Origin of the sequence: Sphingobacterium sp. 18053, from assembly GCF_902706145.1 — a bacterium.
Taxonomy (GTDB): Bacteria; Bacteroidota; Bacteroidia; order Sphingobacteriales; family Sphingobacteriaceae; genus Sphingobacterium; species Sphingobacterium paramultivorum.
On sequence record NZ_CACSJW010000009.1, the window covers coordinates 288,358 to 376,769 of the forward strand.

The 88,412-nt window shown below is 39.4% G+C and carries 74 protein-coding genes (1 of these 74 running past the window's edge); 27 read left to right on the plus strand and 47 right to left on the minus strand.

What is annotated here, in order from left to right:
* Both GVK91_RS21580 and GVK91_RS21585 read left to right on the plus strand, forming a co-directional pair.
* Positions 1-1,441: the 3' portion of a bifunctional UDP-N-acetylmuramoyl-tripeptide:D-alanyl-D-alanine ligase/alanine racemase gene (locus GVK91_RS21580; protein WP_159731287.1), read on the plus strand. 1,001 nt of this gene lie to the left of the window's left edge; only the last 1,441 of its 2,442 coding nucleotides appear in the window; the start codon falls outside the window, past its left edge; its stop codon occupies positions 1,439-1,441.
* A 44-nt stretch (positions 1,442-1,485) separates the two neighbouring features.
* Positions 1,486-2,085, plus strand: a complete 600-nt coding sequence (locus tag GVK91_RS21585; RefSeq protein ID WP_153847741.1) for a DUF502 domain-containing protein — start codon at positions 1,486-1,488, stop codon at positions 2,083-2,085.
* A gap of 140 nt (positions 2,086-2,225) precedes the next feature.
* Here GVK91_RS21585 and GVK91_RS21590 read toward each other — a convergent pair whose 3' ends face one another.
* Positions 2,226-3,128 (minus strand): pirin family protein, encoded by a 903-nt coding sequence (locus GVK91_RS21590; RefSeq protein WP_120333353.1) that lies wholly within the window; start codon positions 3,126-3,128, stop codon positions 2,226-2,228.
* 45 nt (positions 3,129-3,173) lie between these two features.
* Here GVK91_RS21590 and GVK91_RS21595 point away from each other — a divergent pair, with 45 nt between their 5' ends.
* On the plus strand, positions 3,174-3,773 hold the full coding sequence (locus GVK91_RS21595) for a hypothetical protein (protein WP_153847739.1): 600 nt from the start codon (positions 3,174-3,176) through the stop codon (positions 3,771-3,773).
* Here the strand turns inward: GVK91_RS21595 and GVK91_RS21600 are convergent.
* Entirely contained in the window at positions 3,770-4,552 is a 783-nt protein-coding gene (locus tag GVK91_RS21600; protein ID WP_159731289.1) for a Cof-type HAD-IIB family hydrolase, read from the minus strand. The two genes, GVK91_RS21595 and GVK91_RS21600, sit on opposite strands and share 4 nt — an antisense overlap.
* Positions 4,553-5,203: 651 nt before the next feature.
* Between GVK91_RS21600 and dnaE the strand changes: the two genes are divergently transcribed.
* Positions 5,204-9,622 (plus strand): DNA polymerase III subunit alpha, encoded by a 4,419-nt coding sequence (dnaE, locus tag GVK91_RS21605; RefSeq protein WP_153847737.1) that lies wholly within the window; start codon positions 5,204-5,206, stop codon positions 9,620-9,622.
* A 124-nt stretch (positions 9,623-9,746) separates the two neighbouring features.
* Complete coding sequence (gene trxA, locus GVK91_RS21610; protein ID WP_046671752.1) at positions 9,747-10,067, plus strand: thioredoxin; 321 nt, start codon at positions 9,747-9,749, stop codon at positions 10,065-10,067.
* Between the two features lie 542 nt (positions 10,068-10,609).
* Here the strand turns inward: trxA and rplI are convergent.
* The 7 genes from rplI to GVK91_RS21645 form a co-directional block, all read right to left on the minus strand.
* A complete protein-coding gene (gene rplI, locus GVK91_RS21615; protein WP_046671751.1) occupies positions 10,610-11,053 on the minus strand; it encodes a 50S ribosomal protein L9 in 444 nt (147 codons plus the stop codon).
* Between the two features lie 15 nt (positions 11,054-11,068).
* Complete coding sequence (gene rpsR, locus GVK91_RS21620) at positions 11,069-11,332, minus strand: 30S ribosomal protein S18 (RefSeq protein ID WP_028071347.1); 264 nt, start codon at positions 11,330-11,332, stop codon at positions 11,069-11,071.
* Positions 11,332-11,700 (minus strand): 30S ribosomal protein S6, encoded by a 369-nt coding sequence (gene rpsF, locus GVK91_RS21625; RefSeq protein ID WP_046671750.1) that lies wholly within the window; start codon positions 11,698-11,700, stop codon positions 11,332-11,334. The genes rpsR and rpsF overlap by 1 nt, the downstream gene beginning before the upstream one ends.
* A 147-nt stretch (positions 11,701-11,847) precedes the next feature.
* Entirely contained in the window at positions 11,848-12,726 is an 879-nt protein-coding gene (dapA, locus tag GVK91_RS21630; protein ID WP_159731291.1) for a 4-hydroxy-tetrahydrodipicolinate synthase, read from the minus strand.
* A 37-nt stretch (positions 12,727-12,763) separates the two neighbouring features.
* Positions 12,764-14,788 carry an NAD-dependent DNA ligase LigA gene (gene ligA, locus GVK91_RS21635; protein WP_159731293.1) on the minus strand — a complete coding sequence of 675 codons (2,025 nt, stop codon included), beginning with the start codon at positions 14,786-14,788 and terminating at the stop codon, positions 12,764-12,766.
* Positions 14,789-14,907: 119 nt separating this feature from the next.
* Complete coding sequence (locus GVK91_RS21640) at positions 14,908-15,939, minus strand: glycosyltransferase family 2 protein (protein WP_159731295.1); 1,032 nt, start codon at positions 15,937-15,939, stop codon at positions 14,908-14,910.
* A complete protein-coding gene (locus tag GVK91_RS21645; RefSeq protein WP_159731297.1) occupies positions 15,936-16,802 on the minus strand; it encodes a lysophospholipid acyltransferase family protein in 867 nt (288 codons plus the stop codon). Before GVK91_RS21645 ends, GVK91_RS21640 begins: the two co-directional genes overlap by 4 nt.
* Positions 16,803-16,889: 87 nt before the next feature.
* Between GVK91_RS21645 and GVK91_RS21650 the strand changes: the two genes are divergently transcribed.
* Together GVK91_RS21650 and GVK91_RS21655 are read left to right on the plus strand one after the other, a co-directional pair.
* Complete coding sequence (locus GVK91_RS21650; RefSeq protein ID WP_159731299.1) at positions 16,890-17,501, plus strand: WbqC family protein; 612 nt, start codon at positions 16,890-16,892, stop codon at positions 17,499-17,501.
* Between the two features lie 63 nt (positions 17,502-17,564).
* Positions 17,565-18,251, plus strand: coding sequence for a hypothetical protein (locus GVK91_RS21655; RefSeq protein WP_075994001.1), 687 nt, complete (start codon positions 17,565-17,567; stop codon positions 18,249-18,251).
* Between the two features lie 5 nt (positions 18,252-18,256).
* Here GVK91_RS21655 and GVK91_RS21660 read toward each other — a convergent pair whose 3' ends face one another.
* Together GVK91_RS21660 and GVK91_RS21665 are read right to left on the minus strand one after the other, a co-directional pair.
* The gene (locus tag GVK91_RS21660) at positions 18,257-19,258 is read right to left on the minus strand and encodes a YihY/virulence factor BrkB family protein (protein ID WP_153847732.1); all 1,002 of its coding nucleotides are present in this window, start codon (positions 19,256-19,258) and stop codon (positions 18,257-18,259) included.
* Between the two features lie 35 nt (positions 19,259-19,293).
* On the minus strand, positions 19,294-21,060 hold the full coding sequence (locus GVK91_RS21665) for a long-chain fatty acid--CoA ligase (protein WP_159731301.1): 1,767 nt from the start codon (positions 21,058-21,060) through the stop codon (positions 19,294-19,296).
* Positions 21,061-21,322: 262 nt separating this feature from the next.
* On the opposite strand from GVK91_RS21665, the gene GVK91_RS21670 reads away from it, so the two are divergent.
* Positions 21,323-21,823, plus strand: coding sequence for a hypothetical protein (locus tag GVK91_RS21670; protein ID WP_120333413.1), 501 nt, complete (start codon positions 21,323-21,325; stop codon positions 21,821-21,823).
* A 55-nt stretch (positions 21,824-21,878) separates the two neighbouring features.
* Here GVK91_RS21670 and GVK91_RS21675 read toward each other — a convergent pair whose 3' ends face one another.
* The gene (locus tag GVK91_RS21675; protein WP_153847730.1) at positions 21,879-23,624 is read right to left on the minus strand and encodes a M61 family metallopeptidase; all 1,746 of its coding nucleotides are present in this window, start codon (positions 23,622-23,624) and stop codon (positions 21,879-21,881) included.
* A gap of 336 nt (positions 23,625-23,960) precedes the next feature.
* Between GVK91_RS21675 and GVK91_RS21680 the strand changes: the two genes are divergently transcribed.
* On the plus strand, positions 23,961-24,827 hold the full coding sequence (locus GVK91_RS21680) for an N-acetylglucosamine kinase (RefSeq protein ID WP_153847729.1): 867 nt from the start codon (positions 23,961-23,963) through the stop codon (positions 24,825-24,827).
* Positions 24,828-24,838: 11 nt separating this feature from the next.
* On the plus strand, positions 24,839-25,363 hold the full coding sequence (locus GVK91_RS21685; protein WP_075993996.1) for a glutathione peroxidase: 525 nt from the start codon (positions 24,839-24,841) through the stop codon (positions 25,361-25,363).
* A 147-nt stretch (positions 25,364-25,510) separates the two neighbouring features.
* On the opposite strand, the gene GVK91_RS21690 is transcribed toward GVK91_RS21685, so the two are convergent.
* Positions 25,511-26,647 carry a serine hydrolase gene (locus tag GVK91_RS21690; protein WP_159731303.1) on the minus strand — a complete coding sequence of 379 codons (1,137 nt, stop codon included), beginning with the start codon at positions 26,645-26,647 and terminating at the stop codon, positions 25,511-25,513.
* Positions 26,648-26,873: 226 nt separating this feature from the next.
* Here GVK91_RS21690 and GVK91_RS21695 point away from each other — a divergent pair, with 226 nt between their 5' ends.
* Positions 26,874-29,390, plus strand: a complete 2,517-nt coding sequence (locus GVK91_RS21695) for a TonB-dependent receptor (RefSeq protein ID WP_153847727.1) — start codon at positions 26,874-26,876, stop codon at positions 29,388-29,390.
* Between the two features lie 83 nt (positions 29,391-29,473).
* Here GVK91_RS21695 and GVK91_RS21700 read toward each other — a convergent pair whose 3' ends face one another.
* Positions 29,474-30,385 carry a LysR family transcriptional regulator gene (locus GVK91_RS21700; protein ID WP_235032973.1) on the minus strand — a complete coding sequence of 304 codons (912 nt, stop codon included), beginning with the start codon at positions 30,383-30,385 and terminating at the stop codon, positions 29,474-29,476.
* A 141-nt stretch (positions 30,386-30,526) separates the two neighbouring features.
* On the opposite strand from GVK91_RS21700, the gene GVK91_RS21705 reads away from it, so the two are divergent.
* Positions 30,527-31,240, plus strand: coding sequence for a class I SAM-dependent methyltransferase (locus GVK91_RS21705; RefSeq protein WP_153847725.1), 714 nt, complete (start codon positions 30,527-30,529; stop codon positions 31,238-31,240).
* A 298-nt stretch (positions 31,241-31,538) separates the two neighbouring features.
* On the opposite strand, the gene GVK91_RS21710 is transcribed toward GVK91_RS21705, so the two are convergent.
* From GVK91_RS21710 to GVK91_RS21720, 3 genes are read right to left on the minus strand one after another with little or no spacing between them, the layout of a single operon-like run.
* Complete coding sequence (locus tag GVK91_RS21710) at positions 31,539-31,994, minus strand: NUDIX domain-containing protein (RefSeq protein WP_153847724.1); 456 nt, start codon at positions 31,992-31,994, stop codon at positions 31,539-31,541.
* A gap of 38 nt (positions 31,995-32,032) precedes the next feature.
* On the minus strand, positions 32,033-32,779 hold the full coding sequence (locus GVK91_RS21715) for a hypothetical protein (RefSeq protein WP_153847723.1): 747 nt from the start codon (positions 32,777-32,779) through the stop codon (positions 32,033-32,035).
* A 52-nt stretch (positions 32,780-32,831) separates the two neighbouring features.
* Positions 32,832-34,043 (minus strand): DEAD/DEAH box helicase, encoded by a 1,212-nt coding sequence (locus GVK91_RS21720; protein ID WP_159731305.1) that lies wholly within the window; start codon positions 34,041-34,043, stop codon positions 32,832-32,834.
* Positions 34,044-34,249: 206 nt separating this feature from the next.
* Here GVK91_RS21720 and GVK91_RS21725 point away from each other — a divergent pair, with 206 nt between their 5' ends.
* Positions 34,250-36,664 (plus strand): thiamine pyrophosphate-dependent enzyme, encoded by a 2,415-nt coding sequence (locus GVK91_RS21725; RefSeq protein ID WP_153847721.1) that lies wholly within the window; start codon positions 34,250-34,252, stop codon positions 36,662-36,664.
* 62 nt (positions 36,665-36,726) lie between these two features.
* Here GVK91_RS21725 and GVK91_RS21730 read toward each other — a convergent pair whose 3' ends face one another.
* From GVK91_RS21730 to GVK91_RS21750, 5 genes are all read right to left on the minus strand, one after another.
* The gene (locus GVK91_RS21730; protein WP_153847720.1) at positions 36,727-37,581 is read right to left on the minus strand and encodes an ROK family protein; all 855 of its coding nucleotides are present in this window, start codon (positions 37,579-37,581) and stop codon (positions 36,727-36,729) included.
* The gene (aroC, locus tag GVK91_RS21735; RefSeq protein ID WP_153847719.1) at positions 37,568-38,674 is read right to left on the minus strand and encodes a chorismate synthase; all 1,107 of its coding nucleotides are present in this window, start codon (positions 38,672-38,674) and stop codon (positions 37,568-37,570) included. Before aroC ends, GVK91_RS21730 begins: the two co-directional genes overlap by 14 nt.
* A gap of 204 nt (positions 38,675-38,878) precedes the next feature.
* Positions 38,879-40,129, minus strand: coding sequence for a 3-phosphoshikimate 1-carboxyvinyltransferase (gene aroA, locus GVK91_RS21740; protein WP_159731307.1), 1,251 nt, complete (start codon positions 40,127-40,129; stop codon positions 38,879-38,881).
* A complete protein-coding gene (locus tag GVK91_RS21745) occupies positions 40,129-41,241 on the minus strand; it encodes a chorismate mutase (RefSeq protein WP_046671824.1) in 1,113 nt (370 codons plus the stop codon). Before GVK91_RS21745 ends, aroA begins: the two co-directional genes overlap by 1 nt.
* 46 nt (positions 41,242-41,287) lie before the next feature.
* Complete coding sequence (locus GVK91_RS21750) at positions 41,288-42,112, minus strand: prephenate dehydratase (protein ID WP_046671823.1); 825 nt, start codon at positions 42,110-42,112, stop codon at positions 41,288-41,290.
* A 618-nt stretch (positions 42,113-42,730) separates the two neighbouring features.
* On the opposite strand from GVK91_RS21750, the gene GVK91_RS21755 reads away from it, so the two are divergent.
* From GVK91_RS21755 to GVK91_RS21770, 4 genes are read left to right on the plus strand one after another with little or no spacing between them, the layout of a single operon-like run.
* Positions 42,731-43,171 (plus strand): thermonuclease family protein, encoded by a 441-nt coding sequence (locus GVK91_RS21755; RefSeq protein WP_227550303.1) that lies wholly within the window; start codon positions 42,731-42,733, stop codon positions 43,169-43,171.
* A gap of 14 nt (positions 43,172-43,185) precedes the next feature.
* Positions 43,186-44,055, plus strand: a complete 870-nt coding sequence (locus GVK91_RS21760) for an EamA family transporter (RefSeq protein WP_153847716.1) — start codon at positions 43,186-43,188, stop codon at positions 44,053-44,055.
* Complete coding sequence (locus tag GVK91_RS21765; RefSeq protein ID WP_153847715.1) at positions 44,052-44,669, plus strand: YigZ family protein; 618 nt, start codon at positions 44,052-44,054, stop codon at positions 44,667-44,669. Before GVK91_RS21760 ends, GVK91_RS21765 begins: the two co-directional genes overlap by 4 nt.
* On the plus strand, positions 44,666-45,520 hold the full coding sequence (locus tag GVK91_RS21770; protein ID WP_153847714.1) for a nucleoside phosphorylase: 855 nt from the start codon (positions 44,666-44,668) through the stop codon (positions 45,518-45,520). The genes GVK91_RS21765 and GVK91_RS21770 overlap by 4 nt, the downstream gene beginning before the upstream one ends.
* Before the next feature lie 110 nt (positions 45,521-45,630).
* Here the strand turns inward: GVK91_RS21770 and rodA are convergent, their stop codons facing one another.
* From rodA to GVK91_RS21825, 11 genes are all read right to left on the minus strand, one after another.
* On the minus strand, positions 45,631-46,896 hold the full coding sequence (gene rodA, locus GVK91_RS21775) for a rod shape-determining protein RodA (RefSeq protein WP_153847713.1): 1,266 nt from the start codon (positions 46,894-46,896) through the stop codon (positions 45,631-45,633).
* On the minus strand, positions 46,889-48,871 hold the full coding sequence (gene mrdA / locus GVK91_RS21780) for a penicillin-binding protein 2 (protein ID WP_088162766.1): 1,983 nt from the start codon (positions 48,869-48,871) through the stop codon (positions 46,889-46,891). The genes rodA and mrdA overlap by 8 nt, the downstream gene beginning before the upstream one ends.
* 27 nt (positions 48,872-48,898) lie before the next feature.
* Entirely contained in the window at positions 48,899-49,417 is a 519-nt protein-coding gene (locus tag GVK91_RS21785) for a hypothetical protein (protein ID WP_046671817.1), read from the minus strand.
* Positions 49,410-50,252 (minus strand): rod shape-determining protein MreC, encoded by an 843-nt coding sequence (gene mreC / locus GVK91_RS21790; protein ID WP_070566004.1) that lies wholly within the window; start codon positions 50,250-50,252, stop codon positions 49,410-49,412. The genes GVK91_RS21785 and mreC overlap by 8 nt, the downstream gene beginning before the upstream one ends.
* A 91-nt stretch (positions 50,253-50,343) precedes the next feature.
* A complete protein-coding gene (locus GVK91_RS21795) occupies positions 50,344-51,369 on the minus strand; it encodes a rod shape-determining protein (RefSeq protein WP_046671815.1) in 1,026 nt (341 codons plus the stop codon).
* Positions 51,370-51,811: 442 nt separating this feature from the next.
* Positions 51,812-53,122, minus strand: a complete 1,311-nt coding sequence (locus GVK91_RS21800; protein WP_159731309.1) for an NAD(P)/FAD-dependent oxidoreductase — start codon at positions 53,120-53,122, stop codon at positions 51,812-51,814.
* A gap of 253 nt (positions 53,123-53,375) precedes the next feature.
* Positions 53,376-53,708, minus strand: a complete 333-nt coding sequence (locus GVK91_RS21805) for a 2Fe-2S iron-sulfur cluster-binding protein (protein WP_159731311.1) — start codon at positions 53,706-53,708, stop codon at positions 53,376-53,378.
* Between the two features lie 2 nt (positions 53,709-53,710).
* Positions 53,711-54,715, minus strand: coding sequence for an NAD(P)/FAD-dependent oxidoreductase (locus GVK91_RS21810; RefSeq protein WP_153847710.1), 1,005 nt, complete (start codon positions 54,713-54,715; stop codon positions 53,711-53,713).
* Between the two features lie 2 nt (positions 54,716-54,717).
* Entirely contained in the window at positions 54,718-55,155 is a 438-nt protein-coding gene (locus tag GVK91_RS21815) for a MarR family winged helix-turn-helix transcriptional regulator (RefSeq protein WP_159731313.1), read from the minus strand.
* A 114-nt stretch (positions 55,156-55,269) separates the two neighbouring features.
* Positions 55,270-58,251 (minus strand): protein translocase subunit SecDF, encoded by a 2,982-nt coding sequence (secDF, locus tag GVK91_RS21820; RefSeq protein ID WP_159731315.1) that lies wholly within the window; start codon positions 58,249-58,251, stop codon positions 55,270-55,272.
* 259 nt (positions 58,252-58,510) lie between these two features.
* Positions 58,511-58,987 (minus strand): hypothetical protein, encoded by a 477-nt coding sequence (locus GVK91_RS21825; protein ID WP_120333382.1) that lies wholly within the window; start codon positions 58,985-58,987, stop codon positions 58,511-58,513.
* A gap of 224 nt (positions 58,988-59,211) precedes the next feature.
* Between GVK91_RS21825 and guaB the strand changes: the two genes are divergently transcribed.
* From guaB to GVK91_RS21850, 5 genes are all read left to right on the plus strand, one after another.
* Positions 59,212-60,687, plus strand: coding sequence for an IMP dehydrogenase (gene guaB / locus GVK91_RS21830; protein ID WP_153847707.1), 1,476 nt, complete (start codon positions 59,212-59,214; stop codon positions 60,685-60,687).
* 143 nt (positions 60,688-60,830) lie between these two features.
* On the plus strand, positions 60,831-63,110 hold the full coding sequence (locus GVK91_RS21835) for an ATP-dependent helicase (protein ID WP_159731317.1): 2,280 nt from the start codon (positions 60,831-60,833) through the stop codon (positions 63,108-63,110).
* A gap of 53 nt (positions 63,111-63,163) precedes the next feature.
* Positions 63,164-64,027, plus strand: coding sequence for a DUF4290 domain-containing protein (locus GVK91_RS21840; RefSeq protein WP_159731319.1), 864 nt, complete (start codon positions 63,164-63,166; stop codon positions 64,025-64,027).
* Positions 64,028-64,236: 209 nt separating this feature from the next.
* Positions 64,237-65,562 carry a UDP-N-acetylglucosamine 1-carboxyvinyltransferase gene (gene murA / locus GVK91_RS21845; RefSeq protein ID WP_153847705.1) on the plus strand — a complete coding sequence of 442 codons (1,326 nt, stop codon included), beginning with the start codon at positions 64,237-64,239 and terminating at the stop codon, positions 65,560-65,562.
* A 128-nt stretch (positions 65,563-65,690) separates the two neighbouring features.
* On the plus strand, positions 65,691-66,623 hold the full coding sequence (locus GVK91_RS21850) for a hypothetical protein (protein ID WP_159731321.1): 933 nt from the start codon (positions 65,691-65,693) through the stop codon (positions 66,621-66,623).
* Positions 66,624-66,690: 67 nt separating this feature from the next.
* On the opposite strand, the gene GVK91_RS21855 is transcribed toward GVK91_RS21850, so the two are convergent.
* Positions 66,691-67,095: a DUF5606 domain-containing protein gene (locus tag GVK91_RS21855; RefSeq protein ID WP_075993972.1), complete on the minus strand. Its 405-nt coding sequence runs from the start codon at positions 67,093-67,095 to the stop codon at positions 66,691-66,693.
* 26 nt (positions 67,096-67,121) lie between these two features.
* Complete coding sequence (locus GVK91_RS21860; protein WP_046671802.1) at positions 67,122-67,580, minus strand: peptidylprolyl isomerase; 459 nt, start codon at positions 67,578-67,580, stop codon at positions 67,122-67,124.
* Positions 67,581-67,744: 164 nt separating this feature from the next.
* Here GVK91_RS21860 and radC point away from each other — a divergent pair, with 164 nt between their 5' ends.
* Together radC and GVK91_RS21870 are read left to right on the plus strand one after the other, a co-directional pair.
* The gene (gene radC, locus GVK91_RS21865; RefSeq protein ID WP_153847703.1) at positions 67,745-68,443 is read left to right on the plus strand and encodes a DNA repair protein RadC; all 699 of its coding nucleotides are present in this window, start codon (positions 67,745-67,747) and stop codon (positions 68,441-68,443) included.
* A 17-nt stretch (positions 68,444-68,460) separates the two neighbouring features.
* Entirely contained in the window at positions 68,461-69,210 is a 750-nt protein-coding gene (locus GVK91_RS21870; RefSeq protein WP_153847702.1) for a class I SAM-dependent methyltransferase, read from the plus strand.
* Here GVK91_RS21870 and GVK91_RS21875 read toward each other — a convergent pair whose 3' ends face one another.
* The 3 genes from GVK91_RS21875 to GVK91_RS21885 are packed head-to-tail and all read right to left on the minus strand — an operon-like array spanning position 69,211 to position 72,314.
* Positions 69,211-70,755: an MFS transporter gene (locus GVK91_RS21875; RefSeq protein ID WP_153847701.1), complete on the minus strand. Its 1,545-nt coding sequence runs from the start codon at positions 70,753-70,755 to the stop codon at positions 69,211-69,213.
* A 2-nt stretch (positions 70,756-70,757) separates the two neighbouring features.
* Entirely contained in the window at positions 70,758-71,819 is a 1,062-nt protein-coding gene (locus GVK91_RS21880; RefSeq protein ID WP_153847700.1) for an HlyD family secretion protein, read from the minus strand.
* 48 nt (positions 71,820-71,867) lie between these two features.
* Positions 71,868-72,314: a MarR family winged helix-turn-helix transcriptional regulator gene (locus tag GVK91_RS21885; RefSeq protein WP_088162755.1), complete on the minus strand. Its 447-nt coding sequence runs from the start codon at positions 72,312-72,314 to the stop codon at positions 71,868-71,870.
* A gap of 130 nt (positions 72,315-72,444) precedes the next feature.
* Here GVK91_RS21885 and GVK91_RS21890 point away from each other — a divergent pair, with 130 nt between their 5' ends.
* Complete coding sequence (locus tag GVK91_RS21890) at positions 72,445-72,930, plus strand: hypothetical protein (RefSeq protein ID WP_159731323.1); 486 nt, start codon at positions 72,445-72,447, stop codon at positions 72,928-72,930.
* 111 nt (positions 72,931-73,041) lie between these two features.
* On the plus strand, positions 73,042-73,527 hold the full coding sequence (locus tag GVK91_RS21895) for a hypothetical protein (RefSeq protein WP_153847697.1): 486 nt from the start codon (positions 73,042-73,044) through the stop codon (positions 73,525-73,527).
* A gap of 71 nt (positions 73,528-73,598) precedes the next feature.
* On the opposite strand, the gene GVK91_RS21900 is transcribed toward GVK91_RS21895, so the two are convergent.
* From GVK91_RS21900 to GVK91_RS21915, 4 genes are all read right to left on the minus strand, one after another.
* Positions 73,599-76,913: a DEAD/DEAH box helicase gene (locus tag GVK91_RS21900; protein ID WP_159731325.1), complete on the minus strand. Its 3,315-nt coding sequence runs from the start codon at positions 76,911-76,913 to the stop codon at positions 73,599-73,601.
* Positions 76,914-76,922: 9 nt separating this feature from the next.
* Positions 76,923-78,992: a TonB-dependent receptor gene (locus tag GVK91_RS21905; protein WP_153847695.1), complete on the minus strand. Its 2,070-nt coding sequence runs from the start codon at positions 78,990-78,992 to the stop codon at positions 76,923-76,925.
* Positions 78,993-79,010: 18 nt separating this feature from the next.
* Entirely contained in the window at positions 79,011-79,802 is a 792-nt protein-coding gene (locus GVK91_RS21910; protein WP_153847694.1) for a hypothetical protein, read from the minus strand.
* Between the two features lie 107 nt (positions 79,803-79,909).
* Positions 79,910-81,220: a BamA/TamA family outer membrane protein gene (locus tag GVK91_RS21915; protein WP_153847693.1), complete on the minus strand. Its 1,311-nt coding sequence runs from the start codon at positions 81,218-81,220 to the stop codon at positions 79,910-79,912.
* 198 nt (positions 81,221-81,418) lie between these two features.
* Here GVK91_RS21915 and GVK91_RS21920 point away from each other — a divergent pair, with 198 nt between their 5' ends.
* The gene (locus GVK91_RS21920) at positions 81,419-83,299 is read left to right on the plus strand and encodes a M1 family metallopeptidase (RefSeq protein ID WP_153847692.1); all 1,881 of its coding nucleotides are present in this window, start codon (positions 81,419-81,421) and stop codon (positions 83,297-83,299) included.
* Between the two features lie 121 nt (positions 83,300-83,420).
* Here GVK91_RS21920 and GVK91_RS21925 read toward each other — a convergent pair whose 3' ends face one another.
* The 5 genes from GVK91_RS21925 to GVK91_RS21945 all read right to left on the minus strand — a co-directional run bounded on the left by GVK91_RS21925 (position 83,421) and on the right by GVK91_RS21945 (position 87,290).
* A complete protein-coding gene (locus GVK91_RS21925; RefSeq protein WP_159731327.1) occupies positions 83,421-84,032 on the minus strand; it encodes an alpha-ketoglutarate-dependent dioxygenase AlkB in 612 nt (203 codons plus the stop codon).
* A 22-nt stretch (positions 84,033-84,054) separates the two neighbouring features.
* Positions 84,055-84,891, minus strand: a complete 837-nt coding sequence (locus tag GVK91_RS21930) for a methylated-DNA--[protein]-cysteine S-methyltransferase (protein ID WP_182330809.1) — start codon at positions 84,889-84,891, stop codon at positions 84,055-84,057.
* 67 nt (positions 84,892-84,958) lie between these two features.
* Entirely contained in the window at positions 84,959-85,258 is a 300-nt protein-coding gene (locus GVK91_RS21935) for a SelT/SelW/SelH family protein (RefSeq protein ID WP_153847690.1), read from the minus strand.
* 203 nt (positions 85,259-85,461) lie between these two features.
* A complete protein-coding gene (ygiD, locus tag GVK91_RS21940) occupies positions 85,462-86,319 on the minus strand; it encodes a 4,5-DOPA dioxygenase extradiol (protein ID WP_200845678.1) in 858 nt (285 codons plus the stop codon).
* Positions 86,320-86,456: 137 nt separating this feature from the next.
* Positions 86,457-87,290: a helix-turn-helix transcriptional regulator gene (locus tag GVK91_RS21945; protein ID WP_153847688.1), complete on the minus strand. Its 834-nt coding sequence runs from the start codon at positions 87,288-87,290 to the stop codon at positions 86,457-86,459.
* Positions 87,291-88,412: the final 1,122 nt, after the last annotated feature.

Here is an 88,412-nt window from a genome sequence, read left to right on the forward strand (position 1 = left end):
TAGTAATGATCTAGATGCACTGCAGATTGCCCTGGAGTTTTTAAATCAGCAGGGACAGCATCCGTTCAAGATGTTGATATTGTCGGATATCCCTGGTGTCCATATCGAAGATGAAAAAAGTTTGTCCAAGCTGAAACGTTTGCTTAGTGAGTATCGTTTGGATAAATTGATATTGATAGGTGAAGTGTTGCCTAAAGTGGCAGCACAATTTGAAGTGCCTTCTATTTCATATAGCGATACAACTGCTTTCTTGGCCGATATTAGGTCGCTTTCTTTTGAAAATGCCACGGTATTATTGAAAGGAGGACGTGAGTTTCATTTTGAACGTATCAGTCAGCTTTTAGTTGCAAAATCACATGATACAGTGCTTGAAATCAATTTGAATGCACTGGAGAATAATTTGAACGTATATCGACAGCTGCTGCCGAAACAGGTGAAGTTGATGACCATGGTCAAAGCTTTTTCTTATGGTAGTGGAAGCTTCGAGATAGCAAACCTTTTGCAATTCAATCGGGTGGATTATCTGACTGTTGCTTTTGCGGATGAGGGGGTTGATTTGCGTGGTGCGGGCATAAAATTACCTATTGTAGTGATGAGCCCTGATGAAAGTTCTTTTGAGTCCATTGTTCAGTATAACCTTGAACCGGAAATTTATAGCTTTAGAATATTGTTTTCTTTTTTGAATTTTCTGAAAACGAAACAAATAGCTTCTTTTCCGATTCATATTAAGATAGATACAGGTATGCATCGGTTGGGTTTTATGCCTGACGAGGTCGATCGTTTAATAGCTGTGTTACGTGCGGAAGCGATTTTAGAGGTTAAATCTGCATTTTCCCACTTAGCGTCTGCAGGTAATGAAAAGGATTGGGAATTTACACAAGGACAAATTGATCTGCTGGATGAATTTACAAAGCGTCTCGAAAGTGGTATAGGATATTCTTTTCTACGTCATATTGCAGCAACATCGGGTATTGAATTGTGGCCGAATGCGTATTTTGATATGGTGAGGTTGGGGATAGGTCTCTATGGTATCGATATCGAGCGTCATGATTTACCCATTAGGGAGGCGAGTACCTTGAAAACGAATGTGACGCAAATTAAATACCTCCCAGCAGGTGAAACCGTAGGTTATAATAGGCACGGCGTCCTGTATAGAGATAGTAAGATTGCGACAATTAAAATTGGTTATGCGGACGGTTACGATAGGCGTTTTGGTAACGGTGTCGGTAAAATGTTGATAAACGGTTTTTTAGTCCCTACTATAGGAGATATATGTATGGATATGTGTATGTTGGATGTAACGGATGTGGAAGTTGGAGAGGAAGATGAAGTTATCGTTTACCCTGATATAAAGTCAGCGGCGAAGGCTATAGGGACGATTCCTTATGAATTGCTGACGAGTATTTCCCAACGCGTAAAAAGAGTATATTTTTATGAATAATAAAGGATATTCTGCATTTTTGAATAATATTTTATTTTCAATTCATGTTTAGTAAATTAATCAGAGGATTTATTAATTATTTGATACGAGGTGTCCTGGTAGTGGTTCCTCTTGCTGGTGCTATTTTTTTAATAGTTTGGATTGTTGCATCAGTTGATTCGGCATTGAATCTAACTGAACATTTTTTGGAGGATGATAGGGGGCACCCCTTGTATATTCCAGGAATAGGTATTCTGACCGTTATTTTGGTATTGGTTTTGGCGGGGCTTATTTTTACAAATTTTGTTACAGACCCCATTAAAGTGTGGATTAATCATCAGATCCAGCGGATTCCACTTTTAAATACATTATATTCTTCGATTAAAGATTTTACGGAGGCCTTTGTTGGTGATGCAAAGAAATTTAATGAACCTGTCTTGGTGACGGTGAATGAGTTTGGTCTGAAGAAGATAGGTTTCTTAACGCAGCATGATTTAAAAAGCATTGGGCTTGAAGAAGATGTTATGGTGTATTTTCCATATTCCTACTCTTTTGCAGGACAGGTTGTTATTATCAGTGCAGACAAGGTCAAAAAATTAGATATGTCTCCAACAGATGCCATGAAACTCGTTGTTTCCGGTGGTGTGAGCGGGATAGCCCATTAGTCGGCTTTCATATCGGTTAAGTAAAAATGCTGGAAGTCGTTGTATGATTTCCAGCATTTTTATTTTTGCTTATTCTGTCTTTCTACTTGTGCGACTTTTTCCAATTTATACGTCCACGTTGTTATTGGTTTAGGACATTGCTATTGATTTTTTTTCTGCCCTAAAGTGGGATTTACAGGTGGGATTGGAATATAGCCGTCATCTCCAGGTACTTTTGGAAATTCATGATTTTCCCATTTTTCGCGCGCTATTTTTAATGTTTCAATGTCTGAAGCGACGAAGTTCCAGTCGATATATCGTTGTTCAGGAAAAGGTTCACCACCAAAAATGTAAACTGAAGTACCCGCCTTCATTTCGAATTCACATAGTTTCGCATCCTTGGCAACTAAAATCTGTTTTGGACCGAATTCCTGGCCTTCCGCATGAACAGTTCCATGAAGGATATATAATCCACTTTCGCCATATAGGTGATCGCCCAGTTTGATGGTCGCATCTTGTTCTGCTTTGATTTCAATAAGATATAATGGACTATATACGGGAACCTCGGAACGATGGTTTTTAATTTCACCTGCAATTAAACGATAAGATACACCGTCTTCGGTCCAATGTGGAAGCTGCGGTTCTTCTATGTGAACAAAATTAGGTTCCATTTTTTCGAGTTCTTTTGGTAGGGCCACCCAAATCTGCAGCCCATGTAGGTCGTGCGGGGTAGATCTCAGCTGTTCGGGAGTTCTTTCGGAGTGTGTGACACCCTTACCTGCCGTCATCCAATTGACTGCTCCAGGTTTGATCTCCACGGCATTTCCTAAGCTGTCACGGTGCATAATGCTACCTTCGAATAGATAAGTCAATGTGGATAACCCGATATGCGGATGTGGAGCAATATCCATAAAGTGCGGTTCGGCAATGTTATCTGGTCCCATGTGGTCGATAAAGATAAAAGGGCCGACCATACGTTTCTGCCTGAAAGGCAGAAGTCGGCCAACTAAGAAATTGCCTATGTCAGCGGCTCTTTCTTCAATAACTATTGCAATATTTGACATAATGTTTCCTTATTTTTGTGTTTCTAATCTACAGCAATTTAAGAAATGTCGAGTATAATCAATCGTTTTTTGGGTAAAAAGAGTGTAAGAAATGAAGAGCTTTTGGCACTTGCGGATAGGTTGTCTTTTAGGAACAGTCAGCTGGACAGTTTTTTGATAGGGCATTTTATACAACGTAACAAAATAGATCCAGTGGAGTATTTTGCTTTTCAAGAGCAGTTGCTTAAGCTTCATGTTGACCGATTTGAGGCTCTGCAGGTAGAGCTTAACTTGTTGAACCAATATTTGCAGTTGGCCGAACGTTTTCTTCCAGCAGGTTTTTCAGTCAAATGGGAAAATAAGCTACACTCTCAGGATGAAATTATGTTGCCGCCGCTCATTCTTTTTCCTGTGGTACAGCATGCTGTTGAAAATGGTTATAATACGATGTTTTCTCATCCAGTTCGTATACGATTATCGGGCTCATCAAAGCTGATTATGCTGGAAGTGAGTTATCGCGTGAACCATTACCTGGAAAGCCAGTTTAGCAGCACATTGATACGTGATTTTCGACAGCGATTGGACTATCTTTTTCCGGAAAAACATAATTTGCTGATGAATAGTAACAGCAATACTTCTCGAATAACCTTAACTATCCAACTTTAGATGATATTGAAGTGTTTTAATGCATTCCAGATGCCATTTTCATCAACGCTATCTGTTATATAATCTGCAATTTCCTTTACCTCGGGATTTGCATTACCCATAGCAATTCCAATATGGGTGTGCGCTAGCATTGTAATATCATTTCCGCCGTCGCCAAATGACATGGTTTCTTCCAAGGTGAAGTTGAAATGGTCTAAAAAAACATCTATTCCAATTTTTTTGCTTTGCCCCATAGGATTGACATCAGCAAAAACGGGCGTCCATCTCGAAGCAACTGAATTTGGCATCACATTTTCCATGAATTCAGCTTCTTCTTCAGGATTGATGAAAACATTGACCTGCATAACTGAGTCAAGATCAAAATTCTGTTCGTAATCCCGAACTGGTGGGGTGGGGACATTGACCTGCTGGTACATTTGGAATACCTCCGGTGTAACCTGGTTCAAGGAAATTTCTTTTTCAGACATGAATGAAAAAGTCAGGTCTTCACGCTTTTTAGCATAATTTAATAAGGAGCGAATGTCTTTTTGAGGAATGTTATTTTTATAAATGACGTCCTGTTCCTTCGTGACGCAATACCCGCCATTGAAGGTGATATATCCATCAAAATCGAGGTAACGAATATGCCCCAGCTGATTGTAGGACCTTCCTGTTGAAACAAATACCTTGATGTTTTTTTCTTTTAATAATTGAAATGCCTGTTGAGTAGATTCGGGAACTTGATGTGTTTTGAAACTTAGCAAAGTTCCATCGATGTCAAAAAAAATAGCTTTAATCATGGATTTTTGGGTCAAAATCAAATATACTAAATACTTGGGATAGTGTAACTATTACAATATTAAATTTGAGGTGTTTTATCGCCTAATAGTGCTTATCTCGTTTTTAATTGTATTGAGGATAAGTATGCCCAAATGGAAGACAGTCGGTCTGTAGATGTTAAGTTGCGGTTCTAGATGAAAATTTTTACCACACTTGGTGGAGATAAGTCAACATCAACCGCATAATTAAGAGGAAATAAAACCAGAGATAAAAGGGAATTAAAAGGAAGATTATAGGTATTCATCCGAATGAAGTCCGAATGAGGTCCCTATAAAGTCCCTATGAAGTACGTGTTAAAGGAGCTGTAAATTTGATGTTGGCATAATGTTGGATCTTTTGATATACATGATAAGAAAGAGCTCGAGGGCTTGATGATTTGGCCTGATATTGACTTTTTCGAGGCGCATAAAAAAAGGAAGATCGAGGAGTTTATGATCCTGTTTCTTATTAAAGCGTAGCTAGCGGCCGGTATCGTGTGAAGCTAGATTTTCTTTAGTGGATTTTCGCAAAAATCTGACACAATCTTCTCTAATAATTTCGTAAATTTCAAGTTCAAAAAAATGTAAATTGTCTTGCATTTAATGTATTGTATTAAAGAGGGTTAGAATTTTATGTATATTATTTTCGATACGGAAACGACGGGTTTGCCTAAGCGTTGGGACGCACCAATTACCGATACGGACAATTGGCCTCGCTGTATTCAGTTGGCTTGGCAAATTCATGATGAGATGGGAAATTTGGTCGAACATCACGATTTCTTGATTAAGCCAGATGGATTTGATATACCCTATGACTCTGAAAAAATACACGGCATATCGACGGCATTGGCAGAAGAGCAGGGGGTGCCGCTTCAGGAGGTCCTAGAGAAATTCAATGTGGCATTGAATAAAGCCAAGTTTGTTGTTGGACAAAATATTGGTTTTGATTTGAATATCATGGGCTGTGAATTTTACCGTTATAGTGTTGCGTCTAATATGGCTAATATGCCTGTATTAGATACCTGTACGGAAGTAACAGCTGAACTCCTGAAAATTCCAGGTGGTCGCGGTGGTCGCTTTAAATTACCTAATTTGACCGAGCTGCATTCCTATTTATTTGGAGTACCGTTTGCTGAGGCACATAATGCAACAGCCGACGTTGAGGCGACAACACGTTGTTTTCTGGAGCTTGTCAGAAGAGAGGTTTTCACTACTGAGGAACTTCAGGTCGATACGGGCTACTTTGTCGATTTTAAAACGAACAATCCTGGTCCTATACCCACTGTTGGACTGAAACATATCAACCTAAAAGCAGCTTCTGATGAAATTAGAAAACGGTCTCAGCCAGATGAAGTCAAGGTTGTCGTTGATGCGGACGCGTTAGCAGCTTTAAAGGATGCCAAATTTGCCCATTTGCATAATCACTCTCAGTTTTCGATTCTGCAGTCGACGATGTCGTACGATAAGTTAGTTTCGGCAGCAGTCAAGGATAATATGCCTGCTGTTGCGTTAACGGACCACGGAAATATGATGGGGGCTTTTGAGTTTGTTTCTCGTGTTATAGGCCATAATAAAGAAGTTGAAGCGCAAAATGCGGAGGCTGTTGAAAATGGACAGGAACCTACTGGTCAGCTTTTAAAGCCAATTGTTGGTTGTGAATTTTTTGTTTGTGAAAACCACAAAGATAAGTCGAGGAAGGATAATGGTTATCAGATTGTGTTATTAGCGAAAAATAAACGCGGGTACCATAATCTGGCTAAACTGGCTTCTTTTGCTTATACGTCCGGGTTCTATTATGTTCCGCGGATTGATAAGGATCTTATTCTTCAATATAAAGAAGATGTTATCGCTTTGTCAGGTAACTTACAAGGCGAGGTGCCGAATAAAATACTGAATATTGGTGAGAGCCAGGCCGAAGAAGCCTTGCTGTGGTGGAAAGAACAATTTGGGGATGATTTTTATCTTGAATTGATGCGTCATGGTCAGGAAGATGAAGATCGTGTGAACCAAACGTTGCTGAAGTTTTCCCGTAAATATGAGGTTAAAACTGTTGCGACCAATAATACGTATTACGAGAAGAAAGGCGATGCGCATGCACATGATATTTTGCTGTGTGTGAAAGATGGTGAAAAGCTCTCAACGCCAAAAGGTAGGGGACGAGGGTTCCGTTTTGGCTTACCGAATCAGGAGTATTATTTCAAGTCTTCGGATGAAATGAAGGCTCTATTTAAAGATTTGCCCGAAGCGATTTTAAATATCCAGGAGATTGTCGATAAGATAGAGATATTTAAGTTAAACCGAGATGTCCTTTTGCCTAAATTTGATATACCCGAAGAATTTCAGGTGGAAGCCGATCTTGAAGATGGGGGAAAACGTGGTGAAAATAAATACCTGGCCCATCTTTGTTATGTGGGGGCTGAGAAACGCTATGAAGAAATTACGACTGATATTCGAGATCGCCTAGACTTTGAGTTGGCTACCATTGAGAAAACAGGGTATCCAGGTTACTTTTTGATTGTTCAAGATTTTATTGCGGCAGCCCGAGATATGGGTGTCTCTGTGGGGCCAGGACGGGGATCTGCAGCTGGTTCAGCGGTGGCCTATTGTTTGGGAATTACCAATATCGATCCGATTAAATATGACTTGCTTTTCGAGCGTTTCTTAAATCCTGACCGTGTATCCATGCCCGATATTGATATCGATTTTGATGATGAGGGGCGTGGACGGGTTATGCAATATGTAATTAATAAATATGGTGCTAGTCAAGTTGCCCAGATTATTACCTACGGTACAATGGCTGCAAAGTCATCTATCAAAGATACAGCTCGTGTATTGGATTTACCTTTAGGGGATGCCAATGAAATTGCCAAGCTGATTCCGAATCTTAAATTATCCAAGATTTTTACTTTAGATGACGCCGGCTTAAAGGAAAAACTGAGGACTGAGGAAATTGAAGCTGTTAATAGATTGAAATCTATTGCTGATGGTGCTGGATTGGAAGCTGAAACGATCAGACAGGCCCGGGTTTTGGAGGGGTCTGTACGAAATACAGGTATCCATGCCTGTGGTGTTATTATTACGCCAGACGATATTACTAATTTCGTTCCTGTTTCTTTGGCAAAAGACTCGGATCTTTATGTGACGCAGTTCGATAACCACGTTGTTGAAAGTGCCGGTTTGCTGAAAATGGACTTTTTGGGTTTAAAGACACTGACACTGATAAAAGATACGGTCGAAAATGTCAAATTAAGCCATGGTATCGTGCTGGATCCGGATCAATTTCCGATCGACGATGAGCTTACCTATGAGCTCTTTCAACGTGGAGAGACCATAGGGGTGTTTCAGTATGAATCTCCTGGAATGCAGAAGTACATGCGAGACCTTAAGCCGACGGTATTTGCCGATTTGATTGCGATGAATGCACTCTATCGTCCGGGCCCAATTGAGTATATCCCAAGTTTTATTAAGCGGAAGCATGGTATAGATCCTATTGTTTACGATTTGGATGCCTGTGAGGAATATTTGAAAGAAACTTATGGAATTACGGTATACCAGGAGCAGGTAATGCTTTTGTCTCAAAAGTTAGCTGGATTTTCGAAAGGTGATGCCGACGTTTTGCGTAAGGCCATGGGTAAGAAGCAAAAAGCTGTACTGGATAAGATGAAGCCTAAGTTTGTTTCGCAGGCAGAGGAGAAAGGGCATAATGCAAAAGTTCTGGAGAAGATCTGGACCGACTGGGAAGCTTTTGCAAGTTATGCATTTAATAAATCCCATTCTACCTGTTATGCTTGGGTTGCCTATCAAACAGCCTATTTGAAAGCGCATTTTCCGGCGGAATATATGGCTGCCGTACTTTCTAATAACATGAATGACATCAAGCAGGTGACATTCTTTATGGAGGAATGTAAACGTATGGGACTAGAGGTACTTGGTCCTGATGTGAATGAATCTTATTATAAGTTTACGGTAAATGAATCTGGAGCTATTCGTTTTGGGATAGGTGCGGTTAAAGGTGTCGGGGCAGGAGCAGTAGATGCTATCGTGCAAACACGGCAATCAGGATTGTATAAATCTGTTTTCGATATGGCCAAACGGATTGATCTTCGTGCGGTCAACAAGAAAGCTTTCGAGAGCCTGGCTTATGCTGGTGGTTTTGATAGTTTTGACAATACGCATCGTGCACAGTATTTTCATTCGGATGAAAGTTCAACAGGAATGGAAAAGGCGATACGATTCGGCCAGCGTTTTAAAGAAAATGAAAGTTCGGCCCAGGCGAGCTTGTTTGGTGTAGGTGGTGCTGCAGAATTGCCGGAACCCGTTTTGGCACCATGTCCGCAATGGGGATTGATTGAAAAGCTTAAGTATGAAAAAGATGTTATCGGTATTTATTTGACCAGTCACCCCTTAGATACATACCGGTTTGAAATTGAACATTTTTGTCAGAATTCGGTTTCAGATTTGGCATTGATCAATAAGGTTAAGGCGGCAGAGGTCGATGAAGAGACTTTGCTTGAGTTTAATCGGATCAAGAATAAAGAATTGGTGATTGGTGGCATTATCGCATCGGCAAACCATCGATTGACAAAGACTGGTAAGCCTTTTGCGTCGTTTATCATAGAAGATTATAGTGATTCTTATGATATGGCAGTTTTTGGCGAAGAATACGTCAAGTTGAAGGGATATTTGCAAGAGGGCTATTTTGTGCAATTACGGGGTTTGGTACAGGAACGTTTCAGACAGGTTGGAAATTGGGGCTTTGAGCTGCGTAGTGTACAGTTACTTTCGGATCTTCGTGAGAAGATGGCGAAGAGTTTTACGATTAATATTCCTTTACCTAAGTTGAATGAAGCATTTCTTGACGGAATCAAAGATATACTGGCGCAAAATGAGATTGAGGGGGTTGTGCCAAATTGTCAATTAAAGTTTAAAATTTGGGATCCCCAAGATGAAATATCTGTCGAAATGCCAGCTAAAAGTCTGAAAATAAACCTAACAAATGAATTTTTGGACTGTATAGATAAGTTTGAAGGGATAAATTACCGATTGAATTAGTTTGGATTGGAATTTGTGTAATTAAGATTACAAATACATTGGTAGTTGTTACTATCTTTGTTTATTGATTTTAGCAATTAAATAGTATTAAAGATATAACTTCGGTTTATAAAATTAAAAGATTATGGCATTAGAAATTACAGATAGCAACTTTGAAGAAGTTGTCTTAAAAGCAGACAAACCAGTATTAATTGATTTTTGGGCAGAATGGTGTGGTCCTTGCCGTATGGTAGGTCCTGTGGTTGAAGAACTGGCTAAGGATTATGAAGGTAAAGCTGTTGTAGGAAAAGTAAATGTGGATGAAAATCCAGAGATTTCTGTTCGTTATGGCATTCGTAATATTCCAGCTTTATTGTTCTTTAAAAATGGAGAAATAGTTGATAAACAAATTGGAGCTGTTCCAAAATCAGTATTGAACGAGAAATTAGAAAAACAATTAGCATAACTTAGCTAAATAATAAAAAAAGCCTGAAATATTATATTTCAGGCTTTTTTTGTTTTTAAAATCCAATTTTTTTGATTTTATTTCGAATTTTAGTTGTTTTGTGTCTGTATTTTATTTGTTTTAGTGTGATTTTATGTATTTATATTGTTTTTTAACAGTGTAATGTTTTGTATTTTTTGTGTTTTTGTGTTTTAATATGGTTTTGTTGTTAGTTTTAATGTATTTGTGTTTAATTTCTGATAAAAAATCAATTTTATTTGCAAAAACCAATATTTTTTGCTTCTTTTGAGTATTGAAATTGGTTTTCGAAAAGAATTTGTTTCGATTTTTCGGTTTTGATATTGTTTTTTTTGACTCGATGATTTAGGAGTTGTTTTTTTGAAAAAAAATAGAAATTGACAAAGATTTTCCCTTTCAAATACCCTAGATTATGCCTCGCGTTGCTCTCCGTAACGCGAGTTTTTTTTGGGTAAAGTATGGTAAAAATAAAAGCGGCTATCCTTTCGGATAGCCGCTTTTTATTATTGACTAAATAAACTGAATTATTCAGCAATTACTTCGAAAGGAACTTGAACTTTCACTTCTTTGTGTAAGTTTAAGTTTGCGATGTATTCACCTAGTTCTTTAGGTTCTACTTCGAAAGTGATACGACGACGATCTACATCAAAACCTTTTGCTTTCAACGCATCAGCAATTTGAATGCTGTTTACTTTACCAAAGATTTTACCAGATTCACCTGCTTTAGCACCGATTGAAAGTTTGATAGCTTCCAATTTACCAGCTAATTCAGTAGCGTCTTTTTTGATTTTTTCTTGTTTGAACTGAGCTTGTTTGATGTTCTCAGCTAAAACTTTCTTTGCAGATTCAGTCGCTTGGATAGCAAATCCTTGCGGGATTAAGTAGTTACGACCGAAACCTGGCTTTACATTAACGATATCGTTTTGCTCACCTAAGCCTTTGATATCTTGTTTTAAAATTACTTCCATTTTCTATCGTCCTCCTTATTTAATTGCATCAGCTAAGTAAGGTAATAAGCCGATGTGACGAGCACGTTTAACAGCTTGAGCTACTTTACGTTGAAATTTCAAAGATGTACCAGTTAAACGACGAGGTAAGATTTTACCTTGATCATTTACAAATTTCATCAAGAAGTTAGCATCTTTATAATCGATATATTTGATACCATTCTTTTTGAAACGACAGTATTTTTTACGGTTGTCCTCTACTTTAGGAGCAGTTACGTATTGGATATTTTCGTTAGCCATTAGTTTGCACCCTCCTCAGTTTTAGTTTCAGCTTTTTTGTTGAATGCACCGCTACGTTTTTTCTCGTTGTATGCTTTAGCATGTTTGTCTAAGCTTACAGTCAAGAAACGCATAATGCGCTCATCACGTTTGTATTCAACCTCTAATTTATTGATTAATTCACCTGGAGCCTTGAATTCAGTTAAGTGATAAAATCCAGTAGTTTTTTTCTGGATTGGATACGCTAATTTTTTCAAACCCCAATTGTCTTCAGCGACAATCTCGGCTCCGCCTTCTGTTAAGATGTTTTTGAATTTTGCGATTACTTCTTTCGCAGCATCATCAGAAAGCAACGGGGTAAGAACGATTACAGATTCGTACTGTTGCATTGTGTTAATTAATTTTGTTATTTAAAATTCCACTTTTGTGGAAGTGCAAAGGTAGTTATTATATTGTTATGTTGCAAAGCTTTGAAATAAAAAAGTTTAGATCCTTTGGAGGGATCTAAACTTTTCTCAACCGAACTAGGCTATATTTTAGTTCAATTTCTTTAATTCTTCTTTGATAGCTGCCTGTATTTTCTCGCTAACAGGGACTAAAGGAAGTCGTAATTGATCTTTTCCGATCCCCAATTCCTGTAGAATATATTTTACACCAGCAGGGTTTCCTTCAATAAAACACAGGTCTGTAATGTCAAGGAGTTCATTATGGATCGATCTAGCTTCCGCATAATTGCCTTCAGCGCATAACTTAGCTAATGTGGCGACCTTTTTCGGTAACGCGTTTCCGATCACTGAGATGATACCAGCTGCTCCAAGAGACATCATCGGCAAGGTAACCGGATCATCTCCGGAGATCAAGAGAAATCCTGTGGGTTTATCCCGTAGAATTTCGCTGAATTGCGCAAAATTTCCAGAAGCCTCTTTGATGGCTACGATATTTGAAAAATCATTGGCCAGTCGTAATGTTGTCTGTGCTGTTATATTGCTGCCCGTACGCCCAGGTACATTGTATAAAATAACCGGAAGTGGAGAGGCGTTTGAAACAGCCTTGTAATGCTGGTAAATGCCTTCTTGTGTTGGTTTGTTGTAATAAGGAGATACGGATAAAATCGCGCAGAAGCCTGTTGGATCAAAGCTCTTAATTTGTTCCACAATTTCGACAGTATTATTTCCACCAATTCCAGCAACCAAAGGAAGTCTACCGTTCACGCGCTTGACAGTAAAATCCCAGATACGCTTTCGTTCATCATTGGTTAAAGTGGCAACTTCTCCAGTTGTACCTAAAGAAACCAAATAATCCATACCTTCGTTGATTTGCAAGTCAATTAGCTGACCTAATGCTTCGAAATCAACAGATTCATCTGAGTTAAAAGGAGTGACTAATGCTACCCCTGCGCCGTGAAGCTCGTTCATCTTGTTTTTGTATTTATATAAATTTAATTAAAAAAACTTACTTGGGATTAATGAGTTCAAAGAGTTCTTTATCATTAATCATCGGGATACCCAGTTTTTCTGCCTTCGCTAGTTTGGACGGTCCCATTTTATCTCCCGCTACGAGATAGCTTAATTTGGCAGAAATGGAAGATAACATCTTTCCGCCATTGCTTTCAATTACTGCTGCTAGCTCTTCACGTGAATGATCTGCAAATACACCGGAAATCAGGAAGGTTTTCCCTTCAAGTGCATTGCTAGCAAGGATGATCTCCTTTTCTTCAATTTCGAAATTTAAGCCATAATTTCTCAGTGCGACAATCTGTTGTTGATGAATTGGATTGTCTAGGTATTCTTTGACACTCTCCGCAATACGGCGTCCAATATCTTGTACTCCTTCGATTTCCTCTGTCGAGGCTTGTGCTAGTGCATCAATATTTTTGAAATGCTGAGCTAATTTTTTTGCAATCGTCTCGCCGACATGACGTATTCCAAGCGAAAATAAAACTTTTTCAAAAGGTTTTTCTTTGGATTTTTCGATGCCGTTGAGCATGTTATCGATTGATTTTTGACCGAAGCGTTCGAGTTGTTGTAGGTCATCTTGATGGTCTTTGAGTCCATAGATGTCAACGATATTGTTCAACAAACCTTTCTTGAAGAAAGTATCTACGGTCTCGTCTCCCATTCCTTCGATGTCCATCATTTTTCGTCCGATAAAATGCTGCATTTTGCCAACAATTTGTGGCGGGCATCCAGTTTCATTAGGGCAGTAGTGTACGGCTTCCCCTTCTTGTCGTATGAGTACTGTGTCGCATTCCGGACAAGATGTAGGGTAGACAAAACTTGTTGATCCTGCTAATCTTTTATCGAGGTTTACCCCAATTATTTTAGGTATAATTTCGCCCCCTTTTTCTACAAAGACAGTGTCATCTTCGTGTAGGTCGAGACGTGCGATTTCATTTGCATTGTGTAAGGAAGCGCGTTTTACCGTTGTGCCTGCCAGTTGTACAGGTTGAAGATTGGCAACAGGTGTAACAGCGCCGGTACGTCCAACTTGATAACTAATCGAGTTCAGTTTGGTTTCTACACGCTCTGCTTTGAATTTATAGGATATTGCCCAACGCGGATTTTTGGCAGTAAAGCCAAGTTCCTCCTGCTGTGCGTAATCATTTACTTTAATAACAATTCCATCAATTTCATAACCTAGGTTATGACGTTCGACATCCCAGTAGTCAATAAATGCAAAAACATCGGTTAACGTGCTGCACTTTCTGCTATGCTCGCTGACGTGAAACCCCCAGTCTTTGACATGGTTTAAGCTATTCCAATGGTCGTGAAATAGATTTGTTCTGTTGTCGCAGTACAAAAAGTAAAGGAAACAGTCCAATGGGCGTTTTGCAACTTCAGCAGAATCTTGGAGTTTGATGGTTCCAGAGGCGAAATTTCTTGGGTTGGCATAGGTTTGCTCCTCATTATCGGCTCTTTCCTTATTCAGGCGGAGAAACGCTGATTTGTGCATAAATATTTCACCTCGTATTTCGAATTGATCTGGATAATCTCCTTCTTTGAGTTTGATCGGTATAGAACGAATGGTTTTAACATTGTTTGTGACAACATCGCCTTGTGTACCATCACCGCGCGTAACGGCTTTACTTAGCAGGCCATTTTCATAAGTCAAGCTGATGGATAAACCGTCAAATTTTAATTCACAAACATATTCGAAGTGATCGCCGATAATTTTGCGGATTCGCTGGTCGAAGTCAAGTAATTCCTCCTGATTGTATGTGTTGCCCAATGAAAGCATTGGCCAGCGGTGTTTTTCCGTTTGAAATCGGGAGGTAATGTCTCCACCAACACGCTGTGTAGGGGAGTTGGGGTCGGCAAAGTTGGGATATTGAGCTTCCAGCGCTTCGAGTTCCTTTAATTTAAGGTCGAAGTCGTAGTCCGAAATAACACTGTTCGCCAATACATAGTATTGATAGTTATAATGGTTGAGCTCTGCCGTTAAGTCTTTTATCTTTTTTTCAATATCCATCACCAACATTTTGCAAAATTACAAATAAAAAGTACGTTTAAATAAAATAAATAAAGAATCTTGTCGTAATGACTGCTTTATTTTTAAAATGCGTTTTTCTGCATTTTATGTTACAGGGAAATAATACGCTATTTGAAATCCTCTGGATTTAGCTGAGAAAATTTATGTTTGTTATTTGTGTAAAAATCAATGATAATCGATTTTGTGTACTGCCCTTTTGTATTTTCTTTCACCTTGTATTTTTTTCGTTTTTTAGCATTTTTGAAAATATTCAAGAAGAAATACTGATGTGCGCGACTGATTGCCCAGGCATCCTTGGGTTTCCTGTCGATCAGAAACTTAGCAAGGGCTGCAAAGTCAAACCAAAGCCTGATGAAAATAATCCATATTGCTTTGCCCAGCGGCAGGTTTTTCTGCAGCATGACCATGTTATTCCTAAAATTGAGATAGGTCTTTTTGGGATTACTTGCATTGAGGGTGCCCCCACCAACATGATAAACAATAGATTTAGGACAATAGCCTATCCCATAGCCCATTTTCTTTAATCGCCAACACAGATCGATTTCCTCCATATGAGCAAAGAAATCTTCGTCAAGTCCATCTGCCTCTTTCCAGGCTTCTGAGCGAATAAAAAGTGCCGCTCCAGATGCCCAAAAGATTTCGGATTCATTATCGTACTGTCCAGCATCATCTTCTACTTCATGTAGGATTCTACCTTTACAGAAAGGAAAGCCAAAGTAATCCAGGTAGCCACCGGCCGCTCCGGCGTGTTCGAACTTCTGCTTGTTATGAAATGAGCGTATTTTGGGCTGTGCTGCTGCTAGGGAAGGGTTTCTTTCCAAGTACTCAATCACTGGTTCAATCCAGTTTTGGCTCACTTCGACATCCGAATTGAGGAGTACATAGTAATCAGCATTTACACGCTGCAGTATTTTGTTATAACCGCCTGCAAAGCCATAGTTTTTATCATTTTCAAGGATAGTAATCGTCGGATAGTACTGTTTCACAAATGAAATTGAATCATCATCGGAGGCATTGTCTCCAATGACAAATTCGACATTCGGATACGAACTGTTATATACGGATGGTAAAAATTTTTCCAGAAAAAATCGGCCATTCCAATTGAGGATAACGACAGCTACTTTTGGTAATTCACTCATTTTCTACGTTTTCTTTTCCAGCGATTATGTGACCATAACCAATATTCTGGGTTTTCACGAATAAGCTGTTCAGCAAATTGATTGTGTATATCGGTAATTTCATGTTCTCCAAAGCCACTTGGATCTTCGATTAAAGTAACGAATTTACAGAAATATTGCCCTCTTTTGGGCTTTCTTCCGATATAGCAATAGACCACAGGTGCTTTACTTATTCTAGAAAGTCTTTCGGCTCCTGTATAGACCAATGTTTCCTGATTTAGCCAATTAATAAAATAATCGGAATCCGAATACAGCGGTGTTTGATCGGCAACGAGTATACTGATATTGGGCTGGCCCTTCAACTTTACAATATGACGGAGTATTTGTTTCATTGGTACCATTTCGGCGCCAAACCGACCTCGCATATCATTGTATACTGTGTCAATGTCTTTGTTGTTGAGTGGTTTGTATACAATCAGCGTAGGGAAGTTTGTGATTAAGCTCAAACGGTGAATACCAAGCTCCCAATTGGCATAATGTGAGGTCACCCCAATTACGTTTTTGCCCGCTTCGAGGTGTTTCGTCAATTCTTCTACATTATCCAAAGTTATCTTTTTCTTGACTTCCTCAGCCGTAATCGTTTTCAATTTGATCGATTCGACAAGAAGATCCGGGAAAAAACGATAAAACTTTTTGGCAATCACCAGACGTTCTTTATCCGTTTTTTCTGGAAAAGCATTCTTTAAGTTCTGAAATACAATATTCTTCCTATATCCAATAATATAGTAGAGTATGTAATAAAGCCCATCGGAGATCAAATATAGAAACCAATAGGGGAGAAGAGAGATGATATAGATTAATGCGTTTAACGCTTTTTGTTTCATGCTATAGCTAAAATTCCCAGTGTTCTTTACAAATATCCTTAATTTAAGTTATTTTTGCGTCACTTATAACAAAAATCATCAGTTTTTATGGAATCGCAGTTATTACTTCCGGCATGTTATCTTCCACCAATATCCTATTTTCATACGATACAAGAGCATAATCTTCCGTTGATCATCGAGAAATATGAGCATTTTCAAAAGCAGAGTTATCGTACGCGGGCCCGCATTGCTTCAGCAAATGGTGTGCAGGATTTGATCGTACCCATTCAACATGGCAATAAAGAACGTGTTCCTATGAAAGATATTCGGATAAGCTATGAGTTTGACTGGCAGCGTTTACATTGGCTAAGTATTCAGACAGCTTACCGTAGCTCTGCATATTTTGAATATTATGAAGATGATTTTATGCAATTCTATGAGGAAAAGTTTGCGTATTTGGTAGACTTTAATGTTGCTCAATTAGAACTCATTCTAAAATCGATCAAACTTAAACGAACATTAGGGTTTACGGAAGAATATGTTGCTGCGCCTTCGGAAATGATCGATTTCCGTAACCTGATCCATCCTAAAAAAGAACGTGTATTGCGTGATCCAAAAGAATATTATCAGGTTTTTTCTGATAAAAATGGATTTTATCCCGATTTAAGCATTATCGATTTGCTATTCAATCAAGGACCACAATCAAAAAGTTACCTGTAGCCTGACGGTTTTTTGAACAAAATGCGTTTAATATTGTTGTTATTCAATATTGAACGCATTTAAATGAAACATTTCTTTTTTACTTTTCTTCTTTTTTCTTTGTGTTGGACTTTCGCGCGGGCTCAGGGCGGTGTTGATACGATACATTATCGAAAAGTTTACTATTGGGGTACAACGGGAATGGGCTTCCCGATCGGAAAAACCAAAGATATACTTTCGCCAAAGTTTTCTGGTAGCATTGGTTTGGATATCTCCCTGAAAAATCCAATGTTTTTTGTATCCCCCACACTTTATACACTTTCATTCAAGTATAAGCAGCGATTGGTCGATCCTAATTTTGAGTATCGTATCGAAGATGCAAATACCAATTTCTATACCCTTTCATTTTCGGGGGGCATTAGGAAGCAGATGCGATTATTGAATATCTATGGTTTTGTAGGCCCTGGTGTAGGATTGACGAGTGAGCCAAGGGCAAATGTGCTCGCGGACCAAAAGCTTATTAAGATGGAAAATAAAAATCACCTGAATTTCTCCAGCAAAATAGGTGCTGGAGCAGATTATAAATTTAACGGCTTCTTTTTAGGGCTTGAGCTTGGTTATCTCCATAATTTTAGGAAGATACAGGATACTCCTGTGAATATTTTTACCGTTATGGTGGGATTAAAATCCGATATTACACAAATTGGGGATAAAGTCATCAATGTCATTGGCATCGATGGTTCCATTAGTGGCAAAAAAGAGAAAAAATAGACGACTTATTTTAAGACCTGAATAGTATCTCCAACATGTGCTTCGGCGTCGCTGCCTGTTTTTTTAACTTTTTCCGTTTGTTCAACCGCTACTGCAAATGTAGACGGAATAATGCCTGCGCCAAATTTAATGGCATAAAATTTGGTGAATTCCGCGCCAAAGTACAATATCGCAGCCGAATAGTAGATCCATAATAACATGACAATGATAGATCCTGCGGCTCCGTAAAAGCTTGCTGTGGAGGAAAGGTTCAGATAGATTGAAATGCCGTACCTGCCTAACATAAAAAGTAAGCCTGTAAAGATAGCTCCGCCAAGCATGTCTCTGAATTTTACTTTAGCATCCGGAAGGAAGGAAAAGATAAAGCCAAATAAAATGACAATGACCGAAAATGTGATACCCGTATTGACCCATGAAATGAGTGCAATCGGAATAAAAGGAAAATAAGTCATGACTAAATTGGTCACGGCAACGATAACTCCGTTGATCATGAGTGAGGCAATTAGCAAAAAGCCAAGGGCGATCACGATGGAAAAAGAAATCAACCTGTTGATGATTAATTTTAGCCATCCTTTTTTTGGTTTCGGTTTTACTTTCCAGATATTGTTTATTGAATCCTGTATATCAACGAATAAGGTCGTGGAGGACAGAATCAATGTAACGATACCAATCGTGATCCCCATATTAGATTTATTCTCGAAAGTTATCTTCTGAAGATAGGACTGGATCTGTGTGGTCACATCCTGACCAAAAAGAACCATGACTTCCTCCAGCACCTGATCCTGCGCTGAAGATCCACTTTGAAGATGTTCTCCATAGAAAAATCCGATACACCAGATAACAATCATAAGAAGTGGGCCGATGGAGAAGACGGTATAATAAGCCAATGAAGCACTCTTCTTCATACATTTGTCATCATTGAATCCATTAAAGGCATCAACTAAGACATGCCAAATGCTTTTCCAGTAGGCGAGTGTAAATAAATCTCGTAGTGTAACGTGCTTCATAATAAGATGATCAGCTCCAATAATCGTGCAAATTGTTACTCTTGGTTTTGTTCCTGATACAATTTGTCGATTGCGGCTTCGTTCTCTTTTAAAATAATTTTTCGTTTTAGACTCAATTTTGGTGTCAATTGACCGTCGTTTATTGTCCATTCCTTTGGAAGAAGAATAAATTTCTTGACAATTTCCCAATGTCCAAAGTTAGTAGATAATCGGTTAATTTCTTCTTGATATTTTTGGATTACTTCCGGATTTTTGATGATTTCTTCGTTTGAACCACTGGTAATACCTTTTTGGTTTGCCCATTTGGACAGCACATCAAATGCGGGAACAATCAAGGCTCCGGGAAATTTTCTATTTTCTCCAAAAACCATGACTTGTCCGATTAATGTAGACTCCATGAGTTTGTTTTCAATGGATTGGGGCGCGATATATTTCCCACCTGCCGTCTTAAACATTTCTTTTTTTCGATCGGTTATTTTTAGGAAACCATCGGACGTAATTTCTCCAATATCGCCCGTCTTGAAAAAACCATTATCGTCAAAAGCTTCTTTTGTAGCTTCTTCATTTTTATAATAGCCTGTCGTGATACTAGGGCCCTTGACAAGAATCTCACCATCTGAAGCAATTTTAACTTCTAAGTTTTTCAGGGGTTTACCTACAGTTCCAAATTTCAACCCATTGGGCAAGTAAGAGTTTACAGCAATAACAGGAGATGTTTCAGTCAGGCCATACCCCTCAAGTACATTAAGCCCAGCGGCCCAGAATACACGCGCTAAACGCTCTTGAAGAGCTGCACCACCGGATACAATGATCTTAATATTTCCGCCAAGAGCTTCTTGCCATTTCGAAAATATCAGTTTTCTAGCGATCGCAAGTTTGAACTTGTAAAGCGGTCCATTATGCTCCGGTTCTTGAAATTTCAAACCAAGATCAACAGCCCAGAAGAAAATTTTCTTTTTTAATCCAGTTAAGGCTTTCCCTTTTTCAATAATCTTATCGTATACTTTTTCCAGGACACGGGGTACGGTGGTGAATACATCCGGTTTGACATCGTTGATATCGGCAACAACATTGTCTAAGGTCTCGGAGAAATAGATCTGGATTCCTTTCGAATAGTACATATATACCACCATGCGTTCAAAAATATGGCATAGCGGAAGAAAGCTTAGTGCTGTTTTGAAATCCGATCGGATGAGATGATTGCATGCCAAGACGTTGCTGTATACATTTTTGTGGGACAGGTATACGCCTTTAGGGCGTCCTGTGGTACCTGAAGTGTAGATCAGTGTCAATAGATCATCTTCTGTAACAGCCTCTCGAAGTGGAGCAAGGTCGGTTTCGTCATCTTTTGCTGTTTCGATGAATGTTTTTAGCTGCGTATAATTTTCAATAGCATCAAATGTATACAGTTGCGGGTGTATACCGTGCTCCTTGATGGCTTGTTCAATACGGTCCGTCAATTCTCTGTTGCTGACAAATAGTACGTTGACATCCGAGTCATTTACAATAAACGAAAGATCCTGTGCGGATAAAGTGGGATAGAGGGGGACAGTTGCGAGACCTATTTGATTGCAGGCAAAATCAACTAAATTCCACTCGGGTCTGTTGCCGGACATGATTCCTACCCGATCACCTTTTTTGAGACCTAATTGCAGTAACGCCCTGCTTAAGGTGTCAATTGCGTCGGTGTATTCTTTGGTAGAATATGTCTTCCACTGGCCATTTCCATCTCGCCCTGCCACCATGATGTCCTTTGCGTATTTTTCTTTATATAAGGTTATAAAGTCAAAAATTCTGCCCATATCACTTGAGTTTATTTGGTTACTACTACATGCTGTATTGACCTAAATATACAGAAATAAAGTTGGATAATTTGGGATTATTGTCATAACAAATTAAACATTGTTTCGTTATAGCTGTAATGGATATTTACCCTATTGAAAAGGTCCTTCGTAGGGGAAGTTCTGGTAAATAGTTTTTTATGTGCACTGCAATTATATTGCATATAAAAAGCAATTTATCTATGTTTGGAAAAATGTAAAGCAAAAAAAGCGTACGATTTTTATGAAAAAAATATTTTTGGCTGTCGGTGGAATGCTGATGTTTGGAGCATTATCCAATAGAGCTATGGCTCAGTTGGACAATAGGGGTGCTATTGGTGGACGATTCGGGTCTGCTCAGGGAATTACATATCGTCACACGCTTAACTCGGACCATGCATTGGAAGGAATTATGAGTATTCAGAGCAATTCTGATTTTCGCCGTTTCCGCGTTGTGGGCTTATATGAAATCTATAAACCATTGACTGCTGGGTTTAATTGGTATTATGGTTTTGGTGGCAGTATCGGTTCTTATAAGGAGAAAGACAAAATTATAGATGGTCAGCGCCATTCATTTGATTCACAGCTTAATCTAAGTATTGACGGTATCGTAGGTATTGAATATAATATTCCGCAGGCACCGTTTCAAATCTCATTGGATGTAAAACCATATTTTGATTTTCTAAACGAATCCAGTATCAAATTATTTGATCCGATCGGTTTTTCGGTAAGATATAAATTTTAAAAAAAGAATAGCGGGATTTCCCGCTATTCTTTTTTTAAATGATAATACTTCTGTGTTAGGCCATCCAGATTTTACCTAGCAATTCCTGTAGAAAAGTTTGTTCTTTGAGCGGACGGATTTCGTATATCTTTTTATTGCTCTTTCTGATTTGAACAGGGATTTCTCGCACTAAACCATCTCGTGCCACCAGGAAGTTTAATGTTTCCCCCTCTTTGGCATGTTGAACAATGAAATCAATTTCCTTGTCTTTAACATCGAGCCTGTTATTATTAATTGCAATCAGTTCGTCTTTTACACTTAATCCGGCATCATACGCACCAGAATCTTTTTCCACTGTCGCTACCGAAATTAACCCATCCACTTTGTTGGTTGTAATACCTAGTGTCAACGTGTTGTTATTAACATTGGTATCAACAATTTCATAACCAACGAGATTAAAATAATCGTTGTATTCCAGTTCTCCGTCCTGATGAGCAGCATTGAAAATGTCGTCCAGCGAAGTGCCTGCGATACGTTCAGCAAGGCTTCTCAATTCATTTTCTTCAAATCCACGATCAAGTTTTAGGAAGAACTCCTCATAAGCCTCGCGGATAACATCATCCAATTTTAGTCTACCTTCTGTAGCGGCAATAATTTTAATATCCAACAATGCTGTCAGCATTGCACCTTTGTTGTAATAGGAAATTCCTGAATTCATCGAATTTTCATCAGGCCTATAATATTTAATCCAGGTATCGAAACTTGAGGCTGCTGCAGACTGTATCGTATGCCCTGGACGGTTTAATACAATGTTGAAATCGTTAGCTAGCAAAGCGAGGTACTCTTTTTCATCATAGAATCCACAGCGTTTAATAATTAAATTATCATAGTACGAAGTGAATCCTTCCATGATCCAGAGGCCTGTGGTATAGTTTTCGGCATCGTAATTAAACGGTCCTAAAGCTTTTGGACGTAAGCGTTTCACATTCCATAGGTGAAAATACTCATGTGCAACGAGACTCAAATAGTTTTTGTAGCTTGTCTCATTTAGATACGCATTTCTCGAGGCTCCCAATACTGTTGAATTGAGATGTTCTAGACCTCCACCTCCAGATTGGTAGTTGTGGGTAATAATGACATATCGCTCATTGGGGTTCGAACCCCAGATGCGGGTTTCCTCTTCGACGATACGTGTGATATCTTTCGTCAGGCGTTCTTTATCATAGCTTCCACCTCCGACCATGGCGCATTCATGTTCGACGCCGGCAGCTTGGAATTTCCAGACATCCTGGTTCCCAGCTTCGATGGGCGTATCGTATAATACGTCAAAATTTGGTGCATAAAACTTACGTTCTTCAATTTGTTCGAGTCCAGTTGATATACTTGCCCAAGAATCTTTTAGTGCTATGCTGACTGTCGAAGGATTGTCTATACGGCCATCTATATGAAAGAAAGTTGCCGTAGGCACAATAAAAGCATGGTCACCATCGAAAAAGTTGGTACGCACAGAAACTTCAAAACCGTATACGGCGTAGATTACTTCGATCTGATCCAAAGATTCTGTGGGTATTCGCCAGGTGTTCTTTGAAATTTTCTGGTAGGCAATTGTATTTCCTGTTTTGTCAAATGATCGGAATCGTTCTACGTTTTTAGCATATTCACGAATTAAATAAGATCCAGGAGACCAGACCGGCATTTTTAGATCGACATAAGACTGATTGAGCTTTGCGATGCTCATTTTTACTTCGATATAATGAGCTTGTGCTTCTGAAAATGATACCTCAAAATGTATTTCGGGTATATTGAAATGGTCACTGTCCATGAAAAATGATTTTAGTATGAGCTTACAAAATTAAAAGTATCGTACGCTTAACCAAACAAAAAAATAGATTGTTGGTTCTACAATTATGAATCAGCGTGCTCCGTCATTGTTCTTTTAGTAGAAAAAGAACAATGACGGGAAGCAGCTAATAGTACCCTCCAATATACATAAATTTATTTAAGAAATGAGGTGTAAATCGATAGGCATAATAGCTGCTTTGGATGAAATACCGGTTTTTATTGGGCTGGGGAGATGAAGCAAAAAATCTGTTTTTTATCAGAATTTTTGCTAAGTTTGATACAGTAGTTTATAGGGGGAAAATAATCAAGAATTTGTATGATCTTAGTTGTTGATAGCGGCTCTTCAAAGTCGGATTGGAAGTTGGAATTGCCAGATAGTGCGCCTATCTCATTCAGTACAAATGGACTCAATCCTTTTTTTGTGAATGAAAAGGAAATCACACGTGTTATTAAGGAAATACCCGAAATTATTCCCTATGCCGATGAAGTTACTGAGTTGTATTTTTTTGGTGCAGGATGCATTACACCTGATCGTCGGGAAATGGTTTCAAATGCATTGACACCCTTATTCGAAAATGCTTACATTTCTGTTGAGAATGATCTTTTTGGGAGTGCCATAGCGACCTGTGGTAATAAAAAAGGTTATGTAGCGACATTAGGGACAGGGTCTGATTTGAGTTTTTTTGATGGAGAGGAGCTGATGCCCTCGCATAATGGAAATGGCTATGTATTGGGTGATGAGGGGTCGGGGGCATATTTTGGGAAAAATCTTGTCAGACTTTTTCTATATGGCCGTATGCCGAAAGATCTGAACGAAAAATTTGCGAACAAATACAGAATCAATAAAGAGATCGTCATCAAAAATGTTTATCAAAAAGAACGCCCAAATGCTTTCTTAGCATCATTTGCGCCGTTCATGTCCGATAATATTACCCATCCCTTTATTATTGATCTGGTAAAGAGTGGATTCGAAGAATTTGTTCAAGCTTCGATTTTGACCTATCCGGACTATAATAAATATGCATGTCACTTTGTAGGTTCTATTGCTTATAGTTTTGATTTAATTTTACGGGAAGTCTGTGAAACACATCAGATAAAGGTAGGTACCATTTTAAAATCTCCTATCAACGAGCTTTTTGATGCGGTACTGGAAAGAGAGAGTAATTCATTGTTAAGTCTTTAAAATAATTAAATATGATTATTGCAACTATTATGGTGTATATGTCAATGTTATTTGGCAATCCCAATTTTTATGATTTTAAGTTTACGACACTTGATGGGCAAGAAGTGAAAATGTCCGATTTCAAGGGAAAGAAAATATTGATCGTGAATACAGCCTCAAAATGCGGTTTCACAAAACAGTACAAAGATCTGGAGGAATTGCACAAAACCTTTGGCGATAAGCTCGTCATTATTGGCTTTCCGGCAAATAATTTTGGACAACAGGAACCCGGGTCAAATGCGCAGATTCAAGAGTTTTGTGAACAAAATTATGGTGTTGATTTTCTAATGGCCGAAAAGGTCGATGTCAAAGGAGATCAAATATCACCCTTGTTTAAGTATTTGACCGCTCAGGAGAATCCCGATTTTAAAGGTGAAATCAAATGGAACTTTGAAAAGTTTTTGATTGATGAGAACGGTAAACTTGTACATCGTTTCCGTTCAGCGACGAATCCGCTGGACCCGGCTATTGTAAATTGGGTAGAAAACAAGAAGTAGTAAAAATAACAAAAAAAAGCTGCAGATTTTGCAGCTTTTTTTTGTTATTGTCCATTCGATCCGAGGGCCTCTGGTTTTCCCATAAGCCTCAGCAACAAGGTTGGATTTTATGGGTTTGGCTTTTGTTTATTTGATGTAAGCTGTTGCCTATTTGATATATGCATCGTACAAGGCTCCTATGCAGTCTTTAAGCAAAGGGTTGAAGTCATCGCTATCGGGAATATTGCAGCCATTGGTTATCACAATAAATCCATATTTTTTCTTTGGATTGAAAAACAGGGCACTATATAGTCCATATGCCGAACCGGTATGTCCTGTCAGGGTAACACCATGGACAATTTTTGCATTGTTCATAATCGCTAATCCATAGCCCGATTCTTTATTTACAGCTGTCTGCATAATCTTCGCATACTTTTTAGTGATGATGTTTTTTTCCTGACTATGGCCGTAATTCATATGCATCATCATGTATCTGGCTAAATCTAAGGCAGATATTTTCATTCCACCTGTCGGAGAAAGCACAGGAGTGCTATACCCCAAGATGTACTGATTGAGTTCTTCCCGACGTGGATTATAGGCACTGGGCTCTTCATGTGGATTTCCCTTTTCATCAAAGGCATATAACGAAACCAATCTCTTCTGATCCAAGGAGTCTATACAGTAACCACCATATAAGTTGAGCGGTTTGAGGATATGGTTAACAATATAGCTGTCGACACGTGTATTGGTCAGTTTCTCTAGGACGGCTCCTGCCATATTAAAATTGAGATTACAATATTGGTATTGTGTGCCGGGTTCATAAAGATTGTAGGAATCTTTCCAGTTTGGGTTTTTGGATGGATTGATGACATCAAGGTTGAAGTAACCGTTTTTATCATTGATGCTGGACGTATGGGAAAGGATCATCCGGAGTGTTATTTTTTTTCCAGGATAATTAGGGTTTCTGATTGGAAAACCTATCAAATCACCGAAGTCGTCGTCTAACTTGCATCGGCCATCTGCTATTAATTGCATTAATGATGTTGCAGTGAATGACTTTGAAATAGAAGCAATTCTAAAGAGGTCATTCTCTCCGAGAGCCGTTTTGGTTTCCAAGTTTTTGTAACCATAATTTTTGTGATACTCAATTTTATTGTTTTTGACGACGACCACACTGAGCCCGACAGCATTATAACGACGCATAATTGCTGTGAGATCATGATCAACCTGTGTTTGCTGGCCCAGCAAAAATGTGGGAAAGAATAAAAAAATAAAAGCGGAGAGTAGGAGCTTATGCGTTCTCATTGAATTGATTAGTTAGGATGTTAGTTACGGCATAAATGTAAGGAAATCCTTACGATTAATAGAAATAGTTACAGTGAATCCTTGCAACATATAATAGATGCTACGAAGTTGAATCATTCATCTATTATAATTATAAGCTATTTTTATTTAAAACTATTCTAAACAATAAAATAATATCGTATGTTTGCGCCGACAAATAATTTTTACGAACTCACAATTTATTAACATGAAAAGAACTTTTCTAGGACTTGTTTTAAGTCTAGGATTGGTAGGAGCAATTCATTTGGATGCATCGGCGCAAAGTAAGGGGATACATGGCCGTGTTAAAACCAAAGATGGTGCACCAATTGAATCGGCTACAGTAACCATAGTTTCTTTAGGTAGGTCAACGTCGACTTCCGGTGATGGAAGCTTCCATTTTTCTAATCTTCCAGATGGAACCTATACTATTCGGATCAAAAGTATCGGAAATGGAGCTGAGGAGCGTACCATCGAGGTTAAAAATGGAAAGGCGACAGCCATTAATGTTTCTTTGAATATTTCTGAATCTCAATTGGAACAAGTGGAAGTGGTGGGCTACAACTCGCATAACAGTAAAACTGTTAATGTAGGTAAAGCAGGTATTATTGATCGGGATTTGCCGCAGAGTGTACAAATTATAAACGAACAGGTTATTGCGGATCAACAGGTTAATCGCCTGAGTGACGCGCTAAAAAATGCAAACGGTGTCGCGATGGGAGCGAATCGCGGTGGGGTCAACGAAAATTTTTACGCAAGGGGCTATAGCTTAGGCGGGAATAATATATTTAAAAATGGTGCGCGAACCAACAATGGAGGTTCGATTGAGGCAAGCACCTTGGAATCTGTAGAGATTTTAAAAGGAAGTTCTGCTTTGTTATATGGCGGTGTATCTGGTGGGGCCGTTGTAAATCTAGTTACGAAAAAGCCTAAATTTTATTATGGAGGCGAGGCTTCAATGCGCGTAGGAAGTTATGACTTCTATAAACCAACAGTGGATGTGTATGGTCCAATTTCCAATAAGGTTGCATTCCGCGTTATCGGAACTTATGAAAAAGCGGGTAGCTTTAGGGATCAGGTCACATCAAAACGTACTTATGTGAATCCTTCTGTTTTATATAAAATATCCGATAAAACTGATCTCAACTTTACATTCGATTACTTAAAAAGTGATTTTACGCCGGACTTTGGAATGGGAACTGTGGATGGAAAGTTGAATAATGAAGTTGGCAGAAACACTTTTATGAATGTGCCTTTTGCTTTCAACAGAACAAATACCTCAAACGGGCAGATCAATTTGAACCATAAGTTTAATGATTCATGGAATTTAAACGCAATAGCAAGTTACCAAACATACGATCGTGATTATTATGGATCAGATCGGATTCAAGCGAATAAAAATGGAATTGCTCCGCGGAGTTTAACCCGATCCAAATCAAATGAGTTTACGGCCAACCAGCAATTGAATCTAACCGGAACTGTAAAAACAGGATCTATCAAGCATAAGATCCTGGTGGGAGCAGATGCCGATCAATCGCATTCAAATGCGTATGCCTATAAAATTGATGCATCTAAAAATGTGGGCGGTGTATACGATTCCATTTATGTCTTTAATCCCTCACAAACTGCGCAGCATTTGGCTTCGGGAAATGGACTTCGAACAGATATGCCACAAGCTGATCTATTGACCAAAACAACAACGGATATCTTCCGTTATGGTGCATTTTTTCAGGACTTAATAGAAGTTACTGAACAATTTAAAGTATTGGCTGGTGTTCGCTATACGTATCAGCGTACACCGAATTCGGAAAAGTATACTTATGCGACGAATCAATCGGAAGAGATTATTAATCTAGATGGTCAAAAAAATCCGATCGGAGCAAAAGTCGACAAAGCATGGTCGCCTAAATTTGGATTGATCTATCAGCCGATCCGTTCATCGAGTGTCTATGTTACTTATGCAAATAACTTTACATCGAATTCGGGATACGATGTGAATTATCAACCCTTGGCTCCCTCCATCATCGATCAGTATGAAGCAGGTGTGAAAAATGACTTTTTCAATGGTAGGTTATCCGCAAATGTTGCTTGGTATAGAATTAATAACAATCGCTTTGCCCAACAATTATTGGTACTTCCGGATGGAACAAGCAATAGCGATGCAAATATGAAAGAATTTTCTGGAAAGACGGCTTCCAGCGGATTGGAAGTTGATGTTACTGGAACCTTACTTCCAGGATTGAATGTTATCGCCGGTTATTCCTACAATTATATGCGTTATACCGAAACCAATCCAATTTCAAGTTATACAACCATCGTTGATGGTAAGGAGAAAGTGACTGAAATCTCTGGAAACGAAGAAAATGTACGTTTGGTAGGAACTACAGCACATACGGCTAATGGAACCGTGTTTTATACCATTCAAAATGGAGCAGTTAAGGGACTGAAATTAGGTTTTTCTGCATTTTATACAGGTAGACGTAATGCAGGTTGGAATAATACAAAGATCAACGTACGCGACGGTCTTAATCGTTTGATCTCCGTTAGTCCATTTACAACCATAGATTTCTCCGCTGGTTATGCGTATAAAAACTGGAGTATTTTGGGTAAATTATCCAATATCACCAACGCGTTTAACTATTATATCCATGAAAACTATAGTGTGAATCCGATTCCGCCGCGTAGTTTTATGGCAACTTTAGCATATAAATTTGAGAAGAGGTAATATCGCTCTTCAACCCATAAAAAAACGGAGCCAGCAACATGCTGACTCCGTTTTTTTATGCTGGAATTTCAATAGATATCTCTTTAGGATGCATTAAAATCAAGATACTCTTTCTGGATACATGCTATAAATTCGTCTAATGCACTGTTTTTACTTTTTATATTAGAGACCAGGATCACTTCTGTTTTGCTATCCATATCCTCAAGCTTCATGATTTTTAGGTTTAAATGCGGGTATTGTTTGATAGTGGACGCAGGGACGACTGCCATGCCCAAGCCTTGTGACACCAACTCAAGGATGGAAGACATCGAATTGCTCTGATGTACAATTTTGGGTTCGAATCCCATGCGGTTACAGGTATTAATAACAAGCCGATGATATTCCGATGCGTATTTCTGATTGAAGGAAATAAAACTTTCATTAAAAAAGTTGATCGCATTAAATTCCACCTGTGAACGACCTACAATCACCATAGGGTCTTCGAAAAGGGGAGTGGTAAGCAATTCACTTGAATAAATTGGAGCACGCATAATACCCAGATCCAATTTTCCATTTTCGAGCGCCAATTTTTGTTTCTGCGTCGATGTTTCGAAAAGACTAACTCTTAAGTATGGAAATTTCTGTTGAATTTGCTTTAATACCGTAGCAAGCATTTTCTTAGGTGTCGAACTAATATAGCCCAGTTTGAATTCTCCTGAGATATTGTTGTGGATCTGTTTGGTGATCGTTTTGCTGTGCTCGATATTCTGTAGGATCTCCACAACCTCCTCCAAAAAGTATTTACCTGCTTCCGTTAGTTCGACGCGTTTGTTGGTTCGGAAGAAAAGAATAACCCCTAATTCGTCTTCTAGATCTTTAATCTGCCGGCTTAATGGCGGCTGGGACATAAATAAGCGTTCTGCTGCTCGGCCAAAATGAAGCTCTTCGGCTACTGTTTTGAAATAAATGAGATGTCGGATTTCCATCGATACTTTTTTGGTATGAATTGATGACAAAATAAATATTTTTAATGAATTCCAGTTAGTCCTACCTTTAAATTATTAAAAATTAATGGATGAAAATACGCCCGACCAGACAGTGTAAGATACTGCTGTACGGGGAATCTATCTGAACTTTAGAGAATAAACAATTTACAAATGAACAAAGCGACGCTACAGGAGATTGAAACACGGTTTGACAATGATGTCGAACGGTTCTCAAATTTAGAAACAGGTCAAGCAACCACATTGGATGCTGTATGGAACATGGAGCTTATTACGGATGCCATTGTTAGTCTTTATCCAAACGCTCAAAATATATTGGACATTGGATGTGGAGCTGGCAATTACGACGTAAAACTATTGCAAAAATTGCAGTCTAATCCAAATGTTAGTCTGTTGGATTTGAGCCAGCCAATGTTAAATAGAGCAAAGGAACGCGTTGGAAAATTAACCAATGGAGAAATTCATTTGATTAAAGGCGACTTTCGTGCTGCAGCTTTAGAGGAAAACAAATTTGATGTCATTATCGCAACATCCGTTTTACATCATCTTCGAGATGATAACGATTGGGAAAATGCGTTTAGCAAGCTGTTCCGCTTATTGAGAACCGGAGGAAGTCTGTGGATTTTTGATTTGATTGAGCAAAATAATGAACAGCTTCAAAAATTAATTTACAGGGAAAAATATGGTGAATACTTAACTAACCTGAAGGATGAACAGTATCGTGATCATGTTTTTGACTATATCGAGCATGAGGATACGCCAAGATCGCTGATCTACCAACTAAACTTATTGACACAAGTTGGCTTTAAAAATGTTGATGTTTTACACAAAAACCTTTGTTTTGCTTCTTATATGGGATTCAAATAGGGGCTGGAAAACGAGTGTCAAATAAATAAGGCGATACGGGGAGTATCGCCATAAAATCACACTAACTATTAAAAAACCTATAGGACTAGGAATTTACAAATTCAATAAACCAATGTATGTCTCCATCCCACGCTTCTCTACTTTTATTCCTCGTCACATGCGAGATGTCAAATAAATAATAAAATGTAATTATTAAGTTCAATACTTTAAAAAAATCAAGTATTTCCATTGGTTTACGTAAAGATATGTCTTTATTTTTTAAATACAAATAAAAATGATGAAAATTGAAAAATTATTATTACTTGACTGTTTTTAAGAATTCTTCCCAGGCGATTTGATCTGTTTTGAAGGTCAAATCTTCCGTTAAAACCGATTCAATTGGTACCCATCGAAAAGATTGAAGCTTATTATCTTCAGGTTTCTGATCAGGATCGAAATCAAAAGCTTTGGTAGTCGTTCTGATCTGAATAGCTGAGGTATTCTTTACCTGATAGTAAATCGATATGATTTGGCTATCGTTAAAGCTTGATTTCTCATAAAAGTCTGTGGTGTAAATATGCTTAACCACAGCAATGTCAAAATCACATTCTTCCTGATACTCCCGGATCAAAGCATCCAATAAGCCTTCCCCGTATTCTAAGCCCCCACCAGGGAATTTGGTAAATGAAACATTTTCCGTTCTTTCGTCGCTGATCAATACCTCTTGATTTTCATTGATCAATATTCCGTACACTCTTACGTTAAATGGAAACATGGGTTAATTATGTTTGTATATATTTAGTTTCTGTTTTTTTACAGTGGCATAAAACCATTGTCTACTGCAAATTCATCCAATCCGATATAGGAATAATGTCTGGGAAGAAACCAGCCTATTGCTTCCATGATATTTGTAAATTCTTTTTCAGTCCTGAATTGATTTGCAACGATATTGAATGCCAAATCTTGTGAAGCATTTTCTTCATCTTTATAATTACGGGCAAGGAGCATAACCTTTGCGTTCTTTACACCATAATAATCCAGAAATTCACGTAATTGGGTGCGGACAGCCTGTGGGAGAATTGTCTCGGCAGGTTGCCCCACTAATATTTCTTCATCTTTGCCTATAATGGTTTGTTCATTTTTCTTTGAGAAAACACTTTCATCTGTATAAAACTCTGCATTTAAAAAGTAGTTAACTAAGTCGCCATAGGTGAATACCCAGTCAGGGTTTTCATTTTGTGTATTGATAGCAATACCAAAACCTTTTGGCAACACGAAATCCTTTAGCCGATTTTTAATGACAAAAGCCTGAAAGTTCTGATCCTTAGGGACACTTTCGAGTTGAAAATAGGGAAATCCGTCAGGCCCAACAACCACTTCTGTTTCTGCTAATTTTAAGGTACATTCAGCAATATTAGCCAGAAATATATCACGCCACTCTTCATCCCGTTCTTCAAAGGGAACTTCCATCAGGCTATTTATTATAATCGTTTTTTCAAGGTCTCCCAATCGATTATCATTCGCATTGTTGCTATCGTCAAATAAATGTATTGTATTCATCTCGGATTATGATTTTTTGATTTGCTGGTAAAAGTAAAAGAATATTTATTAATTAACGACGTTTTCTTGATTTCGAGGTGCCTTTTCGTTGATTGTTTTGGCTGCTGGAAAGCATTTTCTCCCAGCTCAATAAATAAGGATGTTGATCATCAATTTTAATTTGCCGTTTTAAGGATAACTGTAATTTTATCCACTTTTCATTGTCCTCTGCATCGCAAAAGGTAAACGCCTTTCCCGCGGCTTCCGAACGGCCTGTTCGACCTATTCGATGCGTATAGAGCTCAGGAGTATCCGGAATCTCGTAGTTTATAATAGCCTCTAAGTCTGGAAAATCTACACCTCGAGCCAAGAGGTCCGTCGCAATTAATACACGTACCTCTTTTTGTCTGAACTTATCAATAATCTCTTCTCGTTTTTGCTGTGATTTATCGCCATATAATGCCGAGCAAGAAATACCGTGTCGATCTAGATCGGTTGCGATCCGTTCGACAGCATGAACTGTTCGCGTGAAAACAATTACCTGCTGTGAAATACGGTTTTCAAGAAGATAACGGAGAAGATTTTTTTTATCATTTTTATCGACATAGAGTACAGATTCTTCTATTTGGCCTTTTTTTGCTTTTGCTTCTAGGGTGATCTCAACAGGGTTAATTAATATCTTTCGAACAATTTTTTCGATTTCAACGGTTTTCGTTGCTGAGCTGAAAATGGTTTGTCTCTCAGCGCGCAATGTGCCGATAATTTTATTGAGTTCTTTCGTGAAACCGAGATCCAACAATTGATCGAATTCATCGATCACCAATGTATCTATCGTTTTTAGATCGATAATACCTTGTTCAATGAAATCCAACAAACGTCCTGGAGTAGCAAGGATCATCTGGGCTTTTGGATAAACTTCAAGCTGACTTTCATAAGTTCCCCCACCATAAAAACTAGCGATAGTCAAACCCATACCATCGATAAGACCTGATATGCGCTGTTTGGTCTGTATACAGAGCTCCCGTGTAGGAAGGAGTATAAGGACCGATAGGTGGTCTGCGGTAATCTTGGTTCGTAAGCGCTGAATAATAGGGATGGCGAAAGCCTCCGTTTTTCCCGTGCCAGTTGGGGCAATCGCCAAACAGTCTCTACCTTCCAAAATGGCAGGGATAGCTATTTCTTGAATAGGTGTAAGCGAAGAAAGCTTTTGTTTTTCAAGATTAGCGATAAGGATTTTATCGAGTTTAAGTGCTGAAAAATTCAAAATAATGAATGTAAAACCCAAAAATAAAAATTTAAAAGGACAATGGTGTTTTTGCCTGCTTATTGGAATTAAAAATCTGCAAAAATTAGGATTTTTTGTCAAAAAGTACTAATTTGAGAAATTAGAATATTCTATTTCAAATCTGAGTTATTGATTATCAATTTATTTGATAAACACCAATTATATAGAATAATATTTTTGTTAAATTTGTTGAAACAAAAAAGAATATGTTTGATACTGCATTTGACCAAAACAATGAATCTATTTCCACTTTGAGCTTTGACGAGTTCAAAAAGATTATTGTGAATGATTATCGAACTGCCTTAGAAAGTCGTTACGTGAGTTTATTGGGACGTAAAGAAGTGCTTACAGGTAAGGCTAAGTTTGGTATTTTTGGCGATGGAAAAGAATTGGCACAAATCGCGATGGCTAAAGTTTTCAGAAATGGGGACTGGCGGTCGGGATATTACCGTGACCAAACATTTATATTTGCTTCTGGCATCAGTGATGTCTACCATTTTTTCTCTCAATTATATGCCCATCCCGATGTCGAGGCAGATCCTTCTTCTGCAGGAAGGCAAATGAACTGCCATTTTTCGACTCGTGTTGTGGACGACCAAGGGAACTGGTTGGATCAAATGGTTCAGAAAAACTCGTTTTCAGATATTTCGACCACCGGTGGTCAGATGGCAAGATTGCTGGGCTTGGGCTTGGCTTCTAAGTTGTATAAGCAGAATAGAAATTTAGACTACCTATCTTATTTTTCAAATAGAGGAAATGAAGTTGCATTCTGCACTATCGGAAATGCAGCTACTTCTGAAGGTGTATTTTTTGAAGTTATTAATGCCGTAGGTGTTCACCAGATTCCAACAGTGATTTCTATTTGGGATGATGGATATGGGATATCTGTGCCCAATGAAATTCAAACAACAAAGGGAGATATCTCAGAAGTCCTCAAAGGTTTTCAGAAGGAAGAACTGACAAACGGAATTGAGATATTCAAAGTGAGAGGATGGGATTATGCGGGTTTATGTGAAACGTACGAACAGGCTGCCCTTATTGCGCGCGAGAAACATATTCCATGTTTGATTCATGTGACCGAATTGACGCAGCCGCAAGGACATTCTTCTTCAGGTTCACACGAACGGTATAAATCGCAAGAAAGATTGCAATGGGAGACTGACTTCGATTGTCTAGCGAAAATGAAAGAATGGATCTTAAGTTCTGGTATTGCTACCGTAGAGGAACTGGATCAATTGGATCAACATGCCAAAGACCATGTTCGTCAAGAACAAAAACGAGCTTGGGCCGATTATATTAAAACGTTGAGCATTGAAGCTAGGGAAGCCATTGATTTACTTCAGGGCATTCCAAATGAGCGGGCTGATTTTGCGTCAAAGAAATTACAATCGATGGTTGAGCCTTCTTTGAAAGAGGTTTACGGCCAGGTTCGCAAGGTATTGCACGAGCTTAAAGGTCAGCATAGCGATGGGCGCCAGCAATTATTAAATTGGTATAAAGAGAAGCAGGAACTGAATGAGAAACGTTATAATTCAAAATTATTTACAGATGGTGTAGATTCACCTGCTCATGTGACGGTTGTACCTGCAGTCTACAGTGAAGAAGCTAAAGTGGTTGATGGACGTGAGGTTTTGAATCTATGTTTTGAAGAGAACTTTAGACGTGACGAAAGACTATTAGCATTTGGAGAGGATGTCGGTAAGATTGGAGATGTGAATCAAGGTTTTGCAGGTCTACAAGAAAAGCTTGGTGTGCATCGCGTATTTGATACCGGTATTCGTGAGAATTCAATTATAGGAAAAGGACTAGGTTTGGCAATCCGTGGACTTCGTCCAATTGCTGAGATCCAATACCTGGATTACCTAATCTATGGTATTACGGTCGCAAGTGATGATTTGGCAAGTTTAAGTTATCGCACCTTTGCTGGTCAGAAAGCACCATTAATTATTCGTACAAGGGGTCATCGATTGGAAGGTATATGGCATTCGGGCTCGCCTATGTCGGTAATTTTAGGATCCTTGAGAGGTTTGCATGTATGTGTGCCGCGTAATATGACACAGGCAGCAGGTATGTACAATACGTTGTTCCGCTCTGACGAACCGGCTATTGTTGTCGAATGTCTGAATGGGTATCGTCTAAAAGAGCGTCTACCAGAAAACGTTGGTGAATTTACGGTGCCAATCGGTTATGCCGAATGTGTTAAAGCAGGACGTGATATTACTGTCGTATCCTATGGTTCAACTTTACGTGTTGTTGAAGAAGCAGCCGTGGAACTGGAGCGTTTGGGGATATTTATCGAAATTATTGATGCACAGACATTGCAGCCTTTTGACAAAGGAAAACTTTGCGCCGAATCGCTGAAGAAAACAAATAAACTACTTATTGTAGATGAGGATGTGCCAGGCGGGGCTTCAGCTTTCATCTTACAAGAGATCTTAGAGAAGCAAAATGGCTACTATCTATTGGATAGTCAGCCGAGGACACTGACTGCAAAAGCACATCGCCCACCATATGGTTCCGACGGGGATTATTTCTCGAAGCCATCTTCTGACGATGTTGTCGAGACAGTGTATGCAATTATGCATGAAGCTAATCCAGAAAAATATCCATCTATGTTTTAATAGATGGATATCTTTTTTTGTTTGACTAAGCTAAGTATTCCAACGAGGGATGATATCTTTTCTTAATTGAATATACTCGCAGCACCAATCATAGCTGCTTTTTCACCAAGTATTGCGGTGTAAATCTGAAATCTTTCAAATTCTTTTCGGTCACCAATGAAAATAGGTAGCGCCTTAGCGATATTGCCACCGATGATAAATATTTCAGAAGAATGTTTCTCTGCGAAGAACTGCATAAAATCAAAGAGATGTTTAGCATATTCATCTTTGATAATTTGAAATTCCTCAGTTTCCCGATGATTATCTAAGATCTCCTTAAGTCCCGTAACATCTTTTCCTGCTACTTCTTTGAAACGTTTGACGAACCATCGTGTGACAAGAAATTCTTCGAAAATACAATCTTCATAAGGGCTGTTCCATAGGGCTGCATCAAAGGCCTTCTCGCCTTTATTCCATACCGCAGAACCAAGTCCGGTACCCAACGTAATTCCTAATATCCGGTTGTTTGTTTGCAAGTTCTGTACGAATATTTCACCTTGTAGGAATGCTGCTGCGTCATTGATAAAGTGAATAGACGTAGGCGAAAGTCCCAATTCTTCAGCTAAAAGAGTTTTGACATCTTTATTGTAAAGATTGTCATACTTGCTTTGTCCCTGTATTTTAGATATTCCATTTTCGTAGTCAAAGGGGCCCGGCATGGCAATGCCGATGAACTGAATAGGAGCAGGAGAAGTGGCGATGATATCGCGTATAGCTGATGCCCAGGTTTGTAAAATCGTTTTAGCATCTCCTTGAGAAAAAACGTGGTTTCTGGCCACGTTTTCTAAGTATATATTCCATTGTTTTGTGTCAATGATACAGGCAGAAATATGTGTGCCTCCAATATCAACACCTACGACATAATTATCTTGCAGCATGTTTGTAACTTTGATTTTTAAGTAGATGATCCGCGATTACAAGTGCTGCCATAGCTTCCACAATAATTACTGCTCTCGAAACAACACAAGGGTCATGTCTTCCCTTGCCACTTGCAATAGCAGGGTTGCCATGGATATCCACTGTTTCTTGATCTCTCATGATAGTGGCAACAGGCTTAAATGCTACTTTAAAAGTAATATCCATACCATTTGAAATCCCTCCCTGAATACCTCCAGAGAAGTTGGTATGTGTGTGCACTCGATTTAAATCATGGTCATCTGCTACAAATATATCATTATGTTCGGAACCTCGCAACTCCGAACCTGCAAAACCTGAACCATATTCAAAACCATGTACAGCATTGATGCTCATCATTGCTTTTGCAAGGTCTGCATGGAGCTTATCAAAGACCGGTTCGCCTAAACCAACAGGGACATGTCTGATGACAGCCGAAATACGTCCGCCAACTGTGTCACCCGCTTTTCTGACCGAGTCAATAAACTCAACCATTTCGTTTGCTGTTGCTGGATCTGCACAACGTGCAATGTTAGCTTCCCGTGATTCAAGCAAAGCTTTTAGATCTTTGGTATCTACATTTGGTGCCTCGATAGTGCCTACCCCCGAAACGTGGGCAAAGATTTCTATGCCAAATTGATTCAGGAAGCTTTTTGCTACTGCACCTGCAGCAACACGGGCAGCGGTTTCCCTCGCCGAGGACCGTCCACCGCCTCGATAGTCACGGATACCATATTTCATCTGATAGGTGAAATCAGCATGGGAAGGCCTGAAGATATCTTTGATATGTGTGTAATCTTTCGAACGCTGGTCTTCATTTGGGATAACAATTGCTATTGGTGTTCCCGTTGATTTCCCTTCGAATACGCCAGATAAAATCTGTGCGGTATCACTTTCTTTTCTTTGTGTCGTGATCTTAGATTGACCTGGTTTACGTTTATCGAGCTCAGACTGGATAAATTCCTCGTCGATTGTTATATTTGAAGGGCAACCATCAATAATTACACCTATAGCTTTGCCGTGTGATTCGCCAAAAGTGCTAATTCTGAATAAATCGCCAAATGAATTTCCTGCCATAAAAATTAAATTTCAATAAACTTAGATAAATTTGCCTTTAAATGCAATTCTAAAGCACCAGACTGGCTACAAATTTATGGATCTGTAACTCGTATATGGCCTAATAGATTACATCACAATTTTCTGTCCCAGGCTAAAGGCTATCTGGGAGATTGAATAATAAAACAGAGATTAATGTTGATGTTAATCCCTGTTTTTAATATGTTAGTCAATTACAAAAGCTTGCGCTTGTAAATGTTTCCAAAAATCAGGATATGATTTTTCTACAACTTGAGGTTCAGCAATCTTGATTTGGTCAAAAACTAACGCCAGAGGTGCAAATGCCATCGCCATACGGTGATCTTCGTAAGTGTCGAAGGTTACATCTTCAGGCTGATATACCTGTGCTGTTTTCAGGTGATAGGTATCACCATCTTCGATCAATTCAGCACCGAACTTTGCGATTTCGGTCTGTAACGCAGCGATACGGTCGGTCTCCTTAATCTTTAAGGTTTCTAGGCCTGTAAAGGAAACATCACGTTTTAAAGCTGCTGCGATAACGACTACTGTTTGCGCGAGATCAGGACATTCTTTAAAGTCGAACAACGTTTTGTCTGAATTGATTTCTTTTTTATTTAAATGCAATCCATCTGACTCAAAGCTCGAATAAACACCAAAATGCGCCATAATGTCTGTGATGGCAATATCGCCCTGTAAACTATGTTGTCTTAGTCCGGGCAATACAATCGATGCTGTTGCGTCGGCTAGTGCTACGATAGCATACCAATAGGATGCTGCGCTCCAATCTGGCTCGACATATATGGTTTGCTTTTCAAATACCTGCGGTGCAATTTTAATCGCATTCTCCGTCCATTCATGTTGGATCCCGACACTTTTAAGCATATCTAAGGTCATGGACACATAAGGTCTGGAAGTTAATTCGCCTTCAATCTCTAACGTAAGTCCCTTTTTTAATGCTGGAGCAATTAATAGCAAGGCGGATATATACTGACTGCTGATATTTCCTTTGATCTTAACACGGTCTTTTCCTTGAAATAATCCACCTTCAATCTTCAAAGGAGGATAACCCACTTTTTTTTCATAATGGATTTCGGCGCCAATTTCTTTCATAGCATCGACCAATATCCCGATTGGACGCTGTTGCATGCGCTCTGTCCCCGTCAGGATGAAATTTCCTTTAACAAGGTTGAGGTAAGCTGTAAGGAAGCGCATAGCCGTTCCTGCAGGGCCTATGTCAATCGTATTATAACCGGGTTGCGGTTCTGATGCGATTTGCAATACGCGGTTTAGGGTAACCGTATCTGCAGCCTCAGAGAGGTTGGCTATTTCAACTTGTCCTTTACTCAGCGATTGGATAATAAGAGCACGGTTGCTCTCAGATTTTGAACCTGTGAGTTGGACCGTGCCCTGTATTTTTTTTGAAGGATGCGTCAGCGTGATGACTTCTTGATTCATTATGCTTCTGCTGTTGGTTGCTCCTGAGTATTCATGACCGCATTTTGTTTGCGGATAGATTCGTTGTGAATTAATTCGAGGAATTTCGTCGCAAATTCGCTACCTAAAGAAAGCGCTTCCGCTAATTTAGTGCGTTTTTGAACAATTTCATCCCAACGGTTAACCTGCAAAATTGTCACGTTGTTATCGCGTTTGTATTCGCCGATTTTCTCAGCTATTTTCATGCGTTCACCAATTTTTTGGATGATCAAATCATCTAATTTGTCGATATTGCTACGCAATTCTGCTAATTTATCTTCGAATGAAGGATTGTCAGAAGCTGCTTTACGTAATGTCAAGTGGTCGATCAACTCGGCCAATGCAGCTGGCGTTACTTGTTGTTTTGCGTCAGTCCAAGCGACAGATGGATCAATATGTGATTCGATGATCAATCCTTGCATATCCATATCCATTGCTTTTTGTGCGATGTATGGTAACAATTCGCGGTTTCCACAGATGTGACTTGGGTCGTTGATGATCGGTAGATTAGGACAAGCAGTTTTTAACTGAATCGCTAAATCCCACATTGGTTCATTACGGAATGCTGTTTTCTCGTAAGAAGAGAAACCTCTATGGATAGCACCTAATTTTTTGATACCAGCACGGTTGATACGTTCCAATGCACCGATCCACAACGATAAATCTGGGTTTACAGGGTTTTTAACAAATACTGGAATATCTACACCTTGTAAAGCATCAGCAATTTCTTGTACGGTAAATGGATTGGCTGTTGAACGTGCGCCTACCCATAGTACATCCACACCAGCAGCCAAAGCTTCTTCCACGTGTTTTGCAGTAGCAACTTCAGTAGCTGTTAATAAACCTGTTTCTTCTTTCGCTCTTTTCAACCACTCCAAACCAATTGAACCGATTCCTTCAAATTCTCCCGGACGAGTACGTGGCTTCCAGATACCAGCACGTAAAATATTTACTTTTCCGGTATTTGCCAACAAATGCGCTGTCGATACCAACTGCTCTTCTGTTTCTGCGCTACAAGGGCCTGCGATAATTAAAGGTTTGTCTCCTGTGTCCAACCAAGATTTTAAAGGAGTGATGTCTAATGTATTTTTCATGTTAAGTTTGATTATCTATTTTAATATTGTATGCGTAAATTGTTAATTATAGTTTTTCGTTTTTGACATACTCGCCCATAATATTGAAATTAACACTATGTTTGAGTACTTTACGTATTGCTGCTTCGTAGTCTGTTTGTTTTTTCCATTCTACGTCAACGAAAAAATCATATTCATTGCGTTTTCCGATTACCGGCATTGACTGAATTTTGCTCAAGTTGATATTCTGTTCGGCAAAGCATTGTAAAATAGTCGCCAGAGATCCTACTGTATTTCCTGTTTGGAATGATAATGACGCTTTATTAGCATTCTTATGTTCGACAACCTCATTGGATAATACGAGGAAACGTGTTGCGTTCTTCTTATTGGTTTCGATTCTCTTTTCTAATATTTCAAGACCATAGATTTCAGCAGCCAATGTCCCAGCAATTGCAGCAGTATCCGTTAATTTTCGCTCCGCAATCATTTTCGCAGTTGCAGCGGTATCAGATCCCTCGGTTATACGTACACCTTCAAGTTCAGAAAGAAATTCTTCACATTGGCGAATGGCAATCGGATGCGATTCGATGTGTTTGATATCCTTTAATTTAACGCCTGGCAATACCATGAGATTCTGTTGGATGTTTAGGTAAACTTCTCCAGTGATATGGAACTTATAATCTCTCAATAAATTATAATTCGGTAATAGACTTCCCGCAATTGAATTCTCGATCGCCATAACGATATAGTCGACTTTTCTTTGCTTCAGCAATTCACAAGTTTTTTTAAATGAATCACATTCTACAATTTCAACTTCTCTTCCGAAAAATTTAAATGCGGCCTCTTCATGAAATGAAGCCTTTGCTCCCTGTATTGCAATTTTTAAACTCATTGTTTTTTTGTTCGCTATGTTGTCTCCAAAAAAAAGAGTCCCGATCATTTGAACCGGGACTCTTCTTGTTTGTATTTTTTATGATTTATACACAATCTAATCCCGGCTCTTATTTTTAAAATAAAAGAAGTTAAAATAGAAATATGTATATGATCTGTTCATCCTGTTGTTGTTTGACATTTCAAATGTACGAATGTTTTTGAAATATCAAAGAAAAAAATAATTTTTTATTATAAATATTGAGTTAATTTCATGGTTTTTTTATGTGTTTTTATATGATTTTTTTGATTAATTTTTGGTGGTTTATTTGTAATGTTTTTAAAGTGTTTATTTTTCTTTAATTCTGGTATTATGTTGTTTTTTAGTTGTTTAAGTTTTTGTTTTGTTGTTTTTATTTTATAATAAATTATGTTTTTGTGTTATTTTTTATGTTAAAAATAGCTGTGTTTTTATGTGATTTTTTGTTGTTTTTTTTTGTTTTTTTTGTATTAAATTTATGTGTTTTTAATATTAATATTTCCGTTTTTTTTGGCTGTTTTGTTAAAAAAGTATTTTACTACCTTTGGGCAAACGCTGGATTTTATGCTAAAACGACGTAATTTTTATGTATGTGTATGTATGATCTGTTTTTTATTGACAGGTTTTACGTTTAAAGGAGAGGAAAAAGACGCGAAGGTAAAGCGCGTTATCGATGGCGATACCTTTGTCATTGAAAATGGAACCTCAAAAGGGGAGAAAGTTAGGTTGATAGGGGTAGATGCCCCGGAAACGAGACGGACAGCACGTAAGGAGATCGGTTACTATGGTCAAGAAGCGAAGCAGTATTTAACGGGGATGTTGAATGGGAAAAGTGTAAAGTTAGTCTTTGACGTTGGAAAACGGGATCGGTATGGAAGACTTCTTGCCTATGTGTATATTGGAAAGAAATTTGTCAATCGGGATTTGGTTGAACAAGGTTATGCAGTATCTTATACGCTAGCACCAAATGTACAATATGCAGATTTATTTGTAAAATTGGAACGTCAGGCTCGTCAGGAGAAACGTGGCCTTTGGAAATAAATGAATTTTGAATCATGATTTTTGTTTTATTAAGTGTCATCTGCAGCGTAACCGTTGCTGTTTTATTAAAATTGGCAAAACAAAATGGAGTCGAAACCAAACAAGTTATCGTTTGGAATTACCCCATGGCGGTTGCACTGACCTATTTTGTATTGCAACCTGATCTAAAATCGCTGGTATGGGATGCTATGCCGGTTACGTTGTATACGAGTCTGGCGATATTACTTCCTGGGATGTTTGTTTTTATAGCTTTGTCCATTCGCTATAGTGGTTTGGTCAAGACAGAGATTGCACAACGCTTATCGTTGTTTATTCCCTTGCTTGCATCATTTTTCTTCTTTCATGAAAAAATGGAGGGACATAAGATGCTTGGAATAGCCTTTGGTTTGTTGGCCATCCTGTGTTCTATTGGTTGGCAAAAAAATCAGTATAGTAGCTCGATGGCAGATAGGCGTTATAAAGCGCTTTATCCATTATTGGTATTTATCGGTATGGGCATAATTGATATCCTCTTTAAACAGGTCGCCTTGCATGTTAATATACCTTATATCAGTTCCATGTTTATTATCTTTGTGATGGCGATGTTTATTGCAATGGTGCTATTGCTGTATTTCCTTTTTGTGGAACAGCAACGTTTTTCAAAGCAAGCTATGGGATATGGATTGGTTTTGGGTGTATTTAACTTTTGTAACATCCTGTTCTATATGAAAGCGCATCGTGCCCTACCAGAAAATCCATCAGTCGTATTTACTGGGATGAATATTGGTGTGATCTCATTGGGCGCTTTAATTGGCGTCTTATTTTTTAAGGAAAGGTTATCGTTATTGAATTATATAGGCATAGCGCTTTCTATTGTTTCAGTTTTAATCATAGCATATCTATGAGTTTATTTGAAGATACTTACCGGACTATTGATGCAAAATACGAGGGAATTTTTAGGGATAAGGGCAGTAAGTTTATTGCTTATGCTTTTCCATTTAAATCCGAAGATCAATTAAAAGATCTGATCTTGGAAGTGAAAGCGATTCATCCGAAAGCGAGACACCATTGTTGGGCTTATCGTCTCACACCAGATCGTGCGGTCTTTCGCGTGAATGACGATGGAGAACCTTCAGGGACAGCAGGACGCCCTATTTTGAACGTCCTCCTATCGATGGATGTCACCAACGTTATCGTGATTGTCGTTCGTTATTTCGGTGGTACTTTGTTGGGTGTCCCAGGCTTGATTAATGCCTACAAATCAGCAACCCAAGATGCTTTGACCCAAGCAGAAATTATCGAGCGTACAGTGAATGACCATTATAGTATTACCTTTGATTACCTCCATATGAATGATATTATGCGGATCATAAAGGAAGAGGACGTGGAAATTGAAAAGCAGAAATTTGATAATCAGTGTTATTTGGAGTTTGAAGTCCGAAAAATGCAAGTCAATCGAATTGTTGATCGGTTTTCCAAAATAGAAGGTTGTCAGTTAACTTATTTATATACGATATGATCAACGAATCGGAATTGATTTTAAACTCAGATGGCAGTATATATCATCTGAATTTGTTGCCGGAGGATCTGGCAAATACAGTAATCACAGTTGGTGATCCAGATCGTGTAGCCAAAGTATCGAAGTACTTTGATCGTATTGAACTCAAAAAAGGGAAGCGTGAGTTTATTACGCATACTGGCTATTTGGGAAATAAACGGTTGACGGTAATCTCAACAGGTATAGGTACTGATAATATAGATATTGTGTTGAATGAACTGGATGCACTGGCAAATATTGATTTCGCCAATAGAACGGTAAAGTCGACGCTCAGCTCATTGGATATTGTTCGCATTGGAACCTCTGGAGCGGTACAACAAGATGTTGAGATGGGAACTATTTTGGCCTCTGCTTATGGAATAGGTCTTGATGCATTGATGAACTATTATCAGGGATCTTACGACGGTGAGGAGCAGGCGCTTCAGGCTGAACTAGCCGAATATTTTTCCGCATTAAACCTAAAACCCTACGTTGCGAAAGCTGGCGCAAGCCTTCTGGATCGAATTGCCTTTGATTTACCGAAGGGAGTCACGTTGACTGCGCCCGGATTTTATGCTCCACAGGGAAGGACTGTTCGCTCAACTAATACGATCCCCAATTTTATAGACTTGATCAAGTCCTTCCAATATAAAGATCAGCGTTTCACCAATTTGGAAATGGAAACAGCTGGTATTTATGCATTGGCTAACATGTTTGGACATCAGGCTTTATCCATCAATGCAATCTTGGCAAGTAGGGTAGATGGTCGGTTTTCTTCCGCACCTGAAGAAGTTGTTGATAAAGCTATACAGCTCGTTTTGGAACGTATTTAACCGTTTATCTGTGCCATGAAGGGAGACTTTAGTTTTTCTCAATTGATGCAGTAAAAGAGTTGAGAAGAACTAAAAACCAAATAAGGATTCAAATAGAAAAGGAGTTGTTTTTAGACAACTCCTTTTCTATTTGAATCAAATTTAAGCATGATGAACAGTAAAATGGTGAAACTCCATAAGGATGAACCACCATAACTAATAAAAGGCAGCGGAATCCCGATAACCGGAACAATACCTATAGTCATACCGATATTGATAAATAAGTGAAAAAAGAGGATGGATGCTACACCGTATGCATATATCCTGGCAAAGGCTGAACGCTGTCGTTCAGCTATATGAATAATGCGTAGCAGTAAGATGAGATAGATAAGTAATAAGGTAACCGATCCAACAAATCCCCACTCTTCTCCAACAGTGCAGAAAATAAAGTCCGTACTCTGCTCAGGCACAAAATTGTATTTTGTTTGAGTTCCCTGTAGGTAACCTTTGCCTAGAAGCTGCCCTGATCCAATTGCAATCTTCGACTGATTCAAATTATATCCTTTGCCCTTAGGGTCTTCCATTTTGCCCAGGATAATGTCAATACGGTCGCGTTGATGGGGTTGTAGCACATGTTCATACACCAAGTCCACACAGAGAACAAATACAGCGCAGGCTGCAAAAAGTATACTCAAATTAATAATGTATTTCCTTCTCTTGCGGTAGTTCCACATAACAAGGCCAATGAGCAATGCTAAAATCAAGATAAGTATCCATGGCTCGACCAATAAAGCAAGGACAAAAAGTAAAATACAGAGACCGCCAAATATTAGTAGTTCATTATTTACATAGCCCTCACGGTAGAATACAAAAATCAACGAAAAGAATGCAAGGGCAGATCCCGTATCGGGTTGTAACATAACCAAAAATACAGGAAATAAGACAATACCGGCTCCCATTGCCAGTGTCTGCATGGTCGGAGCTTTATTACTTTGTGAACTTAAAAAGTTAGCCAAGAGCAGACAGGTTGAAAGTTTTGCAAACTCAGAGGGCTGTAAGCGGAAAAAACCTAAGTCAATCCATGCCTGATTTCCGCCGACATTTCGCCCTACAACGAGCACGATAACAAGCAGGACAGCTGTTATACCATAAAATATCGGTGAAGCGGAGCTGAAAAATTTGGCGTCTATGATCAGAATGGATACCCCTAGAATAATTGCGGAAACAAGATATAAAGACTGTTTTCCATAATTGGTCCCTAAGGTAAAGAAATTGGGTAGTTCAGGATTAAATACAGCCGCACGGATATTGAATAAGCCAATTAAGCATAGCGCAAGCCAAAGAGTGATGGTTAGCCAGTCTATCTTTCCAAAGAAACTAGTTTTTTGATTATTCATATCTTCTCTTTATCTCGCTATGGTGAACAATTGTTTCCTTTGGTTTTGTTAAGGCAGCCAGCTGACGTTTTGATTTTAAGGTGTCGGTTTTCGATTTGACTGAATCCGTCTTTTTTACATCTTTAGCCTTTGGATCCACAACCTTTTTTGGTGCAGGAAGAAAATTCGCTTTATAAATGCGGTCCTGAATATATTTTGGTGCAGTTATCGTGTCTTTGAGGTATTTCTCAACCATCATACTTGCGATAGGTCCTGCCCAGGTTCCACCGTAACCAGCATTTTCAACAAAGACAGCAATGGCAATTTTAGGATTTTCTCGAGGTGCAAAAGCAAAGAAAACGGCATGGTTTTCTCCGTGTGGGTTTTGTGCTGTACCTGTTTTTCCGCACATTTCGATGCCTGGGATACGATTGGCCCAAGCAGTACCTTCGGGCGTATTGACAGCATCACTCATCCCTTGGATAACAACAGGATAATACCGCTCATCCACACCGGCACTGACTTTTTCGGTGAATTCCTTCTTGGCAATTTTCTGTGCGCCAATACCTTTAATCAAATGGGGTCTGTAATAAAAACCTTTGTTGGCAACGATAGCCATAATATTGGCCATTTGCAGTGGCGTTATACCCATTTCCCCTTGTCCAATAGATAAGGAGATATTGAAACTTGAACGCCATTTATCGTTACCATATCGTTTGGTATAAAAATCTGACGTAGGTAGTAAACCTGGTTTTTCACCCGGTAGATCAATCCCTAGTTTATGGCCAATTCCAAACTGTGTCACTGCATTGCGCCATAGATCGTAGGCCTTAGGTCCCGAAAGCCCACGTCCGTCGATCATCTTAGCATAGGTAAATCCATAGTAGGTATTACATGATACAGCTACAGATCGCTGTAATGTAGTTGATCCATGATAGTGTGTACAGCCCATCCAGCCGCGTCCACCACCATAGCTATATCCATGTGGACAGAAAAATACCGTATTGCGATCAATAACACCAGCCTGCTGCGCAGTCAGTGCCGAAACAACCTTAAATACAGAGCCTGGGGGGTAAGAGGCTTGAATAGGACGGTTAAAAAGCGGTTTGGTGTCGTCTTTCAATAATTTCATATAATTATTGCCAGACTGTCTGCCGACCATCATGTTTGGATTGTAACTTGGGCTACTTACATACGCCAAGATTTCACCCGTTGCAGGTTCAATAGCGACAATGGACCCCAATTTATTTTTCATGAGGTTTTCCCCTAGAATCTGGAGGTCCTTATCCAAAGAGGAAACCAGTCCTTCCCCTGCAACAGCAAGTGTGTCGTATTTCCCCTCCATAAATACCCCTTTCGGGCGGTTCAGCGCATCAACCATTAAGTTGTTGACACCGCGTTTTCCGCGAATAAGGTCTTCATAAGAACGTTCTACCCCACTTCGGCCAATATAGTCACCACTACGATAAAACCCATTGGAGCGTTCAATATCTTTATCATTTACCTCACTCACATAACCCAAAAATTGAGCCGCTATGCTGTCGGGATAACTCCTGATTGTTCTTTTTTGGACATAGAAACCACGAAATTGATATTGGTATTCCTGATATTGGGCCCATGTCCGTACAGAAAGCTGTTTTTCAAAAATGGATGCACGGTAAGGCGAGTGTACTCTTGCCTTTTCCATCCGTTTGATAAAGCCTTCCTTGTCAATGTCTATCAATTTGCAAAACAAAGCGGTGTCAATTTCTTTCACCTCACGTGGAGTAACCATAAGGTCATATACCGGTTCGTTCTGAACTAATACCTTTCCTTTTCGGTCCAATATAACCCCTCTGGCCGGGTACACAATGACCTTACGCATGACATTGCTGTTTGCGGAATGTATATAGGAATCGTCTATGATCTGTAAATAGAATAAGCGGGCCACCAAGGTCAATGTGATGGCAATAAAGATTCCCGAAACGACGTACTTACGCGCAAAAAAACTGTTCATAGAAATGAATTTCTATCCATCGATCTACTACAACCGATCTTTCTTTTTGTAGAATAATATGCTAAATAATAGCATGATAATTACTGTAAATATACAACTTAAAACTATACTCAATAAGGTGTATTGGATGTGCTGGAAGGAAAAAGATTCCAAGAGATACAAAAATGTATGATGAATCAATGTTCCGAAAAAGATGTAGGAAAAGAACCAGCGAATATTCATGAACCCCAACATCGGGGTAAAAAAAGATTCGCGTTCTTCAACTTCGAGCGTAATTTTCATGAAGAAAATACGGAAGGCTGCCAATGCAACACAGGCTGCGGTATTGACACCAAGGGTATCATAAAATGAATCTACGGTAAGTCCTGTGAGAAATGCGATCAAATACACCAGGAAATTAGGTGTTCCTGTCGGAAGTAAAAAAATAAATAAGATATAGGGAAATGCAGCGACCAGATTGTAATAACCGATATTTTGAAATAGGAAAACTTGCATGCCTATCAAAACGATAAATCGAATAATATTAAATATTAAAATCCTAGCCATTGTCCTTTGTCGATTCTTCTAGTGTCTTTAATTCTTTATTTAACAGGTCTTTTACAACGTAGACATGTTGCAAGTTGGAGAAATTGGTGCTCAATAATAGTCTAAGATCCAAAAAAGCATCTCCTGAAGAAATACCCGTCTGAATGACCGTCCCGACAAAAATTCCTTTTGGAAAATGTCCTGAATATCCTGAGGTATACACTTTGTCTCCTTTGTTGACTTTGATATGGTTTGGAATTTCCTTGACCATTGCCGCGCGGTAATCCATGCTATTGCCCCATACCAACGAGCCGAAGACCTCGGTATGCCCCAGTGTAACGGATATACGCGTATCTGGATGCAATAGGGATTGAACTGTCGAGAAGTTTTGGGAAACATTCAAAACAATACCAACTACCCCGTTGGGAGCGATAACACCCATACCTCGCTCTATACCGTCTTTACTGCCTTTATCGAGTGTAATCGTATTTGCCTTTTGGTGAATGCTATTGTTGATGACATTCGCAATAATAAATTCGTAACGCCCAAACTCACTGCTATCGATTGCTGGGACAGGACCGATCTTGATGCTGTCAGTTGATCGATAGGCTTGTAAGTCCTTCCTTAATTGTGCATTTTCCTTTGCAAGTGCATCGTTAGTCTCCCCGAGGTGCAGATAGCTTTTCCAGGAATTGACCTTTGCATACAGGCCTCCGATGATACTATTTGAAGAATTTAAAACAGAGTTACGTTGGAAAGAATTGTTGGTGATCACCAAAAATAACGAGAATCCAAAAAATAGGATAAACCAGAAGAATGCATTATATCGTCTCAGGAATAACCAAAGGTTTCTCATTTTTTAATGTGGGTATTTAATAAGCAAGCGATATAATAGTTTTGCATATTATATCGCTCTTTAATAAAATATTGTTATTAATTATCGAACGTTATGATTGCATCAAAAATTTAAATCGTCCAATATTTTTAAGTGCAATACCAGTTCCTCTTACGACAGCACGTAACGGATCTTCGGCAATATGTACTGGAAGTTTAGTTTTCGCTTGTATACGACGGTCCAAACCACGCAATAATGCACCACCACCGGTAAGATAGATACCTGTTTGATAAATATCTGCTGATAATTCTGGAGGAGTGATTTCAAGTGCTTTTAAGATCGCCTCTTCAATTTTTGATATGGACTTATCTAGACAATGCGCTATTTCGGTATAAGAAACAGTGATTTGCTTAGGAACACCTGTCATCAAATCACGGCCTTGAACAGCGAAATCTGCCGGTGGTTCCTGTAACTCAGGTAGAGCAGCACCGACTTCAATTTTGATTTTTTCAGCCGTACGTTCACCGATCATGATGTTATGTTGTCTTCTGATGTATTGAACGATGTCAGAGTCGAAGTTATCACCAGCAACACGAATGGACTGGTCACATACAATACCCGATAAAGCGATGACAGCAATTTCAGTGGTACCACCACCGATATCGATAATCATATTACCCATTGGTTCTTCCACATCAATTCCGATTCCTACAGCAGCAGCCATGGGTTCATGAATTAAATAGACTTCTTTGGCACCCGCAATTTCTGCTGAATCGCGCACAGCTCTTTTCTCTACTTCCGTAATACCGGAAGGAATACAAACAACCATACGTAGGGAAGGGAAAAACCAGCTCTTACCATTGTTTACCAATTTTACCATACCTCTGATCAGGTGTTCAGCTGCCGTAAAATCAGCGATTACTCCATCACGCAAAGGACGTACTGTCTTTATATTGTCGTGTGTTTTACCCTCCATTTGCATGGCCTGGCGACCAATGGCGATCACTTTGTTTGTGGTGCGGTCAAATGCAACAATAGAAGGTTCATCCACTACTACTTTGTCATTATGAATTATTAGGGTATTTGCAGTACCCAAGTCAATCGCAACTTCTTGCGTAAACCAATTAAATAAGCCCATCTGCTAATCCTTAAGCTATTTTAAAATAATATGCAAACCTACACAAAAAAAATTAATCTTTTTGAGGTTATACATCAAAAAAAACTACATTCTGAAAGTAAATTCTATCTGGAAAAAACTGTCTTTAAATTTAACGAATATAATCTGTAATTCTTACGTCCAAGGTGAAGTTATTTTTAATTGGACGCCGTGTTAAAGAAGAATTAAGCAGGTGTTTTTGAAATCATTGACTGCGAGAAGAAAGAATCCAATCTTGAAAAGGTGGTTTTGACAACTATCTGGAGAGGGCTGTTGTTTCGAAGTGTTCCCACACTCCGCTATTACATCTTTTTGGCGAGTGGATTAAACAGGTAAGATAGGGGTAAAAAAACAGCGCCATTATCGTTTGGGATAATGGCGCTGTCGATGTATTGAAATAGTTTATATAGACTCCAATAGAAAGTTATTGCGCTGTTTCTGCCTGCTGTTCTTCCGGAGTCGGCTCATCATATTTGTGAAAGATCAAACGGACACCACTGTTTTTGGTGAAAAATTTGACCGACCAGTTTACGAATGTGATCAATTTATTTCTGAATCCATAGATGGACATCAAATGGACAAACATCCACGTCATCCAGCCAAAGAATCCATTGAAATGGATTTTTCCCATGTCAACGACAGCTTTATTACGACCTATCGTAGCCATGGATCCTTTGTCAAAATAGTTGAATTTCTCGGTTGGTTGATTGGACATTGTTTGAAGAATGTGTTTTGCAACATATGCTCCCTGTTGTTGTGCTACCGGTGCAACACCTGGTAAGCCACGAGGAAGATCATCTGTAATAAATGCCGAAACATCACCAATGGCATAGACAGCTGGCATATCGATAACACGGCATTGATCGTCTGTCTGTATACGGTTACCACGTTGGATAATCTCCTTTTTGAAACCATTCGGATATTGCCCAGCTACACCTGCTCCCCAGATAACCGTTTTTGTTTCAATGCTTCTGCCATCGGCGAAAGTAATTGAATTGCCATCATATCCTGTTACCTGAACATTTAATAGTATTTCTACACCCAAATCTTTGAGGTACTTTTCTGAATCTTTAGAAGATTTTTCAGATAAGTTAGCCAATACTTTTGGAAGTCCTTCAACCAGGTACACCGACATCTCAGATTTTTTCAATTCTGGATAATCTTTCTCAAGAACATTGTTTTTGATTTCTGCAATTGCCCCCGAAAGTTCTACACCTGTTGGACCACCCCCAACAATTACAAAATTCAAATTAGCCTTACGATCAGTAGGGTTTTCTATCCGTACCGCTTGTTCGAGGTTCTGTAAAACATAGCTTCGAATATTTAATGCTTCTTGTATGTTTTTCATCGGCAAAGCATATTTTGTGATTTGTTGATTGCCGAAGAAGTTCGTTGTAGCACCTGTAGCAACAATTAAATAATCATAGTCAAAATCACCAACATCTGTTCTTACAATCTTAGCCTCGTTGTCTACGCTTTTTACGTCAGCAAGTCTAAAATGAAAGTTGTCTTGGCCTTTGAACATTTTGCGGACAGGGAAAGAGATGGAGTCCGCTGAAAGAGTACCCGTAGCAACTTGGTACATCAATGGTTGAAAAGTATGAAAGTTATTTCTGTCCAGCAACAGAACTTCAACTTCCTTATTTTTAAGCTTTTTAGCAACTTCAATTCCTCCAAATCCAGCACCAATAATGATTACTCTTGGGAATTTTCTATTTGAACTATTGCTTGGCATATTTTTAATAGTTTGTTGTAAAAATTCGGTACAATCGAATTAAGCTGCAAATATCTTAAATTTTGACTCAAAAAGCTAAGAAATATTTATTTATTGTGCTGATATGTTGTGAATTTTATTGTAAAGTAGCTAATTCTTTCAACAATATGTTTTGTACTTATTTGATTTTTAGTTCTTTATGGTGAATATTGCTGTCTCAAAAAAAAATAGATTAATAGTGTTATCATTGTGTATTTTATACACAATGATAACACTATTGTAGCGCGCCTTTTATCTTGATTTTCATACCGTTGTTGTTATTATGCAGATAAAGCTGACAGGCAAGCCGGCTTTGATCATCGGCATCCGGAAGCGTATCCAGCATATCGAGCTCCTGATCACTCGCTGAAGGAAGCGTATCCAGGCCTTCGACAACTTCGACATGGCAGGTAGCGCACAGCGCCATACCACCACAAGTGGCCAATATTTCATATTCGGATGCCTTTAAAATCTCCATGAGTGAAAGATTGATATCGGTAGGAACCTCCAACGTATTTTCGGTCTCATCACGATCAATAACAGTGACTTGAATTAAATTATCGTCCATGGCTAGAATGTATTTATACCGTTTACAGTGGTGTATTTGAATGTCAATTTTTGATCTGGGTAGACAAATTTAAAAGCACTTTGACACATAAGTGCAGCCTCATGGTACCCGCAAAGAATGAGTTTCAGTTTGCCTGGATAGGTGTTGATGTCTCCAATAGCATAGATCCGCTCGATATTGGTTGAGTAATCAAACGTATTGACCTCTATCGCATTTTTATCGATATTTAATCCCCAATCTGCGATTGGACCAAGCTTCGGCGTAAGACCATATAAGGGAATGAAATAGTCTGCATCTGTTGCGATGACTTCTTTTTCTTTATTTGTTGTTTCAACATGGGACAAGTAGTCATTGCCATGAATATTGGTCAGATTGTGGGACAATAATAAGTTGATCTTACCCTGTTGGGCCAATTTGAAAACCTTTTCAGCGGAGTCCGGAGCGCCCCTGAAGGAGTCACTTCGGTGGATTAAAGTGACCTGTTGCGCAATATCTGCGAGATGGAAAGTCCAATCGAGCGCGGAATCACCACCACCGGCAATGACGATTTTTTTATCCCGGTACTTGGCTGGGTCTTTTACCATATAATCTACGCCTTTCCCTTCAAAGAGGTGAAGATTTGGAATTTCGGGCTTGCGCGGTTCAAAGCAACCTAGGCCCCCAGCGATGACAATGACCTGTGTATGAACCATCGTATGATCATTGGTTTCTACAATAAAAGAACCGTCGTCCTGTTTTGTTATATGTTCCACACGCTCGCCTAAGGTGAATGTGGGGTCAAAGGGTTTAATCTGTTCAAGCTGTTTATCGATCAACTCCTGCGCAGTGATACTCGGATAACCAGGAATGTCGTAGATAGGCTTATGGGGGTAGATCTCTGAAAGTTGACCGCCCACTTGGGGGAGCACATCAATCAAATGGCAGCGCATTTTTAAAAGCCCAGCTTCAAAAACTGCGAATAGGCCAACAGGTCCTGCTCCGATGATACAGATATCCGTATTTATCATAGCTATTCTATATTTAAATTGTTATATATTGTATTCAAAATCCTTGTGAAAGCTTCGAAATCTTTGTCCGCTAGATTTTCCCAGGCCTTCATGCGAATCTCCGTAACAATTGGCGTAAGCGATGCTACTTTTAATTTTCCTTCTTCTGTCAAATGGAGGTAGAGACTTCGACGGTCTGTTTCGTCAGTGATCCGCTCAGCCAGATTTTTTTTAAGGAGGATATCTACGATCCGTGTCAGTGTGGGCTGGTCTTTTCCGCAGCGCTTGGCCAGTTCTTTTTGTGAAAGTTGATCTGTTTCGTACAAAGCCTTTAAAATGGTCCATTGGTCTACAGTAATATCAAATCCTTTCTCGGCAAAAGAAGATTGGGCGAACTGTTTTACTTTCTTGGCTGTTTGGTCCAAGATGAAAGAGTAGCGGTCAAATTTTTCGTTTAGCATACAAATATTTAGTACAACAAATATATTTAAAATATTTAGTGTGACAAGTAATTTGAATGCAATAAAAAAGGGCGTTCATTCGAACGCCCTTTTTTATTTTATCAATATCAGCTATTATGGTCTTACGACTTCAGCTTTTTTAGCAGTATTACCTTCTGCCAAATGCTTTCCTTTACGTAAGTCATATACTGAAGGTGCAGCTAAGATAATAGATGAATATGTACCTACGATAACACCGATTAAGATCGCGAATGAGAATCCACGGATAACTTCACCACCAAAGATAAACAATACAGCAAGAACAAATACGATTGTCAACGATGTGATAATTGTTCTACTTAATGTCGAGTTGATCGCATGGTTTACGACATCGCCAAGATCTTCATTATGCGCATTTGGTTTCGATACGAATTCACGTAAACGGTCAAATACAACCACTGTATCATTCACCGAGTAAGCAATTACAGTTAATATCGCTGCTACAAAGTGTTGGTCAATATCAAGTGAGAATGGTACGATACCATCCAAGATAGAGAATAATCCCAATAAAATAATCGCATCGTGAATTGTTGCAATAGCTGCTCCAACTGAATATTCCCATTTATGGAAACGAATCAAGATGTAAGCTGCAACAATGATGATAGAGAAAATTGCTGAGCTGGTTGCTCTGGATTTGATATCAGTAGCGATACTTGGTCCAACTTTTTGAGACGAAAGAATCTCATGTTTATTGGACGCATCTACTTTCGATAAACCTTGGTTTAATTTGTCCAATACTTCTTTATCGGCAGTATCCGAAGTTTCTTCAATATGGTAAGTTGTTGTAATACGCAATTGATTGGCTGCACCGAATACTTTTACCTCTGTTGTTTTCTTGAAGATATCATCCAAGTTTGTACGCACAGCTTCTAAGTCCACAGGTTTATCATAGCGAACAGTATAAGTACGTCCACCTTGGAAATCCACACCTAAACTGAATCCTTTTGTGAAAATTGATGCAGCAGAAATTAACACAGCAACGATTGAAATCGCGTAAAAGATTTTACGTTTCTGCACGAATTTGAAGTTTGCGTTATGCAGAGTGTTTGCAGACCAAGGGAAAGAGACTTTGATTTTGAAATCTTTCGCCAACATCCATTCAAAGATAACACGTGTAACTAAGATCGCAGTAAACAATGAAGTAATAATACCCACCATTAACGTTGTTGCGAAACCTAAGATCGGACCACTACCAAATAAAAATAGGATAATACCAATTAAGAAGGTTGTGATCTGCGAATCCAGGATGGAAGGTAAAGCATGTTTGTAACCATCGGCAACAGCCTGACGGATCGATTTTCCTAAGCCTAGTTCTTCACGGATACGTTCATAAATCAAAACGTTTGCATCGACAGCAGTACCCATTGTCAATACGATACCGGCAATACCAGGTAGGGTCAGTACAGCATTTAAGGATGCCAATACCCCCATAATGATAAATACGTTTAACAATACCGCGATGTTCGCTACGATACCCGCAGTATTGTAGTAAGCGATCATAAAGATCATTACAACGATAATACCGATAACAGCAGAATTTACACCGGCGTCAATGGCAGCTTGACCTAAAGTAGGACCAACAACGGCTTCTTCAACGATTTTAGCAGTTGTCGGAAGACGACCTGCCTTCAATACGTTTGCTAAATCTTTGGTATCTTCTACCGTAAAAGATCCAGAGATTGATGAGCTACCATTTGGAATTTCACCGTTTACAGAAGGAGCAGAATAAACTACATTATCAAGCACGATAGCAATTGCATCTCTGTTTTGAGCTGCTTTTGCTGTAATTTTCTTCCATTGATGAGCACCTTCACTGTTCATTTGCATACCAACCACAGGTTGATTTTTCTCATCAAAGTTTGCTGTTGCGTCAGTGACCACATCACCTGTCAATACAGCACCATTGTCCTGTCCAGACCCCTTAATTGCATATAATGATAGTTGCTCAGGTGTTTTTTGTTCAGGTTTAACAGCCCATAAAAGCTTTAAGTTTCCTGGAAGGATTGATTTCACCTCAGGACGTTGCAAGTAAGCATTTACTTTTGCCGTATCTTTTAATGAAGCAATACCGACCATTGAACCTGGCATAAGTGCCATTTGTTGGTTTTCGCCCATATAAACAGCTGGACGTAATACTTCAAATAATGGGTTTTTCTGACCTAGATTTACAGCAGCACTGTCTTTCTTAGCATCTTTTTTACCACCGGTTAGATTAGACAATAAATCATCTGATTTTTTGCTCGTATCTGCAGCAGCATTTGTCGTAGCAGCTGGAGCAGCTTTTAACGTTGATGCTAAAGTTTTATCGATATTTTCCAGTATTGGATAAACTTCCTGGTTTGTATATGTTTCGTAGAATTCCAATTTAGCCGAACCTTGTAATAGGTTACGAACACGGCTTTCATCTTTCACACCAGGTAATTCGATCAAAATACGGTTTGTACCTTGTTGAATTTGAATGTTTGGAGATGCAACGCCAAATTTGTCGATACGTGTACGAAGTACTTTGTATGAATTTTGGATAGCATTGTCTGCTTCTTTTTGAAGGAATGATTCAACTTTGGAGTCTGAATCACCAGGTTTAATTAGAGCAGCGTTATCTTTTGTTGAAAAGAATGTCGAAAGTGGAGTTGTAGCACCGATGGATTTGTACTCTTCCATAAATAAAGCAACGACTGTTTTTGCACTCGTTTTGCTTTTTACCACTGCTTGCTCCAACGCTTTGTTGAATTTCTCATCTTTTGGATTGTTCGCCAAATTGCGGATCAATTCGTCCAATGAGATTTCCATTGTCACGTTCATACCACCTTTCAAATCCAATCCCAAAGCGAGTTCATTTGCTTTGGCTTCCCGATAGGTGTATTTTGCAAAACCTAAATTGTACACTACTTCACCGGCCATTGAGTCGAGATAGCTTTTCTCTTTCGCCAAATCTCCTTTGGCAAAATTCTCAGCATCTCGTTCCACATTGCGGGTCACCCAAGTAAATGATAGGGAGTATAGACACGCTAATGACACCACTATCACTAAAAGTTTAATCAGCCCTTTACCTTGCATCGTCTGTTATAATTGTATTAATTTTAATGTTAAATACTGTTTATGTAATTGATAATTAGTTCTCGTTTAATCACATTTTACCAAGAATGGCAAAGGTATAAAATTTTTGTAGAATGAAAAGTTTTATTTACGCCAATCAGGTCAATGGCATAAAAATAGGAGAATTGAAGAAAAAAAGAAATATTTATTGATTTTATTTATAAAAAAAGGTCCTGCTCAAAATAGAGAAGGACCTTTTATACTGTTTAGTTGTTTTATATTATCTCAATGTGTATTTAATACCAAATGAGAATGTTGACGCATGGAAATCACTTCCATGGTTTAATTGCCAATCTGGTTTCCAGTCAGCATGAAATCCAATTGGTGCTGAAGGAATTTTAAATTCCAAGCCTAATTGTGGTCTTAAGCTTATCGCTGTATAATTATCTCCAATATCAAAGAAAGTAGCCTGTGCACCAATACCTGCATACCATCCTAATCCAGCTGCTCCACGGAAAGGTCTAGCATGTTGCCAGTCAGCCCCTATTGCTACAACATGGTCGTCAAACATCACTTGTGCTTGACCGTTGTTAGCTCCTCCGATTGATTGTTTATATTGAACACCCCAAAGATCAGCGTGTTTAGTGCCATCAAACACAACACCAATTGCTGCACGTTGAGGAGATTGAGCTTTCGCTTCCTGTGCGCCAAATGCTAATGCTGCGACGGCAGCTAATGAGAGTAATGTCTTTTTCATAATTATCTTATCTTTATATTTTCATTAATTAAAATAACTTTTCGTGTTACCAAAAGCAAATAGCCTGCCAAAAAATGATAAAGGCTGGGACGTACCCTAAGTGAATGCTTAATTCATAACGGTTCTAATTTGTCTTCCGATTGTAATTTGTATCTTTTATTTTTTATTATTGCTTATTTTTCTTAAATTTGCCTGGCAAATAGAAAACCCAATACATATTTGCCATGCAATTAGATCCACAAAAATTCGTAGCAGAAGGTCTCACTTACGACGACGTCTTATTAATTCCAGCTTATTCTGAAATTTTACCCCGTGACGTTGATACGAGCACTTCGCTAACAAAAAAAATCAAATTAAATATTCCATTGGTTTCTGCAGCAATGGATACGGTAACCGGTGCTGATTTGGCGATTGCGATTGCACAAGCTGGCGGTATTGGTATGTTACATAAGAACATGACGATTGCAGAACAAGCTGCTGAAGTACGCAAAGTAAAACGTTCGGAGAGCGGTATGATTCAGGATCCAGTAACGTTATTGGCAACAGCAACTGTGGGTGATGCCTTCAATATTATGAAGGAACACAAAATCGGTGGGATTCCTGTTGTGAACGAACAAGGTCAATTGGTCGGTATTGTAACGAATCGTGATCTTCGTTTCCAAAAAGATATGAGCCGTCCAATCAACGAGTTGATGACTAAGGAAAATCTTGTCGTTGCTCCCGAAGGAACGGATTTGGTGAAAGCGGAAGAAATTCTTCAGAACGAAAAAATCGAAAAACTTCCAGTAGTCAATGAAGAAGGTATTTTGAAAGGCTTGATTACCTTTAAAGATATCCAAAAATATAAGCATTACCCCAATGCTGCCAAAGATAGTCATGGCCGTTTATTGGTTGGTGCGGCAGTAGGCGTTACTCCAGATACCCTTGACCGCGTTGAGGCTTTGGTGAAAGCAGGTGTGGATGTGGTCACAATCGATACGGCACACGGGCATTCTAAAGGTGTAATCGATAAGTTGAAATTGGTGAAATCGCAGTTTCCTGAGCTACAGGTAATCGTTGGAAATATTGCGACAGGTGCAGCAGCAACAGCTTTGGCTGAAGCAGGTGCAGATGCCGTAAAAGTAGGTATCGGACCTGGCTCAATTTGTACAACCCGTATTATTGCTGGTGTCGGTGTTCCTCAGCTTTATGCTGTATATGAAGTTGCCAAAGCACTTAAAGGAACTGGCGTGCCATTGATTGCAGATGGTGGTATCAAACAAACAGGTGATATTGCAAAAGCAATTGCAGCCGGAGCAAGCACAATTATGGCTGGATCTTTATTCGCTGGTGTGGAAGAAGCTCCAGGCGAAACAATTATCTATGAAGGACGTAAGTTTAAATCTTACCGCGGTATGGGCTCAATCGAAGCCATGGAAAAAGGATCTAAAGATCGTTATTTCCAAGACGTAGAAGATGATATCAAAAAATTGGTTCCTGAAGGTATTGTTGGTCGTGTTCCTTACAAAGGTACATTGGCTGAGGTCGTTTATCAATATATTGGCGGATTACGCGCTTCTATGGGATACTGTGGTGCTGCAACAATTGAAAAATTACAGGAAGCACAGTTTGTCCGTATTACAGGAGCAGGGTTGAGAGAGTCCCATCCACATAATATTTCCATTACAAAGGAATCACCAAATTATAACAGCAGAGGCTAGATGTTGCTTGGATGATATAAAAACCGATAATCTTGATTATCGGTTTTTTTTGTGTAAAAATATTAGCAAGATAGCCCCAGTGATCAATAGGAAATTTGTACTTTTATACCCTATTCTCAGGTTTTAAAATTTAAGGAGTTAATTTGGATTATTTAGCGGGTTTAAACCCTTCACAACGAGGAGCCGTAGAGCAAACAGAAGGTCCTGTGATGATTGTTGCGGGAGCTGGTTCAGGAAAAACACGGGTAATTACCTATCGTGTAGCACACTTGATTCGAAAAGGTGTTGATCCATTCAATATCTTGGTATTAACATTTACCAACAAGGCCGCCAAAGAGATGCGCGCACGTATCGTTTCTGTTGTTGGGAGCGAAGCGAAAAATATTTGGATGGGCACATTCCACTCGGTATTTGCAAAAATACTCCGTGTAGAAGCTGAATTGATCGGTTATCCCAGGAACTTTACCATCTACGATACGGACGATACCAAAAGTTTGCTGCGAGCAATTTTAAAGGAAATGAATCTCGATGATAAGCTGTATAATGTCAATCATGTGTACGGACGTATCTCACAGGCAAAAAACAACCTGATTTCACCGCAGGAATATAATAAGAATGAAGCCATATTGGCCGAAGATATTTCCAATGGTCGTGGTCAATTGGGACAGATTTATATGACCTATGCACAACGCTGTTACCGTGCTGGGGCAATGGATTTTGATGACCTCTTGTTTAAAACAAATGTCTTGTTAAATAAGCATCCAGAGGTACTGCATAAATACCAGCATCAATTTCGTTATCTGATGGTCGATGAGTACCAGGATACCAACTTCTCTCAATACCTTATTGTCAAACGCCTGGCAGCAGTCAACGAAAATATCTGCGTGGTAGGGGATGATGCACAATCGATCTATGCATTTCGTGGTGCAAATATTCAGAACATCCTGAATTTCCAAAAGGATTATCCTGATGTGAAGATCTTTAAACTGGAGCAGAATTATCGATCGACTAAGATGATCGTGAATGCGGCCAATTCGGTGATTGCGAATAATCAGAATCAATTGGAAAAAAATGTTTTCTCGGATAATGAAGAGGGCGAAAAGATCAAGGTTTCACGTGCTTTCTCTGACAATGAGGAAGGTAAGATCGTTGCTGACCAGATCATCGAAGAGAAATCGTTAAAAGGACTTAATTATAAAGATTTTGTTATTCTGTATCGTACCAACGCCCAATCCAGGGCAATGGAGGAGGCCTTACGCAAAATTAATATCCCCTATAAAATATACGGTGGTACTTCTTTCTATCAGCGCAAAGAAATTAAAGATCTGATCGCGTATTTCAGACTCACCTTCAACCCAAATGATGAGGAAGCACTAAAGCGTGTTATCAATTATCCACGTAGAGGGATAGGGGATACGACGATAGAGAAGATCATGATCGCTGCAGATCAGAATCAATATCGTATATGGGATGTTGTTGCAAATGCAGCCCAGTTTCTAGACGGACGTAGTGCAACTTCTGTCGGTGGTTTTGCACAGATGATACAGAGTTTTCAGGCTCTTGCCAAAAACAATAACGCATTTGATACAGCAATGCATATCGCGCAGCACTGTGGTATTCTGAAAGAATTGTATGAAGACAAATCTGTGGAGGGATTGGCACGTTACGAAAATATCCAGGAACTCCTCAATGGGATCAAGGAATTTTCGGAACGGGAAGATATCGAAGAGCGTGGACTTGATGTCTATATGCAGGATATCGCCCTGTTGACGAACGACGATAATGATAAAGATCCAAATGCTGATACTGTATCATTGATGACCATCCACTCTTCCAAAGGATTGGAGTTTCCGATCGTTTTCATTGTAGGCTTAGAAGAAAACCTATTTCCTTCCCAGTTGTCGTTGAATTCCAGGTCGGAATTGGAAGAGGAACGAAGACTTTTTTATGTCGCTGTTACGAGAGCTGAAAAAAAATTACTACTTTCGTATGCTACTTCGCGATATCGTTGGGGAACGCTGAATAACTGCGAACCCAGTCGCTTCTTGGATGAATTGAATCCGGCATGTCTTGCATTGGATTTTAAACCACGACAAACTTCTGCCTCAGCCGGAAGTTTTCAAGGCGAACGAATTGCATGGCAACAAAAAGACAGTGATGATACGTTTTCTAAACCTAAGCCTAAGCCTATGGTTAAAACGACATCAATACTGCCGAAAGCCCACAAACCTACTGCGGGTTTTGCTCCTTCAGATACATCAAATCTTCAAGTCGGCATGGAAGTTGAGCATGAACGCTTTGGATTTGGGAAAGTTGTTAATCTCGAAGGAAACAAAGGAGATATAAAAGCAACTATTTTCTTTAAAGAGTTGGGACAGAAACAATTGTTGCTTAAATTTGCAAAACTTAGAATAATTCAATAATAAAATACCAAAACGGCATCTTGATCGTTTAATTAGGTACTTATATTAGCTATATGAACTTTGACTACAACAGCACTAGACCAAAATTGATCCTTGCAGAATATGGTCGCAATGTGCAAAATATGGTAGATTACATCTGTACTTTACCCACAAAGGAAGAAAGAAATAAACATGCGCAGATTGTAATCGATATGATGGGGGTATTGAACCCACATTTGAGAGACGTGTCTGATTTTAAACATAAACTGTGGGATCACTTACAGATTATTTCTGATTTTAAATTGGATATTGACTCGCCTTATCCAATTGCTACAGCGAAAAGTGTGAAACACGAAGTTGAGCATTTGGGCTATCCGCAGCATTCCATTAGATTCAAGCACTATGGTTTTACCGTAGAGAAAATGATTGAAAGGGCTTTATTGGCTAATGACGAAGCCAAAAGAGAGCAGATGGTTATCGGTATCGCGAATTTTATGAAAATGGCTTACCTGACCTGGAATAAGGATTCTGTTTCGGACGAGTTGATCATCCAAGATCTAAAAGAGTTATCAGGTTATCAATTGACCTTGCCAGAAGGTACCGTATTGACCAAACTTGACTTTAAAACCCCGCCTCCGGGAAATCGCGTTAAAGGTCCGGCTAATAGTAATTCAGGCGGAAATAATAACAATAGCAATAATAATTCGGGTCACCAGTCGAAAGGTGGAGGCAAGCCTCGTATGACAAGTAACAATAACAATAATACGAAGCGCAATAACTACGGAAGCAACAATAACAGCTACGGAAGGGACAACAATAATAATAATAATAATAATAGTTACGGAAGGGACAACAATAACAATAATAGTTACGGAAGGGACAACAACAATAATAGAAACAGAAAGCCTCAGGGTAATTATAATAATAAACGAGGCTAGTTCTTAAAGATTTTGTTTAAAGAAGCAGGCAATTGCGAAGTGATTAACAGATTTCTTTACAATTGCCTTCTTTTTTTAAGAACCGCACTGCTTTAATAGGTAGCATGGTTCTTTGGCCTTCCATCTTTGTATGTTAGGGGAAGGCTAAATATCCCAATGCAAATACAAAAACAGGGATATGATACTAAGAAGATATCACTTATATATAAATGAACGCATTTGAAATAATCGGTGGAAAACCGTTAAAGGGAGAGATTATTCCTCAAGGAGCAAAAAATGAGGCCTTACAGATCCTTTCTGCAGTTTTACTGACAGAAGAACCTATGACCATCAGTAATATCCCAGATATTAAGGATGTCAATAAGTTGATCGATTTATTGGCTGCTTTAGGTGTTAAAATTAATCGCATAGATAAGGACACATACGTTTTTGAAGCTAAAGATATAAATATAGACTATTTCCAATCACCCGAATTTAAAGAAAAAGGCGGTGGATTGCGTGGCTCTATTATGATTGTCGGCCCTTTGTTGGCTCGATTCGGAAAAGCCGCTATTCCGAAACCGGGGGGGGATAAAATCGGACGTAGACGATTGGATACACACTTTTTGGGCTTTGAAAAATTGGGTGCTAAGTTTGTGTACGATGCGACTACCCATTTTTTTAACGTTGATGCAACGGAGTTAAAAGGAAGTTATATCCTTTTGGACGAAGCTTCTGTAACGGGTACTGCGAATATCGTGATGGCTGCTGTATTGGCAAAAGGGACAACAACGATATACAACGCTGCTTGTGAGCCGTATTTACAACAACTCTGTAAAATGTTGAATCGCATGGGTGCTAAAATATCCGGTATTGGATCTAATTTGTTGACCATCGAAGGAGTAGAGCGTCTGGGAGGAACTTCACACCGCATGTTGCCTGATATGATTGAAATAGGTTCTTTCATCGGACTTGCCGCAATGACAGGTTCAGAAATCACCATTAAAGACGTCTGTTTTGAGGAACTTGGCGTTATTCCATCTGTATTTTCACGCTTAGGCATCAAGTTTGAATTACGTGGTGATGATATTTTTATTCCGGCACAAGAATCGTATGAAATCGATACATTTATTGATGGATCTATTCTGACGATTTCAGATGCACCTTGGCCAGGTTTTACGCCCGATTTATTAAGTATAGTGCTTGTTGTGGCGACTCAGGCAAAAGGAAATGTATTGATTCATCAAAAAATGTTCGAGAGCCGTTTGTTCTTCGTGGACAAATTGATTGATATGGGAGCTCAGATTATCTTGTGCGACCCACACCGTGCAACCGTTATTGGACTGAATAAATCACACCACCTGAGAGGTATTGAGATGACTTCGCCAGATATTCGTGCCGGGGTGTCTCTATTGATTGCAGCGCTATCTGCCAAAGGAAAATCTGTGATACACAATATCGAACAGATTGAACGTGGCTATCAAGATATCGAAGAACGCTTGCGTAAATTAGGAGCAGATATTAAACGTGTCGATGCCGAACCAAAAGGTCATTAATTAAAGCGACTAGCCTATGTGCTAGCGCAAGATAAAAGGAGCTCCGGATACAAATTCTGGGGCTTTTTTTGTGATATCTGCATCAAATAAGGTAAATTTGTCTAAACTACATTTAAACAGCTATAGATATGAAAAAATATCTAAAAAAGTACGCCTTAGTTTTCCCATTATTAGGCATAGTACTTCTTTTTCACAATTGTCAATCCTCTACACCTAAAGAGGTTAAGCTACATGAAGAATCAAATACAACAACGGATATCCGCTCTTCTAAACGGATCAATGCTGCGGTAATCGTACAAAAAGTTACTTTTCCCAATATGCCTTTTGCTGAACTAATCAGGTTGATGAATCTGACCAAAGATAGTTCACCTGCTGCATTGTGGAAAGCAATATCCACACTACCCCAGGCGGAACAAATGAAGAAAGATAGCTTTGATCTTGAAAATCCTCTGCAGCGTATGGAGCTGATGCTTGCTCCTTTACGTAAGATGGAAATTAAATTCGATCAACAACAAGCGAAATCTGATGCTGAGGGCCTGACGTACCGCTTGGAAAATTATGTGAATTATAGCAAAGGTTCAGGCGAGTTTTTTTTAGCAAATAGCGACAACGCTGCTATCAATGTAGGACTGAACTATCCAGAAGGGAAACTTAATGGATTGGCGAAGGTGCAGATACGAATAAATCCCAAAGAGTATATGATCGATAAGACCGGAAAAACAAAAGTAATTGCCGGAATTACCTGTCAGCAGGCCATTTACAATAAAATTGATGCTATGGATAAGACACTCCCTAAATTTGTCGTTTGGAAGAGCCCACGGATTCCGAAAGGAATCAATCTGCTGCATCCTTATGTGTTTGATGAAAACGAAGGAATTCTTGAAATTGATGCCTATCTCAATGCGGATGAAAATTCCCTATTGCGTTTTACAACCACAGCTGTCGTCGAAAAGCAATTTGAACCCAAAGAATTTGAGGTAGCAAAAGCACATGCTAAGCTTGACGGGGCCAAGGATCAAAACAACATCGAAAAAAATGTACTTGATGTGGTGTTTCATTAGAAAACACCATAAAAAAGGAGTTGATCACATGATCAACTCCTTTTTTATTTGGGATATATGTCAAAGTTTACATTAAAGGAGCCGGTGCTTCTTCTTCAAATAAAGGAAATTCCTTGATAATGTTGTACCATGTGATAACCTTTTTAATATCCGAAGAATAAACACGTGATTCATCATGGCCAGGAGCTACTTCACGGAAGAAATCTCTTAATGTTGCGCCATCAGATTTTGTATCTGGCAGAGCGATGCCTTTCTCTTTGATTGTTTCAAAAATATTCAATAGACGAATTTCTTCTTCTTCACCATAGATTGTGATATCTTCCAAAGTCGCCATTTTTGTAGAAGATAAACTTACTACAGTTTTGATTTTTGCCTGATCAAGGGTTTCTAAAATAAAACCACCTTTATTTTGTCCAACCAATTTGAACAATCCTGGTTTACCAGTTACGGATACTAATGCTCTTAAATTCATTTTAATACTATTTAAATCTCCAAGAATTAATCTTCGATAACTTCAATTGATAAAATACGGTCACCTTGTCTGATATCGTCAACAATGTCTACGTTTTCGATAACTTTTCCAAAACAAGTATGGTTACGATCTAAGTGAGCAGTGTTGTTACGGCTATGACAGATGAAAAATTGAGAACCACCTGTGTTACGGCCTGCATGAGCCATAGACAATACACCTCTATCGTGGTATTGGTTTTCGCCTGTTAATTCACAGTCAATTTTATAACCAGGGCCACCTGTTCCAGGGATTCCTGCAGCTCCTTCACGTGAATTTGGACATCCACCTTGGATAACGAAATCAGGTATCACACGGTGAAATGCTAATCCATCATAATATCCTGATTTAGCAAGTTTGATAAAATTGGCTACTGTATTTGGAGCATCAGCTGTGTAGAACTCCACAGTCATGTCGCCTTTTTCTGTTTTAATAATCGCTTTACTCATATTCAAAAATTTTTATGAAATACAAAGATAACGTTTCAGAGTGAAATGTGAAGTAAATCCCGATTGCCAATTTTTTTTAATTGATAGATTGTGTATTTCTCAGGATATTAAGTAATAGTATTTTTGTATATTTATGTACGCTAGCCAATTATAATTAACTGTAGATGTCAAATCCGTACAAACTAGTCATCCGGGAGTGGGCAGAGGCCGATCGACCGAGAGAGAAGCTGTTGAGCCAGGGGCGTAGGGCGCTTACCGATGCCGAATTACTGGCTATCTTGATCGGATCTGGTTCCAAAAATGAAAGTGCTGTCGAATTATGCCGGCGCATATTGGCCGATGTCAATAACAACCTGCATACGCTTTCGATGATGGAGGTATCTGAACTGAGCATGTATAAAGGGATAGGCGAAGCAAAAGCCATCGCCATTCTCGCGGCATTGGAGCTCGCCCGCCGCAAAAATGACCTGCCCGCAGAAGAACGTAAGCTCGTAAATAGCAGCCGCTTCGTTTATAACTTTATGAAACCCATATTACAGGATCTACCCCATGAAGAGTTTTGGACCCTTTATCTCAATACGGGGTATAAAATATTAGACAAACAGCTGATCGGACGCGGCGGTAATGATTTTACGCCAGTCGATGTCCGGATTATATTACGATCTGCACTTAGCCTTAAAGCACATGCAATTATATTAGTTCATAACCACCCCTCGGGCACCTTGTATCCGAGCAATGCTGACAAAATTCTGACGCAAAAAATTGTTGAAGCCTCTAAAATTATGGATATTAGAGTTGCCGATCATTTAATCTTTACCGATAACGGATATTATAGTTTTAAAGATGAAGGTATAATCGACTAGTTACAGCAATTCTTGGTATGAACAAAAACAGTATTGATAGATTCACAGACAGGATTGTCGATTACGAGAAATTTAGACCTTGTTACCCAAAAGAGATTATTCAGGTGCTTAAAGAGCAAATAGGGCTTGATAAAAAGTGGTTGGTTGCCGATGTCGGTAGTGGCACAGGGCTATCTACGCAACTTTTTCTCGAAAATGGAAATGACGTTTTTGCCGTTGAACCCAATCGGGAAATGCGTGAATCTTTACTTCATCATTTTAAAACCTATCGGAATTTAATTGCGCTGAATGCGACTGCCGAAAATACATCGATTGAGTCTGGATGCGTAGATCTCATTTTTGCAGGGCAATCTTTTCATTGGTTTGACCGGGAAGCATGTAAAAGGGAGTTCGCTCGCATTCTCACAGAAAATGGACGTATTGTGCTGGTCTGGAACCAGCGTGATCCCGGCGACGCTTTTCAACAGGAGTACGAAGATTTTCTGCTCAGTCATATACCAAGTTATCAATCTGTCAGTCACAAAAATATCAGTGATGATGATCTCAAACAATTTTTTGGATCACGTTCAATGACCAAGGTAACCTTACCAAATCAACAGATATTGGACCTTCGGTCGTTTTTGGGAAGAGTACGTTCATCATCCTATTTTCCAAAAGAGCAGGCTGAAAACAAAACGCTCTATGACGATCTCCGTACACTTTTCGATAAGTACGCAATCTCTGAGCGTATCGTATTCAAGTATATTACCGAAATTTATATCAGTTAACTAAGAAATAGGAATTTGCAAAGCTTCTTTCGTTGAATTTTTTCTCTTCCAGTCGAAAACTCTTCGTATAGGCGAAGAATGAAAAGGGAAGATTAAGATGAATAACGTTAGGATTACCCCGATAATAAATAGCCCGGAGTAGGCGTCGCGTAAGGATAGTAGCGAGGCTTGGACTTGGACCGATTTCATTATATTTCCTCTTTGTAGCACCAAGCTATTTGTTCGATCGATTATACCAGCAAGATCATTGGCATTAAAGATCTGTAGGTGGTAATACCAATTGGCAATGATGTTTGACCAGACTACAGGCACCAAAAATGAACGTGTAAGAATCAAAAATACTAACCCCGAGAGGTAATATTTGCTGGGAATATTACCGGCCATATACACGCCTATTCCAATGTAGGAGGTGATCACGCCCATTCCTCTTAATGTCAAAGGGAGATAGAACAAAGCCGTGTTTGTTTGTTGGTCGATAATTCTTGCAAAGAAAAAGCAAGATAGGGCATAACACGCTGCGGAGAATGCCAAAATGAACTTGCATTTCTTTGTTATTTTGAAATATATATAAGCGATTACTGCGCCGATCATATAACCAGGAATTACATAGGTATTTATCTCGGCGACTTCCAAGGGGTTTGTACCAAGCGTAATTCCCAAAAGGGAGGAGTACAGCGAGGTCGAGCTATAAAAAATGCCGAAAATAAAAATTGTTCCAATGGAGATAGGCAGAATCCGTGTTGAGAAGGCTTCAAAATTTAAGAGTGATTTTCGGATTAGTACACTTCTATTTATAAAAAGTATAAAAAAACAGAGCGATGCGATTCCGGTGACCAAAATAAACCTGGAATGAAACCAATTTTGTGTCAGACCATATGTGCTGAAATAGGCAAAATTCAATAATGAAATACAAAGTAAAATACTTCCAAACCAGTCATATTGATAGAGAGGTACCTTTTTAAAATCTGACGATTTCATAAAGATAATGCAGATTAACAACGCTACTGCAAGTAGTATATTTTGAAATAAAAAGACAGTTTCCCAATAGAAACGTGTTGCAAATAGAACAGATACATAACTTGCCAAGGCAGGAATGATCATTGTCATGGGGTAGTAGACTGCATATAATTGATACCGTTCTCCACGTGGCATGAGAAAAGGGATCATTTCCCCAATGATAGCCATAGTGACAATAATCTTGGCACTTCCGATAAAAAATGTGGACATACAGATGTTGACACCATTATTGGCATGTTCCAAAACCGTATTGGAAGCGAGGATAATGAAGATAGATACGATTAATATCGTCTTTTTGGAAAATAATTTCAACAACCTAAATACCAGTGGTATGGCACATACCATTCCCGCATAATAACAATATGTAGCCATATTCAGATCTGCGGTGGTACCGGCGTATCCATTCATGACATACGTGTTAATGGATGTTGGGATTCCATTATTGAACGAAAATAAAATATTGAGTACAAACAGAAAGAACAATTCCCAGCCTGAACTCAACCAATCTCTGAATATACGATCTTTCATGATTATTTAATACGTATGATAGCATTCATACCTACGCGAAGCATGGCAAGATCTTTTTGGGTATTGGATGCTGTAAAATTAATTCTAACTGGAATGCGCTGTTGTACCTTAACAAAGTTCCCCGTAGAATTGTCAACCGGGACAGCAGAATACTTAGATCCTGTTGCTTCGGATATGGCGGCTACTTCACCTTCAAATGTCTTCCCTGCCAATGCATCAATTTCAATGTTGACTTTTGCCCCGAGGGCAATATTTTTTAGTTGACTTTCGGTATAATTTGCCGTAATCCATTTCTGCTCATCACGTACAATATTGACCAATGGCGTACCGTTTTGCACCAATTGTCCCTCTTCTATCGTCCGCCGTCCCAATACACCATCGTATGGCGCAGTGATAACCGTATACGAAAGGTTTAACTTGGCAAGATCAATCGCAGATTCGGCCTTTAGCAATGAGGCATCATTGATTGATAGCTTCTGTTCAGACTCATGCGTGTTAAGTTTCGATACACGCTCTTGCGCCAAAAGTGCCTTGTATTTGGCTAACATGGCCTCATAATCTGCTTTTACCTGATCGAATTGATATTGCGTTACTGCTTCATCTTTTACCAGACTCTCGTAGCGCCTATAATTCAATTCCATATTATCTAGCCGGGCTCTCATCTCATCGATATTGGCATTTGCTATCGCAGTACTATTGCCGGCAATGGCAATTCCAGATTGCGATATTGTTTTACTTGCTTTGGCATCGGCAAGGGTGGCTTGTGCATTTTGTAATAAAATTCTGTACTCAGCATCATCAATAATGACGAGTGTATCGCCTTTGTGAACTTTTTGATGCTCATCAAATCGAATTGTTTTGATATAACCGCTGATACGCGAATTTATAGGGGTAATATGGGCATCTACCTGGGCATCATCTGTATAAACAGATTCGTTGATGTGGAAAAAGACTAAGATACCCCAGATAATTGTAACCACAATGACGACCGCAGATAGGATGTTGATGATCCATATCTTCCGCCTTCGTTTTATTTCTTTCTCACTTAATGTTGAATTGCTCATGACTCAATTACTTATCTTATTTTTTTCTGAAAATCAAGGCTCCCGATACTATTGCTTATCAATAATTGCGGTCAATTTTTCGAGAGTTTCTGTAATTTCCAATACTTTTTTTTCTGATATCTCCTGCAGGATCACACGGTAGAGGTCTTGTTGGACAGGGTCTAATAATGTCCTATATTCGTCTCCCTTTACCGTTAATTCGATTAAGTTATTTCGTCTGTCATTGGGATCGCTGACGCGTCTAACCAGATCTCGTTTACAAAGATTATCGATCAGCGGAGTGACACTTGCTTTGTTCTTTTGTATCGCTGTGGCTATATCTTGCTGATTCATTTGCTCCTTTTTCCACAGTGCCGCCAATACTTGCAACATTTCATAGGTGATATCCAACTGCTGTTCCTTTATTTTCTGGATATAGTATTGTTTTAAGCTCGTTCGCAAAGCAATGATACTATCCACTAAGGGTTTTACTGGATTCATGGATTCGTTTTTCATAGCACAAAGTTAAATATAAAACAGTTAAATATCAAACTAATTTGCTTTAGTTAAAAATGTGTTAAAGATGAGTCCTTTAGATAGAGATGGCATTTTATTTGGGAGTACTTAAACGAAAGGAAAAAAAGATATGTTAGGAGTTGAATTAATCTTCTTTAGACGTTGCCTACTGCCACTGCTGATTTTAGGAGGCGGGATAAGTATTGTAAGGGCCCAGCAAATGCATGCTTTTAATAATTTAGAAACCGATTATCATTTTGTATATCGGTGGGTAGATCCATTCTTCCCTTTAAGCCCACAGGTAGATGTGATGACCTTGGGTGTTGCGCCGATCGATAAAGAGCCGGAGCAGCAGGAGAAAATAAAAACGTCAACAGGAAAACAGCGTTTTACTGGCAGGGTGAGTGAGCGCGTATATGAAGGTTCGGAAGTAATCGCTAGCCCTGGAGACTCGGTTGGAAATATAACCTACAGCTCCATTAACTCACCCACACGGTATCGAGTTGCCATTGATCGACGGAGTAATGAGCAATACCATGGAAAGCCTGTATTTATAGATGCGAAGGGAGTAAAATATATAATTGATTCGAAATTTAGAAAACAAGTTGTCGAATAATTCCTTGGCTAAGTTAAAAAATTGTTAAAAATATTTTTTTCAGGTAATTAAATCGAAATATGGCATTTGTATTGTACTTTTATTTACAATTATTTATATAACAATTGAGTTATGAAAGCAATAAATCGTTTCAAAAAAATCACAGCTGCATTAGCTTTGATCGCTGCAGTCGGATTGGGACAATCCTATGCACAAACGGCTCCTAAAAAAATGGAAAAAGAAGCCAAAAAGTCTGAACAAAAAGCAAAAGAAGTAAAGACTAAAGCCAACGAGGCCGAAACGAAAACGAAGGCAGCGCCGGTGAAAGCTACAGCGAAGAAGGAAGCTGCAGTGAAGGAAAAGTCAGCGCAGACGAAAAAGATGGCTGATACAAAAACACCGCCAGCAGCACCAGTGGAAGCGAAGGAAAAAGCCGTGAAAAAAGAAAGCGCTAAAGCTGAAAAACAAGCTACTGCTGTTAAAAAAGATGCCGTAGCTACAGCTGATAAAGCAACAAGTGAAAAATATAACGGCCATACAGTCTATCTCGGTCCAAAAGGTGGTAAATATTATATCAACGGAAATGGTAACAAAACGTACATTTCTGACAAAAAATAAAGAGCAGCTGACAACGAATTATATCAAAAAAGGGGACATCGATCGATGTCCCCTTTTTTCATTTCAATAGTTTATCGTAGCAAATTCATTAAATAGCTTTTGTCCAGATAAAAGACATCTAAACTTCCGCCGTCATCCAGAATGCTGTTGCTAATCTCCTTTTTATGTTGCTGTAAGGTCTGAATTTTATCTTCGACTGTGTTAGGACTGATTAATCGAACAGCGGTAACCGTCTTTTGTTGACCCATGCGATAGATCCTGTCGATCGCCTGTTGTTCAACAGCAGGATTCCACCAGGGGTCTACCAGGTACACAACATCTGCTGCGGTAAGATTAAGTCCGGTACCACCTGCTTTTAGACTGACCAGAAAAACGGGGATATCCTTGTCGGATTGAAAGTCGTTAACCAATTTACCTCGATTTTTGGATTGGCCCGTGAGCATCAACGCGCGAATACCCTGTTTATCCAAAGCTTCTTTAATCAGGTTGAGCATACTGACAAACTGTGAAAACACGATCATTTTGTGCTGGTCTTTTTTATGCTGAATCTGCTCGATAAGCATTTCGATTTTGGCAGAGTCCGCAGCGGTAGTCAGATCTTCGTATTGGAGAAGTTTACTTGAATTACATATCTGACGCAATTTTGTTAGACCTTTTAGTACATGCATGGGACTTTTCTTGATTTCATCGCCATCTTTGGCAGAGATAAAATCCCGAAACTCTTTTTCATAAAGATCATAAATCCGCCGTTGGGCAGTTTTCATCTCACAGTAAAGAACCAGTTCATTTTTTGCAGGAAGATCACGTAATACATCCTGCTTTGTTCTCCGGAGAATAAAAGGCTTTATTTTCTCTTTCAGCATTTTTTTTCTCTTGCGGTCATGGAAAGCATCAATAGGAGTCGTATAGACATCTTTGAAATATTTTTTGCTTCCTAGCAGACCCGGTACAATAAAGGAAAGCTGGGCATAAAGATCCATCGTATTATTCTCGATAGGAGTTCCTGTTAAGATGATGCGATTTCTTGATTTTAATAAATTTACCGTTTTGTATCGCTGGGAATCCGGGTTTTTGATTTGCTGCGATTCGTCCAATATGACATAATTGAAGGTTATTTTTTTTAGCATATTGATATCCGTCAGCAGGTTGTGATAAGAAATTAAAACAAGGTCATACTGTTCAAACTGCATCCCTTTTTCTATTCTATTTGGACCATCTAAAACTAACGTTTGAAAAGATGGAAGGAATTGCTGGATTTCATGCCGCCAATTAAAAATTAAGGTCGTGGGAAGTACAAGTAATGTTGGTGCAGATTGTCCCTTTGCTTTTTGAGTAGCCAGAAAGGCTAATATTTGGATCGTTTTGCCAAGTCCCATGTCATCGGCAAGACAGCCGCCAAAGTTAAGCCCGTCCAAGAAATGCAGCCATTGTAGTCCTTGTTGCTGATAAGGACGTAAGTTTCCGACAAAAGTTGGAGGTACCTGGACCTCGGATAGCGAAGAAAAATTAGCTAGCTGCTTTCTCAATGTGCTGAGCTCAGCCAACACAATGGGGTCTAGCTCGGACTGATCAAATAGTTGATCGATCTCATTGAATTTGTATTTTGGAATTTCAATGAAATCATCAGCGATCGATTCGGCAGCATTAAAATAGGTCTCAAATTTATCGAGCCACTGTTGCGGTAAAATCCCCTGGGTGCCATCATCCAAGGTGATGAATTGCGAGCGGTTCCGTACTGCCTTTTCAAGTTTTTTTAGGGAGACACTTTTGGGACCAAACTTGACCTGTATATTGGCATTGAACCAATTTTGTCCACTGAGGACCTCCACATGTATTTTTCCCTTAAAACGGCTTAATTTATTTCCACGTAACGTATTAAATCCAATGATCTGTATACCCTGATGCTGCCACTCGTCAAAAGCATCCAGAAACCAGTTACTGTCCAGAAAGTATTTGCGATGCAAATAAAAATGCTGAAAGCTTCCCTCATCCATTTGCTCCTGAAAATAGGGATGCTGTTTCAGTAACAGGGAAATAACTTTTGTTTCAGCTTCACGTTTCCGATCGACCAAAAATTGTATACCCTTGCTGTCTGTACCGAATATATTCCGCTTACTTAAAATAGGAATTTCGACTTCACCATAACGCATGACAGGAATAAGGTTGACAAAATCTTCCGATTCCTCCAGAAACAAAAGTGGCTGCATGTCCTGATAATACAGATTTTCCTTCAACTGTGGCTTGCTTGCTTTGGGAATATCTTTAAAATTCAACTCCACGGAATGTGCTATCTGTTCCAAAAACAATCTGTTGAATTCTTCGAACTTACGCTGATGGATCAATAATTGCTCCCCTTTGTTGCCAAACAAACGGATCAACTTGAGGTGAAACTTATTTTCAATCAGAAAAAGCTGATTTTTGATGAGAATGAAATGGTCCAAAAGAACAACTAAATCCTGTAAATTGTAGGCTATCGTATGAATATGAATTTCTCCCTGAATGGCATAAAACGCACCTTTTTTTGTAATAAAGAGCTTAATATCACCTTTGTTTAGGTTAAATTGAATCGGCGATAAGGTGGAGGCTGTTATATTGTCGGATTTCTCATAGTCATGCAGATAAAAATCGAGGTGTAACGGGTTTTTTGCAATCGCCTTCAGGCTGGAGCTGATTTCGATATCCTGTTGCACAGCTTGAGAAAATTGATAAACAGCTGTGTAAAATTGCATTTCCTCAATCGAGCTGCTTTGCCAGATACGAAACTGGCTCTCACTAGCGGAAATCGGGTTTTTAGGTAGGCCAGATTTCGTCATTGGAGCTTGGCACAGGAGTATTTGTAGATTTTTGTAATACCGGTTGCGCGTTAACACCACAAAATGATGATGCTGTTCGGCTGTCGTCTTGGCCTTTGGGGCAAGAGATTCCTCCACTAGATCAAAGTCATCAATGGAGGTTAGCTGTTTGTCTTTTAATAGAAACTCAAGCTTCCCTGCTTTGATCTGGGCTGAAAAATAGTTTTCTAAAGACGATTCCTTTTCCAGTCCATATTGTGCCGCAACCTTCTTGAGGAGATGCTGATAGCGGTTGTGATCAAAAAATGCCAGCCAATTCTCCTGTGTAAATAGTTTACTTAAAGCCGCCTTTTGATGACGGCAGAATCCTGTTTGTGGACAATTGCAAAAGACGGCTGTTGTGGGCAATGTATGTATGATCATCACTTCAAAATCGGTATAATTCTCCAGTACCTGAAAAGTTGCCTGATTGACCTCCATTTCCATCGCATTGACCTGAAAATGGGCCAGTGTCAGGTCCATCCAAGGAAAATAAGAATAACGGCTCACCTTGGTGAAATCGATATCGGTCAATGTATACTGATGGAATTCCATGATGCTTGGTTAAAAATTAAAACTCATTCCGCCATAATAATTACGTAATGGGGCAGGATTAAAATACCGTCCTCCAAAAGCATTTATATCGTTTCCAAGACTATATTTTTCATTGAGCAGATTGTCGGCCCCAACAAAAAGCCTGATTTTATGCGGTGAACAGACAGATTTGCTCCAGGATAATTTGGCTTGCAAAAGATGATACCGGTTGGCATAAACAGTGTTTGCGTCATCCAGTGGTATTGCTGCAGTTAAATTGGAAAGGAGATCCAGTTGGAATTCATTCGGGAAAAGTATATCCAACGAATTTACCCATACTGTTTTAGGAACTGCAGGGAGTTTATTGTCCTTATAGTTTTTGTCGCCTACCTGATAGGTTTTGAACCTGTAGTCATTGAGGGAAAAATTACTGGTCAGTTGTAGGCTACGGACCATACCGGTTGTTTGAGGCCTGATCAAATACATGAATAGCGAGGCTTCCAATCCCTTTTGGTTTATTTTACCCGCATTTTGAAAATATTCAGCACCATTATCCCGTACCTGTCGGATAATGGCATTGTTCATTTGATACGTGTAGGCCGCTGCATCTAAAATAATCCGGCGATTCCACAAATGCCAACGAAGCCCAAATTCATGGTTTGTACCTGTTTCTGGTTTCAGCATCGTATTAATTGTATTGTCTGACGAGCGGACTTCAGCAACAGTTGGTGCAGAGAAACCTTTAGAAATCGATGCTCTAAGTGCAAGGATTGGTGTGATCAAATAGGATAGTGCTGCTCGTGGCATCCAGGTACTTCCGAAATCAATATTTTCTTTGTTTTCTTGTGCGACAGGATAACGTTGCTGGTAGCCAATTTTATTCTCATTTAATCCGAGCGACAGCTCTACCTGGAGGCGCTCTAGCCACTCCAGTTGGGTGCGTGCAAAAAATGATTGCTGACTGTTTTCCAATTTGTCCTTGGCCTGAGGATCGGTAGCGACACCTTGGGCGTTGTCATAATTGTCAATAGCATACCAGCCCTTTTGTGCTTCCAAGCCCAGTTGGACTTCATATTTTAAATCTTGGCTCAACAGATCGGCATAAGATAAATACAGGCGCGTTCCTAAATTCTTTTCATCTCTTTTCTCGTAATTGGTGATGAAGGGATTTTTGATCTGATTGGATGAACCAAATACACTGGCGAATAAGGTCATCTTAGAACTGAGGTGCGTCTGGTTGCTCAGTCCACCAAAGAATGTTTTATCGTAGATTGCTGCTTTTTGTTCAGCAGCACCAGGATTTGGTCCGCCCTTAGGCCGGGCCTGTCTGCGGTCGCTCTCCATTTGTGCTGCGGTGAGCCCTCCCGGAGTTTGGTAACCAAGATCCGAATAGAAACCGGTGAATTTTAATTCGGATGTTTTTGCATATTGCCAATTGTAATTAAGCTGTATATTCTTTTTGTTTAAGGCTGAATTCTGGCGATAACCGTCACTTCTTGTCCAACTTTGATTGATGGCAAGTTGCTGACTCTGGCTGAGGGGTAATATTGCATTGAGCTGTTCCTGGAAAAGACCGTAGGAGCCCCCCGTTAATTGGAGGTTGACTTCAGGTTTGTCAGATCGATCAAATCCCTTACTATAAAAGGAGAGTACACCGCCTGAATTGGCCCCATAGATCGATCCATCTGGACCTTTTAATATATTGATTTGTCCTATTGCGGATGGATCTATCAAGTTAAGATAGGTGTTCCCGCCTGCGTCAGTAAATGGAAAGTCGTCCAGATAGATTTTGACATTGCGAACACCAAAAGGTGAACGGATCATACTCCCACGGAGTGCTAGCCGGTAACTCCCAGGGGAACGTTCTTCCATGCGTAAACCCGGCACCCTGTTCATTGCTGAAACAAAGGAGGGCGACTGCAGGGATTGGATCATTTGGCTGCTTAACACAGCCGCAGAAGATGTCAGTCGCAATAGTGGTTGTTTATTGAAGTAGGCTTTAACTTCGACTTGTTCTAGTCGATTAGTCGTAGTATCCACTTCCTGCGCATATAATTTGCTACATAAACCAAGGGTAGCAAGTAGGTAATATCTTTTCATCGTTAGGGTTTGGTCGGCTTAGTCTGCAAATTCCTGACTGAAATAAATTTCAAAAATCTGCTTTTTCTTATTGTATTTTAGGCATTGAAAATTCGCATATACGGAGCTGGTCGGCACACAAAGACTGTTGGCCATGGCTTCTTTTGAGAATTTTTTGTTCAGACAGCCCTGCTGCAAATCAAAGTTTTTGTTCGTCGAAATATCGGTCACATCAAAGGAATTGTCGTCAATCAGGTAATTTGAATTGTTTAAACGAATATAATCCTCTTGATAAATCAGTTCGGAAGCAACGAGATAATCGAGCGATCCAAAGCTGGATGAACAATCTAGATTTTGAAGGGTATTGACAACTTTTAACTCTTTATACAATGTGTTGTATGTATTGCGTTTATGATCGAATAAGGTGATCTCGATGTGATGATTATCTTTGTTGTACAGCAGATACCCAAGGTCTCCAGAGCCATTTTCGAAGATATTCCCTTTCGCGATCGCTAAAACAGCCAAGTTAGGATGCCCAAGAAAATAATCCTTCTGGTCTGCACTTAGTGTTGTCGTTAACTTCTGGTGAAGTTTATCGAAGAGGCCGGCGTCGTTCATTTTTATTAACTGCTGCGTTTGTTCTTCAATTCTGTCTGCAAAACGCGGGCTATCGTAGCTCGAAGTATCCGATGGGAGCGGTGGTGATGCAGGGGGGACTACCTGTTCTTTCTTTTGTTCGTCATTTTTCGTTGTTTTTGGCGTCTTTGTCTGATGACAGGAAACAAGAGCCAATAATAATACAATGTATAGAAAAAAGGTTTTTAAATTCATGATGAAGTATCGTCAATGCCAATTCAGTCACTCTTCGTGAATAGAAAGAGCAACAACATCGGCTAATTTAGTTATTTTATGGCAAACAAAGCTGTCGCAATCTGGAATTAGAAGGCTTCATTCAGCCCTAAAAAGAAACCACGGGAACCATATTTTCCAAAGGCATAGTCCAGACATAGATTTGTGCGTGTTGCTTTGTTAAAGAGCACCCGTAATCCGGCACCACCCCCAGGTTGCCACCTTTCAAAAAGTTTGGTACCCAGTTCGTCGCTGGCAGTCTGTAGGTTGAAAAAAGCAGCTCCGCTCAAAAAGTGATTCTTTAAAATTGGGAAGCGGTATTCTGTTTCGGCATAACCGAAAGAAATTCCTTTGAAATAACCAATGGTATAACCCCGGCCGCTTCTGACGGCTACGTCTCTTCCCGTTCCTGGGAGATCAAAATAGGGAAGTGTACCACCAAGTTTATAGGAACCCCAATACCAGAAGGCAAGTACATGAGCCGGGTCGGACTGAGATAGACTAAAGTATTTTCGAAAGTCGGTGGTAAGCTGTACAGCACTTTTGCTACTGCCCAACAGCGTTGTGTTCCATCGCACACCAATATCCGAATAGATACCCTTGTAAGGCCTATTGGGATTGTCTCTTGTCATATATTGCATATTGAGCAATAGTCCATTGGAATTATAACTGTCGGGATCGAAGCCATGTTTTTCGGTGTAGATGGTATTGGGCGTAATGTTGCCATTGGGGCCGCTGCTGGTTATTTTTCGTCGTAAGTCAAACGCCAATCCAGCTCCAACAAATAGTCCGTCGGCGATACGTTTATAGACTTTTTCATTAAATGTAAATGCGTTATATTTTGCTCCGTATTTTTTATGGTCGGGGTTGGCAAGGATCTCTTCATCGGCATTGTTCCATTTTCCATGGGGAGTCATGCCCAAACCCGCATCTAAAGCGACCATTTTGACAAGTGCAAAAGCGCCCTGAAAATTTAGTTTATTGTTGGGGGTAAAGATATTATGGCTGATATAGAAGACCATGATGTTTTTTGTGGTGATTGAGGCGGATGTCGCTGCGATCGACATGGTCGTTGTTTTGGGGTCACCCAGTACTTTCCCCGCGACAGCCTTGATTCCGATCTGACCACCAATGGTTGGGTTGTAGGCAATGTTGGGCATTAAGGTGATGGGAGAGCGTTTACTCGCGTGTTCCTTTTTTCGTTTGGGATGGATTATTCGTCCGATTAAATCCGATATATCGTATTGACTGGCCATGGCCGAGTCACGCTGATGTTTGTACTGTGCAAGAGAGTCTGTTTTTGCATCGGTTTGAGCAGCGAGCAGCGTAGGGATTGAAATCAAAAGTATTCCTAAAAAAGCATGTCGGAAGAAATCGTTAAAACGTAAAAGTTGATGCATACATTCGGGTCTATCTTAAAACTAAACGTCAAAAAAAATAAAATGTTTTCTCAAGTACTCGGAGCCTGTCTTTTTTTGATCTTTGAACAAATGCAAATACGGTATTGTGTTGAAGAAGTTTATTTTTCTTGCGAAGCTGGAGAATTAAACTTGCAAATCACAGCAAATTTATCTTAGTTTGATTATTTAAACTAGGATATGATAGGACGCACTATATTTAATTATGGATTGACTTTGCTTTTATTGACAGGGGTAGCTCATGCGCAAGAACTGTATACCCCAAGGAATATTCAGCAAGCGATCGAAAAGGGAACCCGTACCAAAACGGGTCTACCAGGGAAAAACTATTGGCAGAATTTTGGTAAGTATGATGTGCGGGTGCAATTGGATCCGGCTACAAAGATGGTGAGTGGAACAGAGACTATTGTGTACACAAACAATAGTCCCGATACATTGAAACGCTTGGCTATCCGATTTGTGAACAATGTACACAAACCTAATGCGGTACGTGCTGCATACGCTTCGGACGACTACCTGACTTCGGGCCTAAAGATTAAATCGTTTAAACTGAATGGTCAAGTTTACGAAGTAAACAGCAAGGACTGGGGAACGGTGAAGTTAGGTGATTTTGGGCAGAAAATCCTTCCGGGAAGCACTGCAACATTGGACATTAGCTGGGAATATCCGTTATCTGTCGAAAGCGACCGTGAAGGGCTGTTGAATGCTTCCACCTTTTATTGTGCTTACTCTTATCCGCGTGTGTCTGTATACGACGATTATAATGGCTGGGATCTTCTGGAACATAATGGCCGACAAGAATTCTACAATGGTTTCAACGATTATCAATTTGAGATATCCGTTCCGAAGAACTTTGTTGTTTGGGCGACAGGTGAATTGACAAATGCGGCTGATGTACTGCAGAAACCTGTTCTGGACCGTTTCGAAAAATCAAAAGTCAGCGACACGCCAATACATATCGCGACAGATGCCGAAATGAAAGCGGGGAAAGTGACAACACAAGAAGCCTGGAATAAGTGGAAATTTAAAGCAACCTATGTGCCTGATTTTTGTTTCAGTGTGAGTGATAATTATATCTGGGATGGCGGGAGTGTAGATTTGGGAAGTAAGCGCGTGAGTGTGCAGTCAAGCTATGTCACCGGAACAGCAGATTTTGAACAATACATTGGTTGGCAGCAATATTGCATTGACTGGTTTTCTAAAAATTGGCCTGGTGTCACCTACCCATACCCAACAATGACGGCCGTTCAGGGATTTGCAGACATGGAATATCCAATGATGATCAACGATTCTAGTGTCCCAGATAATCTCGTGGATGCGCGACAAACAGCAGACCATGAAATTGCACATACCTATTTCCCTTTTTACATGGGTATCAATGAGACGCGATACGGTTATATGGATGAAGGCTGGGCTACTGCATTGGAATTCTGGATTGGAAATGCGGAGATTGGTGCCGAAAAAAACAAAGAACTTTTCAAAGATGCCCGTGTAAAGCGCTATATCTTTGACCCTTCTACCGAAGAAGACCAACCCTTGATTACCATGACCTCTCAGTTAAGTGGTTTAGGGTACGGCAACAATGCCTACATCAAGGCCGCATTGTCTTATATTGCATTACGGGATTACTTGGGCGATGAACTGTTTAAAAAAGCATTACACCATTACATGGAGCTATGGCATGGAAAACATCCGACGCCTTGGGACTTCTTTTATAGCATCAATGCTGGAGCTGGGCAGAATTTAAACTGGTATTGGAAAAATTGGTATTTCACCAATAATTACATCGACCTTAAAGTGAATGATTTTAAACAACTTGCTGGCAAAAATACACTGACGATCACTAATGTCGGGGGATTTGCAATTCCGTTTGATGTGTTGATTACCTATACGGATGGATCGGTGGAGACAAAACATCAAACTCCGTCAATTTGGCAACACAATGAAAAACAGGTAATCCTGACTTGGACTTCGACTAAAAAGGTGAAAAATATTACCTTGGACGGTGGCATTTTTATGGATTACACAGCCAAGGACAACAGCAGGGACGTTATTAAATAACCAGATCGATCGTGTCAGCCTTTATGTTTGAAAAGGTTGACACGATTAATGACTGAATGCTGTTGAAGTCTGCCTACAAATAGGTGTCCATTCCTGTAAGCCTTACCCTGGGCCTGTAAGACTACAGCTGATCGATGCTTCGAAATGTCAGATTAATTCGTGCACTGAACGCCTTTTTTGTCGGTGGAAGCCGATGCAACCAATACGTTTGTGTAACACCTTTCATCACCAATAAACTTCCATGGCCCAAGATGATGTCTATTTTTTCTTTGCTCGTTTTATGTTTAAAGGCAAACTTTCGTTCAGCACCAAAGCTTAAAGAAGCAATTGCTCCATTTTTTTTGAGGTCTTTTTCACCGTCGCTGTGCCAGGCCATTCCTTCGTCGCCATTGTGATAAAGATTCAACAGGCAGGAATTATACGTCTCCTGTGTTTGTTCTTCGGCAATCTTTTTCAGCTCAAGAAGTTCCTTTGTCCAGGGAAGCGCTCTTTTAGTAGTGTTGGAATAGCTATATTCGAAAGCCTGGTCGCCATACCAAGCCACTTTTCGTTTGGTGACGATTTCGTTTCCAAAAATAATGGCACGGTCATTTACCCATTCGATCGAGTCCATGAGTCTATCAAAATAGTGGTTTGCTTTCTGTGGAGGCAGTATTTTACCATAATAATTGACAGTCCCATCGTAAGGGAGTAGATTTCTATTGCCATCGAAGAGATTGTCGAAAAGTTCCATGTTATCGTATTGTGTGTGTTTACTAAATAGCCGTATGCAAAGTCTCCCATCCGATCATCGCTGTTTTCCGCATTGGATCCCATCGGTAACCACCAAATATACCGCTGTTTTGTATAACACGATGACAGGGGATAAGGTAAGCTATCGGATTGCTTCCAACAGCTGTGCCGACAGCACGGGAGGCTTTGGGGTTTCCGATTTGAGAAGCGATAGCACCGTAAGTGCTTAAGTTACCCATAGGGATTTTTAATAAAGCTTCCCAGACTTTCAATTGAAAATCAGTGCCTTTTAAATGTAATTTTACCTGACGGATATCTTTATCTTGGGGATTTAATGCGCTGAGTGCATTCTCGTGCATGCTGTTCCCCTGTTGTAGGTATGTTGCGTTCGGAAATCGTTGCTGAAGAGAGTCAAAAGCTGTTATGTTATCATCCGCGTAGGCAATATGACAAATACCTTTTGAGGTGGATGCAATTAGCATTGTGCCGAATAAGCTCTGATAATACGCGTAGGAAATCAATAAATTGGAGCCTTCATTTTTATATTCAGCGGGAGTCATCCCCTCAATGTTGATAAATAGTTCATGAAGTCTACTGCTGCTGGAAAGGCCAAGCTGGAATGTTGTTTCAGCAATGTTATTTTCCTTAAGCAATGATTTTGCATAATTTATACTTACGTACTGTAAGAATTTTTTGGGGCTTGTACCTGCCCATGCGGTAAACATGCGTTGAAAATGAGCTTCACTCATGTAAACATGAGAAGCGATCTGACCCAATGTAGGTTGAGACTTAAAGTTTTCCTGTAAGAAATGTATGGCCTTGGCGATACGTTGAAAATCTACTTCTTGTTGAATAGTCATGATTGTTCATTTAATTTATACAAAGTTGCTAATAAGAAGAAGTCTTTAAAATCCGATTTATGCTAAATTAAATGTTGGATGAAGGAGATTTGTCCGAATGACCTAAGGATTTATCTGGTGCGACTAGATCACGGATCAGTTGTTTGAGTTCTTTTATTTCGGGGAATCGACCGGCTCTTTTTCGATCGAATATCTCCTTATCCGCTACCCGTATTGTATAACGGCCTGCAATTTCGCTGGGGACCAGCATCACTCCATGGATCTCATCCGTGAACGAACTCAGTACCTCCTGCGCCATATAGGCGGCGCGCAGCATCCAATTGCATTTTGGACAATATTCAATTTCAATAACAGGTTTTGTTGCCATGAGTTAAGTTCAAGTACGTTGTTTTGTTTCAAACAAATTTATCAATCCTAGCGCTGCAATCCTAACGCTTTTTGTCATGGAAATTTCGAGATATTTCCAACTCAGCGGAGTGCTGTATACAACAAGCCCATTCCATTGGCCTTTTTCTCGGTTAATGGAATGGGCTTGTATTGTTGGATATTCCTGATAGGTATGCTGGAGGCTTAACCGATTTTCAAGGAGGTCATGGTCAGCGATCCAGCCACTGAATTGTCGTTGAAGAGAAACAACTCGTCATTTTTCTCCTGTAAACCCAAGGTATAGATTAAAGGGAGGTAATGTTCAGGAGTTGGAATTGCCAAGTCGAACTCTTTGCCTTGTTTTCTGAAATCTATGAGCGCCTGATGGTTGCCGTTCTGAATAAATTTCTTCATTTTTTCATTGGCTATAGTAGCCCACTCATACGCATAGCCTGCCGTATCGAGTTTATCCCAGGCGACCATCCGTAAGTTGTGCACCATATTGCCGCTACCGATAATGAGTACCCCCTTCTTTCTTAGCGCGTTTAATTGCTGTGCAATCTCATAATGGTATGCTGCAGGCTGTGTGTAATCGATGCTCATTTGGATAATAGGAACGTCTGCATCAGGGTATAGATGTTTGACGACAGACCATGATCCATGGTCCAGCCCCCATTTGTCGTCGAGATGAACATCTGCTTTGTTGACAATACGCTGTGTTTCTAAAGCGAGCGCCGGGCTGCCTGGAGCTGGGTATTGAACATCAAATAACGCCTGAGGAAAACCGCCAAAGTCATGAATGGTGGTGGGATGCTCCATCGCTGTGACAAATGTTCCACGTGTTTCCCAGTGTGCCGAGACAACAAGAATCGCCTTCGGTTTTTCGAAAGTTTGGCCAATTTTTTTGAATCCCCGGACAAATTCGTTGTCCTCTATGGCGTTCATGGGACTTCCATGTCCTAAAAATAAGACCGGAAATTTGTCCGTTGCCTCCAGTTCCCCGGAAAATTTATATAAAGAGTTTGCTTTATGAGCTACTCCAGCTAATGGTAATGTTGCCATAATTTTAATAAAATCCTTTCTACGCATTTGATATGATGTGGCTGCGTCAATTTTTACTACAAAGGTAGGGGTTGGGGCTGGCTAGGCGGTATAATTATCCTGTCAATCTGTTGTACTATTCGGAAATCTGTTGTACGCTATTCTGAAATAAGTTTTTGGATTTCACTTCTAAATTCCGAAGGCGTCATGCCTGCTTTCTTTTTGAAGACATTGGTAAAGTAGGCTTTATCTTGGTAGCCGAGTTCAAAACCAATTTCCGAGATCGTTTTAGTCGTTGTCAACAAGAGGTTTTTTGCTTCAATAAGTTTCCGTGTTTCGATAATCTCAGAAACGCTTTGTTGTAATATGCTCTGACAAATTAAATTTAGGTTTCGTGTCGACATAAAAAGCTTCTCCGCGTAAAAATTAACGCCTTCTGGACGGCGGTAGTTCTCTTCCAGTATAGATAGAAAGCTTGTGAACGTTGTACTCTGATTTTTCAATTGCTGTTGGCTGTCTGGAAATTGCTTTTTCCGTTCAGATTCAATCATGGTAAAGATGGTGCTCAATAACTGCTTGATAACCGCATAATCTACGCTATGTTGTAAGCATTCCTGTTGCATTAGCTCACACAAGACTATTAATCTCCCGAAGCAGTTGGGGCTGGCGAAGGTCAAAGTCGCATTGTCATGAAAGTGGGCGTAGAGCTGGAAAGTCGTTTCGGGGATAAATTCACTTTTAAATCGAACGACCCAAAATTCAATGTTATTATTATGCAAAAGAGGTTTGACGCGGTGGGTTTTGCCCTGAGTGACAAAACTTATAAATGGAGCGGTGTAGGTTTTTGTTTTAAAATCGATAAAATGTTCGAGCTTTCCTGCCACACCAATAATCAATTCCTCGAAATCATGTTGATGTATTTCGTTTTTGGATTGCTGTATGCGCAGTGCCTCGTCGGCGTCAACTTTGTAAATTTTGAAAAGTCCGTTCAAAATAAGGAAGATTTTAATTTGCTATTTACGAATATACGGTTTCAATTACATTTTGTTTGTCAAAGACCTTCTGTGGGCATCTTCGAGCTATTTATTGGAGCAAATTATTAGATATATTTCGGGTGAATCGTAGTTTTCTAGACCTCGTAACTTTCCTGTATCTAAGGGGGCTTCAATCAGATGTTCCTTTAGGGGTACCAGAAACCTAAAATGAGGTTTTTATTGATCTATGATGATTATATCCTTAAAAACTTCGCATTGTTTTGGCCATTAGGGACGCAGTATCTTTCAAGTCAACTTCGGCAATAGGGCCTGCGTCTACATATATATAGGTTATATGACTATTTAAATAGTGTTCTATTTATTCGCTTTTATTTACTTCTTCTTTAAGCTAGATTTTAATTGGTATTTAGTTAGCTTTTGGTTAGGGTTAGTTTAGCTATAACCTAAGCTATACCTAAACAAACCCTAAGTAAACCCTAAGTAAACCTTGAGTAAAAGCTATACCAAAATGAAAATTGATCAAGGTTTACTTTAGACTGGTTCCGCCATCCTCTATTCTGCTGCGGTTGCAGTTCGCGGTCACGTCCTATCTCTATTATGTATATCGATGGTATTAAACGTTGCGGAGCTCTGTTGTTACGTTGCTTATGTTTAAATTGAATACTGATTTGTAATTAACAGCACTATTGCACCGTTTTAACAGGGGGTTAACAAGGGTATACCCCTGCTAACCCCCTGTTAACCCCCTGTTATCCCCCCGTAATACCCCTATTAATTAACTACAAAAGTTGAACGAAATTGGTAATAGATCCAATACGAAGCCTGCCTCCATACTATATATGATGACCTGGGGTTCTCCGAAGGCCCAATCTGGACTTGGATCTACCATGCCAGCCCTCCGATCACCTGTTTTACGAAAAGAATCTCGCACCGTTACAGGCAGTTAAGGGCGAAATGAAATAAATAAGAACAAAAGGCTTGGAAGTTTGTTAGTAAACTCCCTATCTTTGCACCACTCCGCAAGGGAGGAACGGTTACCCCGAAAGAGGGAATCATGAAAAAAGAAGGGTTTAAGAGAAGCCTGACGGGATTTAAAATCCCGTTCAGTTTATTTTAAAC

Bases quoted from the DNA above. Each gene is read 5' to 3' on its own strand.
- GVK91_RS21585 (WP_153847741.1), top strand. From the start codon at position 1,486: ATGTTTAGTAAATTAATCAGAGGATTTATTAATTATTTGATACGAGGT.
- GVK91_RS21590 (WP_120333353.1), bottom strand. From the start codon at position 3,128: ATGTCAAATATTGCAATAGTTATTGAAGAAAGAGCCGCTGACATAGGC.
- GVK91_RS21595 (WP_153847739.1), top strand. From the start codon at position 3,174: ATGTCGAGTATAATCAATCGTTTTTTGGGTAAAAAGAGTGTAAGAAAT.
- GVK91_RS21600 (WP_159731289.1), bottom strand. From the start codon at position 4,552: ATGATTAAAGCTATTTTTTTTGACATCGATGGAACTTTGCTAAGTTTC.
- dnaE (WP_153847737.1), top strand. From the start codon at position 5,204: ATGTATATTATTTTCGATACGGAAACGACGGGTTTGCCTAAGCGTTGG.
- trxA (WP_046671752.1), top strand. From the start codon at position 9,747: ATGGCATTAGAAATTACAGATAGCAACTTTGAAGAAGTTGTCTTAAAA.
- rplI (WP_046671751.1), bottom strand. From the start codon at position 11,053: ATGGAAGTAATTTTAAAACAAGATATCAAAGGCTTAGGTGAGCAAAAC.
- rpsR (WP_028071347.1), bottom strand. From the start codon at position 11,332: ATGGCTAACGAAAATATCCAATACGTAACTGCTCCTAAAGTAGAGGAC.
- rpsF (WP_046671750.1), bottom strand. From the start codon at position 11,700: ATGCAACAGTACGAATCTGTAATCGTTCTTACCCCGTTGCTTTCTGAT.
- dapA (WP_159731291.1), bottom strand. From the start codon at position 12,726: ATGAACGAGCTTCACGGCGCAGGGGTAGCATTAGTCACTCCTTTTAAC.
- ligA (WP_159731293.1), bottom strand. From the start codon at position 14,788: ATGTTGGTGATGGATATTGAAAAAAAGATAAAAGACTTAACGGCAGAG.
- GVK91_RS21640 (WP_159731295.1), bottom strand. From the start codon at position 15,939: ATGAGTGAATTACCAAAAGTAGCTGTCGTTATCCTCAATTGGAATGGC.
- GVK91_RS21645 (WP_159731297.1), bottom strand. From the start codon at position 16,802: ATGAAACAAAAAGCGTTAAACGCATTAATCTATATCATCTCTCTTCTC.
- GVK91_RS21650 (WP_159731299.1), top strand. From the start codon at position 16,890: ATGGAATCGCAGTTATTACTTCCGGCATGTTATCTTCCACCAATATCC.
- GVK91_RS21655 (WP_075994001.1), top strand. From the start codon at position 17,565: ATGAAACATTTCTTTTTTACTTTTCTTCTTTTTTCTTTGTGTTGGACT.
- GVK91_RS21660 (WP_153847732.1), bottom strand. From the start codon at position 19,258: ATGAAGCACGTTACACTACGAGATTTATTTACACTCGCCTACTGGAAA.
- GVK91_RS21665 (WP_159731301.1), bottom strand. From the start codon at position 21,060: ATGGGCAGAATTTTTGACTTTATAACCTTATATAAAGAAAAATACGCA.
- GVK91_RS21670 (WP_120333413.1), top strand. From the start codon at position 21,323: ATGAAAAAAATATTTTTGGCTGTCGGTGGAATGCTGATGTTTGGAGCA.
- GVK91_RS21675 (WP_153847730.1), bottom strand. From the start codon at position 23,624: ATGGACAGTGACCATTTCAATATACCCGAAATACATTTTGAGGTATCA.
- GVK91_RS21680 (WP_153847729.1), top strand. From the start codon at position 23,961: ATGATCTTAGTTGTTGATAGCGGCTCTTCAAAGTCGGATTGGAAGTTG.
- GVK91_RS21685 (WP_075993996.1), top strand. From the start codon at position 24,839: ATGATTATTGCAACTATTATGGTGTATATGTCAATGTTATTTGGCAAT.
- GVK91_RS21690 (WP_159731303.1), bottom strand. From the start codon at position 26,647: ATGAGAACGCATAAGCTCCTACTCTCCGCTTTTATTTTTTTATTCTTT.
- GVK91_RS21695 (WP_153847727.1), top strand. From the start codon at position 26,874: ATGAAAAGAACTTTTCTAGGACTTGTTTTAAGTCTAGGATTGGTAGGA.
- GVK91_RS21705 (WP_153847725.1), top strand. From the start codon at position 30,527: ATGAACAAAGCGACGCTACAGGAGATTGAAACACGGTTTGACAATGAT.
- GVK91_RS21710 (WP_153847724.1), bottom strand. From the start codon at position 31,994: ATGTTTCCATTTAACGTAAGAGTGTACGGAATATTGATCAATGAAAAT.
- GVK91_RS21715 (WP_153847723.1), bottom strand. From the start codon at position 32,779: ATGAATACAATACATTTATTTGACGATAGCAACAATGCGAATGATAAT.
- GVK91_RS21725 (WP_153847721.1), top strand. From the start codon at position 34,250: ATGTTTGATACTGCATTTGACCAAAACAATGAATCTATTTCCACTTTG.
- GVK91_RS21730 (WP_153847720.1), bottom strand. From the start codon at position 37,581: ATGCTGCAAGATAATTATGTCGTAGGTGTTGATATTGGAGGCACACAT.
- aroC (WP_153847719.1), bottom strand. From the start codon at position 38,674: ATGGCAGGAAATTCATTTGGCGATTTATTCAGAATTAGCACTTTTGGC.
- aroA (WP_159731307.1), bottom strand. From the start codon at position 40,129: ATGAATCAAGAAGTCATCACGCTGACGCATCCTTCAAAAAAAATACAG.
- GVK91_RS21745 (WP_046671824.1), bottom strand. From the start codon at position 41,241: ATGAAAAATACATTAGACATCACTCCTTTAAAATCTTGGTTGGACACA.
- GVK91_RS21750 (WP_046671823.1), bottom strand. From the start codon at position 42,112: ATGAGTTTAAAAATTGCAATACAGGGAGCAAAGGCTTCATTTCATGAA.
- GVK91_RS21755 (WP_227550303.1), top strand. From the start codon at position 42,731: ATGATCTGTTTTTTATTGACAGGTTTTACGTTTAAAGGAGAGGAAAAA.
- GVK91_RS21760 (WP_153847716.1), top strand. From the start codon at position 43,186: ATGATTTTTGTTTTATTAAGTGTCATCTGCAGCGTAACCGTTGCTGTT.
- GVK91_RS21765 (WP_153847715.1), top strand. From the start codon at position 44,052: ATGAGTTTATTTGAAGATACTTACCGGACTATTGATGCAAAATACGAG.
- GVK91_RS21770 (WP_153847714.1), top strand. From the start codon at position 44,666: ATGATCAACGAATCGGAATTGATTTTAAACTCAGATGGCAGTATATAT.
- rodA (WP_153847713.1), bottom strand. From the start codon at position 46,896: ATGAATAATCAAAAAACTAGTTTCTTTGGAAAGATAGACTGGCTAACC.
- mrdA (WP_088162766.1), bottom strand. From the start codon at position 48,871: ATGAACAGTTTTTTTGCGCGTAAGTACGTCGTTTCGGGAATCTTTATT.
- GVK91_RS21785 (WP_046671817.1), bottom strand. From the start codon at position 49,417: ATGGCTAGGATTTTAATATTTAATATTATTCGATTTATCGTTTTGATA.
- mreC (WP_070566004.1), bottom strand. From the start codon at position 50,252: ATGAGAAACCTTTGGTTATTCCTGAGACGATATAATGCATTCTTCTGG.
- GVK91_RS21795 (WP_046671815.1), bottom strand. From the start codon at position 51,369: ATGGGCTTATTTAATTGGTTTACGCAAGAAGTTGCGATTGACTTGGGT.
- GVK91_RS21800 (WP_159731309.1), bottom strand. From the start codon at position 53,122: ATGCCAAGCAATAGTTCAAATAGAAAATTCCCAAGAGTAATCATTATT.
- GVK91_RS21805 (WP_159731311.1), bottom strand. From the start codon at position 53,708: ATGGACGATAATTTAATTCAAGTCACTGTTATTGATCGTGATGAGACC.
- GVK91_RS21810 (WP_153847710.1), bottom strand. From the start codon at position 54,715: ATGATAAATACGGATATCTGTATCATCGGAGCAGGACCTGTTGGCCTA.
- GVK91_RS21815 (WP_159731313.1), bottom strand. From the start codon at position 55,155: ATGCTAAACGAAAAATTTGACCGCTACTCTTTCATCTTGGACCAAACA.
- secDF (WP_159731315.1), bottom strand. From the start codon at position 58,251: ATGCAAGGTAAAGGGCTGATTAAACTTTTAGTGATAGTGGTGTCATTA.
- GVK91_RS21825 (WP_120333382.1), bottom strand. From the start codon at position 58,987: ATGAAAAAGACATTACTCTCATTAGCTGCCGTCGCAGCATTAGCATTT.
- guaB (WP_153847707.1), top strand. From the start codon at position 59,212: ATGCAATTAGATCCACAAAAATTCGTAGCAGAAGGTCTCACTTACGAC.
- GVK91_RS21840 (WP_159731319.1), top strand. From the start codon at position 63,164: ATGAACTTTGACTACAACAGCACTAGACCAAAATTGATCCTTGCAGAA.
- murA (WP_153847705.1), top strand. From the start codon at position 64,237: ATGAACGCATTTGAAATAATCGGTGGAAAACCGTTAAAGGGAGAGATT.
- GVK91_RS21850 (WP_159731321.1), top strand. From the start codon at position 65,691: ATGAAAAAATATCTAAAAAAGTACGCCTTAGTTTTCCCATTATTAGGC.
- GVK91_RS21855 (WP_075993972.1), bottom strand. From the start codon at position 67,095: ATGAATTTAAGAGCATTAGTATCCGTAACTGGTAAACCAGGATTGTTC.
- GVK91_RS21860 (WP_046671802.1), bottom strand. From the start codon at position 67,580: ATGAGTAAAGCGATTATTAAAACAGAAAAAGGCGACATGACTGTGGAG.
- radC (WP_153847703.1), top strand. From the start codon at position 67,745: ATGTCAAATCCGTACAAACTAGTCATCCGGGAGTGGGCAGAGGCCGAT.
- GVK91_RS21870 (WP_153847702.1), top strand. From the start codon at position 68,461: ATGAACAAAAACAGTATTGATAGATTCACAGACAGGATTGTCGATTAC.
- GVK91_RS21875 (WP_153847701.1), bottom strand. From the start codon at position 70,755: ATGAAAGATCGTATATTCAGAGATTGGTTGAGTTCAGGCTGGGAATTG.
- GVK91_RS21880 (WP_153847700.1), bottom strand. From the start codon at position 71,819: ATGAGCAATTCAACATTAAGTGAGAAAGAAATAAAACGAAGGCGGAAG.
- GVK91_RS21885 (WP_088162755.1), bottom strand. From the start codon at position 72,314: ATGAAAAACGAATCCATGAATCCAGTAAAACCCTTAGTGGATAGTATC.
- GVK91_RS21890 (WP_159731323.1), top strand. From the start codon at position 72,445: ATGTTAGGAGTTGAATTAATCTTCTTTAGACGTTGCCTACTGCCACTG.
- GVK91_RS21895 (WP_153847697.1), top strand. From the start codon at position 73,042: ATGAAAGCAATAAATCGTTTCAAAAAAATCACAGCTGCATTAGCTTTG.
- GVK91_RS21900 (WP_159731325.1), bottom strand. From the start codon at position 76,913: ATGGAATTCCATCAGTATACATTGACCGATATCGATTTCACCAAGGTG.
- GVK91_RS21905 (WP_153847695.1), bottom strand. From the start codon at position 78,992: ATGAAAAGATATTACCTACTTGCTACCCTTGGTTTATGTAGCAAATTA.
- GVK91_RS21910 (WP_153847694.1), bottom strand. From the start codon at position 79,802: ATGAATTTAAAAACCTTTTTTCTATACATTGTATTATTATTGGCTCTT.
- GVK91_RS21915 (WP_153847693.1), bottom strand. From the start codon at position 81,220: ATGCATCAACTTTTACGTTTTAACGATTTCTTCCGACATGCTTTTTTA.
- GVK91_RS21920 (WP_153847692.1), top strand. From the start codon at position 81,419: ATGATAGGACGCACTATATTTAATTATGGATTGACTTTGCTTTTATTG.
- GVK91_RS21925 (WP_159731327.1), bottom strand. From the start codon at position 84,032: ATGGAACTTTTCGACAATCTCTTCGATGGCAATAGAAATCTACTCCCT.
- GVK91_RS21930 (WP_182330809.1), bottom strand. From the start codon at position 84,891: ATGACTATTCAACAAGAAGTAGATTTTCAACGTATCGCCAAGGCCATA.
- GVK91_RS21935 (WP_153847690.1), bottom strand. From the start codon at position 85,258: ATGGCAACAAAACCTGTTATTGAAATTGAATATTGTCCAAAATGCAAT.
- ygiD (WP_200845678.1), bottom strand. From the start codon at position 86,319: ATGGCAACATTACCATTAGCTGGAGTAGCTCATAAAGCAAACTCTTTA.